General features: G+C 66.8%; 107 protein-coding genes and 2 pseudogenes (1 of these 109 only partly in view). 79 read left to right on the forward strand and 30 right to left on the reverse strand.

Going from position 1 to position 114336, the window contains the following annotated elements; all coding sequences use genetic code 11:
• The 3 genes from F3J15_RS06185 to F3J15_RS06195 all read right to left on the reverse strand — a co-directional run.
• Positions 1-508: dihydroxyacetone kinase subunit DhaK (locus F3J15_RS06185; protein ID WP_205190704.1), on the reverse strand; the 508-nt coding region annotated here is incomplete at its 3' end.
• A 245-nt stretch (positions 509-753) separates the two neighbouring features.
• On the reverse strand, positions 754-1854 hold the full coding sequence (locus F3J15_RS06190) for a sigma 54-interacting transcriptional regulator (protein ID WP_166888788.1): 1101 nt from the start codon (positions 1852-1854) through the stop codon (positions 754-756).
• The gene (locus F3J15_RS06195; protein WP_240158719.1) at positions 1851-3083 is read right to left on the reverse strand and encodes an acyl-CoA dehydrogenase family protein; all 1233 of its coding nucleotides are present in this window, start codon (positions 3081-3083) and stop codon (positions 1851-1853) included. Before F3J15_RS06195 ends, F3J15_RS06190 begins: the two co-directional genes overlap by 4 nt.
• Positions 3084-3101: 18 nt before the next feature.
• Between F3J15_RS06195 and F3J15_RS06200 the strand changes: the two genes are divergently transcribed.
• The 5 genes from F3J15_RS06200 (at position 3102) to F3J15_RS06220 (ending at position 8275) form a co-directional block, all read left to right on the forward strand.
• Positions 3102-3512: a hypothetical protein gene (locus tag F3J15_RS06200; RefSeq protein ID WP_166888772.1), complete on the forward strand. Its 411-nt coding sequence runs from the start codon at positions 3102-3104 to the stop codon at positions 3510-3512.
• Positions 3513-3698: 186 nt separating this feature from the next.
• The gene (msuE, locus tag F3J15_RS06205; protein ID WP_041492695.1) at positions 3699-4259 is read left to right on the forward strand and encodes an FMN reductase; all 561 of its coding nucleotides are present in this window, start codon (positions 3699-3701) and stop codon (positions 4257-4259) included.
• Between the two features lie 36 nt (positions 4260-4295).
• The gene (gene sfnG / locus F3J15_RS06210; RefSeq protein WP_166888791.1) at positions 4296-5399 is read left to right on the forward strand and encodes a dimethylsulfone monooxygenase SfnG; all 1104 of its coding nucleotides are present in this window, start codon (positions 4296-4298) and stop codon (positions 5397-5399) included.
• A gap of 174 nt (positions 5400-5573) precedes the next feature.
• Entirely contained in the window at positions 5574-6803 is a 1230-nt protein-coding gene (locus F3J15_RS06215; RefSeq protein WP_166888794.1) for an SfnB family sulfur acquisition oxidoreductase, read from the forward strand.
• A gap of 23 nt (positions 6804-6826) precedes the next feature.
• Complete coding sequence (locus tag F3J15_RS06220) at positions 6827-8275, forward strand: APC family permease (protein ID WP_166888796.1); 1449 nt, start codon at positions 6827-6829, stop codon at positions 8273-8275.
• Between the two features lie 74 nt (positions 8276-8349).
• On the opposite strand, the gene F3J15_RS06225 is transcribed toward F3J15_RS06220, so the two are convergent.
• On the reverse strand, positions 8350-9894 hold the full coding sequence (locus F3J15_RS06225; RefSeq protein WP_240158716.1) for a PLP-dependent aminotransferase family protein: 1545 nt from the start codon (positions 9892-9894) through the stop codon (positions 8350-8352).
• A gap of 88 nt (positions 9895-9982) precedes the next feature.
• Here F3J15_RS06225 and F3J15_RS06230 point away from each other — a divergent pair, with 88 nt between their 5' ends.
• Positions 9983-10765, forward strand: coding sequence for a sulfite exporter TauE/SafE family protein (locus tag F3J15_RS06230; RefSeq protein ID WP_089448987.1), 783 nt, complete (start codon positions 9983-9985; stop codon positions 10763-10765).
• A 97-nt stretch (positions 10766-10862) separates the two neighbouring features.
• A pseudogene (locus F3J15_RS06235) lies at positions 10863-11168 on the forward strand (epoxide hydrolase N-terminal domain-containing protein); the annotation flags it as partial.
• A 51-nt stretch (positions 11169-11219) separates the two neighbouring features.
• Here the strand turns inward: F3J15_RS06235 and F3J15_RS06240 are convergent.
• A complete protein-coding gene (locus F3J15_RS06240) occupies positions 11220-11867 on the reverse strand; it encodes a LysE family translocator (RefSeq protein ID WP_166888799.1) in 648 nt (215 codons plus the stop codon).
• A 110-nt stretch (positions 11868-11977) separates the two neighbouring features.
• Here F3J15_RS06240 and F3J15_RS06245 point away from each other — a divergent pair, with 110 nt between their 5' ends.
• Complete coding sequence (locus tag F3J15_RS06245; RefSeq protein ID WP_166888803.1) at positions 11978-12829, forward strand: LysR substrate-binding domain-containing protein; 852 nt, start codon at positions 11978-11980, stop codon at positions 12827-12829.
• A 22-nt stretch (positions 12830-12851) separates the two neighbouring features.
• On the opposite strand, the gene F3J15_RS06250 is transcribed toward F3J15_RS06245, so the two are convergent.
• Positions 12852-13748, reverse strand: a complete 897-nt coding sequence (locus tag F3J15_RS06250) for a LysR substrate-binding domain-containing protein (protein WP_166888805.1) — start codon at positions 13746-13748, stop codon at positions 12852-12854.
• Between the two features lie 152 nt (positions 13749-13900).
• On the opposite strand from F3J15_RS06250, the gene F3J15_RS06255 reads away from it, so the two are divergent.
• Positions 13901-16954 carry an FAD-binding and (Fe-S)-binding domain-containing protein gene (locus F3J15_RS06255; protein ID WP_166888808.1) on the forward strand — a complete coding sequence of 1018 codons (3054 nt, stop codon included), beginning with the start codon at positions 13901-13903 and terminating at the stop codon, positions 16952-16954.
• 93 nt (positions 16955-17047) lie between these two features.
• Here F3J15_RS06255 and F3J15_RS06260 read toward each other — a convergent pair whose 3' ends face one another.
• The 3 genes from F3J15_RS06260 to F3J15_RS06270 form a co-directional block, all read right to left on the reverse strand.
• Positions 17048-17350 carry an XRE family transcriptional regulator gene (locus tag F3J15_RS06260; RefSeq protein ID WP_166888811.1) on the reverse strand — a complete coding sequence of 101 codons (303 nt, stop codon included), beginning with the start codon at positions 17348-17350 and terminating at the stop codon, positions 17048-17050.
• A gap of 87 nt (positions 17351-17437) precedes the next feature.
• Entirely contained in the window at positions 17438-18592 is a 1155-nt protein-coding gene (locus F3J15_RS06265) for a branched-chain amino acid ABC transporter substrate-binding protein (RefSeq protein WP_069249890.1), read from the reverse strand.
• Positions 18593-19233: 641 nt separating this feature from the next.
• Positions 19234-20133, reverse strand: coding sequence for a DMT family transporter (locus tag F3J15_RS06270; protein ID WP_069249889.1), 900 nt, complete (start codon positions 20131-20133; stop codon positions 19234-19236).
• A gap of 57 nt (positions 20134-20190) precedes the next feature.
• Here F3J15_RS06270 and F3J15_RS06275 point away from each other — a divergent pair, with 57 nt between their 5' ends.
• From F3J15_RS06275 to F3J15_RS06290, 4 genes are all read left to right on the forward strand, one after another.
• Positions 20191-21177 (forward strand): LysR substrate-binding domain-containing protein, encoded by a 987-nt coding sequence (locus F3J15_RS06275; RefSeq protein ID WP_166888814.1) that lies wholly within the window; start codon positions 20191-20193, stop codon positions 21175-21177.
• Positions 21178-21364: 187 nt separating this feature from the next.
• The gene (locus F3J15_RS06280; RefSeq protein WP_089448982.1) at positions 21365-22033 is read left to right on the forward strand and encodes a nitroreductase; all 669 of its coding nucleotides are present in this window, start codon (positions 21365-21367) and stop codon (positions 22031-22033) included.
• Positions 22034-22144: 111 nt separating this feature from the next.
• Positions 22145-22600: a sodium:proline symporter gene (locus F3J15_RS06285; protein WP_166888817.1), complete on the forward strand. Its 456-nt coding sequence runs from the start codon at positions 22145-22147 to the stop codon at positions 22598-22600.
• A 213-nt stretch (positions 22601-22813) separates the two neighbouring features.
• Complete coding sequence (locus tag F3J15_RS06290; protein WP_166888820.1) at positions 22814-23326, forward strand: hypothetical protein; 513 nt, start codon at positions 22814-22816, stop codon at positions 23324-23326.
• A gap of 8 nt (positions 23327-23334) precedes the next feature.
• Here the strand turns inward: F3J15_RS06290 and F3J15_RS06295 are convergent, their stop codons facing one another.
• The 5 genes from F3J15_RS06295 to F3J15_RS06310 form a co-directional block, all read right to left on the reverse strand.
• A complete protein-coding gene (locus F3J15_RS06295; RefSeq protein ID WP_345891479.1) occupies positions 23335-24300 on the reverse strand; it encodes an acyltransferase family protein in 966 nt (321 codons plus the stop codon).
• A 30-nt stretch (positions 24301-24330) separates the two neighbouring features.
• Positions 24331-24486 carry a hypothetical protein gene (locus F3J15_RS37695; RefSeq protein WP_240158714.1) on the reverse strand — a complete coding sequence of 52 codons (156 nt, stop codon included), beginning with the start codon at positions 24484-24486 and terminating at the stop codon, positions 24331-24333.
• Between the two features lie 125 nt (positions 24487-24611).
• Positions 24612-25256, reverse strand: coding sequence for a glutathione S-transferase (locus tag F3J15_RS06300; RefSeq protein ID WP_166888823.1), 645 nt, complete (start codon positions 25254-25256; stop codon positions 24612-24614).
• A gap of 110 nt (positions 25257-25366) precedes the next feature.
• Positions 25367-26539, reverse strand: coding sequence for a porin (locus F3J15_RS06305; protein ID WP_039364476.1), 1173 nt, complete (start codon positions 26537-26539; stop codon positions 25367-25369).
• 152 nt (positions 26540-26691) lie between these two features.
• Positions 26692-27525 carry a helix-turn-helix transcriptional regulator gene (locus F3J15_RS06310; protein ID WP_166888827.1) on the reverse strand — a complete coding sequence of 278 codons (834 nt, stop codon included), beginning with the start codon at positions 27523-27525 and terminating at the stop codon, positions 26692-26694.
• A gap of 242 nt (positions 27526-27767) precedes the next feature.
• On the opposite strand from F3J15_RS06310, the gene F3J15_RS06315 reads away from it, so the two are divergent.
• The 11 genes and pseudogenes from F3J15_RS06315 to F3J15_RS06365 all read left to right on the forward strand — a co-directional run bounded on the left by F3J15_RS06315 (position 27768) and on the right by F3J15_RS06365 (position 40792).
• Positions 27768-28892, forward strand: coding sequence for a polyamine ABC transporter substrate-binding protein (locus tag F3J15_RS06315; protein ID WP_166888832.1), 1125 nt, complete (start codon positions 27768-27770; stop codon positions 28890-28892).
• Positions 28893-28942: 50 nt separating this feature from the next.
• Positions 28943-30022, forward strand: a pseudogene (potA, locus tag F3J15_RS06320) (polyamine ABC transporter ATP-binding protein); the annotation flags it as partial.
• 10 nt (positions 30023-30032) lie between these two features.
• Positions 30033-31016: an ABC transporter permease subunit gene (locus tag F3J15_RS06325; protein ID WP_166888838.1), complete on the forward strand. Its 984-nt coding sequence runs from the start codon at positions 30033-30035 to the stop codon at positions 31014-31016.
• Positions 31013-31954 (forward strand): ABC transporter permease subunit, encoded by a 942-nt coding sequence (locus F3J15_RS06330; RefSeq protein WP_166888841.1) that lies wholly within the window; start codon positions 31013-31015, stop codon positions 31952-31954. Before F3J15_RS06325 ends, F3J15_RS06330 begins: the two co-directional genes overlap by 4 nt.
• Before the next feature lie 31 nt (positions 31955-31985).
• Positions 31986-33566 (forward strand): DUF3138 family protein, encoded by a 1581-nt coding sequence (locus tag F3J15_RS06335; protein WP_166888844.1) that lies wholly within the window; start codon positions 31986-31988, stop codon positions 33564-33566.
• Positions 33567-33592: 26 nt separating this feature from the next.
• Positions 33593-34885, forward strand: a complete 1293-nt coding sequence (locus F3J15_RS06340) for an FAD-binding oxidoreductase (protein ID WP_166888847.1) — start codon at positions 33593-33595, stop codon at positions 34883-34885.
• Between the two features lie 70 nt (positions 34886-34955).
• The gene (locus F3J15_RS06345; RefSeq protein WP_166888850.1) at positions 34956-35336 is read left to right on the forward strand and encodes a cupin domain-containing protein; all 381 of its coding nucleotides are present in this window, start codon (positions 34956-34958) and stop codon (positions 35334-35336) included.
• 47 nt (positions 35337-35383) lie between these two features.
• Positions 35384-36799 carry an amidase family protein gene (locus F3J15_RS06350; protein WP_166888853.1) on the forward strand — a complete coding sequence of 472 codons (1416 nt, stop codon included), beginning with the start codon at positions 35384-35386 and terminating at the stop codon, positions 36797-36799.
• Between the two features lie 25 nt (positions 36800-36824).
• Positions 36825-38315, forward strand: a complete 1491-nt coding sequence (locus F3J15_RS06355) for an aldehyde dehydrogenase (RefSeq protein WP_166888856.1) — start codon at positions 36825-36827, stop codon at positions 38313-38315.
• 387 nt (positions 38316-38702) lie between these two features.
• Positions 38703-39656: a GlxA family transcriptional regulator gene (locus F3J15_RS06360; protein ID WP_166889096.1), complete on the forward strand. Its 954-nt coding sequence runs from the start codon at positions 38703-38705 to the stop codon at positions 39654-39656.
• Positions 39657-40156: 500 nt separating this feature from the next.
• The gene (locus F3J15_RS06365; RefSeq protein ID WP_166889099.1) at positions 40157-40792 is read left to right on the forward strand and encodes a response regulator; all 636 of its coding nucleotides are present in this window, start codon (positions 40157-40159) and stop codon (positions 40790-40792) included.
• Between the two features lie 23 nt (positions 40793-40815).
• On the opposite strand, the gene F3J15_RS06370 is transcribed toward F3J15_RS06365, so the two are convergent.
• The gene (locus tag F3J15_RS06370; protein ID WP_240158711.1) at positions 40816-42057 is read right to left on the reverse strand and encodes a sensor histidine kinase; all 1242 of its coding nucleotides are present in this window, start codon (positions 42055-42057) and stop codon (positions 40816-40818) included.
• A gap of 365 nt (positions 42058-42422) precedes the next feature.
• Here F3J15_RS06370 and F3J15_RS06375 point away from each other — a divergent pair, with 365 nt between their 5' ends.
• The 10 genes from F3J15_RS06375 (at position 42423) to F3J15_RS06420 (ending at position 51077) form a co-directional block, all read left to right on the forward strand.
• Positions 42423-42848 (forward strand): DUF3331 domain-containing protein, encoded by a 426-nt coding sequence (locus tag F3J15_RS06375; protein WP_166888859.1) that lies wholly within the window; start codon positions 42423-42425, stop codon positions 42846-42848.
• 180 nt (positions 42849-43028) lie between these two features.
• Positions 43029-43355 carry a response regulator gene (locus F3J15_RS06380; RefSeq protein WP_240158708.1) on the forward strand — a complete coding sequence of 109 codons (327 nt, stop codon included), beginning with the start codon at positions 43029-43031 and terminating at the stop codon, positions 43353-43355.
• 103 nt (positions 43356-43458) lie between these two features.
• The gene (locus F3J15_RS06385) at positions 43459-44313 is read left to right on the forward strand and encodes an alpha/beta hydrolase (protein WP_166888865.1); all 855 of its coding nucleotides are present in this window, start codon (positions 43459-43461) and stop codon (positions 44311-44313) included.
• Positions 44314-44367: 54 nt separating this feature from the next.
• Complete coding sequence (locus tag F3J15_RS06390; RefSeq protein WP_166888868.1) at positions 44368-45087, forward strand: hypothetical protein; 720 nt, start codon at positions 44368-44370, stop codon at positions 45085-45087.
• 10 nt (positions 45088-45097) lie between these two features.
• Positions 45098-46144, forward strand: coding sequence for an alcohol dehydrogenase (locus tag F3J15_RS06395; protein ID WP_166888870.1), 1047 nt, complete (start codon positions 45098-45100; stop codon positions 46142-46144).
• Entirely contained in the window at positions 46141-46860 is a 720-nt protein-coding gene (locus tag F3J15_RS06400) for a hypothetical protein (protein WP_166888873.1), read from the forward strand. The genes F3J15_RS06395 and F3J15_RS06400 overlap by 4 nt, the downstream gene beginning before the upstream one ends.
• Positions 46861-46905: 45 nt before the next feature.
• Positions 46906-47760, forward strand: coding sequence for an alpha/beta hydrolase (locus F3J15_RS06405; protein ID WP_166888876.1), 855 nt, complete (start codon positions 46906-46908; stop codon positions 47758-47760).
• 31 nt (positions 47761-47791) lie between these two features.
• Complete coding sequence (locus F3J15_RS06410; protein WP_166888879.1) at positions 47792-48799, forward strand: zinc-binding alcohol dehydrogenase family protein; 1008 nt, start codon at positions 47792-47794, stop codon at positions 48797-48799.
• A 32-nt stretch (positions 48800-48831) separates the two neighbouring features.
• Positions 48832-49653 carry an alpha/beta hydrolase gene (locus F3J15_RS06415; RefSeq protein ID WP_166888881.1) on the forward strand — a complete coding sequence of 274 codons (822 nt, stop codon included), beginning with the start codon at positions 48832-48834 and terminating at the stop codon, positions 49651-49653.
• Between the two features lie 59 nt (positions 49654-49712).
• Entirely contained in the window at positions 49713-51077 is a 1365-nt protein-coding gene (locus F3J15_RS06420) for an FAD-dependent oxidoreductase (protein WP_166888884.1), read from the forward strand.
• 89 nt (positions 51078-51166) lie between these two features.
• Here the strand turns inward: F3J15_RS06420 and F3J15_RS06425 are convergent, their stop codons facing one another.
• Together F3J15_RS06425 and F3J15_RS06430 are read right to left on the reverse strand one after the other, a co-directional pair.
• Complete coding sequence (locus F3J15_RS06425; protein WP_166888886.1) at positions 51167-53020, reverse strand: ABC transporter ATP-binding protein; 1854 nt, start codon at positions 53018-53020, stop codon at positions 51167-51169.
• A gap of 98 nt (positions 53021-53118) precedes the next feature.
• Complete coding sequence (locus F3J15_RS06430) at positions 53119-54138, reverse strand: alpha/beta hydrolase (RefSeq protein WP_166888891.1); 1020 nt, start codon at positions 54136-54138, stop codon at positions 53119-53121.
• A gap of 142 nt (positions 54139-54280) precedes the next feature.
• Here F3J15_RS06430 and F3J15_RS06435 point away from each other — a divergent pair, with 142 nt between their 5' ends.
• From F3J15_RS06435 to F3J15_RS06470, 8 genes are all read left to right on the forward strand, one after another.
• A complete protein-coding gene (locus F3J15_RS06435) occupies positions 54281-54877 on the forward strand; it encodes a TetR/AcrR family transcriptional regulator (RefSeq protein WP_166888895.1) in 597 nt (198 codons plus the stop codon).
• Positions 54878-55051: 174 nt separating this feature from the next.
• Positions 55052-55342, forward strand: coding sequence for a hypothetical protein (locus F3J15_RS06440; protein WP_166888898.1), 291 nt, complete (start codon positions 55052-55054; stop codon positions 55340-55342).
• Between the two features lie 362 nt (positions 55343-55704).
• A complete protein-coding gene (locus F3J15_RS06445) occupies positions 55705-56271 on the forward strand; it encodes a TetR/AcrR family transcriptional regulator (protein WP_046547195.1) in 567 nt (188 codons plus the stop codon).
• Positions 56272-56500: 229 nt separating this feature from the next.
• Positions 56501-56926: an organic hydroperoxide resistance protein gene (locus tag F3J15_RS06450; RefSeq protein WP_046547194.1), complete on the forward strand. Its 426-nt coding sequence runs from the start codon at positions 56501-56503 to the stop codon at positions 56924-56926.
• 57 nt (positions 56927-56983) lie between these two features.
• Positions 56984-58018: an alpha/beta hydrolase gene (locus F3J15_RS06455; RefSeq protein WP_166888901.1), complete on the forward strand. Its 1035-nt coding sequence runs from the start codon at positions 56984-56986 to the stop codon at positions 58016-58018.
• Positions 58019-58284: 266 nt separating this feature from the next.
• Positions 58285-58656 carry a CidA/LrgA family protein gene (locus F3J15_RS06460; protein ID WP_166888904.1) on the forward strand — a complete coding sequence of 124 codons (372 nt, stop codon included), beginning with the start codon at positions 58285-58287 and terminating at the stop codon, positions 58654-58656.
• On the forward strand, positions 58653-59387 hold the full coding sequence (locus F3J15_RS06465) for an LrgB family protein (protein WP_166888907.1): 735 nt from the start codon (positions 58653-58655) through the stop codon (positions 59385-59387). The genes F3J15_RS06460 and F3J15_RS06465 overlap by 4 nt, the downstream gene beginning before the upstream one ends.
• Before the next feature lie 234 nt (positions 59388-59621).
• Positions 59622-59927, forward strand: a complete 306-nt coding sequence (locus F3J15_RS06470) for a hypothetical protein (RefSeq protein WP_089448959.1) — start codon at positions 59622-59624, stop codon at positions 59925-59927.
• 91 nt (positions 59928-60018) lie between these two features.
• Here the strand turns inward: F3J15_RS06470 and wrbA are convergent, their stop codons facing one another.
• Positions 60019-60621, reverse strand: a complete 603-nt coding sequence (gene wrbA / locus F3J15_RS06475) for an NAD(P)H:quinone oxidoreductase (protein WP_089448958.1) — start codon at positions 60619-60621, stop codon at positions 60019-60021.
• A 61-nt stretch (positions 60622-60682) separates the two neighbouring features.
• Positions 60683-61408 (reverse strand): pirin family protein, encoded by a 726-nt coding sequence (locus F3J15_RS06480; RefSeq protein ID WP_069249852.1) that lies wholly within the window; start codon positions 61406-61408, stop codon positions 60683-60685.
• A gap of 128 nt (positions 61409-61536) precedes the next feature.
• Between F3J15_RS06480 and F3J15_RS06485 the strand changes: the two genes are divergently transcribed.
• The 7 genes from F3J15_RS06485 (at position 61537) to F3J15_RS06515 (ending at position 69545) form a co-directional block, all read left to right on the forward strand.
• The gene (locus tag F3J15_RS06485; RefSeq protein ID WP_089448957.1) at positions 61537-62454 is read left to right on the forward strand and encodes a LysR family transcriptional regulator; all 918 of its coding nucleotides are present in this window, start codon (positions 61537-61539) and stop codon (positions 62452-62454) included.
• 93 nt (positions 62455-62547) lie between these two features.
• Entirely contained in the window at positions 62548-63669 is a 1122-nt protein-coding gene (locus F3J15_RS06490; RefSeq protein ID WP_205190710.1) for a Fic family protein, read from the forward strand.
• Between the two features lie 259 nt (positions 63670-63928).
• Entirely contained in the window at positions 63929-64126 is a 198-nt protein-coding gene (locus F3J15_RS06495) for a DUF3311 domain-containing protein (RefSeq protein WP_085040323.1), read from the forward strand.
• Between the two features lie 84 nt (positions 64127-64210).
• Positions 64211-65605: a sodium:solute symporter family protein gene (locus tag F3J15_RS06500; protein ID WP_089459636.1), complete on the forward strand. Its 1395-nt coding sequence runs from the start codon at positions 64211-64213 to the stop codon at positions 65603-65605.
• Between the two features lie 36 nt (positions 65606-65641).
• Entirely contained in the window at positions 65642-67309 is a 1668-nt protein-coding gene (locus F3J15_RS06505) for an amidohydrolase (RefSeq protein ID WP_166888910.1), read from the forward strand.
• Positions 67306-68343: a GTP-binding protein gene (locus F3J15_RS06510; RefSeq protein WP_166888913.1), complete on the forward strand. Its 1038-nt coding sequence runs from the start codon at positions 67306-67308 to the stop codon at positions 68341-68343. The genes F3J15_RS06505 and F3J15_RS06510 overlap by 4 nt, the downstream gene beginning before the upstream one ends.
• Positions 68344-68474: 131 nt before the next feature.
• Positions 68475-69545 (forward strand): lysozyme inhibitor LprI family protein, encoded by a 1071-nt coding sequence (locus tag F3J15_RS06515; protein ID WP_240158706.1) that lies wholly within the window; start codon positions 68475-68477, stop codon positions 69543-69545.
• A 37-nt stretch (positions 69546-69582) separates the two neighbouring features.
• Here F3J15_RS06515 and F3J15_RS06520 read toward each other — a convergent pair whose 3' ends face one another.
• Entirely contained in the window at positions 69583-70668 is a 1086-nt protein-coding gene (locus F3J15_RS06520) for a LacI family DNA-binding transcriptional regulator (protein ID WP_166888916.1), read from the reverse strand.
• A gap of 241 nt (positions 70669-70909) precedes the next feature.
• Here F3J15_RS06520 and rbsK point away from each other — a divergent pair, with 241 nt between their 5' ends.
• From rbsK to F3J15_RS06535, 3 genes are read left to right on the forward strand one after another with little or no spacing between them, the layout of a single operon-like run.
• A complete protein-coding gene (gene rbsK, locus F3J15_RS06525; RefSeq protein WP_166888919.1) occupies positions 70910-71836 on the forward strand; it encodes a ribokinase in 927 nt (308 codons plus the stop codon).
• Positions 71837-71896: 60 nt separating this feature from the next.
• Positions 71897-73216, forward strand: a complete 1320-nt coding sequence (locus tag F3J15_RS06530; RefSeq protein WP_166888922.1) for an MFS transporter — start codon at positions 71897-71899, stop codon at positions 73214-73216.
• Positions 73217-73260: 44 nt separating this feature from the next.
• Positions 73261-74205: a dihydrodipicolinate synthase family protein gene (locus F3J15_RS06535; protein WP_166888925.1), complete on the forward strand. Its 945-nt coding sequence runs from the start codon at positions 73261-73263 to the stop codon at positions 74203-74205.
• A gap of 180 nt (positions 74206-74385) precedes the next feature.
• Here the strand turns inward: F3J15_RS06535 and fliD are convergent, their stop codons facing one another.
• Positions 74386-75888 (reverse strand): flagellar filament capping protein FliD, encoded by a 1503-nt coding sequence (gene fliD, locus F3J15_RS06540; RefSeq protein WP_166888928.1) that lies wholly within the window; start codon positions 75886-75888, stop codon positions 74386-74388.
• A gap of 272 nt (positions 75889-76160) precedes the next feature.
• The gene (locus F3J15_RS06545; protein WP_166888931.1) at positions 76161-76376 is read right to left on the reverse strand and encodes a hypothetical protein; all 216 of its coding nucleotides are present in this window, start codon (positions 76374-76376) and stop codon (positions 76161-76163) included.
• A 535-nt stretch (positions 76377-76911) separates the two neighbouring features.
• Between F3J15_RS06545 and F3J15_RS06550 the strand changes: the two genes are divergently transcribed.
• The 9 genes from F3J15_RS06550 to F3J15_RS06590 all read left to right on the forward strand — a co-directional run bounded on the left by F3J15_RS06550 (position 76912) and on the right by F3J15_RS06590 (position 85344).
• Positions 76912-77325: a DoxX family protein gene (locus F3J15_RS06550; RefSeq protein ID WP_166888933.1), complete on the forward strand. Its 414-nt coding sequence runs from the start codon at positions 76912-76914 to the stop codon at positions 77323-77325.
• Between the two features lie 338 nt (positions 77326-77663).
• Positions 77664-78629: an SDR family oxidoreductase gene (locus F3J15_RS06555; protein WP_166888936.1), complete on the forward strand. Its 966-nt coding sequence runs from the start codon at positions 77664-77666 to the stop codon at positions 78627-78629.
• A 275-nt stretch (positions 78630-78904) separates the two neighbouring features.
• Complete coding sequence (locus F3J15_RS06560) at positions 78905-79309, forward strand: extradiol dioxygenase (RefSeq protein WP_069249839.1); 405 nt, start codon at positions 78905-78907, stop codon at positions 79307-79309.
• Between the two features lie 189 nt (positions 79310-79498).
• Positions 79499-80209, forward strand: a complete 711-nt coding sequence (locus F3J15_RS06565; RefSeq protein ID WP_166888939.1) for an SDR family oxidoreductase — start codon at positions 79499-79501, stop codon at positions 80207-80209.
• A gap of 592 nt (positions 80210-80801) precedes the next feature.
• Positions 80802-81848 carry a polysaccharide deacetylase family protein gene (locus F3J15_RS06570; RefSeq protein ID WP_240158704.1) on the forward strand — a complete coding sequence of 349 codons (1047 nt, stop codon included), beginning with the start codon at positions 80802-80804 and terminating at the stop codon, positions 81846-81848.
• Between the two features lie 18 nt (positions 81849-81866).
• Entirely contained in the window at positions 81867-82337 is a 471-nt protein-coding gene (locus F3J15_RS06575; protein ID WP_166888942.1) for a LysR substrate-binding domain-containing protein, read from the forward strand.
• A 149-nt stretch (positions 82338-82486) separates the two neighbouring features.
• Complete coding sequence (locus tag F3J15_RS06580; RefSeq protein ID WP_166888944.1) at positions 82487-83668, forward strand: MFS transporter; 1182 nt, start codon at positions 82487-82489, stop codon at positions 83666-83668.
• Between the two features lie 72 nt (positions 83669-83740).
• Positions 83741-84298 (forward strand): ester cyclase, encoded by a 558-nt coding sequence (locus F3J15_RS06585; RefSeq protein ID WP_166888947.1) that lies wholly within the window; start codon positions 83741-83743, stop codon positions 84296-84298.
• Between the two features lie 122 nt (positions 84299-84420).
• The gene (locus F3J15_RS06590; protein ID WP_166888950.1) at positions 84421-85344 is read left to right on the forward strand and encodes a LysR family transcriptional regulator; all 924 of its coding nucleotides are present in this window, start codon (positions 84421-84423) and stop codon (positions 85342-85344) included.
• Positions 85345-85673: 329 nt separating this feature from the next.
• Here F3J15_RS06590 and F3J15_RS06595 read toward each other — a convergent pair whose 3' ends face one another.
• Entirely contained in the window at positions 85674-85946 is a 273-nt protein-coding gene (locus F3J15_RS06595) for a hypothetical protein (protein WP_166888954.1), read from the reverse strand.
• Positions 85947-86606: 660 nt separating this feature from the next.
• On the opposite strand from F3J15_RS06595, the gene F3J15_RS06600 reads away from it, so the two are divergent.
• The 5 genes from F3J15_RS06600 (at position 86607) to F3J15_RS06620 (ending at position 91597) form a co-directional block, all read left to right on the forward strand.
• Entirely contained in the window at positions 86607-87179 is a 573-nt protein-coding gene (locus F3J15_RS06600; RefSeq protein WP_166888957.1) for an Osa protein, read from the forward strand.
• A 265-nt stretch (positions 87180-87444) separates the two neighbouring features.
• Positions 87445-88794 (forward strand): reverse transcriptase family protein, encoded by a 1350-nt coding sequence (locus F3J15_RS06605; RefSeq protein ID WP_166889113.1) that lies wholly within the window; start codon positions 87445-87447, stop codon positions 88792-88794.
• 334 nt (positions 88795-89128) lie between these two features.
• Complete coding sequence (locus F3J15_RS06610) at positions 89129-89458, forward strand: H-NS histone family protein (protein WP_027792132.1); 330 nt, start codon at positions 89129-89131, stop codon at positions 89456-89458.
• A gap of 295 nt (positions 89459-89753) precedes the next feature.
• Positions 89754-91001 (forward strand): MFS transporter, encoded by a 1248-nt coding sequence (locus F3J15_RS06615; protein ID WP_166888959.1) that lies wholly within the window; start codon positions 89754-89756, stop codon positions 90999-91001.
• Between the two features lie 44 nt (positions 91002-91045).
• Positions 91046-91597, forward strand: coding sequence for a DNA-binding protein (locus F3J15_RS06620; RefSeq protein ID WP_166888962.1), 552 nt, complete (start codon positions 91046-91048; stop codon positions 91595-91597).
• Between the two features lie 148 nt (positions 91598-91745).
• On the opposite strand, the gene F3J15_RS06625 is transcribed toward F3J15_RS06620, so the two are convergent.
• The 4 genes from F3J15_RS06625 to F3J15_RS06640 form a co-directional block, all read right to left on the reverse strand.
• A complete protein-coding gene (locus F3J15_RS06625; RefSeq protein ID WP_166889116.1) occupies positions 91746-92855 on the reverse strand; it encodes a polyamine ABC transporter substrate-binding protein in 1110 nt (369 codons plus the stop codon).
• A gap of 242 nt (positions 92856-93097) precedes the next feature.
• The gene (locus tag F3J15_RS37700; protein WP_083265979.1) at positions 93098-93319 is read right to left on the reverse strand and encodes a hypothetical protein; all 222 of its coding nucleotides are present in this window, start codon (positions 93317-93319) and stop codon (positions 93098-93100) included.
• Between the two features lie 407 nt (positions 93320-93726).
• Positions 93727-96138 carry a hypothetical protein gene (locus F3J15_RS06635; RefSeq protein ID WP_166888965.1) on the reverse strand — a complete coding sequence of 804 codons (2412 nt, stop codon included), beginning with the start codon at positions 96136-96138 and terminating at the stop codon, positions 93727-93729.
• Between the two features lie 38 nt (positions 96139-96176).
• Positions 96177-97739 (reverse strand): SLC13 family permease, encoded by a 1563-nt coding sequence (locus tag F3J15_RS06640; RefSeq protein ID WP_345891477.1) that lies wholly within the window; start codon positions 97737-97739, stop codon positions 96177-96179.
• A gap of 157 nt (positions 97740-97896) precedes the next feature.
• Here F3J15_RS06640 and F3J15_RS06645 point away from each other — a divergent pair, with 157 nt between their 5' ends.
• From F3J15_RS06645 to F3J15_RS06695, 11 genes are all read left to right on the forward strand, one after another.
• The gene (locus F3J15_RS06645) at positions 97897-98637 is read left to right on the forward strand and encodes a GntR family transcriptional regulator (protein WP_166888968.1); all 741 of its coding nucleotides are present in this window, start codon (positions 97897-97899) and stop codon (positions 98635-98637) included.
• Positions 98638-98805: 168 nt separating this feature from the next.
• Positions 98806-99426: a hypothetical protein gene (locus F3J15_RS06650; protein WP_166888970.1), complete on the forward strand. Its 621-nt coding sequence runs from the start codon at positions 98806-98808 to the stop codon at positions 99424-99426.
• Positions 99427-99437: 11 nt separating this feature from the next.
• A complete protein-coding gene (locus F3J15_RS06655; protein ID WP_166888973.1) occupies positions 99438-100355 on the forward strand; it encodes an AEC family transporter in 918 nt (305 codons plus the stop codon).
• 277 nt (positions 100356-100632) lie between these two features.
• Entirely contained in the window at positions 100633-100800 is a 168-nt protein-coding gene (locus tag F3J15_RS37705; protein WP_235986557.1) for a hypothetical protein, read from the forward strand.
• 185 nt (positions 100801-100985) lie between these two features.
• Positions 100986-101789: a transporter substrate-binding domain-containing protein gene (locus F3J15_RS06665; protein WP_166888975.1), complete on the forward strand. Its 804-nt coding sequence runs from the start codon at positions 100986-100988 to the stop codon at positions 101787-101789.
• A 4-nt stretch (positions 101790-101793) separates the two neighbouring features.
• Positions 101794-102528 carry an ABC transporter permease subunit gene (locus F3J15_RS06670; RefSeq protein WP_166888978.1) on the forward strand — a complete coding sequence of 245 codons (735 nt, stop codon included), beginning with the start codon at positions 101794-101796 and terminating at the stop codon, positions 102526-102528.
• Positions 102525-103292 (forward strand): ABC transporter permease subunit, encoded by a 768-nt coding sequence (locus tag F3J15_RS06675; protein WP_166888980.1) that lies wholly within the window; start codon positions 102525-102527, stop codon positions 103290-103292. The genes F3J15_RS06670 and F3J15_RS06675 overlap by 4 nt, the downstream gene beginning before the upstream one ends.
• 26 nt (positions 103293-103318) lie before the next feature.
• A complete protein-coding gene (locus tag F3J15_RS06680) occupies positions 103319-104701 on the forward strand; it encodes an NtaA/DmoA family FMN-dependent monooxygenase (protein ID WP_166888983.1) in 1383 nt (460 codons plus the stop codon).
• Between the two features lie 101 nt (positions 104702-104802).
• Positions 104803-106368 (forward strand): sugar ABC transporter ATP-binding protein, encoded by a 1566-nt coding sequence (locus F3J15_RS06685; RefSeq protein WP_205190708.1) that lies wholly within the window; start codon positions 104803-104805, stop codon positions 106366-106368.
• Complete coding sequence (locus tag F3J15_RS06690) at positions 106365-107423, forward strand: ABC transporter permease (RefSeq protein WP_166888987.1); 1059 nt, start codon at positions 106365-106367, stop codon at positions 107421-107423. The genes F3J15_RS06685 and F3J15_RS06690 overlap by 4 nt, the downstream gene beginning before the upstream one ends.
• A gap of 167 nt (positions 107424-107590) precedes the next feature.
• A complete protein-coding gene (locus F3J15_RS06695; RefSeq protein WP_089448928.1) occupies positions 107591-108661 on the forward strand; it encodes a substrate-binding domain-containing protein in 1071 nt (356 codons plus the stop codon).
• Between the two features lie 528 nt (positions 108662-109189).
• On the opposite strand, the gene F3J15_RS06700 is transcribed toward F3J15_RS06695, so the two are convergent.
• Complete coding sequence (locus F3J15_RS06700; protein ID WP_166888990.1) at positions 109190-110170, reverse strand: helix-turn-helix domain-containing GNAT family N-acetyltransferase; 981 nt, start codon at positions 110168-110170, stop codon at positions 109190-109192.
• A 267-nt stretch (positions 110171-110437) separates the two neighbouring features.
• Here F3J15_RS06700 and F3J15_RS06705 point away from each other — a divergent pair, with 267 nt between their 5' ends.
• Positions 110438-110812 carry a sugar ABC transporter ATPase gene (locus F3J15_RS06705; RefSeq protein ID WP_166888991.1) on the forward strand — a complete coding sequence of 125 codons (375 nt, stop codon included), beginning with the start codon at positions 110438-110440 and terminating at the stop codon, positions 110810-110812.
• 40 nt (positions 110813-110852) lie between these two features.
• Here F3J15_RS06705 and F3J15_RS06710 read toward each other — a convergent pair whose 3' ends face one another.
• Entirely contained in the window at positions 110853-113288 is a 2436-nt protein-coding gene (locus F3J15_RS06710) for a PEP-utilizing enzyme (protein ID WP_166888992.1), read from the reverse strand.
• A gap of 295 nt (positions 113289-113583) precedes the next feature.
• Here F3J15_RS06710 and F3J15_RS06715 point away from each other — a divergent pair, with 295 nt between their 5' ends.
• Positions 113584-113976, forward strand: coding sequence for a surface-adhesin E family protein (locus F3J15_RS06715; RefSeq protein WP_166888993.1), 393 nt, complete (start codon positions 113584-113586; stop codon positions 113974-113976).
• 161 nt (positions 113977-114137) lie between these two features.
• Here F3J15_RS06715 and F3J15_RS06720 read toward each other — a convergent pair whose 3' ends face one another.
• A protein-coding gene (locus F3J15_RS06720; protein ID WP_166888994.1) for an ABC transporter ATP-binding protein crosses the window boundary here: on the reverse strand, positions 114138-114336 show its final stretch. Its footprint extends 977 nt past the window's final position; 199 of the gene's 1176 nt are visible here — the last part of the coding sequence; its start codon lies beyond the right edge, outside the window; it ends in the stop codon at positions 114138-114140.

Raw genomic sequence — 114336 nt, forward strand, 5'->3', positions numbered from 1 at the left:
GCCCGCGCGCGGCGGCCGCGCCGGCGAGCTTGTGGATCAGCACGGTGCCGGCGATCCCGCGCCGCTGGCCGCGCTCGACGCGGCCGCGCAGCGACACGTCGTCGGCGACGATGACCGTCTCGACCGGAATGCCTTCGGCGCGCGCGAGTTCGGCGGCGAGCCCGAAATTGAGCCGGTCGCCCGTGTAGTTCTTCACGATCAGCAACGCGCCGTTCGGGCCGGCGCTGGCGCGGATCGCGGCGAGTACGGCGTCGGTGGACGGCGACGTGAACACTTCGCCGCAGACGGCTGCGCTCAACATCCCTTCGCCGACATAGCCGCCGTGTGCGGGCTCGTGGCCGCTGCCACCGCCTGAGAGGACGGCGACGGGGCGCTGCGCGGGCTCGGGCAGCGGCTGGCGGACGAGCACGTGCTCGTCGCCGAGGATCGCGACATGCGGCGACTGCCGGGCGATGCCTTCGAGCATTTCTCGCACGACATCGGACGGGCGGTTGACAAGCTTTTTCATGGCGACGGGTTCCGGACAAGTGAGCGAGGCTCGGCCGGGCCTACACGGGCGCCGGACGGCCTTTCGTGTTGCGGAGGATCGTGCGGGCGCTGTCGCCGGGGGCGGGCGGTCATGTAATGGATGACCGTCCGCACGGGCGAAGCGAGGCGCACGCTTCGCGCCACGATACATCAGGTTTGAACATTGATGCGCGGATCACAGCGCGATCGCGCCGGAGCGGGGCAGCGGTGCGCCCCCATACGTGGCTACTTCATCGCCGCAATTTCCTTCGCGCGAATCAGCCGTGCGCGCAGCACGTTGCGGCTGATGCCGAGCAGCCGTGCGGCCTGGATCTGGTTGCGGTGGCTGAATTCGAACGCGACGCGCATCACGGTGTCCTCGATGCGTTCGAACAGGTTGCCGTGATCCTCGTCGAACAGGTCGCGCAGCGCGCGTTCGAGTGCGGCCTGCGCGCCGGCGGCCGGGTCGGGTTCCTGCGCTGGCGTGCGCACGGCGGCCGTCGGCACACCCGGCGGCGCGATATGCAGATCGGCCTCCTGCAGCGAATCGTGTCGGCTCACGAGCAGCGCGTGATGGATCACGTTCTCGAGTTCGCGGATGTTGCCCGGCCAGCCGTGTGCCTCGAGCCGGCGCTCGGCGCGCGGGTCGATGCTGCGCGGCCCGTAGCCGAGGCGGCTCCGGTAGTCGTCGAAGAAGTGGCGCGCGAGCGGCAGGATGTCGCCCGGGCGCTCGCGCAGCGTCGGCACCGCGAGCTGCACGACGTTGAGCCGGTAGAACAGGTCGCCGCGAAACTGCCCGTGCGCGACGGCCTGCTGCAGATCCACGTTGGTCGCGGCAACCACGCGCACGTCGATCGGCACGCCCGTGCGCGAACCGAGCCGCACGACCTCGCGCTCCTGCAGCACGCGCAGCAGCTTGACCTGCATCGACAGCGGCAGGTCGCCGATCTCGTCGAGAAACAGCGTGCCGCCGTTCGCGGCTTCGAACCAACCGGGCTTCGCGCTGAACGCGCCGGTAAACGCGCCTTTCTCGTGACCGAACAGTTCGCTCTCAACGAGTGTCTCGGAGAAGGCGCCGCAGTTCACCGCAATGAACGGCCCGTTGCTGCGGCGGCTGAGGCCATGCACGTGACGCGCGATCAGTTCCTTGCCGGTGCCGGTCTCGCCGACGATCAGCACGTTCGCGTCGCTCGGCGCGACCAGGCGAATCCGGTCGAGCAACGCGACCGAGCGCGGATCGACGAACACCTGCGCGCGGGCACGAATGGATGTCGCGAGCGCGGGCCGGTCGGGCAGCGTGAGAACGGGCGCGGCGTCGGGCCACGCATCGGAAGGAGTGTGGTTCACGAGTAGAAGCCCGGCGTCGGATAGGTTCGCTTGAGCGCCCATTCGCCGATCTCGCGAATCTTGTACGCGAGCGGGTCGTGGAGCGTGTGGGTGCGCAGGTTGCGCCAGTGCCGGTCGAGCCGCAGCGCGCCGTGCGTCGCGCGTGCGCCGGCGACGTCGAACATCCGCGTGCAGAGATCGAGCCCGGTGCGCGCGGCCGACACCTTCGCGGCGGCCGTGGCGAGCGCGACCTGGCCGCGCTCCGCATGGGTGAGCGCCGCGTCGCGCGACCATGCGTCGTCGAGCCGGTCCGCCGCGCGGTCGGCGAGCACGCGCGCGGCTTCGAGCCCGACCCAGAATTCGCCGTACTGGCCGAGGATGTACGGATCGTCGCCGGTGCTCGCGACCTGCGCGCCGGGCCACGGCCGTGCCTCGTGCAGCGTGTAGTGCCGCGCGTCGTTGAACGCGGCTTCGGCGATGCCGAGATACACGTTCGTCAGCACGAGCTGCGCGACGAGCGGGCGCAGGCACGCGAACGGCGTCGACAGCGGGCCGGGGTCCGTCAGCAGTTCGTGATCCTCGACGCGCACCTTCTCGAACGTGACCGTGCCGCTGTCGGTCTGGCGCTGGCCGATGTTGTTCCAGTCGTCGGCGATCGAGATGCCGCTGCGCTGTGTCGGCACGGCTGCGATCAGGAACGCGCGTGTGTCGGCATCGTGCGCGGACGCGATCAGCATCTGTGAATCGAGCGCCCCCGAGCAAAAGCTCTTCTGGCCGCTGAATTCATGCCACGCGCCGCGTGAGCGGCTGACCGTGCGCGCGTCGAGCGGATTCAGCGCATTGCCCCAGAACCACTGCTGGCGTGCAGTGCGCTCGAACCACGATTCCCACTGCGCGGGCGCGCCGAATAGCCGCACGGTCGCGAGCATCAAGTGGTGGAAACCGAACACGTGCGCGAGCGAACTGTCGGCGGCCGCGAGCACGCGGACGACGTCGAGCGTCGTGCGCCAGCTCGCGCCGAGGCCGCCGTAGGCGGACGGGATGCTCAGCGCGAGCAGGCCGCTGTCGCGCAGCTGGTCGCGCTCGGCCTTCGGCGTGCCGCCCTGCTGGTCGCGTTCGGCCGCGGTGCGTGCAAAGCCGGCCGCCAGACGCTCGGCGGTTTGCACGGCGTCAGGGGGCGCCGGTTCGTCGCGGGACGGCGCGACGACGCGCAGGCCTTCCGCGCGGGGCGATACGGAAATGGATGTCATGGCGATGAATGCGTCGGGTTGCTGCACGAAAACGGTCAGGCCGCGGCGGGCGTTGCTGGCCGGGTGCTGCGTGATCAGCAGAGTGTTCAACGTTTTGCGCAACGCGGGAAACATCGATTTCTGATAACCAATGCGGGATTGCTGCGCTGGACGCAGTCGCGCACGGCAAGGTCGCGCGGCGCGGCGATCGGCGGCACGCAAGGCGACGATGCAGCAGCCATTGCGGCGCTACTGCAAGGGAGAGACGCGTCGCGCCGGCGCGTGAACGCGAAAAGCGGGCGCCGATGCCGCCGATGGACGCCGCGCGCCTGCCGGAATCCGTGTCGAAGCGGAAAAACACGCCTGCCGCACACCGCGCTGCTGATCACGCAGCAGCGCATCAGCAGCGTTGTTTCCCCGAGTTCATCGCACTGGGGAATATGGTTGTGATGCGATGGCTGGCACGCTTATCGACGGGCGGCGAACAACGGGGATGCCGTGACGGGCCGTCGATCGTTATGAATTTCGTCATGCAGACGATCGTTTTCCCTCTCGATCATCGAAATGGCACGCTCCTTGCTGATCCATGACGTGACGGGTGCGTCGGCATCCGACTCGACAATGGGAATGCAACCGATGAGCAATGCAATCAACGTGGTCGCGATATCGGGCGGCCTGCAGCGGCCGTCGCGCACGCTGGCGCTGACCGACGCGATCGTCTCGGCACTGGGCGCCGCACTGCCGATCGAAACACGGCTGATCGAACTCGGCGAGATCGGCGGCCGGCTGGCCGGCGCGTTGACGCGCGCGCAGGTGCCGGCCGACCTCGATGCGCAGATCCGCGCGATCGAGACGGCCGATGCGCTCGTCGTCGCGAGCCCCGTGTATCGCGCGTCGTACACAGGCCTCTTCAAGCACCTGTTCGACCTCGTGCATCACGAAGCGCTGATCGACGTGCCCGTGCTGCTCGCGGCCACCGGTGGTAGCGAGCGTCATGCGCTCGTGATCGATCATCAGCTCCGTCCGCTGTTCAGCTTCTTCCAGGCCCGCACGCTGCCGATCGGCGTGTATGCGTCCGAAAGCGATTTCGACCAGTACCAGATCACGAACCCGGCGCTGCGCGCGCGTATCGCGCTCGCCGTCGATCGCGCGGTGCCGCAGCTGCGCCCGCATGCGCTTTCCGTCGCGGCCGCGTAGGCCGCCTGCGTTTTCTCTCCCGACCAGGACACACTCATGAGCCATCCCGACCCTTCCGCCGACGGCGTCAAGTTCGCCTACTGGGTGCCGAACGTCAGCGGCGGCCTCGTCGTCAGCACGATCGAGCAGCGCACCGACTGGAGCCTCGAATACAACCAGCAGCTTGCGCGCACGGCCGAGGCGGCCGGCTTCGACTACGCGCTGAGCCAGATCCGCTTCACGGCCGGCTACGGCGCCGAATACCAGCACGAGTCGGTGTCGTTCAGCCAGGCGCTGCTGCATGCGACGACGAAGCTCAAGGTGCTGGCCGCGATCCTGCCGGGGCCGTGGCATCCGGCCGTGGTCGCGAAGCAGCTCGCGACGATCGACCACATCTCGAACGGGCGCATCGCGATCAACGTCGTGAGCGGCTGGTTCAAGGGCGAATTCACCGCGATCGGCGAGCCGTGGCTCGAGCACGACGAACGCTATCGGCGCTCGAAGGAATTCATCCAGGCGCTGAAGGGCATCTGGACGCAGGACAACTTCACGTTCAAGGGCGACTTCTACCGCTTCAACGACTACACGCTGAGCCCGAAGCCGGTGCAGAAGCCGCATCCGGAGATCTTCCAGGGCGGCAGCTCGCGGGCGGCGCGCGACAACGCGGCGAGCGTGTCGGACTGGTACTTCACGAACGGCAATACGCCGGAGAACCTGAAGGCGCAGATCGACGACATCCGCGCGAAGGCGGCGGCGAACAATCATCGCGTGCGCATCGGCGTCAACGCGTTCGTGATTGCGCGCGATACCGAGGAAGAGGCGAAGGCCGTGCTCGACGACATCATCCGGCACGCGCACGTCGAGGCCGTGCATGCGTTCGGCGATGCGGTGAAGCAGGCCGGCAAGGCCTCGCCTGAAGGCGAGGGCAACTGGGCGAAGTCGACGTTCGAAGATCTCGTGCAGTACAACGACGGCTTTCGCACGAACCTGATCGGCACGCCGCGGCAGATCGCCGAACGCATCGTCGCGCTGAAGGCGATCGGTGTCGATCTCGTGCTCGCGGGGTTCCTGCATTTCATCGAGGAAGTCGAGTACTTCGGCCAGCGCGTGCTGCCGCTCGTGCGCGAACTCGAGGCGCAGCAGCAGGCGGTTGCCGCGTGATGCGGAGGCCGGTGTGCGGTGGGCAATCACGCATGCCGCGCGCGGGCCGACCGAACGGGTGACATCGGCCGCTCTTGCGGGTCATCCAGGTTCGACGTTTCGGATATCGAAACAGGAGGCTGGCGGAGGCTTCGCGGCGCCGCCAGCCGGTTCATGAGTTTTGCCGGAAATCACATGTCTACGGAATTCATCGAAGAAAACGTACAACCGCACGCGGGCGCCACACCCGTTCCCGTCATCGGCTCGGATGCCGAGGCACTCGACGTCGCGCACCAGGTCGCGGCACGACTGGCCGAGCAGGCCGCGTTGCGCGACCGCGAGCGGAAGCTGCCGTACGACGAGATCGAGCTGTTCTCGTCGAGCGGCCTGTGGGGCATCACCGTGCCGCGCGAATACGGTGGCGCGGAAGTATCGAACGTGACGCTCGCGGAAGTGATCGCGATCGTTTCGCAGGCGGACCCGTCGCTCGGCCAGATCCCGCAGAACCATTACTGCCTGATCGAGGACATCCGCCTCGAAGGCAGCGATGCGCAGAAGCGCTTCTTCTTCGATCTCGTGCTGAAGGGTACGCGCTATGGAAACGCGTTCTCCGAAGCGGGCGGCAAGAACGTGCTCGACATCCAGACGCGCGTGCGTCGCGACGGCGACGCGTTCGTGCTGAACGGCCGCAAGTTCTATTCGACCGGCACGCTGTTCGCGCACTGGATTCCGGTGCTCGCGCTCGACGAGTCGGACCAGGCCGTGCTCGCGTTCGTGCGGCAGGGCGCGCCGGGGCTGACCGTCGTGGACGACTGGAGCGGCTTCGGGCAGCGCACGACCGCGAGCGGCACGGTGATCGTCGAGAACGTGCGCGTGAGCCCGTTCGAAATCTTCCACACGCAGCGTTCGTACGACCGCCCGACCTTCGCGGGCCCGTTCGCACAGATCACGACCGCCGCGATCGACCTCGGCATTGCGCGCGCCGCGCTGCAGGACACGATCGCGTTCGTGCAGCAGCATGCGCGCCCGTGGATCGACAGCGGCGTCGAACGCGCGAGCGAAGACCCGCTGACGGTCGCGCAGATCGGCGACATCGCGTACCGCGTGCACGCGGCCGAAGCGCTGCTCGCGCGCTCGGGGCGCTTCGTCGACGCGGCGAAGCGTGCGCCGAGCGAGGAAACGGTCGCGCAGGCCGCGATCGCGGTCGGCGAGGCGAAGATCGCGACGACCGAGGTGTCGTTGCTCGCCGCGAGCAAGCTGTTCGAGCTCGGCGGCAGCAAGTCGACGCTCGCGAAATACAACTTCGACCGCCACTGGCGCAACGCGCGCGTGCATACGCTGCACGACCCGGTGCGCTGGAAGTATCACGCGATCGGCAACTACTACCTCAACGGCGTGAAGCCCGCGCGCCATTCCTGGAATTGACCGGCTCCTGACGAGACAAATCGATGAATCATCCAGCCAGCACCGCGCAGGTATTGCCTGCGCAACATGCCGTGCCGCAGGCAGGCGGCCTGCGGCGCAACTATCTGAGCCTGCCCGAGCTGATCGCGCAGTCGATCGGCCTCGTCGGCGTGTCGGGCGGGATCGGCGTACTGATCCCCGCCGTCTTCGCGACGGCCGGCAACGGCACCTGGCTTGCCTACCTGTTCGCGATCGTCGCGCTGCTGTTCGCGTCGTGGAGCATCTCGGTGTTCGCGCGCGACTCGGCGTCGCCAGGCGCGCTGTATGCGTACGTGTCGGCCGGCATCGGGCCGGTCTGGGGCGCGATCTGCGGCTGGTCGCTGCTGATCGCCTATGCGGTGGCCGCCGCAGGCATCCTGCAGGGGACGATCAACACGTTTCTGGTGCTGGGCCGCGAGACCGGGCTGCTCGGCAGCGCGACGCCGTTCGGCGCGGTGCTCGGGCTGACGGTCGTCACCGCGTTCGCCGCGTGGTACATCGCGTTTCGCGACATCCGGCTGTCCACGCGCTTCACGCTGTTCGTCGAACTCGCGACGCTGCTGCTGATCGCCGTCGTCGTGATCGGGACGATCGCGTTCGGCGGGCATCCGGTCGATCGCGCGCAACTGACGCTGGAAGGCGTGAAGCCGACGCAGCTGCAGCTCGGGATGGTGCTCGCGTTCTTCAGCTTCACGGGGTTCGAGAGTGCGACCGTGCTCGGCGCGGAAGCGCGTGACCCGTTCCGCGCGATTCCGCGCGCGGTGCTGATCAGCGTCGTCGGGCCGGCGATCCTGTTCGTGATCGGCGCGTACGGGATGGTGAGCGCGTTCCACGGGCAGACGCCGCCGCTCGATCAGGTCGACGGCCCGCTCGCGGTGCTCGCGCATCGGCTCGGGGCCGGCTGGGTCGGCGTGCTGATCGACGCGGGCGTGGCGTTGAGTTTCTTCGCGGCGTTCTTCTCGTCGATCAATGCGGCGGCGCGGATCGTCTATACGTTCGGGCGGCAGGGCGTGCTGCATGCGTCGACGGGCCAGGCGCACGAGCGGAATGCGACGCCGCACGTCGCGGTGGCGCTGATCACGGTGCTGGCGCTGGCCACTGCACTGGTGTTCACCGCGCGCGGCACCGCGCTGCTGGATTCGTATGGCTATCTCAGTTCGATCGCGACGTACGGCTGGCTGCTTGCGTACGTGCTGGTGGCGATCGGCGCGCCGCTTTACCTGCGCCGGCAGCGCAGGCTGCGTGCGCGGCATGTGGTGATCAGCGTCGTGGCGGTCGTGCTGCTCGCGATTCCGCTGGCCGGCAGCGTGTATCCGGTGCCGGCGGGCGTCTATGCGTGGCTGCCTTATGTGTTCGTCGCGCTGCTGGTGATCGGGCTCGGGTGGTTCGTGGTGCTGCGCGTCCGGTTTCCGGAACGGTTGCGCGAGCTGGAGGCCGAGCTGCTGACGAAGTGACGGCGGTGACGGCTTGATATTGATCCGGATACCGAATCAGGCGGGCGATGCGCACCGACGCATCCGCGCGCCGCTCACTCGGTCGCGTCGAAATCGTCCTCCCGGCCGTTCAGCATCGCGGTCAGCGTGCGCAGGCCGGCATCGAGCTGATCCATGCTCGGCGCGGCCAGTGCGAGCCGGACCGCGTTCGGCGCATGGCCGGACGACACGGCGAAGGTGGTCGACGGCGTCAGCCCGATGTCGCGCCGGGCCGCGGCTGCGACGAGGGCCTGCGAACGCCAGTGCGCCGGCAAAGTCAGCCATAGGTGATAGCACTTGCCATTGGTCCGGACATCGAAACCCGCCAGACGCTCGATCGCCAGCGCCTGACGCGCACATGCGTCGATGCGTTTCAATCTCGCGAGTTCGGCCACGGTGCCGTCACGCGTCAAGCGCTGAGCGGCTGCAAACGCGAACCCGGAAGCGGTCCATCCCCCCGAGCGTACCGACGCCATCACGCTTTCGCGCAGCCGCGGCGGCGGCACGATGAAGCCGAGGGTCAGGCCAGGCGTGACCCGCTTGGACAGGCTGTCGATCACGATGCAGGCGTCCGGGGCGAGTGCGGCCAGCGGCGGCTCGTCGCCGAGAAAGCCGTACACGTTGTCTTCGATGACCGGTATGTCGAGCTTGTCGACGACACGCAGCAGGTCGGCGCGGCGAGCGGCGCTCATCGTCGTGCCCAGCGGATTCTGGATGGCTGGCTGAACGTAGATCGCCGACAGCCTGGCCTCGCGGTGGGCCTTTTGCACGGCGTCGGGCCGAACGCCGTTTTCGTCCATCGCCAGCGGCACCAGCGAGATCCCCAGCTTGGCCGCGATGCCCTTGATGAACGGGTAGGTCAGTGCCTCAACGCCACAGCGCCCGCCGGTCGGCACGACCGCGGCAACGGCCGCGGCGATGCTTTGCCGCCCGTTGCCGGTAAACACCAACTGGTCGGGCGACGGGGCCCATTCATGCTGCGCCAGATACGCGGCGGCAACGCTTCGGATGGCCGGGGTTCCGGTACTCGTCGCTTCGCGTAACGCGGTGTCGAGCTCTGCAGGTCGGTGCAATCCGCGCAGGCTTCTGGTGATCAACGCGGTCTGGGCCGGGACGGTCGGGTAGTTGAACTCGAGATCGATCCGAACGCCGCGCGGCTCGCCCGGCGCAGCGGCCCCGCGTCGCGTCTCACCCGACACGAAAGTGCCTCGGCCGACTTCGCCGACCACCAGGCCGCGCCGTAACAGTTCCGCGTAAACCCGTCCCGCCGTCGATGCGGCGATCGCATGCTGGTCGGCGAAATGACGCTGCGGAGCCAGGCGGTCGCCCGGCCTGAGCGTCCCGTCGGCAATTTGGGCGGCGATCGCGTCGGCCAACTGCAGATATTCGGAATTCGACATGGATTGCACCGATAACAATGGATATTGCACCGAGGTCAATGTTTTAATTGCACTGAGATAGGCGGCGGTGCATTCTGCTTTCATCAAGTCGATTGTACCGGGGCTGAAATGCTTGTGCGGCCCATGCGGCCGGCGGTGCGTTGGCGTGCCGCATCGCCCCGGCACCTCATTGGAGAAACAGCATGCGTGCAACGCGTTCAACCCGAATCCATCGTGCGGCGATGCCGCCCATGCGACCTGCTCCGTGGCTGTCCGCCATGCCGCAATTCGAACCGGCACGGAGGTCGTGATGGCGACCCCTGCTGCGATGGGCGTGCACTTGACGCTGGCCACGATCCTGATCGCGTTTGCCGGCGTGTTCGTGATCGCGTTCATGCGCGGCGCGTTCGGTGGCGGATTCGCGATCATCGGCATTCCGCTGCTGTCACTCGTGATGGACCCGGTGACGGCCGGCGGCTTGCTCGCCCCGTTGTTCATCGCGATGGACCTGTTCGCGCTGCGGTACTGGAAGCCGTCGACATGGTCGAAGCCCGACCTCGTGCTGCTCCTGCCGGGGCTGGTGATCGGTATCGGGTTCGGCTACCTGGCTTTCCGCTTCCTCGACCATCGCGCCATCGAGCTTTTGATGGCGGTGGTCACGCTGGTCTTCGTCGGGCTGTGGGTGCGGGGCGGCGCGCAGCCGACGGTTCGTCCGCGTTCGTCGCCGAAGGCCGTCTCGGCCGGTCTAGCGTCGGGCGTCACGACGATGGTCGCGCACTCGGGCGGGCCGCCGCTCGCGATGTATCTGCTGCCGCTCGGCCTCAGCAAGGAGATGTACGCGGGAACGACGAGCCTGTTCTTCACCGTGGGCAATGCGATCAAGGCGGTGCCGTGGCTGCTGATCGTGCAGCCGACCGCGAACGTCTGGGCGTTGATGGCGGTGTGCCTGCTTGCCATTCCGGCCGGCGTGGTGTTCGGCTGGCGGCTTCACGGCAGGCTCGACCAGCGCCTGATCTACCGGAGTTGCTACGGATTGCTGGCGGTGACCGCATTGAAACTGCTCTGGGACGGCGTTTCCGGCTATCTCGCGTAAAACCGGTGCGCGGCTGGCCTGGTTCCGGTTCCCGGTTCTCATGGGTGGCCACAAATCAGTAGTACTGAGATGAAAACCCTCGAAAACGGGAGCATGCATGCCAATCGATATCATTCCGCCGGCACCGTCGCGGCGTCGATTCATGGGCGCCGCGACGGCCGCCATGGCGGGTTCGCTGAGTCGCCTTGCTTTTGCAGAAGCGGAAACGGCGCAGCCTGTCGCGGGCATTGCCCGATCGGCCGGCGGCGCCGGGGCCGCCGTGCGTCCGCTGCGGGTGCATGCGACGGACGCGCAGCTCGTCGATTTGCGGCGACGGATCGACGCGACGCGCTGGCCCGAACGGGAAACGGTCGCAGATGCATCGCAGGGCGTGCCGCAGGCGCTTTCGCAAGCGCTGCGCCGTGTTTCCGCGCGCTGCGTTGAACGGCATCCGCGCGATGGCGTGATTGGCGCACTATGCCATGCCCGCCATCCTTGAAGCATCGACCACCATCTGCACGCCGAGCCCGCCGAGAATGAGCCCCATCGCCCAGCGCTGTGCGAGCAGCAGCGTCGGGCGCCCGTGCAGGAACGTCGCGATGCTGCTCGAACAGATCGCCACCAGCCCGTTCGCGGACACGAACGCGACGATCAGCAGCGAACCGAGAAACAGCGATTGCCCGAGCACGCTGCCGTTCCGGTAGTCGATGAACTGCGGCAGCAACGAAATGAACAGCATCGCGAGCTTCGGGTTCAGCACGCTGGTCGTTGCGCCCATCGCGAGCAGCCGAAGCGGGCGCTCGCTCGGCAATGCCCGCACCTCGAACGGCGAGCGGCCGCCGGGCCTGACGGCCTGCCACGCGAGATACAACAGGTATGCGGCGCCGACCACGGCCAGCCCGCTGCCTGCATAGGGCACGCTCATGAACAGCGTCGTGATCCCGAACGCCGCACCGAACATGTAGAACAGGTAGCCGATCATCACGCCGCCGAGCGAGATGAGCCCCGCGGTGCGACCTTGCGCGATCGAGCGCGACATCACGTAGACCATGTTCGGCCCGGGCGTGACCGCGAGCATGCCGCCGATGACGAGAAATCCGTAGAGCGATCCGGACGTATGCATGTCTGAAGATTCCTGCAACGAGTGAGGGCTGACGGGATTCATTGTCCGACCGTGGAGGAGAACAGTAAAACGGGATAAACTGAATCGATTAATCAGTTTTTCTGAATACAATGAAAAAGCTCGACCTCGATGTGCTCGCGATGGTGGTGGCCGTGGCGGAATCCGGATCGTTCGCGCAGGGCGCGCAGGCCGTGCACCGGTCGCCGTCGGCGGTGAGCATGCAGATCAAGGCGCTGGAAGACGCGCTCGGCAAGCCGCTGTTCATCCGCGACACGCGCAACGTGACGCCGACCGACGACGGCATGATGCTTGCCGAGTACGGCCGCCGGATGCTGGCGATGCGCGACGAGGCATGGGCGTCGGTCGTGCGCCCGGAGGTCCGCGGCCGCGTGACGATCGGCGTGCCCGACGATTACATCTCGTCGCTGCTGCCGCAGGTGCTCGGCAAGTTCGCCGCGATGCATCCGCGCGTGGAAATACGCGTGATTGGCCAGCCGAGCAGCGCGCTCGTGCCGATGTTGAAGGACAACACGGTCGACCTCGCATGCCTCACACGGATCAAGGGGGTGACCGGCGAGCTGATCCGGCTCGAACCGCTCGTCTGGGTCGGGTCGCCGAAGCGCAATGTGTGGGAAGAGCGGCCGCTGCCGGTGGCCTTTTTCACGCACGGCGGCAGCATGGCGCGCGATCACGCGGTCAAGGCGCTGAACCGGCGGAAGATCCCGTACCGGATGTCGTACGAGAGCCCGAGCCACCTCGGCCTGCTCAGCATGGTGGAGGCCGGGCTCGCGGTCGCGCCGCTGGCGCGCTGCTGCATTCCCGATCATCTCGTGCAGCTGTCGGAGAGCCACGGGCTGCCGCCGCTCGGCGAAATGGAGGTCGTGCTCGCACGCAGCGCGCAGTCCGCGCGCCCGCCGTGCGACTACCTGGCCGAGCAGATTCTCGGTGAATGGCGCACCTGAGCGGCCCGCCACCGGCCGCGTTTCAGCAGGATTTCATCAGCCATACGCGGAACGCGACGAGCGACGGCAGCGTCTCGTTCCCCGGCGGATAGACGAGGTAGTAGCTGCGCTGGCTGGTGATCGCGTCGCCGATCGACACGAGCTCGTGGCGGCTCAGCTCGTCTTCCACCAGCACCTTCGGCACCAGCCCGATCCCCATCCCCGCCCGCACCGCCTGGATCAGGTGCGACGTGAGCTCGAAGCTCGGGCCGATGCGCATCTGCCGATGGTCGAGCCGATAGTGCGAAAACCATTCCGCCCACGCCTGCTGGTTGCTCGTCACGCCGAGCAGCGTCTGCTTCGCGGCCCACGCCGGCGTGCGTGCGTCGGCCTTGCGGCGGCTTCCGTTGCCCGTGTCCGGCGGCGCGATCGCGATCAGGAACTCGTTGTACAGCCGGTGCGCGTGCAGGCCCGGCCAGTCGCCCGCGCCGACGGTAATGGCCGCATCGAGGTCGTCGTTGAGGAAATCGATGGCGCCGATCCGCGAGTGAAGGTGCACCGTCACGCCCGGATGCGCGGCGTAGAAATCGTGCAGGTGCGGCAGCAGCCATTTCGAGCCGAACGTGGGCAGTGTCGCGAGCCGCAGCGTGCCGGCGCCCGCCTGGTGGGACATCGCCTGCAGCGTCGCGCCGCGGATACGCCCCAGTGCGCCGCTCAGCTCGGTGAAGTAGCGGCGCCCGACCTCGGTCAGCTTGACCGAGCGGCCTTCGCGCCGGAACAGCGGCACGCCGAGCTGATCCTCCAGCGTCTGCACCTGCCGGCTGATCGCGCTCTGGCTCAGCGACAGCTCCTCGGCCGCGCGCGTATAGCTTTCATGCCGCGCGGCGGCCTCGAACACCAGCAGCAGCGACATCGACGGGGTGAGGCGACGGTAATTCATGAGTTTTATGCAATATTCGCCGGAGCAGAATTCGTTTGTTTCTCGCGAAGTATCCAAAGATACTGTAATTCCCGGTCACGTGGAAACTTGCTAAAAAATCATGTTTTGGCCACGCGAGCCGGCCGATTCCACCCACACTGCCGCTTTTACCCATGTCGATCGCCTCGTTGCCCCGTCCCGTCAGCCCGCCCGCGCATGCGTACCGTGACTTTCTCGCCGCGCTGCAGGCCGCCGGATTCGCCGGGGAAATCCGCGACGACCATGCGAACCGGACGGTGCAGGCCACCGACAACTCGATCTACCAGCGTCTGCCGCAAGCGGTGATCTGCCCCGCGCATGTGGACGACGTCCGGCTGCTGGCACGGCTGCTCGCCGAGCCCGCGCATCGCGACGTCGCGGTGGCCGCGCGCGGCGGCGGCACGGGCACCAACGGGCAGTCGCTGACCGACGGCGTGGTGGTCGACCTGTCGCGCAACATGAACCGGATCCTCGAAATCGACGTCGAGCAGCGCTGGGTGCGCGTGCAGGCGGGCGTCGTCAAGGATCAGCTCAATGCGGCGCTGAAGCCGCATGGGCTGTTTTTCGCGCCGGAACTGTCGACGTCGAACCGTGCGACCGTCGGCGGGATGATCAATACCGACGCGAGCGGGCAGGGCAGCTGCACGTATGGCAAGACGCGTGACCACGTGCTCGAGCTCGACTTCGTGCTGATGGGCGGCGAGCAGCTGCACAGCGAAGCGCTCGCGGACGACGAGCTCGAGCGCCGCTGCGCGCGCGAGGACCGCATCGGCAAGGTCTACCGCACCGCGCGGCGCATCAGCGACGACAAGGCGGCGCTGATCGAAGCGAAGTTTCCGAAGCTCAATCGCTGCCTGACCGGCTACGACCTCGCGCACCTGCGCGAACCGGACGGCCGCTTCAACCTGAACAGCGTGCTGTGCGGCGCGGAAGGCTCGCTCGGCTTCGTCGTCGAGGCGAAGCTCAACGTGCTGCCGATCCCGAAGTATTCGGTGCTGGTCAACGTGCGCTACGCGGGCTTCATGGACGCGCTGCGCGATGCACGCGCGCTGCTCGCGCACCAGCCGCTGTCGATCGAGACGGTCGACTCGAAGGTGCTGATGCTGGCGATGAAGGACTTCGTGTGGAGCAGCGTGGCCGAGTATTTCCCGCAGGACGACGCTCGGCCGACGCTCGGCATCAACCTGATCGAATTCAGCGGCGACGATGCGGAGGACGTCGATGCGCGCGTGCGCGCGTTCGTCGATCATCTGCGTACCGATACGAGCGTGGAACGCCTGGGCCACACGCTTGCGGCCGGCGACGACGCGGTGAAGCGCGTGTATGCGATGCGCAAGCGCGCGGTCGGCCTGCTCGGCAACGTGCAGGGCGAGGCGCGCCCGCAGCCGTTCGTCGAGGACACGGCGGTGCCGCCCGAGAACCTTCCCGCGTACATTGCCGAATTCCGCGCGCTGCTCGACGGTCATGGGCTGCAATACGGGATGTTCGGCCACGTCGACGCGGGCGTGCTGCACGTGCGGCCGGCGCTCGACATGAAGGACCCGAAGCAGGCCGCGCTGGTGCGGCCCGTGTCGGATGCGGTGGCCGAGCTCACGCAGCGCCACGGCGGCCTGTTGTGGGGCGAGCACGGCAAGGGCGTGCGCTCCGAATATGCGCCGGCGTTCTTCGGCGAGCTGTATCCGTCGCTGCAGCAACTGAAGGCCGCGTTCGATCCGCACAACCAGTTCAACCCGGGCAAGATCGCGACGCCGCCGGACCACACGATGCGGCTGCTGAAGATCGACGAAGTGCCGACGCGCGGCGACCACGACCGGCAGATCGACGAGCGCGTGTGGCAGAGCTACGGCACCGCGATGCACTGCAACGGCAACGGCGCGTGCTACAACTTCGATCCGGACGATGCGATGTGCCCGTCGTGGAAGGCGACGCGCGAACGCGTGCAATCGCCGAAGGGGCGGGCGTCGCTGATGCGCGAATGGTTGCGCCTGCAAGGGCAGGCCGGCGTCGACGTCGTCGCGGCGGCGCGTGCGCGGCAGCCGTTCCTGAGCAGCCTTGCCACGCGCTGGCGCAACAGCCGCGCGGCGCGCAACGGCGAAGCCGATTTCTCGCACGAGGTGTACGACGCGATGGCCGGGTGCCTCGCGTGCAAGTCGTGCGCGGGGCAGTGCCCGGTGAAGGTGAACGTGCCGGAGTTTCGCTCGCGTTTTCTCGAGCTGTATCACCAGCGTTACCTGCGGCCGCTGCGCGACTACCTGATCGGCTCGCTCGAATTCACGATGCCGTGGATGGCGCGGGTGCCCGCGCTGTACAACGGGCTGATGCGGGCGGGATGGGTGCGCACGGTGCTGGAGCGGCACGTCGGCATGGTCGACAGCCCGCTGCTGAGCCGCTTCGATCTCGCGGCCGTGATCCGTCAATGGCGCGTGAAGCCGGCCGACCCGCAGGCGCTCGCCGCGCTGAGCGACGCGCAGCGTGCACGCAGCGTCGTCCTCGTGCAGGACACCTTCACGCGCTATTTCGATACCGAGCAACTGGCGACGCTGATCGAACTGGCAGCGCGCATGGGCTTTCAGGTGTGGCTCGCGCCGCTCGCGCCGAACGGCAAGGCGCTGCACGTGCAGGGCTTTCTTCACGCATTCGAAAAGGCCGCGATTCGCAACGCGACGCAACTGGCCGCGCTGGCGCGCTCGGGCGTCGCGCTGGTCGGCCTCGATCCGGCGATGACGCTCACGTATCGGCAGGAGTACCTGAAGGTGACGGGGCTCACCGATGTGCCGAAGGTCGCACTGCCGCAGGAGTGGCTGCTGCAGGCGCTGCCGGAAGCCGCTACCGGTGTCGGCGGCGTACCTGCGTCGTACCGGTTGCTGCCGCATTGCACCGAGAAGACCAATGCGCCCGACAGCGGCAAGCAGTGGGCCCAGGTGTTCGCGCGGCGCGGGCTGCGCTTGAAGGTCCAGGCGACCGGGTGCTGCGGGATGTCGGGTACCTACGGGCACGAGGCGCGCAATCTCGCGACGTCGAAGACGATCTACGCGCAGTCGTGGGCGGCGCACGTGGACGGGCCGGAGGACGAAGGCGAGGCGCTGGCGACCGGCTATTCGTGCCGCAGCCAGGTGAAGCGGATGTCGTCGAAGCAGGTGCGGCATCCGTTGCAGGCGCTGCTCGATCACGTGCGGGCGGTGGGGTGATGGTCGGGCGTCGCGTGTCGCGTTGCCCGTGAGATGACGTTCGATTCAGCGTCGAGCGGCAAGCCCCGTGCCGTTGTCGACGCATGCCTGTGCTCAGGCGTCGGTTTTAACCGCTTTTCTGGAACGCGGTTTTTCCACCGCAGGAAACGCACCGCCGCCGCGCGGCCGTTTCGGTTCGATCCGCATCTGCCGGATCACGCGCCGAAAATCGATCTCGTGCGCCGCCATCGTGCCGATCAGTTTCGCGATGACCGCGAGGTGGGACGGGACCGTGCCCTTGCTCGAATAGTTCGTGATCGAGCTTTCGTTCATCCGGATCAGGCGGGCGAACTCGCGCGCCGTCAGCTGTGCCTTCTTCAACTCCTGTTGAAATTCCGCATACGCCATTGCACACATGATGCTTCGTCTCCGTGAATCAGAAATCGGCCCGCGCGGCGCCGGCGTCGACGAGTGGCGTTCCCGTCGCACCGGCGCCGCGGCGGGTTACATCTTCACCTGGTCGAGGAAGGTCTTCTTGCCGCTCTTGTAGCCGTAGATCGAGATGATCCCGTGCGTCAGGTCGCCCTTCGAATCGAACGTCGTCGTGCCGATCACGCCTTCGTACTTCGTCGCCGGCATCGCCGCGAGGATCTTCGCCGGATCGGTCGAGTTCGCGCGCTTCATCGCGTCGACCGCGATGTAGACCGCGTCATACGCGAACGGCGCATCGAACTTGATGCCCTGGTTGAAGCGCTTTTGGTACTTCGCGAGGAAGTCCGTGCCGCCCGGCATCTTCTCGAGCGCCGCGCCGGCCTGCGAGCACAGCACGTTGTCGGCCGCCGGGCCTGCCAGTTGGGCCAGCGAGTCGGTGCACACGCCGTCGCCGGACAGGATCTTCGCGCGCAGGCCGAGCTGCTTCGCCTGCTTCGCGAGCGGGCCGCCGGTGGCGTCCATGCCGCCGTACATGATCGCGTCCGGGTTCTCGCCCTTGACCTTCGTCAGGATCGCGCGGAAGTCGACCGCCTTGTCGTTGGTCGCGTCGTGCGACAGCACCTTCAGGCCGAGCGCCTTCGCCTTCTTCTCGAACTCGTTCGCGAGGCCCTGGCCGTACGCGGTCGAATCGTCGATCACCGCCACGCTCTTCACGCCCTTCGCCTGCGCATAGCTCGCGAGCGCCGGGCCTTGCTGCGCGTCGGTCGCGACGACGCGGTAGGTCGTCTTGAAGCCTTGCTGCGTGTAGGTCGGGTTCGTGGCCGACGGCGAGATCTGCACGATGCCCGCGTCGCTGTAGATCTTCGACGCCGGGATCGACGTGCCCGAGTTCAGGTGGCCGATGACGGCGACGACCTTGTCGTCGACGAGCTTCTGCGCGACCTGGGTAGCCTGGCGCGGGTCGGCCGCGTCATCCTGTGCATCGAGTTGCAGCGTGATCTTCTTGCCGCCGATCGTGAGGCCCTTCGCATTGATTTCCTCGACCGCGAGGCGCGCACCGTTCTCGTTGTCCTTGCCGAGGTGCGAGATGCCGCCCGTCGTCGGTTCGACGCTGCCGATCTTCACGACCTGGTCGGCCATCGCGGTCGACGCGGCCGCGAACGCGGCGGCAGCCAGTGCGACGGTGATCAGGGGTTTGCAGCGCATGCCGACAGTGCTTCGTTCCATCTGCCATCTCCGATTTGAATGTCTTTCTATTGACGTCTCGACCGGCCGACGGCGAGGTCGGGGCGATCGGACGAGTCTCCATACCCATCATGGGCTTCACTGCATCGCATCCAGCCCCGCGACGTGCCGCCCGGGTGAGCGGGCGAATCGGGGCCTGAAACGGTGCAATTCGTATGAATATATATGAAGCCGATTTTGCGCGCTGCAGCGAATCGCGTAGCGGGGCGGGTGCATCACGGCCGGCGCCCGACATTCGAAGGCGCCGGATGCCGGAAATCGTGCGCCGCCGCAGGCCACAGGCTGCGATTCGCTGTCGACGGCCTTACGGCCGCATCCATTATTCGGCCGGCGGGCGGGACGAAGCCATGGACACTGGTGCACGGTCAATCCGGAACTGTTCGGTCGATTTGTCTGCACAGTTTGGACGATTTCGATTGCGCATCCGATTGCAGGGTCATGCGTCATCACGATCGAATACCCTCGTTTTAACGCAACTAACGGTCAAGTCCAGCAGCGTCGGCGAACTGGCGCGAGTCGACAGCCCGCGCGACGCATTCAGCATTGCAAACACCCGGGTTCGCCCCGACCGGTTCGCCTGCGGATCGTCGGGCCGATCGTGCCGGCCCGGTGCTGCGCCGATCCTATGACCGTCCGCGCAGCGCCACGAAGATCACGCCGGCAATCGCCAGCAGGCCGCCGCACACCGTCTCGATACCGGGTCGCTCGCCCGTCAGCGCCATCGACAGGACCGTCGCGACCGCCGGCGTCAGATAGAGGAAGTTGGCGGCGCGCGCCGCGCCGAAGTAGCCGAGTGCGAAGGTCCAGGTCGCGTAACCCAGCGCGGCGGGGAAGATGCCGAGCATCAGCACGGCCAGCGCCGTGTCGCGCGACCCGCTGCCGAGCGCCACGAGCGCGCCCGGCAGCCACGGTGTGAGCAGCAGCGCGCCGGCCAGCAGCGTGTACGCGGTGCAGGCCAGCGCGCCGTACACTGGAATGAGCCGCCGCTGCAGCACGAAATAGCTGGCCGAACACAAGGCCGCGCCGAGGATCAGCGTGCTGCCCGCACCGAGGACCAGGCCGCCCGGCTGCCCGCGCGCGATCACCGCGATGCCGGCGAGGCTGACCAGCGAGCCGAGCCAGCCCCAGCGATTGAAGCGCTCGCCGAGAAACACGGCGGCCAGCAGCGCCGTGAAGATCGGCAGCGTATTCACGATGAAGCTTGCGGCGCCGGCCGAGACGGTCTGCTCGCCGGTATTGAGCAACGCGTTGTAGAGCGCGATGCCGAGAAAGCCGCATAGCAGGAAGCGCAGCGCGTCGCCCCGGGTCGGCACGCGCGGTCGCCGCGCGATCAGCCACGCGATGATCAGCACGGCGGCAGTGGCGAAGCGCGCCGCCGCGAGCTGCAGCGGCGTCAGGCCATGCAGGCCGATCCGGATGAACGGGAAGGCGGACGCCCACGAAACGATCGTGAAGGCGACCGCGCCGGCCGCGATCAGCGGCTGCCGCGCAGGGCGCGACGACGGGGTGGAGAGCGTATTCATGCGCCAATGATGCTGCGTGGCAAGATGCTAAGCTAGCGCACAGATCAGCATGCAGATATGACCATGATTCACAGCTCGAGCCGGCGGCCGGCCGGCGCTTCAGCCCGCTCGAAGCGGGGCTCGGCGGCGTTGCCCGTCGCAGCGCCATCGCCGGGTTCGCGGCCGCCGCTCGCGAGTCTCGAGACGGTGTGCACGGTCGCGCGCGAGGGTTCGTTCCTCGCCGCGGCCGACGTATCCGGCGTGACGCACGGCGCGATCAGCCGGCGGGTGGCCGCTGTCGAAAACTGGCTCGGCCTGCGGTTGTTCGAACGTCATGCGCGCGGTGTGCGCCTGACGCCGGATGGCCAGCGCTTCGTCGGCCGGATCGAGCAGGCGTTCGCGATCATCGACAGCGCGGCCGATCAGTGGCGCTCGCCGCGTACGCCGCGGCTGGTCAGGGTGAGCGTGGTGCCGGCCTTCGCGCAGCTCTGGCTGTTCGAGCGCCAGCATGCGCTCGAGAGCGAGGCGCCCGCGTTGCGGATCGAACTCGGCATCGATCTGCGCAACGTGGATATCGCCGGCGGCGAAGCGGACCTGTCGATCCGGTACGGGCGCGGCAACTGGCGTCAGCTCGAAACCCGCGCGTTCATGCCGGAACGGCTCTATCCGGTCGCGCATCCGCGGCTCGCCGCGCAACTGGCGAAGGCGCGCCGCCGGCGCGGCGATGTCGCGTTGCTCGACATGCCGTTGCTGCACGATTCCGATGTGACTGGCTGGCGCACGTGGTTCGATGCATTGGGCCTACCGTTCAAGCCGCGCGCACAGGATCGCCGTTTCGAGGATTACAACCTCGTGCTGGCCGCCGCCGAGGCCGGGCTCGGCGTGGCGCTGGCGCGGGTACCGCTCGCCGACGCCTATCTGAAGCGCAGCGACCTCGTGCGCGTGAGCCGGCACGAGGTCGATTCGGTGCTCAGGTATTACTTCGTGCATGCGAAGGGGGAGAATCGGCCTGAGGTGCTGGCGTTGATGGAGCGGATGCGGGCGGCGGTGGGGGCTGGCGGCTAGCGCTGGCCGGTGTATCGTATCGGCCCGCCACGGTACGCTGGTGGGGGCGAAAAAAGCGTTGTGCGATACGTGGCACTAGGCTCGGGCCGCCGGATCGACGACAATGCGACCGCGAAAAACGATGAGGTGGAGAGATGAACGAGATTCGAAAAGGGATGCATCCGTGCGGATGCAAGCGAGGTCAACAATGAACAAGCCGGACAAGTCGTCGAAAGCGCGTGCCGCGCTCGACCAGCTGTTTTCGGGCATGGCGCCCACGGATGCGACGCGCGCGTCGCGTCCGGGCAATCCGTTCGAAGCGAACGCAGACGACGCATCCGCCGGCACGGGCGGGCGCGGCGGTATCGAAGTCACGCTGTCGACCCGGATCCAGTTGCGCGGCTATCCGAATGCGAACGCATTCATGAAGCGCATGGCCGAAGCGTGGGGGCTGGAGTGGGGGATGTACGACAGTGTCAAGGCCATCGCGACGCTGCCCGTCGGATGGCGAGCGCGCCGGCTGCCGGAAGTCACGCAGATCGTCGACGGACACGACGTGCTGCGCGCGGAGAGCAGCCTGCAGGGCGGCGAAATGTCGTATCTGAAAGTGCATCCGCGGTACTACATCGACGCACGCAAGGGATTGGGCTGGGGCAAGTCGTCGAAGGCGTCTGACGATCCGGATCTCGACGGCCCCGACTGGAACTGCTTCGTGATCGATCGCGAAAAATCCATCGAAGTGCACGAACTGACGACCTCGTCGCTGAAAGCCGACATGGACAACGCGCGGGCGACGCTGTTGAAGTGGCTGGACGAGAACTATCCGAAACATCGCGATCCTTTCGCGTACTGGTCGGATTGCGAAGGCGCCTCGTAATTTGGCGTGGCTGCCCGGTTCGGGTTCGCGGGCACGCGTTGCGCGACCGGGGCCGAAGCGGGTGGGTGCAAGTCGCTTCGATGCATCGGCCGGTTGCGATGGGAGCGTCAATTGAAACGAGCCAGTGTCGTCCCGGTTCTCTGGGCAGCGTTCGGTGCGGCGGCCGGTTCAACCGTCGTCGAGCTGCTGCTCTGGCCGATCGTCGGTGACGACGCGATCGGGAACCTGTTGCGCGACACACGCCTCACCGCGGCCATCGTGATGGGGCGCGGCGTGCTCGGCGCGTCCGCCGGCTTCGATCCACGGGTCATGGTCGTTGCGACCCTCGTGCATCTGGTGCTGTCACTGGCCTACGCGGCCGTGCTGGCGAAGGTGATTCGCAACCTGTCGCTCGCAGCCTCGCTCCTCGCAGGCGGCGGGTTCGGCCTCGTCCTGTACGGCGTCAACCTGTACGCGTTCACCGCGATCTTCCCGTGGTTCATCCCGGTTCGCGGCGCGGTCACGCTCGTGGCCCATCTGGTATTCGGGACCACGGCAGCGGCTGCCTACCGCGCTGCCAGGCGCTAGGCCGGGCGCCAATCGACGGTTCCCGCGCTGGTCATTCGCACCAGACCCCTGGAATAAGCCCGCGCGCTGCATCGTTTAGCCGTCAGGAGACCCTGTACGATGCGGCGCGCGTGAGCACTGCATGATGAATCGTGCGCGAGCAATCCGGTCCGCCGGGCGCCGTCAGCGGCGCCCGCGATCGAGTGGTCGGGGGTAATCAGGCAGGAGCCGATCATGTGCAACTGGTTTCGATCCGGGATAGGTATCGTCTGTCTCGGCTGTTCCGCGGCGGTCTTTGCGCAAACGTACGACGATCTGGCGGACAACACGACGAACTGCCGTGCAGTCGTCGCGCACGCGAACATCGACGGCACCGAGCAGCAAATCGTCGGGCGTGCGTGCCTGCAGGACGATGGCACATGGCAGTTCGTGCAGAGCGCCGACGGTAGTGTTTTATGGTATCCGGCGGCGGACTATCCGTATGCCGACCTGTGGTACTGGGGGCCGCCGCTTTTCATCGGCGCAGGCGTGGGCTTCGTGTTCGTCGATCGCTTCCACCACTTCCACCATTTTCACCACTTCGATCACGTCGGCCACTTCAACGGGGTGGACCATCATCGCATCGGCGCGCCGATCGGCGCCGGCTTTCACCATGGCGCGTTTCCTGCCGGCACCGTCGGCCACGGATTCGGCGGCATGCATCAGTTCGGCGGGGCGAGCGGATTCGGTGGAATGCGGCGACGTTGAGGCAGCAGTTACAGGATCGATGCGAGCCTGGGCACGCGAAGCAGCAGGCCTGCGATCAGGTAGCACGTGACGCACGCGATACCGCCGGTCACGGCGAACTTCAGGAACGGGGCTGCCGGCACGTTTTGCCACGCGAGGGCGACCCCGACCAGCACCGGCGGATGGATGATGTAGATCGAGTAAGCGCGTCGCGCCAGCGGTTGCCACACGCCCGTCAGTCGAGTGAAGCGCCGCTGAAAGTGGCTGGCGAGAAACAGTATCGTGCCCCATGCGACCAGCGGCTCCCAGAACGCGTACACCACGTCGACCGGTCGGCCGCGCAAAGCGGGAACGTGCTTCGCGAGAAGGTAGACGATCGGCAGGACGGGGAGTGTCAGCAGCGTGATGCGCCACCACGTGCCGACCTGCCGCAGCGGAAGATGCTCGAGCCAGCGTGCGTGCGCTGCCCGGCAACCCGCTGCGTACAACACGACGTAGCTGGCGAAATACCCGAGCTGAAGCCCCCATACGTTGACACCTATCGGCCATCGGGACCGCAACGCCAGCGCCGCGATCCCGGTCAGCAATGCCGCCGCGGCCAGGGTGCGATCGGAGGGGAACGGGTGCTGCGCGGGGCGGCTCGCGATGCGCGGAAACGCAATGCTCCAGAGTGCTGCAGCGGCACTGAAAATCAGCAACGTCTTGGCGAACCACATGGGACCGTTGTCGAACGTGCCGTGGCGCCACAGGCGGCCGAGCGTATCGTCGAACGGGTGGCCGGCAGCGGACTGTGCCAGCGCGATCGTCGCGGGGCCGATCAGAAGGCCATACACCAGCAACGGCAGGCCGAGCCTGAGCAACCGGTCGGCCAGGAAGCGGGCGGCACCCTTGCGATCGATGGAGGGTGGCGTGTGGTAGCCCGCCAGGAAAAAGAACAGGCCCATGAAGAATGCCTGGTTGATCGCGCAGAAGAGCGTCAACAGCGCGGATTGCACCGACGGCCCCGCGGCCACCTCGTGGTAGTATCACCCACCGAGCGCGCCGTACGTGATCGCGCAGTGGTGAAACACGACCAGCAACGTCAGGCAGGCGCGCAACGCGTCGAGGCCGACGTTGCGATGCGCGGCAACCGCCTGGTCCGTCCGGAACGCGACATCGACCGCAATGTCCTGAGCGCTCATTGCCTTGCCTGTGTGGTTGGCCAGTCACGACCCGCACCGTGCACATCGGGCGGGCGTACAGGTCGGCAACATACACCGTTGTTCTTACAACCTTCCTACAGGCCGATCCGCTGCCGGCCCGATGCCTAGTCGAGCCGCCCGCGCAGGTCGTCGAACGGAATCATCACGTGCGTGCGATATGCGGGCCGTGCTTTCAGCCGTTCGTACCACGCTTGCACGTGCGGGATGTCCGGCCGCGCGATGTCGAGTTCGAAGTAGCGATACAGGTGCGTGCCGGCCGCGATGTCGGCGAGCGTGAGCGCGTCGCCCGCGAGAAACGGCTGCCCGGCCAGCGCTGCATCGAGCGCCTGGAAGTGCTGCGCGCACTGCGCGATGCTTTGCTCGACGCGCACCGGGTCGCGCTGTTCGGGCGGCGTCCGGAAGTAACCCCGGAACACGCCGTTCAGGAACGTCGGCTGCAACGTGGTTTGCGACCAGTCCATCCAGCGGTCGGCGCGCGACTGTTCGGCGGGGTCGTCGTACCAGAAGCCGGGGCGCCCGTAACGCGCGGCGAGGTAGCGCAGGATGCTGTGCGATTCCCAGACGACCGTGCCGCCATCGTCGATCACCGGTATGCGCCCGTGCGGGTTCATCGCCAAAAAATCGGGCGTGTCGAGCACGCCGAACTGCCCGCCGGCCGGCACGTGCCGATGCGCAAGCGCGAGCTCGTCGACGAGCCACATCACCTTCTGGACGTTGAATGCATTGCGGCGTCCCCATACGGTCAGCATGCCGGCCCCCTGTGTCGTGCGGAACGGGATCGCGACAGTGTAAACGCCGCAGGCGCGCACCGCGGTGCGCGCCTGCCGGCTGTCGTCGTTGTCGCCGTGCGGCGACGCGATCAGAACTTGTGGCGAATCCCGACGATCGCGAGTTCCTGCGTATCGGTGCCGGAGTTCACGCCGTACGAGCCGACCGACGCGGCGGCCTTCACGACCGCGCCGTTCGCGTTGAGCGTGTTGCCGCTCGCCTTCTGGTAGCCGAACAGCGCATACAGGTCGGTGCGTTTCGACAGCGCGTAATCCGCGCCGAGGTTGACCTGGTTGTAGTGCGCGGAACTCGGCCCCGTCAGCGACGTGTAGTTGTAGCCGACGCCCGCGCGCAGTGCCGGCGAGAACTGCCAGTTGAAGAACGCCGAGCCGTTGTTGAACTTCGCGTTCTGGCTGAACGCCGACAGCGTGTCCGCGCCGTACTGCGTATTCGAATACGCGAGGCCGAAGGTGGCGGGCCCGGCCACGTACTGGCCGGCCACGCGCACGATCTGGATCGACTTCGCGCTCGAGAAGCCCTGGTTGATCACGGTGTTGAACAGCGTGTCCGAGCTGCTCGACCACGTGCGTACGCCGTTCGCGACGGTGGAGCCGCCGTTCGCGTAGAAGAAGCCGGCGCCGAGCGACAGCGGGCCGTTCGCGTAGCTTGCGCCGAAGCTGTACGTGCGGCCGCTGCCGGTGGCGCCCGCCACGCCGCCGAAGCCGTACAGGCCTTCGAACTGGAAGCCCGAGATCAGCGGGCTCGTGTATTTCACCGAGTTGCTGACGCGCAGGCTGTTGTCGTAGTTGTCGAGGTCGCCCGGCGTCGCGAACACGCCGCCGAAGTAGTTGTCCTGCGTGAGGCCCTGCACGAGATCGACGACCGGATCGTACTGGCGGCCGAGCGTGACGGTGCCGTACGTGCTGCTCGCGAGGCCGACGACGGCCTTGCGGCCGAATTCGCGCCCGCCCTGGCCGAGCGCGCCCGTGCCGATGTTGAAGCCGTTCTCGAGCTGGAACAGCGCCGCCAGGCCACCGCCGAGATCCTCGGTGCCGCGCAGCCCCCAGCGGCTGCCCGACAGGTTGCCGCTGCTGAACTTGACGAGGCTCGACGCGTTGCTGCCGTTCGCGTTCTGCGCATTGTGCACGTACGCGATGCCCGCATCGGCGATACCGTACAGCGTGACGCTGCTTTGCGCGTGAGCGCCGGCGGCATAGAGCGCGGCCGGCAGTGCGAGCAGTGCGAATGAACGGATCTGTTTCATTGTTGGATTCCCCCGTTGGTCGATTGGTCTGACGAGTCGGTGAACGATACGGATGACGCATCGTCGAGGGAACCAATAAATTGTCGGATCGTTATGAGGCGGCGCGGAGATGGGTGCGCGCGCAACCTGCCGGCGGCCGGCTCGCGGGGATGCTATGCGTCGTGCCGCCGCGACGCGTTTCTCAGCACGAGCGTCATCAGTTGCCGGCGCGAATCGACGCCGAGCTTCGCGAAGGCGCGCTTCGCGTAGGTATCGACGGTGGAGGTCTTGAGCCCCATCGATTGCGCGATGGCCGCCGACGTCATGCCCTGGATGAACGACGCGCACACGTGCATCTCGCGCGCGGTCAACCGTTCCTGCCATTCCGGCAGCCATTGCGCGACGAGGTCGAGATCGAGTTCGTCACGCGGTGCGTCGTCGGCGGAGATCGCGCCGAGCAGGCGCTTGTGCGCGGACGCCAGCGGCAGCACGACCTGCGAAAGCTGCTTCAGGAGGCTCAGCTCCTTCAGCGAAAACGGCGGCAGCCGCCGCGAGCGCGCGATCGAGATCGAGTAACGCGTGCCGCCCGTCACGCCCGCGATCACGCATTCGTCGTGAATGTCGCCGGCATCGAAGAACAGATGCCGCAGCTCGCTCGCCACGCGCTGCGCGGACACCTGCAGCAACTGCACGTCGTTTTCGGTTTCGATCGCCGCGTACGTTGCATCGTCGCTCGCGTAGCTGCGGTAGTAGTGGCGCATCACCTGCGCGACCAGCTCGGGCTCGCGGCCGAAGCTGCCGATCCAGCCGACGCTGCGCCGGCCGGAAGACGCGCTGCGCTCGTAGTCTAGATGCACGGCGTCGAAATCGACGTAGCGCACGAGCGTGTCGTAGACGGCGCGCATGAACTGCGGCGTTCCGACGGCTTGTGCGATGTCGCCCAGCGTTTCGGTCACGAACGTGACGTGGCTCAGCGGGAGATCGGGGGCGGGCAGCGCAGCGCTCATGACGTCGGGTGTCGAAGATTTTCAGGTGGCGCTACAGGTATCACGAATATTTTCGACTGCCTACGCGGGAATCTACCCAAACGGCGGGAATCGACGTCGCCGTTTGTCCCGGTTTTCGGGACTGACGCTGCCGGCCGCGATCTCTACATTGGCCCTTGTGCTGAATACCGCTCGACGGCGTTGACGCGAGTCCGGACCCGGACCGGGCGCAACGGCCGATCCCCATCACAAGGAGAATCCCCATGCGTATCCGTATCCGTCGTCAACCGGCGGCGTTGCGCGCCGCGCGCGTCACGTCGGCGGTGCTGGCCGTCGCGGCCAGCCTGTCCGCCCATGCCGGCGACACCAACCTGAACGTGTACAACTGGTCGGAGTACGTCGCGAAGGACACGGTCCCCGTCTTCGAGAAGCAGTCGGGCATCAAGGTGCGCTACGACAGCTACGACAGCGACGATACGCTGCAGACCAAGCTGCTTGCGGGCAGCTCGGGCTACGACATCGTCGTGCCGACGTCGAACTATCTCGCGCAGCAGATCCAGGCCGGCGTGTACCAGAAGCTCGACAAGTCGAAGCTGCCGAATCTCGCGAACCTCGACCCGTTGCTGATGAAGATGGTCGCGAAGGCCGACCCGGGCAACCAGTACGGCGTGCCGTGGGCATGGGGCACGACGGGGATCGGCTACAACGTCGAGGCGGTCAGGAAGCGGCTCGGCGACAACGCACCGACTGACAGCTGGGCGCTGCTGTTCGACCCGGCGAACGCGGCGAAGCTGAAGGGCTGCGGCATCTCGCTGCTCGACGCGCCGGACGCCGCGTTCGCGGCGGCGCTGCAGTACATGGGCAAGGACCCGGAGAGCAAGAACCCGGCCGACTACCAGGCGGCCTACGACGTGCTGAAGAAGATCCGCCCGTACGTCACGCAGTTCAGCTCGGCCGGCTATGCGGACGATCTGGCGAACAACGATGTGTGCGTCGTGCTCGGCTGGTCGGGCGACGTCGGTATCGCGCGGCGGCGCACGCTGGACGCAAAGCGCTCGTACGAGATCCGCTATGTGAATCCGAAGGAAGGCGGCCTGCTGTGGTTCGACGTGATGGCGATCCCGAAGGATGCGCCGCATCCGGAAGCCGCGCTGAAGTGGATCAACTACATCGAGGACCCGAAGACCAACGCGGCGATCACGAACGAGATCTTCTACCCGAGCGCCAACAAGGCCGCGCGCCCGTTCGTGACACCGGCAATCGTGCAGGACCCGGGCATTTACCTGTCCGACGCGACGATCGCGAAGGCGTCGCTCGCGATGCCGCGCAGCGCCGATATCGCGCGGATGCAGAACCGTCTGTGGCTGCAGCTGAAGTCGGGCGGTTGAGGGGGACGACGATGATCCATACGCTCCCTGCCGCATCGGTTGCGGCCGCCTTCGTCCGCATCGAAAACGTCGTGAAGAAGTTCGGCGACAGCACGGCTGTCGACAACGTGAACCTGACGATCGCGAAGAACGAGCTGTTCGCGCTGCTCGGCAGCTCGGGCTGCGGCAAGTCGACGCTGCTGCGCATGCTCGCCGGGCTCGAGACGGCCACCTCCGGCAAGATCTTCGTCGACGGCGAGGACCTCGCGTCGCTGCCGCCGTACCGTCGACCGGTGAACATGATGTTCCAGTCGTACGCGCTGTTCCCGCACATGACGGTCGAATCGAACGTCGCATTCGGCCTCAAGCAGGAAGGCACGCCGAAGAACGAGATCAAGGAACGCGTGGCCGATGCACTGGCGCTCGTGCAGATGAGCAAGTACGCGCAGCGCAAGCCGCACCAGCTCTCCGGCGGCCAGCAGCAGCGTGTTGCACTTGCCCGTTCGCTGGTGAAACGCCCGAAGCTGCTGCTGCTCGACGAGCCGATGTCCGCGCTCGACAAGAAGATCCGCCAGAAGACCCAGCTCGAACTCGTGAACATCATCGAGAAGGTCGACGTGACCTGCGTAATGGTCACGCACGACCAGGAGGAGGCGATGACGATGGCCAGCCGCCTCGCGGTGATGAGCGAAGGCAAGATCGTGCAGATCGGCGCGCCGGGTGAGGTGTACGAGTTTCCGAACAGCCGCTTCTCGGCCGAGTTCATCGGCTCGACCAACCTGTTCGAAGGCCGCGTGGTCGAGGACGAGCCCGATCACATCTTCGTCGAAAGTGACGACCTCGAGGCGCGCATGCATGTGAACCACGGCGTGACGGGCCCGCTCGGGATGCCGGTCGGCATCTCGGTGCGGCCGGAGCGTGTGCACGTGTCGCGCGAGAAACCCGGCTCGAAGCACAACTGGGCACGCGGCGTCGTGACCGACATCGCGTACATGGGCAGCTACTCGCTGTATCACGTGCGCTTGCCGAGCGGCAAGACGGTCGTGTCAAACCTGTCGAGCTCGCACCTGATGAACGACAACGCGCCGGCGTGGAACGACGACGTGTTCGTGTCGTGGTCGCCGGCCAGCGGCGTCGTGCTGACGCAGTGAGGACGCCACGATGAGAACCTCCGCTTCCAATCCGTCCGCGCCGGTGCCGACCGGCGCCGCGAGCGCCGGCACCGGCCACGCCCGCACGGGCCGCTTCGACTTCCTGGCGCGCTTCCTGCCATCGGGCCGCAGCGTCGCGATCGGCGTGCCGTTCGTGTGGCTTGCCGTGTTCTTCGCGCTGCCGTTCGTGCTGGTGCTGAAGATCAGCTTCGCCGACCAGATGCTCGGCATCCCGCCGTACACCGCACTTGCGCGGCTGGAGGCCGGCACTGTGCAGGTCGTGCTGTCGCTGAAGCATTACGCGCTGCTGCTGCAGGACGACCTGTACCTGAATACCTACGTCAGCTCGCTGAAGATGGCCGCGGCATCGACGCTGATGTGCCTGCTGGCCGGCTACCCGATCGCGTACTTCATTGCGCGCTCGGCGCCGGCCCGCCGCAACCTGCTGATGATGGGCGTGATGCTGCCGTTCTGGACGTCGTTCCTGATCCGCGTCTATGCGTGGGTCGGGATCATGAAGGACGACGGGCTGCTGAACCATGTATTGGCGGCACTCGGCGTGATCGCGACACCGCTGCGGCTGTATCACACCGACGCGGGCGTCTACATCGGGATGGTCTATTCGTACCTGCCGTTCATGGTGATGCCGCTATACGCGCACCTCGTGAAGATGGACCTCACGCTACTCGAAGCCGCGAACGATCTCGGCGCGACGCCGTGGTCCGCGTTCTGGCGCATCACGCTGCCGCTGTCGAGGAACGGCATCGTCGCGGGCAGCCTGCTCGTGTTCATCCCGGCGGTGGGCGAATACGTGATCCCCGAGCTGCTCGGCGGCGCGAACACGCTGATGCTCGGCCGCGTGATGTGGGATGAATTCTTCAACAACATGGACTGGCCGATGGCGTCCGCGGTGACGGTGACGATGGTGCTGCTGCTGCTCGTGCCGATGGCGCTGCTTCATTACAGCCAGACCGAAGCGGAGGCCAGGTCATGAACCGTGCGAATCGCATCCTGTCCGCGTGCGTGCTGGGCGCGGGCTTCCTGTTCCTGTACATCCCGATCGTCAGCCTGGTCGTCTACTCGTTCAACGCGTCGAAGCTGGTGACGGTGTGGTCGGGCTTCTCGCTGAAGTGGTACGGCGCGCTGCTGCGCGACGACGAACTGCTCGCAGCCGCTTGGCTGTCGCTGAAGATCGCGCTGCTGACGGCCACCGCGTCGGTCGCGATCGGCACCTGGGCCGGCTTCGTGCTCGCCCGCATGGGGCGCTTTCGCGGCTTCACGCTGTATGCCGCGATGATCAACGCACCGCTGGTGATTCCGGAAGTGATCCAGGGCATCTCGCTGCTGCTGCTGTTCGTCGCGATGCAGCAGGCCTTCGGCTGGCCGGCCGGGCGCGGCTGGCTGACGATCTGGATCGGCCACGTGATGCTGTGCCTGTCGTTCGTCGCGGTGATCGTGCAATCGCGCGTGAAGGAGCTCGATCGTTCGATCGAGGAAGCCGCGCTCGATCTCGGCGCGCGGCCATGGAAGGTGTTCTTCGTGATCACGCTGCCGCTGATCGCGCAGGCGCTGGTGTCCGGCTGGCTGCTTGCCTTCACGGTGTCGATCGACGACGTGATCCTGTCCGCGTTCCTGTCGGGCCCGGGGTCGACGACGCTGCCGCTCGTCGTGTTCTCGCGCGTGCGGATGGGGCTCAACCCGGAGATGAATGCGCTCGCCACGGTGTTCATCACGGTCGTGATGATCGGGGTCGTCGTCGTGAACCGCGCGATGCTGGCCCGCGAGCGGCGGCACGCGCGCGACACGCGGATGTGGCACGCGGCATCCGCGCCCGAGGTATCCGGCACCCCCGCGTCGCCGTCCGCCATGCCGTCCGCGCGCGCGCCTGTCGCGCCGCCGCTGCACGACCGCATTCCGCATCCCACGAAGTGACGAACAGTGACGAACGACCAGGAGACATTCCATGAAAAAGAAGATGCTCTGCGCGCTGATCGCCGGAGCGCTGCCGGGGCTGGCTGCGGCGAACTCGAGCGCCGACCAGATCCGGACGCTGCAGCAGCAGATCGCGGTGCTGCAACGGCAGATGAGCGCGCTGCAATCACAGCTCGGCGCGAAGCCGTCGGCCGCATCGGTGGCGGCGAACGTGGCGAACGCGTCAAACCCGGCGACCGGCGCGGCGGCTGATGCGTCCGCACCCGGCTACGGGCAGGCACCGGCCGTGCTGACCAACGACGACGTGTCGGAACTCCGGCAACAAGTTGCGAACCAGCAGCTGAAGGTCGATTCGCTGACCGATGCCGCGCGCACGGGCCCGATCGCCGGGCTGTCGGTGACGGGCTACCTCGACCCGACCTACGTATACAACCGGGGTGCCGGCACGTCGTCGTTCCAGTTCGCGAATCACGAGAACGCGTACACCTACTACAACAGCACGTTCGGCGATGTATTCCTCGACATCAAGAAGACGTTCGGTGTCGGTCCGACCGCGCCGTCCGCGGAAATCACGCTGATGCCGAACCGCGGCGCGGGCCTGTCGATGATGACGGGCAGCGGCTCGAGCGGCCTGAACATCATCAACACGGCCGTCCTGACCGTACCGCTGTCGGGCACGACGGCGCTCACCGGCGGGCTCGTGACGGGCTTCGGCGGCTACGAATACCAGCAGTCGAACATGATGCTGACGCTCACGCACAACCTGCTGTACGACTTCTCCGATCCGGGTTCGTCGATCGGCGCGGGCCTCAACTACCTGAGCGCGGACGGCCACTGGGCGTGGAAGTTCTTCGTCGGCAACGAGCAGTTCCGCAGCGCGGGCGCGGTCACGCAGACCGGCGTCAACGCGCTCGGCGACCCGATCACGACGAGCAACAAGGTGCCGACCTTCACCGCGCGCGTCGATTACCTGCGCGGCAGCGCGCTCGACGTCGGCGGCTCGATCAGCATCGGCCGCCAGACGCTGCCGAGCGCGGTCGACCCGGCGACCGGCAACGTGCGCTACGGCGTGGGCGGTAACGCACCGAGCGCGTACGGCGCGTTCTTCTTCGGCGAGGCTGACGCGACCTACACGCTCGCCGATGCGCAGTACAACGCCGAGTTCGACTACGGCCAGCAGCAGCACGGCGCGTTCAACGGCGGGCTCGCACAGTGGTTCGGGCTGTCGCTGCTCGCGCACCGCAAGTTCAACGCGCCGGTGGTCGGCCGCATGGGTGCGACGCTGCGCTACGACCTGCTCGTGAACCGGAAGAACGGCGGCGGCGGCTCGTCGATCGGCCTGAACGGCAACGGGATGGACCCGAACAACGGCTTCGGCGTCGATGCGGATTGCCTGGCGCTGTCGAAGGCGAACGGCGGCGTCGGCTTCGAGTGCAAGGGCGCGACGCGGCAGGCTGCCGCGTTCGACCTGCTGTTCTACCCGACCCAGCAAGTGACGGTGAAGGTCGAATACCGGCACGACTGGGCGAGCAACAAGGTTTTCCTGCGTCACGACGGGTCGTACGAGAAGTCGAACGACCTGCTCGCCACCCAACTCATCTACGCGTTCTGACGCGACGCCGTTCGCGAGTCTTGCACATGCTCAAGTTCGAAAACCAGCAACATGTTCAGTCCTACTATGCAGCGACGGCGAACAACCGTACGTGGCATTCGTCGCTCGACGGGGCCGTGACGGCCGACGTCTGCGTGATCGGCGGCGGGCTCACGGGCCTGTCCGCGGCGCTCGAGCTCGCCGAGCGCGGCCATTCGGTCGTGCTCGTCGAGGCGTCGAAGATCGGCTGGGGCGCGAGCGGGCGCAACGGTGGCCAGCTGATCGCCGGGTACGCGTGCGATATCGACACGTTCTCGGCCTACCTGCCGGAAGACGACGTGCGGCGCGTCTGGGCGATGGGGCTGGAGTCGGTCGAGATCGTCCGGCATCGGGTCGACCGGTACGGCATCGATTGCGACCTGACCTTCGGCTACCTGACCGCCGCGAACAAGCCGCGCCATCTCGATGCGCTGCGCGCGTGGCGCGATACCGCGGCGAGACGCTTCGGCTATCGCGGCTACGAAGTCGTCGAGCGCACCGACATGCATCGCTTCGTCGCATCGGACCGTTACGTCGGCGGCCTCCGCTACGAAGGCAGCGGCCACCTGCATCCGCTGAACTACACCCTCGGCCTTGCACGGGCGGCGCGCGAGGCCGGCGTGACGATCCACGAGGACACGCCCGCGATTGCGCTCGATCGTGCCGCGCCACATCACCGCGTCACGTGCGCGCGCGGACACGTGGATGCCCGCCATGTCGTGCTGGCCTGCAATGCGTACCTGGGGCGGCTGGCGCCGGCGCTCGCGCGCAAGATCATTCCGGTCGCGACCTACGTGATCGCAACGGAGCCGCTCGACGACGCGCGCGCGGCCGAGACGATGCCGGCCAATGCGGCGATCTGCGACACCAATGCGGCGCTCGACTATTTCCGGCTGACGCGCGACCGCCGGCTGCTGTGGGGCGGCAAGGCCAGCAGTTCGACGAGCACGCCGCGCGACCTCGCGGCCGCGATGCGGCGCGACATGCTGAAGACGTTCCCGCAGCTGGCCGATGTGCGGATCGACTACGCGTGGGGCGGGCTGATCGACGCGACGATGAATCGCGCACCGCATTTCGGCAGGCTCGAGCCGACCGTGTATTTCGCGCAGGGATTTTCCGGGCACGGCGTCAACGTGACGGGCCTCGCGGGGCGGCTGATCGCGGAAGCGATCGACGCGCAGGCCACGCGCTTCGACCTGTTCGGCCGGATTCGCCATCGCGACTTTCCGGGCGGGCGCGCGCTGCGCACGCCGATGCTGGCGCTCGCGATGACCTGGCACCGGATGATGGACCTGCTCTGACCCGCGCGGGCGGTTCACCAGGCCGCGCGGCACCGAAACGTTTCGAATCACTCACGCCCTGGAGGCACTCATGACTAATCTCACGAATCTCGTCGACCTGATGCGCGCACCGGCGAAGCTCACGCAGAGCCGCGTGCCGAGCGGGTTGCTGCTCGACGGCAATCCGCTGCAGACGCTGTCGCATCACTACATCAGCCCGTGCGGGCAGTTCAGCTGCGGGATCTGGGCATGCACGCCCGGCCGCTGGACGATCGAGTACGACGAGTCGGAGTATTGCGAGATGCTGAGCGGCGTCGCGATCGTGCGCGACGCGGACGGCCGCGAGCGCGTGTTGCGCGCGGGCGACCGCTTCGTGATTCCACCGGGTTTTCGCGGCACGTGGGAAGTCGTCGAAACGTGCCGCAAGATCTATGCATCGCACGCACCGCAAGCCGGACAGCCGGCCGCGTAACGCGCGGCCGGTTCAGGACAACCATCGAGATCAACGAGGAGCAACCCATGACCCAGGAATTGTGGCGCCTCAGCGCGGCCGAGATGGCCGAGCGCGTCGCGCGTCGCGACGTGTCTGCCACCGAACTCACGCGCAGCTGCCTGCAGCGGCTTGAAGCAGTGAACCCCGTCATCAACGCGATCGTCGACGTGATGACCGACAGCGCGTTGCAGGCGGCGTCCGATGCCGATGCCGCGATCGCGCGCGGCGCACCGGTCGGCCCGCTGCACGGCGTGCCGGTGACCGTGAAGATCAACGTCGACACGGCGGGATACGCGACGACCAACGGCGTGCGCGCGTTTTCGGACCTGATCGCGCACGAGGACAGCCCGGTGACAGCGAACCTGCGCAAGGCCGGCGCGATCGTGATCGGGCGCAGCAATGCGCCGGCGTTTTCGTACCGCTGGTTCACCGATAACGACCTGCATGGCCGCACGTCGAATCCGTGGGATGCGTCGCTGACGCCGGGCGGTTCCAGCGGTGGCGCAGCCGCGGCGGTGGCGGCCGGTATCGGCGCGATCGCGCACGGCAACGACCTGGGTGGCTCGATCCGCTACCCGGCCTACGCGTGCGGCGTCGCCGGGCTGCGGCCCAGCACCGGGCGCGTGCCGGCGTACAACCCGACGCAGTCGAAGGACCGCACGCTCGCGGTGCAGCTTGCGTCCGTGCAGGGGCCGCTCGCGCGCACGGTCGGCGACCTGCGGCTCGCGCTCGACGCGATGGCGGCAGGCGACGCGCGCGACGCATGGTGGATGCCGGTCGCGCCGAATGCACGTGAAGCCGCGTTCCCCGCGCGTGTGGCCGTTTGCGCGGCGCTGCCGGGCGTGCCGTCCGATCCGGTGGTGGTCGACGCGATCCGGCAGGCCGCGCGCTGGCTTGAAGAAGCCGGCTGCATCGTCGAGGAAGCGGAGCCGCCGCGGTTCGCCGAAGCGTGCGAACTGTGGCTGGACCTGGTGACCAACGAAGCGCGCAGCGGCCTCGGCGACGTGATCATGCAGCACGGCGACGCGGCGATCCGTACCGCGTTCGCGAGCCAGCGCCGTCTCGCGAAGCCGCTGGATCTCGAGGGCTACATGAATGGCCTCGCGCGGCGCACCGCGCTGCTGCGCGACTGGCAGCAGTTCTTCGCGCGCTATCCGCTGCTGCTGATGCCGGTGTCGTGCGCGCAGCCGTTCGCGATCGACGCCGATCAGCACGGCGACGACGCGATGCGCGCGATCGTCGAGCGGCAGGGGCCGCTGCTCGCGACCGCGCTGCTCGGGCTGCCGGGGCTGTCGGTGCCGACCGGCATCCGCGATGGCGTGCCGACCGGCGTGCAGCTCGTCGCCGGACGCTTCCAGGAAGCGCTGTGTCTCGCCGCGGGCGAAGCGATCGAGGCACGTGCGGGCATCTTTACGCCGATCGATCCGGTCACCGGATCGTGATCCGCGATCTTTCACGAGGAAACACATGAATCAATCGACATTCGAAGATTGGCAAGCCCGCGCGGCCGTGCTGCGGATCGAAGGGCGCGCGTTCATCGACGGCGAGGCGCGCCACGCGCAAACCGGCGCGACCTTCGCCTGCGTGAGCCCGATCGACGGTGGCGTGCTTGCGCACGTGGCCGATTGCAGCACCGACGACGTCGACCTCGCGGTGACGGCCGCACGCCGCGCGTTCGACGCGCGGAGCTGGGCCGGCATGAACCCGCGCGCCCGCAAGGCGGTGCTGCAGCGCTGGGCCGCGCTGATGCGCGAGCACCTCGACGAGCTCGCGCTGCTCGAGACGCTCGACACCGGCAAGCCGATCGCCGATACCACGGCGATCGACGTGCCGGCCGCCGCGCATTGCGTCGACTGGTATGCGGAAGCGATCGACAAAGTCGGCGGCGAAGTCGCGCCGGTGGACCATCATCTGGTCGGGCTCGTCACGCGCGAGCCGATCGGCGTCGTCGCGGCCGTCGTGCCGTGGAATTTCCCGCTGCTGATGGCCGCATGGAAATTCGCGCCGGCGCTCGCGGCCGGCAACAGCGTCGTGCTCAAGCCGTCCGAGAAATCGCCGCTCACCGCGATCCGTGTTGCGCAGCTCGCGTGCGAGGCCGGCATTCCGGCCGGCGTGTTCAGCGTCGTGCCGGGTGGCGCGGAGCCGGGCAGGGCGCTCGCGCTGCATCGCGACGTCGACTGCATCGCGTTCACAGGGTCGACGCGTACGGGGCAGCAGATCATGGCGTGCGCTGCGCAATCGAACCTGAAGCGCGTGTGGCTCGAACTCGGCGGCAAGTCGCCGAACATCGTGCTGCGCGATTGCCCCGATCTCGACCGCGCCGCGCAGGCGGCCGCCGACGCGATCTTCTTCAACATGGGCGAAGTGTGTACGGCCGGCTCGCGCCTGCTCGTGCATCGCGACATCAAGGACGCATTCGTCGCGAAGCTGGTCGACGCGTCGCGGCGCTTCGCGCCCGGGCACCCGCTCGATCCGTCGGTGACGATGGGGGCGATCGTCGACCGCACGCAGCTCGATCGCGTGATGGGGTATATCGGTGCCGGGCGCGACGAAGGCAAGCTCGTCACGGGCGGCATGCGCGTGCGCGAGGAGACGGGCGGGTTCTATGTCAAGCCGACGGTGTTCGAGGTGAAGCCCGATGCGAAGATCGCCCGCGAGGAAATCTTCGGGCCGGTGCTGTCGGTGATCGTGTTCGACGATGTCGACGAGGCCGTGCGGATCGCCAATGACACAGAGTATGGACTGGCCGCCGCTGTCTGGTCGGCCGACCTCTCGACCGCGCACGCGGTGGCACGACGTCTGCGCGCGGGCACCGTGTGGGTCAACTGCTACGGCGACGGCAGCGACGACATGAACTTCCCGTTCGGCGGTTACAAGCTGTCGGGCAACGGTCGTGACAAATCGCTGCATGCGCTCGACAAGTACACCGAGCTGAAGTCGACGATCGTGCGGCTCTAGCGTCCGGCTGTGCGGCACGCTGCAGGCCTGCCGCGCGATCCGCGCGCGCCGTCGGTGGAGATCGCCGCCCGATCCGAACAGGGCCGGCTGCACCGGGTTCAACGCGTCGTCCCCATACCGTCGGCATGCCGGGCTCCTTGTGTCGTGACGAACGTGACGGTGGACAGTGTAAGCGTCGCAGGCACGCGCCTGCTGTCAGTCGTCGTGCGACGGGCCGGCCCGAACGCTCGGCCATGGGCGCAGCATGGCCATTCTTTCCTGTCTCGAAATCTTGTAGCATCGCCGGAGTGCCGGTTGGCATGCCGCGATCACCGCCGCATGCCCGCTTTTCCGTTTGTTGTGACCCTGCCGACATGCGCCGGCGGGGTCGATTCGCGTGAGGTCAGTATGCGTCGCATTGGGCTTGTCCTCGTCCCTCAGTTTCAGGTGATGAGCCTGCTCGCGTTGTCCGTGTTCGACATCGCCAATCTCCGCGCGGGCCGCTCGCTCTATGAGGTGAGCGTGATCTCGGAGGATGGCGGCCCCGTGGAGGCGTCGTTCGGCATGTGCGCATCGACGCAACCGGCGCGGCTGTCGGAGTTGCACACGGTATTCGTCGGCGCTTCGCTGTCGACGCCGCCGCTCACGGACCGCATGCGCGAACTGCTGGTCGATCTGTCCGGCAAGGTCGAACGCATGGCGTCGATTTGCCTCGGTGCGTTTCTGCTGGCCGAGGCGGGCCTGCTGGACGGGCGCCGTGCAACGACGCATTGGGCGTTTCTCGACCGGTTCAGGGATCGCTATCCCGCAGTGTCGGTGGAGAAGGATTGCATCTTCGTGCGCGACGGCTCGCTGTGGAGTTCAGCCGGAATGAGCACGGCCATGGACATGGCGCTCGCGATGCTCGAAGAGGATCTCGGCCCGGACGCCGCCTTGCAGGTCGCGAAAGACCTGGTGCTCGAGCGCTGGAGACGCTCGGGGTCGCAGCCGCAATCGTCCGTGCTGATCGACCATCCGGCACGCAGCAATCGGATCCACGACGTCATCACGCACATCCGGGCGAATCTCGGCACCGATCTGAGCGTCGACAAGCTGGCCGACGTGGCGAGGATGAGCAAGCGGCAGTTTACGCGCCGCTTCAAGGATGAAACCGGCCTGACGCCCGCAAAGGCAGTCGAGCGCATCCGGCTCGAAACGGCCCGGGATTTCGTGACGAGTTCGTCATGGACCATCGACACGATCGCACGGGAAACCGGTTATGCGGATACCGAGCGGATGAGGCGGTCGTTCGTGCGCGCGTTCGGCCATCCGCCGCAGGCCTTGCGGCGCCAGCGCAAGCCGGAACACGCGGACACCGACTGAGCGCGGCTGGCCGATACCGGATTTCGCGCTGCAACATCATGGCACGAAAGGAGGGAACTACGTCCCTCCACGTGCGCCCATCCTCAATAGAATGTTCTTCGGGCGGTACCTGCTCGGGAGAGCCGAACCGACGACTCGTCAACAGCGGGCCGCACGCTCGTCCGCTCACGGTTTTGCGAACCGTTCCCGGCAGCCCGCGTCAAGTCGCCAGGCTGGGGCCGTCCGTGTGTGCCGCACGGACGCGACCGGTCGCCGATTGCGTTGCCGCACGTGCGAAGCGTGTCCGGCATCTGCAGGCACGCCGCGCCGCCGCGCCGCACGACGCGCATGACGCGCACGACGCGCATGACGCAACCGCCGAAGTGGCGCGGATCGGCGAAGCGCTGCGCGGGCCGCGGCCGCCCTTGCGGGTGGCCGGGACGGCGCTCGTCGTCGGCGCCGTGTCGGGCGACGCGCGGTTCGCGATGATGAAAACTGAACGGACGGTTGGGGCGCAGGATATGTCAGATGCAGCGATGAAAGACGATTCGACGGCTGTTGTATACGTCGTCGACGACGATCCGGCCATACGCGCATCGCTCGATACGTTGTTGCGATCGCTGGGCCTGCGCGTCGTGACCTTCGCGAGTACCGCGGAGCTGCGCGCGACGCACCGGGAGAATGTCACGAGCTGCCTGCTGCTCGATGTGCGGCTGCGCGGGGAGAGCGGGCTGGTGTTTCAGCAGGCGTCGGACCGGCCGTCGATCCCGATCGTCGTCATCACGGGGTTCGCGGACGTCGAAGTGTGTCGCAAGGCGCTGAAGGGCGGCGCGGTCGATTTTCTCGTGAAGCCGTTCACCGACCACGAGTTGATCGACGCCGTGAATCTCGCACTGTCGCTGGACGCGGCACGGCGAGTCCGCAACGACACGCATGACGAGTTGCGGCAGTCGTTCGAGCTGCTCACGCGCCGCGAGCGCGAAGTGCTTGCGTACGTCGTCAGCGGCGCCCTGAACAAGCAGATCGCGTCGCATCTCGGATTGAGCCTGATCACCATCAAGCAGCATCGCGCATCGGTGATGCGCAAGATGAATGCGTCGTCACTTGCGGATCTCGTGCGCAAGTCTGAGGCGATCGGCGTGCAACTGGCGACATGACGCCGCGCGCCACGCCGCGAGCGTCATGCGGCCGGGTCGGGCGTGCGCGGGTGGGCCGGCAGCGCGAACGAGAAGCAGCAGCCGGCGCCCGGTTCGCCGCGTGCCCAGATGCGCCCCTGGTGGGCGTCGACGATCGAGCGTGCGACCGTGAGGCCCATTCCCATGCCGTCGGATTTGCTCGTGAAAAACGGCTCGAAAAGCTGATCGATCGATTGCTGTTCGATGCCCGGCCCCGTGTCGCATACGTCGAACACGACTTCGGCGCCGCTCGGTTTGACCGAGACCGTCAGCGTGCGCGCGTGCGACGGGCCGCTTTCGATCGCCTGGATGCCGTTCATCATCAGGTTCGCGAGCACCTGCTGAACCTGCACGGGATCGGCGAACAGGCGTGCGTCGGCATCGATGTCGCTGTCGACACGAACGTTGCGTGCAGCGGCTTCCGGTGCGATCAGGAACAGCGCAGCGCGCACGGCATCGGCGGCCGCGAAGTCGACGCACTTCGCCGGCGCCTTGCCGATGAAGCCGCGAATCTTGCGGCAGATCTCCGTCGCATCGCTCGCCCACCGAGCGGCCTGCGTGATCGCGGCAGCGGCTTCGGCGACGTCGGGCTCGTCGCGCTCGAGCCAGCGCAACGCCGCTTCGGCCGATGAACCGACGGCCGACAGCGGCTGGCTGACCTCATGCAGGATCGAGGCCGACATCTCCGCAAACAGCGACACGCGGGCCGCGCGTGCGGCTTCCGCGCGCAATACCGCGAGCCGGTCGCTGTTCTCCTTCTGCTCGGTCACGTCGAACGCATAGAAATGCAGGCGCCGGTAGCCGTCCTCGTGCTTCGGCAGCGAGCAGCGCCATACGATCGGTACGCGGCGCCCCTTGAACGTCACCAGCGTGCGCTCGCCCTGGCAGGTCGTCCGGTTTTCGTAGATCGCGCGCAGCACCGCGCTGTTGCTCAGCCGGTCGGCCGGCAACAGGATCTCCGCGTGCTGCAGGAAATGCTCCTTCGATTCCGCGTCGAAGAGTTGCACCACCGCGTCGTTGGCCGCCACGAACGCATGCAGCGCGCGCAACCGGGCGACGGCCTGCGGATGCTCGTCGAAGTAGCGGTCGATATCGGTGACCCCGGCCATCTCCAGTTCCTTCACCGCGCGATAAACGCGCGACCAGTCTTCGACCAGGATCGGTATCGGCGCCGACAGGAACAGCTCGCTTTCCGCGGGATGAGAGTCGGCAGGCGGGGCGATCGTCGGGGCTGCGGACGTGGACATGGGGACGTGGTGCTTGCTGAGGCTCGCGCGCGGCGCGAAGCCGGATGACCGGAAGTGAAGGATCGGGACGACGAACGACGTGCGCGTCCGACTTCGATGTAGTTGCAACTATAAAGCAGATCGCCGCGTGTTGCTGGCCGTGACCGCGGGCGCATGCAGGCCGGCGCGACGGTCAGACTTTGGTATGGGAGGGCATCGACCACGGTCTGATGGATCGCAGAAAACCGTTCCTCTAGACTCGATTCCAACGTGAGTGAAGCGCGCGGCGCGGCCGGTGGCGAAGAGGCGATGTTCGCGATGCGTCGGTGCGACGGATCGATTGTGCAAGCCGCGCATGCGCGTTCAATGCGAGGGGAACGGTAGAGATGACGCAGCCAACGTGTGCATACGACGATGTATTCGAACGCGCGCTGATGGGCCTGCTGGATCCGTCGAGAACGGCGGGCGTGCCCGGCTCGCATCGGCGGCGCGTGCGCGGCAAGCGCAACGACGGCGCGCGCGAGGCCGCCGCGCCGATGGCCTCGCGGATCAGGATCGTCGAGATTCTGTCGGATACCGCTGTCAGCGTGCGCTGGAGCGACCCGAGGTACGGGCATTTCGGCGAACAGCTGTGGCATTGCGTGACCGCGAGAACGGCGTCGCGCTGCGTGCTGACCGGTGCGCCGATCAAGCCGGGCGATCGCGTGTATCGGCCGCGGGGGCGCAGCCGCACCGTTCCGTGCAACTGGGACAGGATGATCCATGCCGCGGCAGTCGCACCGGCGCCGTCCGCCAGCGCGGACGGCCGGTGACGCGCGAGCGGGTACGGTCGGTATCGGCCGCACCATACCTCGGCATGATTGCCGGTACAGGGGGCGGTCGGTACGCTGTCCGAAATCCGGTTGCGTTCCCGGCCCTGCCAGCGAGCGTGGCGTCACGCGAGACACTCTGTGCACGACAAGACGGTTTGCATCATCGACGATGAATTGGCGATGAGACAGTCGCTGGAATCGCTCGTGCGCTCGATGGGCGTGCGCGTGAGGCTGTACGCATCGGCCGAGGCGTTTCTCGAGCACGGCGCGAGCGGGACGTCGCACTGCATCGTGTGCGATATCCAGATGGCCGGGATGTCGGGCATCGAGTTGCTCGCCGTGCTGCGCGCAGGATGTTGCGACGTGCCGATCATCTTCGTGACCGCGCACCCGAGCGCGCGCCGGGTGCTCGAGGCGAGACGGCTCGGTGCATTGTGCGTGCTGGAGAAACCGCTCGATCCACGCGAACTCGTGCAGTGGGTGATGCGCGCGCTCGCAGGATGCTGAAGGGGCGGCAGGGCGGCATGCGGGCGCGGCAACGGTGCGTTCGGGCGTCATCGCGACCGGGCATGTCCATTACGCGGTTTTGTTTCGAACAACGGGAGAACTTATGGAAAACGATAGTCCGAGCCTCGGCGCCAGAACGCAGTTCGTCGACGTCGATGGTCGGCGCCTCGCGTATCGCATGTTCGGCCGCGGCACGCCGCTCGTGCTGTGCGTGCGCTTTCGCGGAACCATGGACACGTGGGATCCGCTGTTCCTCGACAGTCTCGTCGAGCAGGGCTTCCAGGTCACGATCTTCGACTACAGCGGCCTCGGGCAGTCGAGCGGCGAGCGAACCTATCATCCTGCGTCGCTCGCCAAGGACGCGATCGACCTGATCGTCGCGCTCAAGCTCGGCAAGGCCGTGATCGGCGGCTGGTCGGTCGGCGGGATGGCCGCGCAGATCGTGCTCGCAAAAGCGCCGCAACTCGTCACGCACGCGGTGCTGATCGCGACCACGCCGCCGGGCCCATTGGTCAAGGCCGGCGAACCGCTGTTCTACACGATGGCGAAGCGCGAAAACGACTTCGAGGATTTCGTCACGCTGTTCTTCGAGCCGGCCTCCGCCGCGAGCCGCGCGGCGGCCGAGCTTGCGGCCGCGCGCGTCGCTCAGCGCAAGGTCGACCTGAGCCCGGCGGTACCGGTCGCGTGGGCCGGCGAGCAGGTCGGCGACGGCCCGCGGAACCCGGCCTTTCCGGTCGATGCCGTGCTCGATGCGCTGCGCTCGACGTCGATTCCGGTTCTTCATGTCGGCGGCGATCACGACATCGTGTTCCCAGTGGAGAACTGGTATGCGCTCAACGGCCAGCTACCGACGCTGCATCTCGTGACGCTGCCGCGCACCGGGCACGGGCCGCAACTCGAGTATCCGGTGGCTTGCGCCAGACACATCGCGGCGTTCGTCGGCGTGCACGCTGGCTGATCGCGCGCGCAGCGGACGAATGAGGAAAACGTTTCTTATTGTTTAGGATGACAAATGGAAGATCTGGTTGATTTGGCGATTCGCGCGGCAGGGGGAATGGAGCGCTTCAGGCGCTTTCGCAGCGTATCGGCGCAGTTGCATCACACGGGCGCGATCTGGGCGCTGAAGCAGCGCGACGGCGTGCTCACCGATTCGCGCGTGACGGTGCAGTTGCACGAGCAGCATGTATCGCATGCCCCGTTCGCTCCGACGACGGACCACTCCGTCTACACGCCCTCGCGCGTCGAGATCCGGCGTGACGACGGTACCGTGGTCGATACGCTCGACGCACCTCGCGCATCGTTCGACGGCTATGAAATGGAGACGCCGTGGTCCGACGCGCAGCTGGCGTACTTCGCCGGCTACACGATGTGGACGTATCTGACGTCGCCGTTCCTGCTGCGTCACAGCGGCGTTCGCAGCCGCGAAATCGAGCCGTGGATCGTCGACGGGCTGCCGTGGCGGCGGCTGCATGTCGAGTTCGCGCCGGAGATCGCCACGCATAGCGCCGTGCAGACGTTCTACTTCGACGCGGACGGGCTGCTGCGCCGGCACGACTACGAGGTCGACATCCAGGGGCGCAACGCGGCTGCGCGGTACATCAGCGACTACGTCGACGTGCAAGGCATCCGGATGCCGACACGCTTCCGGATTTATCCGCGTACCGACGCGAACGTGGCGCTGCCCGCTCCGTTGATCGTCGGTGTCGATCTGTCGAACTTCCGTTTCGAGTAACGAGGCAATCATGACGAATCAAGCGACTTACCGCGCGGCGGTAGTCAAGGCGCCCGGACGGCTGGAACTGGTCGAGCGGCCGATTCCCGCGCCGGCGCAGGGGCAGGTGCGCATTCGCGTCGAAGCCTGCGGCGTATGCCATTCCGACAGCGCAACCGTGGAGCGCGAAGCGCCTGACGGCGCGCCGCCGCGCGTACCGGGGCATGAAGTCGTCGGCCGAATCGACGCGCTGGGCGAAGGGGTGTCCGGCTGGCGGCTCGGCGAACGTGTCGGTGTGGGATTTCTCGCCGGCGAGGATCGCACGTGCCCGTCGTGCCGGCACGGCGACGTCGTGAACTGCGAGAACCCGGTCATCACCGGGATGACGACGGACGGCGGCTACGCGGAAATCATGCTGGCCGAAGCCCGCGGGCTCGTGCGCGTGCCGGACGATCTCGATGCGGCCGAGGCCGCGCCGCTGTTGTGCGCGGGGCTCACGACGTTCAACGCGCTGCGCAATGCCGGCGCGCGGGCCGGCGACGTGGTTGCCATCCATGGCCTCGGCGGGCTCGGCCATCTTGCCGTGCAGTTCGCGAACAAGATGGGGTTTCACACCGTCGCGATCGCCCGCGGAGCCGACAAGGCCGCGCTTGCCGCGCAGCTCGGCGCGCATCGCTACATCGATGCGCGGACCGAGGACGTCGCCGCCGCGCTGCGCGCGCTCGGCGGGGCGAAGGTCGTGCTCGGCACGGCGCCGACCGGCTCGGGCATGGCCGACACCGTCGCGGGGCTGTCCGCGCGCGGCAAGCTGATCGTCGTTGCCGTGCCGGGCGAGCCGATCGCCGTGAATGCGGTCGACCTCGTGTTCGGGGGCCGCTCCGTCGTCGGCGCATTGACGGGAACGGTGGCGGATAACGAAGAGACGCTCGCGTTCGCACGGCTGCAGAACGTGCGGCCGATGATCGAAACGTTTCCGCTCGAGCAGGCGCAGGCGGCATACGACCGCATGATGCGCGCGGACGTCCGGTTCCGCGCGGTACTGACCATGAATTCCGCACTCAACGGAGCTTCCGCATGAACGCAATCGCCCAATCCATCATCGACGCCCACGGCGGGCTCGCGCAGTGGCGCAAGTTTCGGCAGGTGCGCGCGCGCCTCGTACAAGGCGGTGCGCTGTGGGGTCTCAAAGGTCACGCCGGCGTACTTGACGACACCACGGTCACCGTCGCGACCGATCGCCAATGGGCGTCGCATGCGCCGTTCGGTGCGCTGGCCGCGCGCAGCGAATTCACCGGCGATCGCATTGCGCTGCTCGATTCGGCCGGGCGTGTGCTCGCGGCGCGCGAAGCGCCGCGCGGGTCGTTCGACGGGCATACGCTCGAAACGCCGTGGGACGAACTTCAACTGGCGTTTTTCGCCGGATGCGCGATGTGGACGTACCTGAACGCGCCGTTCGTGCTTGCATGGGACGGTGTGCACTGCGAAGAAGACGGCATCTGGAACGAACATGGCGAAGCATGGCGCCGGATTCGCGTTCACTACCCGGACACGCTCGAAGTGTTCAGCAAAGCGCAGACGATCTACGTGGGGCCGGACGGCCTCGTGCGCCGCCTCGACTACGACGTCGAAATCGCGGGCAACACGCCGGGCGCGCATTACGTCAGCGACTATGTGACCGTGTCGGGGATCCGCTTCCCGACGAAGCGACGCATCTACCCGCGTGCAGGCGACGGGCAGGCCGTGCCGGAACCGCTCGTCGTATCGATCGACCTGCATGACATCGCGCTGAGCTGAGCGCGAACCACGGCGCGCGTCGCGCGCCCATCGAGGGAACCCATCATGACGCAATTTGCATCATCCGCCGCTCCGACCCGCTACGTCGATGCAGCCGGCGTGCGCTACGCGTATCGCCGCTTCGGCAACGAAACGGGCGGGCGGCCGCTGCTGTGCCTTCAGCACTTCACCGGCACGCTGGACAACTGGGATCCGGCGATCGTCGACGTGCTGGCCCGCGATCGCGAAATCATCCTGTTCGACAACGCCGGCGTCGGTCGCTCCGGCGGACAGGTTCCGACGTCGATCGCGCACATGGCGCAGCACGTGCTGCACTTCGTCGACGCACTGTCGATCGACAGGTTGCATATCCTCGGGTTTTCGCTCGGCGGCTTTCTCGCGCAGGACATCGCGATTGCGCGACCGGAGCTGGTCGAGCGGATGATCCTGTCCGGCACCGCGCCCGAAGGCGGCGAAGGCGCGGGGATGGACCGGCCGGAACTGCTCGCGATCTACACGGACGGCGAGATGCCGATGAGCGAAAAGCTCAAGCGGCTGTTTTTCCCGGCAACGCCGGCCGGCCAGGCGGCCGCCGCCGCATTCGTCGACCGCCTTGCCGCGCGCACTGCCGAACCCGATTTTCCGGCCGGCCCCGAAGTCGCGTCCGCTCAGCTGCAGGCGATGATCGCGTGGGCGAACTGGAGCGGTGACGTGGCAGGCAAGCTGGGCCGGATCAAGCAGCCGGCCCTCGTCACCAACGGCAACGATGACCGCATGATCCCCACCGCGAACAGCTTCGTGCTCGCGCAGGGGCTGCCGGACGCGACGTTGATCGTCTATCCGAATTCAGGCCACGGCGCGCTGTTCCAGCATGCGAGCGCGTATGTCGCGCACGTCGCGGAATTCCTGCGCGGCGCGTGAACGCGTCGCTTACCCCTTCAAGGAGCAGATGATGAAAGCTATCGTTTATGCAAAGGCCGGCGTCCCGATCGACGATCCGACGTCGTTGTACGACACGGAGCTGCCCGTGCCGGCACCGGGCCCGCGCGATCTGCTCGTGCGGATCGACGCGATCGCCGTCAACCCGGTCGATTCGAAGCTGCGGCTCGGCGTGCAGCCGAGCGGCCCGCGCGTTCTCGGCTGGGACGCGGCGGGAACGGTCGAGGCGGTCGGCAGCGACGTCGAGCTGTTCGCGCCGGGCGACAAGGTCTGGTATGCGGGCGACATCACGCGGCCCGGCAGCTACGCCGAATATGGTCTCGTCGACGAGCGGATTGCGAGCCGTCGCCCGACGACACTGGGCGTTGCCGACGCTGCGGCCCTGCCGTTGACTGCGATCACCGCGTGGGAACTGCTGTTCGACCGGCTGAAGATCGCCGAGCGCGGCGGCGCCGGGCAGAGCGTGCTGGTGATCGGCGCGGGCGGCGGCGTCGGGTCCATTCTCGTGCAACTCGCGCGCCAGTTGACCGCGCTGACGGTGATCGGCACGGCGTCGCGGCCGGCCACGCACGCGTGGGTCGTGGAGCTCGGCGCACACCACGTGATCGATCACGGCCAGCCGTTGCAACCGCAACTGAAGTCGCTCGGCATCGACCACGTGGACCACGTAATCAGCCTCACGCATACCGACGCGTACTACGCGCAGATCGTCGACGTACTGAAGCCGCAGGGCCAGCTCGCGCTGATCGACGATCCGGACACGCTCGATGCGATGCCGCTCAAGCGCAAGGCCATCTCGCTGCATTGGGAATTCATGTTCACGCGCTCGATGTTCCGCACGCCCGACATGGACCGTCAGCACGCGCTGCTCGCCCGCGTGGCGACGCTGATCGACGACGGCGTGCTCAAGAGCACCGTCGGCGAACACCTCGGCAAGATCGACGCGGCGAACCTGCGGCGCGCGCACGCGCTGCTGGAGGGCGGGCGCGCGAAGGGCAAGATCGTGCTCGAAGGCTTCTGAGCGTACATCGCTACCATTCCAACGGAATCACCATGACCACCATCACCACGAAAGACGGCACCCGCATTTTCTACAAGGACTGGGGCGTCGGTCGCCCGGTCGTGTTCTCGCACGGCTGGCCGCTGAACGCCGACGCATGGGACGCACAGATGCTGTTCCTCGTGCAGCACGGCTACCGCGTGATCGCGCACGACAGGCGCGGTCACGGTCGTTCGGGGCAACCGTTCGCCGGCAACGACATGGACACGTATGCCGACGATCTCGCGGCACTCCTCGACGCGCTCGACGTGCGCGATGCCACGCTGGTCGGCCATTCGACGGGCGGCGGCGAGGTCGCGCGTTACATCGGCCGGCATGGGACGAAGCGGGTCGCGAAGGCCGTGCTGATCGGCGCCGTGCCGCCGCTCATGCTGAAGACCGACGCGTATCCGGGCGGGTTGCCGCTGGACGTGTTCGACGGCATTCGACGCGGCGTGGCCGCCAACCGGTCGCAGTTCTATCGCGATCTCGCGGTGCCGTTCTTCGGCTTCAACCGGGCGGGCGCGACCGTGTCGGCGGGCACCGTCGACGCATTCTGGGCGCAGGGGATGACGGGCGGCATCCACGGCCAGTACCTGTGCATCCGCGAATTCTCCGAAGTCGACTACACGGAGGACCTGAGGAAGATCGACGTGCCGACGCTGATCCTGCACGGCGACGACGACCAGATCGTGCCGATCGACAATGCAGGCCGGTTGTCCGCGCAGATCGTGAAGCATGCGACGCTGAAGGTGTATGCAGGCGCATCGCATGGCATGTGCGTCGTCGATGCCGATCGCGTCAATGCGGATCTGCTCGCCTTTTTGCAGTCGTGACGCGGCAACGCGTGCGACTCACACACTTCGAGCGGGACGAACGGAACCTGGAGAGCAGCATGGCAGAGGTCAAGCGGGTCGAATACCTGTTTTTGGGCGGCGGCAAGGGCGGAAAATCGCTTGCGATGGAGATGGCCCGGCAAGGCAAGCGCGTCGCGGTAATCGAGCGCGGGATGATCGGCGGCTCGTGCATCAACGTCGCGTGCATCCCGAGCAAGGCACTGATACACCGTGCACGCGCGATGCATGCGTGGCAGGATGCGGCGCAACGGGAAGACGTGACGGCCGACATGGCGGGCGTTTCCGCGTATGTCGCGTCGGTCGTGAACGGGATGGTCGACGTCAATCGCCGCGCATTCGAGCAGTCGGGTCTCGAACTCGTGATCGGGACGGGGCGGTTCGTCGCGCCGCGAACCATCGCGGTGCGCGGCGCCGACGGGGCCGAAGCGATCTACGAGGGCGAGAACGTCTACATCAACACGGGGACGGTCGCGTCGATCCCGGACGTGCCGGGGCTGCGCGATGCGCAGCCGCTCACGCACGTGGAGGCATTGCGACTGACGACGCTTCCCGGGCATCTGGTCGTCATCGGCGGCGGTTACATCGGGCTCGAGATGGCGCAAGCGTTTCGGCGGCTCGGCAGCGCGGTCACGCTCGTCAGCGATACGCCGCGCGTCGCGATGCGCGAAGACGAGGACGTCAGCACGGTCATCCAGCAGGCGCTGACCGACGACGGCATTCGCGTCGAACTCGCCGCGCGGCTCGTCGGCGTCGAAGGCAAAAGCGGCGAGCATGTCACGGTGCGGCTGGCCGACGGCCGTGCCATCGAAGGCTCGCACGTGCTCGTGGCAACCGGGCGCACGCCGCAGACCGCCGGCATCGGGCTGGAGCTCGCCGGCGTCGAGACGAACGAGCGCGGGTTCATCAAGGTCGACCACCGGCTCGCGACGACGGCGGAGCGCACGTGGGCGATCGGCGAAGTCGCGGGCACGCCGATGTTCACGCATGCGTCGTTCGATGACTACCGCGTGCTGAAAGCCGGTATCGAAGGCCGTCCGGCGAGCACCGCGGAGCGCCTCATCCCTTATGCATTGTTCATCGACCCGGAACTCGGCCGAATCGGCTTGAACGAAACGGACGCGAATGCCCGAAAGATCGACGTCCGGGTCGCGAAGCTGCCGATGGCTGCCGTGCCGCGGGCGCGCACCGACGGCAACACGCGCGGGTTCATGAAGGCACTCGTGCATCCGGGCACCGGCGCGATTCTCGGGTTCACGATGGTCGGCACGGGTGCCGGCGATGTGACGACCGCGGTCCAGATGGCGATGCTCGGCGGCCTGCCGTACACGGCGGTGCGCGATGCGATCATCGGTCATCCGATTATCTCGGAAGGACTGAACCTGCTGTTCGCGACGTTGCATTGACCGGGCGGCGAGGGGGGGCGCATTGTGCCCCCGGGGTTCGTCCGACGAGCGATGCTCGAAGTGCCGCCATGTTGCCATGGCGGCCCCGCTCACTGCGCGACGCTTTCCGTTTCCGCCGTCTCCCCGAGGAACCCGCCGCTCTGGTGAGCCCACAGCGCCGCGTAAATTCCACCCGCCTGCAGCAGCTGCTGGTGCGTCCCTTCCTCGACGATGCGCCCTTCGTCGAGCACGATCAGCCGGTCCATCGCCGCGATCGTCGACAGCCGGTGCGCGATCGCGATCACCGTCTTGCCGCTCATCAGGTCGTCGAGGCTGCGCTGGATCGCGACTTCGACCTCGGAATCGAGCGCGCTGGTTGCTTCGTCGAGCACGAGGATCGGCGCATCCTTGAGCATCACGCGCGCGATCGCGACGCGCTGCCGCTGGCCGCCCGACAGCTTCACGCCGCGCTCGCCGACCTCGACGTCGTAGCCGCTGCGGCCATGGCGGTCGCGCAGCCGGTCGATGAACTCGGACGCTTCCGCGCGCACGGCTGCGTCGTGCATCTCGCGCTCGGTCGCGTCGGGGCGACCGTACAGCAGGTTCTCGCGCATCGTCCGGTGCAGCAGCGACGTATCCTGCGTGACCATCCCGATCGCGCCGCGCAGGCTGTCCTGCGTCACGTGCGCGATGTCCTGCCCGTCGATCCGGATCGTGCCGCCGCCCACGTCGTAGAAGCGCAGCAGCAGGTTCACGAGCGTTGACTTGCCGGCACCCGAGCGGCCGATCAGGCCGATCCGCTCGCCGGGCCGGATCGTCAGGTTCAGCCCGTCGAATACCGCGCGATCGTTGTCCTCGTGCGCGAACTGCACGTTCTCGAACACGATCTCGCCGCGCTGCACCGTGAGCGGCTTCGCGTCGGGCACGTCGACCACGCTGTGCACCTTCGTCAGCGTGTTGATGCCGTCCTGGATCGTGCCGACGTTCTCGAACAGCTCGGTCATTTCCCACATGATCCAGTGCGAATAGCTCGACAGGCGCAGCGCCATCGCGATCACCGCCGCGACCACGCCCGCGCTCGCCTCGCCGTGCATCCACAGAACCAGCGCGAGGCCGGTCGAGCCGACCAGCAGCAGCGTCGACAGCAGGTGGTTGACGACCTCGAACGCGCTGACGAGCCGCATCTGCGCGTCGCCGGTCGCCTTGAACGCTTCCATCGCGCGGCGCGCGTGGTCGGCTTCGCGCCGCGTGTGCGAGAACAGCTTCACGGTCGTGATGTTCGAATACGCGTCGGTGATGCGGCCCGTCATCAGCGCGCGCGCATCGGCCTGGCGGCTGCCGACGGCACCGAGGCGCGGCACGAAATACGCACACGCCAGGCCGTAGCCGAGCGCCCACAGCGCGAGCGGGATCATCAGCCGCCAGTCGAAGCTGGCCGCGAGCGCAAGGATGCCGATCAGGTAGGCGGCGACGCCGATCACGACGTCGACCGACATGAACAGCGCATCGCGCACCGCGAGCGCGGTCTGCATGATCTTGGTCGTCACGCGGCCCGCGAACTCGTTCGCGTAGAACGACAGGCTCTGGTCGAGCATCAGCCGGTGAAACAGCCAGCGCAGCCGCATCGGGAAGTTGATCGCGAGCACCTGGTGCTTGACCATCGTATGCAGCGCGATCAGCAGCGCACTGCCGGCGAGGATCGCCGCGAACCCGGTGAGCGTGCCGAAATGCCGGCCGCCGAAGTCGGCCGGCGTCGCGGACGCGAGCCAGTCGACCACGCGGCCCATCATCGCGAACAGCGCGGCTTCGTACGCGGCCAGCGCGGCCGACGTCAGCGCGATCAGCAGGATCCAGCTGCGCGCGCCTTTCGTGCACGCCCAGACGAACGAGAAGAATCCCCGCGGCGGCGTGACGGGATCTTCGAGCGGGAAAGTCGGCAGGCGCCGTTCAAACCACGAAAACATTGAAACCTCTCCTTGATGCGGCCACGCCGGCCGGCGCGGCCCCTATTGCCCGTTTCATGCGCGACGCCTTCGAAGGCGTCGCCGTGTTGCACACGTGTTCACTGCGCCCGAATCCACGCTTCGATCGGCCCGAGCGTGCCCGGTGCATAGGCATCGCGCCCGAGCACCGTGTACAGCCACTGCTTCCACGTCGGCCAGTCGGACTCGAGCTGGTAGTCGAACCAGCCGGCGCGCAGCAGCGCATGCGTCGCACCGGGCACGACCACCACGCGCCGGTCGGGCCGGTTCGCGAACGCATGCGTGTAAGTGTTCGCCTCGTCGACCGGATCGACATTGCGATCCTGCGCGCCCCACACGGCCAGCACCGGCCCCTGCATCGTCGCGAGCGCCTGTGACGCGTCTTCCAGGTAGTTGCGCGCGATGAAGCCGAAGCGGCGCGGCTCGATGTCCGGGCGGCGGCGCGGATCGGCCGGCACGTCCGCCTGGCCGAAGATCGCGTCGTTGGCGCGTCGCTCGGCGGCCAGTGTCGCATCGATTCGATCCGGCTGCAGGCCGGTTGCCTGGAGCTGCTGTCGCGTCAGATAGGTGCCTTGCCGGCGCCAGCTGACGGCGCCGCCGACGATTACCGAGAACGCGGGCCGCACCGCATTCGCGACGCGCGGAATCACCCAGCCGCCTTGCGAGAAGCCAAGCAGGCCGATCTTGTGCGCGGGACCGACGGCGGCGCGCACGCGCGCCATCGCGGCGATCGTTTCGTTCGCACGGTCCTGCATCGATTGCGCGAGCCAGTCGCCGCCGCTGCGGCCGGTGCCCTGCTTGTCCCACGCGAACACGCCGATCCCGGCGTCGAGCAGGCTGTTGACGAGCGGCAGCATCGCGTCGTCGGAGAAGCGCGTACGCGGCCCGTCGCCGTGGACGAGCAGCACGATCGGCGCATCGGACGCGTGGGCCGGCAGCGCGAGCGTGCCGACGAGGTCGGCGTCGCCGGCGTGGAAGGCGAGCGTCGACACCTCCGCGCCCTTCAGCTCGAAATCGGACAGGCCGCGCAACGCGATTGCCCCCACCGCGGCCAGCAGGAGCAGGACGAGCGCGATGCCGGCAATGGCGATTCGTTTCAAGATGCCCTCGGAGCGGTGCTGTGAGCGGAGGTCGCAGGCGGCATGGGCACGATGCCTTGACGCCTGCAGGACGTCGCCACGATAATAGATCGACTAATCAGTCTAATAAAGATTCGAGTCATCGTCTAGCACGGAGTGCCTGTTGAGAAAGATCGACCCTGAAAGAGCGGAAGCGAAGCGGCGCCAGATCCTGGACGCCGCGATCGACTGTTTTGCACGCGACGGCTTCCATGCGACGTCCACGGCCGCGATCTGCAAGGCGGCCGGCATGAGCCCCGGCAACCTGTTCCACTATTTCCCGACGAAGGCGGCGATCATCGAGGCGGTCGCGCAGGAGGACCAGCGCGAGATGGCCGAACTGTTCGCACGGCATGCGGACGCCGACGATGCGCTGACCGCGATCGAGGAGATCGCACTGGCATTGATGGAGTTGTCGAGCGAGCCCGTCTATGCGCGCATCAGCGTGGAGACCGCGGCGGAGGCGACGCGCAATCCGGACGTCGCCGCGCTGTTCGCGGCGAACGAGGCGCAGGTGAAAGGGCGGATGGTCGCGCTGATCAAGCGTGGCGTCGCGCAAGGGAAGATCGACGGCAGCCTGAAGCCCGATCTCGTCGCGACCTGGCTGCTCGCGCTCGCGGAAGGCGCGGTCGGGCGCGTCGTGTTCGAGCCGGGGTTCAAGCCGCGCGCGCACCGGGCGATGCTGCGGACGATCATTCAACGGATGTTGAAGCCGCAGTAGGTATGTCGGTGCCGTCACGAAGTTCATGTCGGTTGAGTCCGCGCCTCACCTTAATAGGTGGGGCGCCTTATCAATTAAGGTTGGATGATGGAAAAAAATAGAGCGTCGACGCAACAGGATTTGCAGAGAGAGACATGTTCCACATACGGTCTCGCTGAAGTCGAGCCTGAGGAAATGGTAGCAATCGCATTTGAAACCCTTGGCAAGTATCCGCTTCACGGTGAGCGGGTTGTGTTGGGCAAAGGGGAGAAGATCAGCTGGTATTTTTATTGTGGTGGCTCTGCTGAGCAGTCTCGCCAGTTCAAACCCGTCCATGTCGCGCATTTGGCTGATGTTCTGCCGGAAGTCGTCAGATTTCTCAGAATGCCGCCCGGGTCAGGGTTCATGATCGATTCAGCGGGGCACGAGGAGATTTGGGTGGAGCGAGATGGCGGGATTGAGGTCATGAAAATCGAAAGGGAGTGATCTTCATGATCAATCTGTATGAAGGACACGATCGTTTGTAGCGCACCCACTATCCGGCGGAGGTCAAACCTAGTTTGGTCGATTCGGCTGGAGCGCGCGCGGTGTCCGAGACGATCAAGGAAGTCATCACGAGGTACGTAACTGGCCCGTCGCGAAGGAAAGCATCAAAGCCCGCGGGCCTCGAGCGACCGCGGAAGAAACGAGAGCCATCACTGCGACAGGCAAGGAAAACGGATGCCGAACCTGGCGCGCCCACTGGGTGGCCATTGTGCCGGCGCGCTGGCGGGTCGCCGGGCGGGCCCCGCATCGCGCCCTTAAAAAAATCCTTGACTCTCTATCTACGAGTAGATAAAGTTCGATCCATGGAAACGAAACCGACCGTCCGCGAACAGATTCTCGATCACGCGATCACGCTGATGATGCAGCGCGGTTACAACGGCTTCAGCTATCGAGACCTGTCCGACCTGGTAGGCGTGAAGACGTCGAGCATCCACTACTACTTCCCGTCGAAGGACGATCTGGTGCTGGAAGCGGTGGCGGCCTACAGCGACGAAGTCCTCACGGCCGTGCGGGCGATCGATCCGGCGCTGCCGGCCGACGTGAAGCTGAGCCTGTACACGAAGATGTTCGGCCGCACGCTGGGCGACGGCAACCTGATCTGCCTGTGCGGGATGCTCGCGTCCGACATCGAAACGTTGCCGGAGAACGTGCGGCAGGCGGTTCAGGCGTTCTTCACGGCCAACGAGCGCTGGCTCGCGGAATTGCTGGCGCAAGGCGCGAAGGAAGGCACGCTGCAGTTCAGCGGCGAGCCGGACACGGCCGCGCGCACGCTGTACGCGGCGTTCCAGGGCAGCGTGCTGGCCAGTCGGTTGTTTCATACGCGGGCGCGTCTCGAGGATGTCGAGGCCGTCTGGAAAGCGCGGTCCTGACGGGCGGCGCGCGAGCGATGGGGCGGTCCGCCGCCTTTTTATTGAATCTTGTTATCTATCATGTAGTAGATAGATGGCTGGCGCAGGGGAATCGATCCTCTGCATTTTTTTGGGGATGTTTGTCTATCTATGAGTAGATAAATAAGTGCGAAGCCGGCGAAGAAACCGCCGGCACGCGGTCCCCCGGTTCGAAGGCTGTTTCATTCATTTGCTGAAAAAGGAGTCTGTCATGTCGATCGAAAAAGTGCTGTACCGCGCCCATGCAAAAGCCACCGGCGGCCGTGACGGCCGTGCGACGGTGCCCGAAAGCGGCCTCGACCTGAAGCTGACCACGCCGCGCGAGCTCGGCGGCGCCGGCGGTGCGGGCGCGAACCCCGAGCAACTGTTCGCCGCCGGCTACAGCGCGTGCTTCATCGGCGCGATGAAGTTCGTCGCGGCGCGCGACAAGATCGCGATTCCCGCGGACGCCGCGATCGAAGGCAGCGTCGGCATCGGCGCGATCCCGAACGGCTTCGGCATCGAAGTCGAACTGAAGATCTCGCTGCCGGGCCTCGATCGCGATGTCGCGCAAACGCTGATCGACCGCGCGCACGTCGTCTGCCCGTACTCGAACGCGACGCGCGGCAACATCGACGTCACGCTCACGCTCGTCTGATCAATCGCACTGCCAACTATCCATCGCCATTCAAAGATTCGACCAAGGAGTTGCACCATGAAGATCGTCAAGCCGCTGCTGATCGCCGCCGCCATGGCAGCCGCACTGTCCACCGCACCTGCCGCGTTCGCCGCGGGCGCCGACGCCGTCGGTCCCGATGCGAAGACGAGCGCGTTCCTCGCCGCGCTGAACGGCCAGAAGGGCCCGGGCCTCGAAACGCTGAGCCCCGCGAAGGCGCGCCAGGTGCTGGTCGACGCGCAGAACAGCGTGAAGGTCGACCTGTCCGGCATCGACGTGTCCAATCGTACGATCGAGCAGGACGGCCTGTCGGTGCCGGTCACGATCGTGCGTCCGCAAGGCGTGACGGGCACACCGCCGGTATTCGTGTTCATCCATGGCGGCGGCTGGGTGCTCGGCGATTTCCCGACGCACGAGCGCCTCGTGCGCGATCTCGTCGTGCAATCGGGCGCCGTCGCGGTGTTCGTGAACTACACGCCGTCGCCGGAAGCGCGTTACCCGGTCGCGATCAATCAGGCGTATGCGGCGACGAAATGGGTGGCCGCGCACGGCGCGGAGATCGGCGTCGACGGCAGCCGCCTCGCGGTGGTCGGCAACAGCGTCGGCGGGAACATGTCGGCTGTCGTCGCGCTGATGGCGAAGGACAAGGGCGGCCCCGCGATCCGCTTCCAGGGGCTGATGTGGCCGGTCACCGACCACAACTTCAACACGGGTTCGTACAACGCGTACCAGCAGGGCCACTTCCTGACGCGGCCGATGATGAAGTGGTTCTGGGACGCCTATACGAAGAACGAAGCGCAACGCAACGAAATCTACGCGTCGCCGCTGCGTGCGAGCGTCGCGCAGTTGAAGGGGCTGCCGCCCGCGCTGATCCAGGTCGCGCAGTTCGACGTGCTGCGTGACGAAGGCGAGGCGTACGGCCGCAAGCTCGACGCGGCCGGCGTGGACGCGACGACCACGCGCTACGACGGCACGATCCATGACTTCGGCCTGCTGAACGCGCTGGCCGACGATGCGCCGACGAAGGCCGCGACGAAGGCGATGGCCAATGAAATCGCGACGCGGTTGAAGTAACGCGATCGACGGTCGTTCGAATCGGAACGACAGGACGGCGGGCACGTTGCCCGCCGTTTTTGCGTATGGGCGTTTCGTGCATGCCCGGCAGTGGGTCGGGAGAAACGGTTGCATGGCGATCACACAATCGCGCCAGCGCACGATCGCACCCGTGCCGCCGGCATTGTTGGTACGATCGCGCGTATCGTTCACGCCGGCGCCGCAACCCGCCGGCCATCGGTCGCGCGGCCGCCCGGCAGCGCGGCCCCGTTCGGGAGAAGCGGTTCATGCTGCAGGCGTTCGCGGTCTTGCTGACCTTCCAGTGTCTCGGGGAAGGCGTGTCCTACCTGTTCGGCCTGCCGGTGCCGGGCCCGGTGATCGGCATGCTGCTGCTGTTCGGCTTCGTGATGCTGCGCCCGCAGGTGGCCGACGCGATCGAGCCCACCGCGCTCGAGCTGCTGCGCCATCTGTCGCTGCTGTTCGTGCCGGCCGGCGTCGGCATCATGGTGTCGGCCGATCGCGTGCGCGGCGATGCGGTCGCGGTCGTCGTCGCGCTGGCGGTGAGCACCACGCTCGCGATCGCGGTCACGGCGCTCGTCACGCGCGCGCTGCTGCGGCGCCAGCGGCGCGCGGGCGGCGCGGCGGAGGGCATGCAATGACGGCCTTCCCGAAACTCGGCGCGATCTGGGTCTATCTCGCCGCGACCCCGCTGCTGGGCCTGACCATCACGCTGATCGCCTATTTGCTCGCGCAGGCCATCTATGCGCGGGCGCGCTTCAACCCACTCGCGAACCCGGTGCTGATCGCGGTCGCGCTGATCGTCGTGCTGCTGACGATCACCCGCACGCCGTATCCGACGTATTTCGAAGGCGCGCAGTTCGTCCACTTCCTGCTCGGCCCCGCGACCGTCGCGCTCGCGCTGCCGCTGTACCGCCAGTGGTCGAAGCTGCGTCGCGCCGCGGTGCCGCTGCTGGTCGGCCTGCTCGCGGGTTCGCTGACCGCGATCGTGTCGGCGGTCGGCATCGCGGCGCTGTTCGGAGCGTCGCACCAGACGATCGCGTCGCTTGCGCCGAAATCGGCGACGACGCCGATCGCGATGGCCGTCGCGGCCGAAATCGGCGGGATTCCGTCGCTCACCGCCGTGCTCGTGATCTCGACCGGGATTTTCGGGGCGGTGTGCGCACGCGGGATCCTCAATGCGCTGCGAGTCGACGAACCGGCCGTGCGCGGCTTCGCGCTCGGCGTTGCGTCGCACGGAATCGGCACCGCGCGCGCGTTCCAGGTCAGCGAGGAAGCCGGCGCGTTCGCCGGGCTCGGGATGGGGCTGAACGGCGTGTTGACGGCGTTCGTCGTGCCGATCCTGCTGCCGGTGCTGTCGCGCTGGATCTGAGCGCCGGCCGGGCGGGCGAGGCCGGGCTATCGGTTTCCCTGATGGCGCCGGCGCGGCGCCGACACGACGGTGCATGCCGTGCGCATGTATCGTGGCCGTTATCAGGAGAATTCAGGAACGCACAGGGACAATCGAATACTGATCGGCTAACGTTGCAACGGCGCCGATGTCGCAAGCGGTCGTGTGCGCGCCGGTGTTCGACCCATTATCAACAATCGACAAGGAGATCCGGCCATGAAGCAGTCTCGCGTGGTATCGGTGGCAGTAGCAGTAACGGCGTCGTTCGGTCTGCTGTTGGCCGCCGCGCCGGCGGCATACGCGCAGGATCCGGCGTCCGCGCCGACGCAGAAGCAGCTCGACAAGGCGCAGAAGAAGGCGGCCCGCAAGGCCGCGCGGGCGCGGCATGCGTCGGACCTGAAGGCGATCGGCACGGGCAGCGGCTACCGGTTGACCAACGACCAGAGCAACTATCCGCAGAACGCCGCGCAGAAGGCGCCCGCGACGAAGGCGGCGCCGGCCGCGCCGGCATCGGGCCAGTAACGGCCGGAACCCGGGCACAGCGCGAACGGCGCCGGATCGACCGGCGCCGTTCGCGCATGTGCGGGGCTGCCCGAACGGCCGGGCCGCCGCGTTACGACGCGAGCTTGCTCGCGATTTCCGCGACGTGCTTGCCCTGGTAGCGCGCGATGTCGAGTTCGTTCGCGCTCGGCTGGCGGCTGCCGTCCGCGCCCGCGAGCGTGGTCGCGCCGTACGGCGTGCCGCCGGTGATTTCGTTCATGTTGACGAGGCCGCTGCACGCATACGGCACGCCCACGATCACCATCCCTTGATGCAGCAGCGTCGTGTGGAACGACGTGATCGTCGTTTCCTGGCCGCCGTGCTGCGTGCCGGTCGACGCGAACACGCTGCCGATCTTGCCGACGAGCGCGCCCTTCATCCACAGGCCGCCGGTCTGGTCGAGGAACGTGCGCATCTGGCCGGCCATGTTGCCGAAGCGGGTCGGCGTGCCGAAGATGATCGCATCGTAGTCGGCGAGTTCGTCCACCGTCGCGACCGGCGCGGCCTGGTCGACCTTCACGCCGATCGCGCGGGCCTGGTCGACGGGAATCGTTTCCGGCACGCGCTTGAGCGTGACCTCGACGCCGGGCACCGATTTCGCACCCTCCGCGACGTGCTGCGCCATCGTTTCGACGTGCCCGTAGGACGAGTAGTAAAGAACGAGAACCTTGGCCATGTTGCGAATCTCCGATTAAAAGGGCCCCGCGTTCAGCGGGGCCCGGTTTCCCGAACGGGCGTCATGCCCACTCGGCCGTTACTTCGACCGGACGCAGGTCGAACACCAGCACTTCGGCATCCTTCCCGTCGGCGAACGTCAGCGCCTGTTCGTCGCGGATGCGCACGCCGTCGCCTTCGCCGAGCGCCACGCCGTTGACCGTCACGCTGCCGCGTGCCACGTGCACGTAAGCAAAGCGGTTCGGCGCCAGTTCCAGCGTCGCGCGTTCATCGCCGTCGAACAGGCCCGCGTAGATCCGCGTGTCCTGCCGGATCTTCAGCGAACCGGCGTCGCCGTTCGGCGAGACGACGAGGGCGAGCTTGCCGCGCTTGTCGTCGGCCGTGACGTTCGTCTGCTGATAACGCGGCTCGGCACCCTTTTCGGCCGGCCCGACCCAGATCTGCAGGAAGTGGACCGGCAGTTCCGGCGAGTGGTTGAACTCGCTGTGGCGCACGCCGGTGCCGGCGCTCATCAGCTGCACGTCGCCCGGCACGATCACCGAACCGGTGCCCATCGAGTCCTTGTGTTCCAGCGCGCCGTCGAGCACGTACGACAGGATTTCCATGTCGCGGTGCGGGTGCGTGCCGAAGCCGCGGCCCGGAGCGACGCGGTCGTCGTTGATCACCAGCAGGTCGGAAAAGCCGACTTGCTTCGGATCGTAGTAATTCGCGAACGAAAACGTATGACGGGAGCTGAGCCAGCCATGCTCCGCACGGCCACGTTGGTTTGCTGCACGGGTTTCGATCATGATTTTTGTTCCTCAAGACGCCGGACCTCGGAAGTGAGCCCGGCCGTTCGTTGAGATGAATCTTAGGTCAATCGATTTGACAAATAAATGGTTGTAGAGATAATGACTGTCGCTATGGAGTGGACAATATGGAACTCAACGATCTCAGGATCTTCGTCGCGACGGTCGATGCGGGCAGCTTCACGGCGGCGGCCGACCAGCTGATGCTGTCCAAGCAGTTCGTCAGCCGGCGCACGATGGCGCTGGAGGCGTCGCTCGGCGTGCGGCTGCTGCACCGGAACACACGCAATCTCGCGGTGACCGAATCGGGGCAGGAGTTCTATGCGCGCGCGCAGCGGATCCTCGCGGAGATCGCCGATGCCGAGCAGGCGATGTCAGTGCGCAGCACCGAGCTGCACGGGTCGCTGAAAATCAGCGCGCCGCTGTCGTTCGGGATCACGCACGTGTCGCCGCTGATCGCCGAATTCCTGTCCGCGCACCCGGCCGTGCGGCTGAACCTCGACCTGACCGACCGGCGCGTCGACCTGATCGGCGAGGGCTTCGATCTCGTGCTGCGGATCGGCTCGCTCGAGGATTCGACGCTGATCGCGCGCCCGCTCGGCGCATGGCGGATGATTGCGTGCGCGAGCCCCGCCTACCTGAAGCGGCAGGGCACGCCGCAGACGCCGGCCGATCTCGCCGGCCATACGTGCGTGCTGTACGGGCGCGAGCGGCGCATCGGCTGGGAATTCCGCGTCGACGGCGCGGCGCGCACGTTCGACGTGCAGGGGCCGCTGGTCGCGAACAACGGCGAGGTGGTGCGCGACGCGGCGATCGCGGGGCTCGGCATCGCGCTGCTGCCGGATTTCATCGTCGGCGGCGCGCTCGACAGTGGCGCGCTTGTGCCGGTGCTCGACGCGTATGCGCCGTCGCCGATCACGCTCAATGCGGTGTTTCCGCAGCATCGGGAAGGGTTCGTCACGCTGCGCACGTTCATCGGGTTTCTCGCGGAACGGCTCGGCGAGGCTGCGCCGGCGGGGAAGGGCGGAGCCGGGCGGGCGCGGTAACGGGCAGGGTTGCGGGGAATGAAGGGCTATTCTCCGCAGAATATGCGGAGAATATTGAGTCATGCGGTGAATCGGTGCGATAATCTCCGCATCATGAGCGGAGATTACACCTACATCTGGGAGTCGGCCGACTGGCCCGCGTGGCGCTTCGACCTCCCTGCACTGGCGACGCCACTCGCCGACGTCAGCCGTGCGCAAGGCATGCTGGCCGGGCGGCTGGCGGATGTCGGCCTGGCATTGCGCGACGAGGCCAGCCTGGCCGCGCTGACGGAAGACGTCGTCAAGACCAGCGCCATCGAGGGCGAAAGCCTGAACGTGGCGTCGGTGCGCTCGTCGATCGCGCGCCGGCTCGGCGTCGATATCGGCGCGCTGGCGCCGGTCGATCGTCACGTCGAGGGCGTGGTCGACATGGTGCTGGACGCGACGACCCATGCGGCGGCGCCGGTCACGGACGCCCGTCTGTTCGGGTGGCATGCGGCGCTGTTCCCGACCGGCTACTCGGGGATGTCGCGGATCACGGTCGGCGGCTGGCGCACCGACGCCACCGGGCCGATGCAGGTCGTGTCCGGTCCGATCGGCCGGCAGCGCGTGCATTTCGAGGCGCCGCCCGCCGCGCGCCTCGCCGGCGAGACCGCGCGCTTTCTCGCGTGGCTCAATGCCGCACCGGTCGAGCCCTTGCTGATCCGGGCCGGCCTCGCCCATCTGTGGTTCGTCACGCTCCATCCGTTCGACGATGGCAACGGCCGGATTGCACGCGCGCTCGGGGATCTGGTCCTCGCGCGCGCCGACCGCAGTCCGCAGCGCTTCTACAGCCTGTCGGCGCAAATCCAGCGCGAGCGCAACGCGTATTACGACGTGCTGGAGCGGACGCAGCGCGGCTCGCTCGACGTCACCGAATGGCTTGCGTGGTTCCTGACCGCGCTCGGCAGGGCCATCGATCACGCGCACACGACGCTCGACGCGGTGCTGGTGAAAGCACGCTTCTGGCAACGCTGTGCCGGTTTCGCGATGAACGCACGCCAGGTCAAGGTCATGAATCGCCTGCTCGACGGCTTCGAGGGGAAGCTGACTTCCACCAAGTGGGCGGCGCTCGCGAAGTGCTCGCAAGACACCGCGCTGCGGGACATCACCGAACTCGTCGAGCACGGCGTGCTGCGCCGCTCGTCGTCCGGCGGCCGGAGCACGAGTTACGAGCTGGCGCCGGTCGACGGCTGACGCCGGCCCGGGGCGTGCCGGCAAGCGTCGTCCGAGGCGGAGCGACGTCGCGTTGCCGCTCCGATCGCTTCCGCATTGACCGGGCAGCGGCGGCCCGCACCGGTTCGCAGGCCACTGGCCCAAGCGATTGCCCGCGTCTGGCACTATCCCGCGCCTTTTTGTCTTCGAATACTGGATTCGACGGTGGATGTCGACCACGCGACATCGGCCGCCCCCGCGTACGACCCTTCCGTACGAACCCGCTTTCGAGGAGACACGCATGCTCAGGTACCTGATCGGCATCGGTATTCCGTATCTCGGCGTGATCGGCGTGCTGCCCTGGGCGGCCGCGCAGGATCGCTACGTGCTGGGCGTGCCGTTCATCTTCATGTGGATCTTCGCGTGGTTCGTGCTGACGTCCGGCTGCCTGTTCGCGTGCTGGATGCTGTTCGACCGCCGCGCGAGCGGCGCCGCCTAGCGCACGCATCCGCTTCCCGCGGACCGCCGGCCGCCCGCGCTTTCCGGCGAACCCTACGCATTCCTTTCCTTCGCAGAGGTGCGCATGTCCACGGTCGTCTTCGCCGCGCTGATCGCGCTGTCGCTCTATCTCGCCATTCGATCCGGCCGTGGCCGCGGCAAGCAGAGCGTGCATGACTTCTTCGTCGCGTCGCGCCAGTTCGGCACGGCGCTCGTGTTCTTCCTGACCGCTGGCGAGATCTACAGCATCGGCACGATGGTCGGCTTCCCCGGCGGCATCTACGCGAAAGGGCCGACCTACGGCGTGTGGTTCCTCGGCTACATCCTGCTCGCCTACCCGATCGGCTATTTCGTCGGCCCGAAGATCTGGGAGGCCGGCAAGCGCCACAACGCGATCACGCTGCCCGACCTGTTCAAGGGCCATTACCGCAGCCGCGGGCTCGAGCTGGTCGTTGCGTGCGCATCGATCCTGTTCCTGATCCCGTGGGGGCAGCTGCAGTTCACCGGGCTCGTCGCGGCGCTCAAGGGGCTCGGCTGGCACGTCGAGCCGCTGTACCTGATCCTCGTGTGCGCGGCGCTCGCGTTCACCTATATCGCGATCTCCGGCGTGCGCGCGTCGGCGTACATCGCGATCCTGAAGGACATCCTGATGCTGCTCGCGATCGTCGTGACGGGCGTGGCCGTCGCGTGGCAGGTGGGCGGCGTGCATCCGGTGTTCGACGCCGCGAGCCGGCAGGTCAGCAACACGATGAGCGGATCGCAGCTGCGCTTCTCGATGAGCACGATGCTGTTCCAGTCGCTCGGCTTCTACCTGATGCCGTTCGCCGCGCAGAATTTCTTCACCGCACGCGGGCCGGACGCGATCCGGCGCACGCAGGTCGTGATGCCGCTGTACATGCTGATGTATCCGTTCCTCGTGATCGCGTCGTACTACGCGATCACCGCGAACCTGACGCTCGCGTCGCCGAACGACGCGTTCTTCGCCGCCGTCACGCACCTGCTGCCCGGCTGGCTGATCGGCCTCGTCGCGGCCGGCGCCGCGTTGTCGGGGCTGCTCGTGCTGGCCGGCATCTGCCTCGCGATCGGGCCGATCGTCACGCGCAACCTGATGCCGAACCTGCCCGAATCGCGCCAGAAGCGCGCGGCGAAATACGTGATCGTCGGCTACCTGCTGCTGTCGATCGCGACCACGATGCTCACGCCGAACCTGATGCTCACGCTGATCAACACCACGTACTACGGCGTCACGCAGTTCCTGCCGGGCGTGCTGATCCTGCTCGCGGGGCGCCGGGTGCGGCCCGTCGCCGTCGGGGCCGGGATGATCTGCGGCCAGGTGCTCGCGATGATCTTCTACGTGCTCCATGTCGACTTCGGCGGCATCAACCTCGGCCTCGTGTGCCTCGTCGTCAACGTGCTCGTCGTCGCGGCCGTGCATGCGATGCTGCACGGCCGTCCCGTGAAGCAATACGCCGTATCCTGACGCATCGGCGTTCCGCCGCAAGGAGAACCGCATCCCATGCCAGCATCCGCAACCCCGGCCGCGCCCGTGACGGTGTTCACGGCGCGCCGCATCCTGACGATGAACCCGGCGCAGCCGTCGGCCACGCACGTCGCCGTGCGCGACGGCCGCATCCTCGCGGTCGGCGACGCGGCCGACGCCGCCACGTGGCACGCGCGGTTCGGCGCGTGCACGACCGACGACACGCTGCGCGACAAGGTGCTGATGCCGGGGCTCGTCGAAGGGCATTGCCACCTGATGGAAGGCGCGATGTGGGACGCCGTGTACGTCGGCTACTACGACCGGCGCGGCCCCGACGGCACGCTGTGGCCGGGGCTCCGCTCGCTCGGCGCGGTGCTCGAACGGCTCGCGGAAGCCGAGCGCGCGATGACCGACGACGGGCCGCTGCTCGCGTGGGGCTTCGATCCGATCTTCTTCGGCACCGCGCGGCTGACCGCGCACGAACTCGACCGCGTGTCGGCGCAGCGGCCGATCGCGATCCTGCATGCGAGCGTGCACCTGATGAACGTGAACGGCGCGATGCTCGCGCGCGCCGGCATCGACGAGGACACCGACATCGACGGCGTGACGCGCGATGCCGACGGCCGCCCGACCGGCGAGCTGCAGGAGTTCGCGGCGATGCTGCCGGTGTATCAGACGATCGGCGGCAAGCTCGCGATTTCCGCGAGCGAGAAACCGCATGCCGTCTGGAATTTCGGGCGCGTCGCGCAGCTCGCGGGCGTGACGACGGCCACCGATCTCGTCAACGACCTGTCGGCCGACGGCAACCGCACGCTGCGCGAGGTCACCGCCGATCCCGATTACCCGGTGCGGATCGTGCCGGCGTTCGCGCCGCAGCGCAATCCGGCGCGCTCGGCCGACAGCGTGCTGGCGGAGATCGAGCGCAATACCGACAAGCTGCATTTCGGGCCGGTGAAGTTCATCGTCGACGGCTCGATCCAGGGCTTCACCGCACGTGTGCGCTGGCCCGGTTACGCGGGCGGGCAGCCGAACGGGCTGTGGCTGATTCCGCCCGCCCAGCTTGTCGACGTGTTCGAGCCGTTTCATCGCGCGGGGCTGCAACTGCACGTGCATACCAACGGCGACGAAGCGACCGACGTCGTGCTCGACGCGATGGCGACGCTGCTCGCGCGTCATCCGCGCCCCGATCATCGCCATACGCTGCAGCATTGCCAGATGGCGGACGTCGCGCAGTTGAAGCGCGTTCGCGCGCTCGGGATGTGCGTGAACTTCTTCGCGAATCATCTGTACTACTGGGGTGACGCGCATTACAGCCAGACCATCGGCCCCGATCGTGCGAACCGGATGGATGCGGCTGGCTCGGCACAGCGGCTCGGCATTCCGTTCGCCTTGCATTCGGATGCGCCGATCACGCCGCTGAATCCGCTGTTCACCGCATGGTGCGCGGTGCAGCGCGAGACGGCGTCCGGGCGCGTGCTCGGCGAAGGCGAGCGGCTGACGGTCGACGATGCACTGCATGCGATCACGCTCGGCGCGGCCTATACGTTGCGGATGGATCATCTCGTCGGCAGCATCGAGATCGGCAAGTTCGCGGATTTCGCGGTGCTCGACGATGATCCGTCGGTCTGCGCACCCGCACGATTGAAGGAACTCGCCGTGTGGGGCACCGTGCTCGGCGGGCGCGTGTTCCGGTCGCCGCGATGAGCGCGCAGGCCGGCGCCGTCCTGCCCACTGCGGCCGCGCCTGCACCGATCGACCTCGCGGTGATCGGCGGCTATCTCGGCGCGGGCAAGACGACGGTCGTCAACGCGATCCTGCAGGCGCCGCATGGCCGGCGCATCGCGGTGCTCGTCAACGATTTCGGCGCGGTGAACATCGATGCGCGGCTCGTGCGAGCGCGCGGCGACGACGTGATCGAACTCGACAACGGCTGCATCTGCTGCACGATCGGCGGCGCGCTCGTCGATGCACTGACACGCGTCGCGACGCGCGACGTGCGGCCCGAACTGCTGCTCGTCGAAGCGAGCGGCGTGGCCGATCCCGCGAAGATCGCGCAGATCGGACTGCTGAACGGTGCATTTCGGCTGACGTCGGTGCTCGTCGTCGCCGACGCGCTCGCGTGGCGCGATACGCTCGCCGATCCGCTCGTCGGCGCGATGGCGCAGCGCCAGCTCGACGGCGCGGGCGCGATCGTCGTGACCAAGCTCGATTGCGTTGGGCCGGAACGGCGCGACGCGGTGCTCGACGACGTGCGCGCGTGTGCGCCGACCGACATCGTCGTCGCCGCGCGCCATGGCGAGATTCCGCTCGCGCTGCTGTTCGATGCGGCGGTGCCCGATCGTGGCGCGACGCCGGCGGGTTTGGCGCGTTCGCGCCGGCCGATCGGACATGACGCGATGCCGGCATTCGCAAGCGTCACCGTCGCCGCGCCGGACCTGCTCGACAAGGCGCGGCTGCGTGCGTGGCTGAAGGCGTTGCCGCGCACGATCCTGCGCGCGAAGGGCATCGTGCGCGTGGCCGATGTGCAGGGCACGGTCGCCACGCGCGTGTGCCAGGTCGCCGCGCGGCGTATCCGGTTCTCGTCGATGGAAGACGAAGGGTTGGCCCCGCACGAAGGAGACGGCGTGATGGTGTTCATCGGCATCATCGATGCTGCGGTGGAAGCCGCATTGCGCGACGGCATCGTGCAATGCAGCGTGGGTACGGGAACGGTTGCGCTGACATCGACCATCGATTGATCGGCGCCGCGCATTCGGGTTAGGCTTCGGCGAGCAACGGCATGCGCCGCATGCCGGGCCGGGCGTTTTTACCTCGAATGCCGCGTGCAGGTAGCTTCTACAGGCGCGCGATCCAGCGACGAGTCAAGCCGATGACCATCCAGAACCAAAAGAATGCGCGCGGGCAAACCGCAATTTCCGCCAGTGCTGTGCGACACACGCACCTGCGATCCATCGCAGCCGCCGCGTTGCTGACACTGCTGCCGCTCGCCGCGCATGCCGCGGGCTTCGACTGCGCGAAAGCCGCTTCGCCAACCGAGAAGGCAATCTGCGCGGACGCCGCGCTGTCGAAGCTCGACGGCGACCTGGCGGTGGCGTGGAAGCAGGCACTCGGAAAAGGCGGCGATACGGCCGCGCTGAAAGCCGCGCAGCTGAAGTGGCTCAAACAGCGCGACCGGTGCGGCGGCGACGGGCAGTGCCTCGGCGATCGCTACCGCGAACGGCTCGCGAGCCTGAACGGCAAGCCGCTGGCTGCCGACCGCTGGCAGCAGACGTGGTACATGACGAGCGACAATCCGTCGTTTGGCGGCGTGCTGACGTTCACCGGCACGGCGCCGCGCCTGCATTTCGAGCTGGGCGGCAACAACGGCGCGAATACGGGCGGGCTCGATGGCGACATCGTGCTGCACGGCGACAGCGGCACCTATCGCAAGGACAAGTGCCGGCTCGATTTCGAACGGAAGGGCGGGCGCATCGGCGTCACGCAGCACGGCGCGGATGTCGATTGCGGTGCGGGCTCGGGTGTTTTCTACGGCGGCCAGTATGTGACCGCGTCGCAGTTCCAGGCCAAACCGGCGGCCGACCTGCTGAGCCTCAAGGTCGTCGACGACGCGACGCAGAACGCGACCGCGCACAAGCTGCTCGGCGCCGATTACCAGACGCTCGTCGACAACGTCAATTACAGCGCCGACGAAAAGGATCTCGACGGGCTGAACGCGCATGTGGCGTCGTACTGGGTGCGCGGCATCGCGACGACGAATGCCGCGATCGTGATGCGCCGCGGTAACGATCTGTGGATCGGGCTGCTCGTGTTCGACGCGAAGAACGATGTCAGGATGCGCTATTACACGAACGTGCCGGCGTGGAAGAAGCGCGTGCCGAAGACCATCCTGGCGTGGCACGACAATCTCGACAAGACGCTGCCGGTCGACGTGATGCAGTGACGATCAAGCCGGGCAGCCGAAGCCGCCCGGCGCGTCGTTATTTTTTACGTCCTGGCCGAACCTGCGCCGGCGCCGCAGCCGATTCACGCATGCGCAACTCCGGCAGCACCGCATGACCCGGCCCCGTTGCACCGTTCTCGAGCGCGTCGAGCAAGGCCCGCGCGGCCTGGCGCCCGATCGCGTTGGTGTCGACCCACATCGTCGTCAGCGGCGGCTGGATCTCGCGCGCAAGCGCGATGTCGTCGAACCCGGTAATCGACAATTGCGCGGGCACGTCGATGCCGAGCGCCTGCGCCTCGAGCAACGCGCCCAGTGCGAGCGCGTCGTTGCCGCAGATCACGGCCGTAGGCCGCGTGGCCGCGTCGCTGTCGGCGATCGCGCGCAGGCTCGCCCGCCCGAACGCGATCGTGGCCGCACCTTCGTGCTGATGGACGGGCCGCACCGCGAGCCCGCGCGCGGCCAGCGTGTCGTGAATGCCGCGCAGGCGGGCCTGCACGCGGTCGTTGTCGGCGGACGGCTGCATGATGATCGCGAAATCGCGATGGCCGAGATCGAGCAGATGGGTGGTGAGCCGCGCGAACGCCGCGCGGTTGTCGAAGCCGATGCAGCAGTGCGGGCTGTCGTCGCGATACGCATAAGTGACGACGTACGGCACGCGGTGCATCGCAAGCAGTTCGAACAGTTCCGGCGGATACGCTTCGCCGACGAGCGACACGGCTTCCACGCCGCGCGACAGCATCGCGCGCACCTGGTCCAGCGCCTGCGCGGGATCGTAGTTCGAGCAGCCGAGGAACAGCGTGATGCCGTGCTCGGCCATGACCGTCTGCATGCCCGCGACTTGCGATGCGAACACCTGGTCGTCGAGCGTCGGAATGATCGCGCCCGTGATGTGGGTGCGCGTGGACGCGAGTGCACGACCCGCTGCATTCGGAATCCAGTTCAGCGTGCGCGCCGCGTCGCGCACGCGTTGCTGCACGTCGGCGGACACCTTGCCGGGATCGTTGTACACGCGCGAAACGGTCGCGGTCGATACGCCGGCCAGCTTCGCGACATCGCCGAGCACTGAGCGGCCGCTGCCGCGGCGTGCGCGGGGCGCGCCGCTGCGGGACGGTGGCGTGCTCATTGGCCGGCTCCCGGCGTGGCGGCGGTGCCGGCGCGGTGCGTTGTCAAATGCGTCATTGTTTACCCTCGATTCGTGGTGGCGCCGCTTGCATTCTCGCTCGACCCTGTGAGAATGTAAGCGCTATCTTGACGCGCTTCCGTATGATGTCAGACCCATATTCTATCCATATCGTGAAATTTTCATCGACGACGGCCATTCCGGCCATTTTGTCCGCTGTAAATGTAAGCGGTTACATCTGGAAATGAGCTACGCCTATCCCCCGCGCATCGCCGTCGTCGGCAGCGTGAACATCGACCTCGTCACACGTGCGCCGCGCCTGCCGGTGCCGGGCGAGACGCTGCTCGGCACCGATTTCCAGACCGTCCATGGCGGCAAGGGGGCGAACCAGGCGGTCGCGGCTGCGCGCCTGGGCGCGTCGGTCGCGATGATCGGCTGCGTCGGCGACGACGCGTTCGGTGCGCGCCTGCACGACGCGCTGTCGGCAGAGGGCATCGACGTGACGCACCTGGACCGGATCGGCGGCACCGCGACCGGGGTGGCCACGATCACGGTCGACGAGGGCGGCGCGAACAGCATCGTCGTCGTGCCCGGCGCGAATGCGCGTCTCGATGCCGACCGGATCGACGCGGCGCGCGAAGCGATCGCCGGGGCGGCGATGCTCGTGAGCCAGCTTGAAGTGCCGGTCGCCACCGTCGCGCGTGCCATCGCCTGTGCCTCCGCACACCACACGCCGGTGCTGCTCAACCCCGCGCCCGCGCAGCCGCTGTTCGATGCGCTGCTCGCACGGGTCGACTACCTCGTCGTCAACGAAACCGAAGCCGAGTCGCTGACCGGCATCGCCGTCGGCGACGATGCGTCCGCCGTGCGCGCCGCCGATGCGCTGTGCGCGAAGGGCGTGGGCAACGTGCTGGTCACGCTCGGCGCGCGCGGCGTGTGCTGGCGCGGCGGTGCGGGCAACGGGCGCCTGCGGGCGATGTCGGTGGTCGCCGTCGATACGACCGCGGCCGGCGACACGTTCGTCGGCGGGTTCGCGGCCGCCCGCGCGGGCGGTGCGTCGATGGACGACGCGATCGGCTTCGGCCAGCGCGCGGCCGCGATCAGCGTGACGCGCTACGGCGCGCAGACCTCGATTCCGACGCACGACGAAGTGGCGCGCCTGGAATGCTGAATTCCGCATCAGACGGACAGGCCGGAACCGGCCCATATCACTGACATGGAGACAACCGCAATGAACGAAACCCCGACCGTTCCGCCCGCACCGCCGCGTATCCGGCGCGGGCAACGCATCGCGCTCGCGCTGTTGATGGTGAGCGGCATCGTCAACTACCTCGATCGCGGCACGCTGGCCGTCGCGAGTTCGGCGATCCGCGCCGATCTCGGCCTGTCGCTCGCGCAGATGGGGCTGCTGCTGTCGGCCTTCTCGTGGAGCTATGCGCTGTGCCAGTTCCCGGTCGGCGGGCTGGTCGACCGCATCGGGCCGCGCCGGCTGCTCGGGATCGGCCTGATCGTGTGGTCGATCGCGCAAGCGGCGGGCGGCATCGTATCGACCTTCGGTTGGTTCATCGTCGCGCGCATCGTGCTCGGCATCGGCGAGGCGCCGCAGTTCCCGTCGGCCGCGCGGGTGGTGAGCAACTGGTTTCCGCTGCGCGCGCGTGGCACGCCGACCGGCATCTTCAACGCCGCGTCGCCGCTCGGCACCGCGCTCGCGCCGTTGCTGCTGTCGATCCTCGTCGCATCGCTCGACTGGCGCTGGGCGTTCATCGCGACGGGCGCAGCCGGTCTCGTCGTCGCCGTCGTCTGGTTCGCGCTGTATCGCGATCCGGTGCGCGCGCAACTGACTGCCACCGAGCGCAATTACCTCGACGCCGACGCGCAAAGCGCGGTCGCGGCGCCGAAACTGACGTTCGCCGAATGGCGCGGCCTGTTCTCGCACGGCACGACCTGGGGGATGCTGATCGGCTTTTTCGGCTCCGTGTACCTGAACTGGGTGTACCTCACCTGGCTGCCGGGCTACCTGACGATGGAGCGGCACATGAGCCTGATCCGCACCGGTTTTGCCGCGTCGGTGCCATTCCTGTGCGGATTCGTCGGCTCGCTGCTGGCCGGCTGGCTGTCGGACCTCGTCACGCGCCGCAGCCGTTCGCCGGTCGTGAGCCGGCGCAATGCGGTGGTGGTCGCGATGCTCGGGATGGTCGCGTTCACGGTTCCTGCCGCGCTCGTACAGAGCAACACGGTGGCGCTTGCGTGCATTTCGGTCGTGATCTTTCTCGCCAACGCGGCGTCGGCCTGCTCGTGGGCGCTCGCGACGGCAGCCGCGCCGCCGAGCCGCATTGCGTCGCTCGGCGCGATCCAGAATTTCGGCGGTTTCATCGGCGGCGCGCTCGCGCCGATCCTGACGGGCATCATTGCGCAGAAGTGGTCGTTCGTGCCGGCGCTGCTGGCGGCCGCGGCGATCGCGTTCGCCGGTGCAATGGCCTACCTGCTGCTGGTGCGCAAGCCGATTCCCGAGCAGGCCGCGAACGCCGCGCCCGGGCCGTTGCCGGCCTGAGCACGCGGTATGCGCCACGCATTCACTGAAGCAAGGAGAAACAGATGCAACACCCGCAGCAATCGAACGTGACCATCGAGGGCATCGTCCCGGTGATGCTGACGCCGTTCGACGACACCGGCGCGATCGACTACGCCGGGCTCGAGCGGCTCATCGAATGGTATCTGGCGCACGGCGCCGATGCGTTGTTCGCGGTCGCGCAGTCGAGCGAGATGCAGTTCCTGAGCCTGGCCGAACGCGCGGAACTCGCGCGCTTCGTGGTCGAGCGGGTGGCCGGGCGCGTGCCCGTCGTCGCGTCCGGGCACATCAGCGACGATCTCGACGCGCAGGCCGAGGAGCTGTGCGCGGCGGCCGAATCGGGCGCGCAGGGCGTCGTGCTCGTGACCAATCGGCTCGATCCGCAGCGCAAGGGCAGTGCCGCGCTGCTCGACCATCTGCACCGGCTGCTCGCGCGTTTGCCGTCGGACCTGCCGCTCGGGCTGTACGAGTGTCCGGCGCCTTACCGGCGGTTGCTGTCGGATGATGAACTGCGTGCGTGCATCGATACGGGCCGCTTCGTCATGCTGAAGGACGTGAGCTGCGACCTGGAGACGGTGAAGCGGAGGGTCGCACTCGCCGAGGGCTCGCCGCTGAAGATCCTCAACGCGAACGCCGCGATTGCGTGGGACGCGATGAAGGCGGGTTCCGCCGGCTTCAACGGCGTGTTCACGAACTTCCATCCGGACCTGTACCGGTGGTTGCGCACGCAAGGGGCGTCGAATCCGGCGCTGGCCGACGAGCTGTCGACGTTCCTCGTCGTCTCGGCGGTGTCGGAGGCGCTGGGGTACCCGGCGCTCGCGAAGCTCTATCACCAGCGAATCGGCACCTTCGCGTCGATCCGTTGCCGCGTGATCGACTACGACGTGCGTGAGCGATTCTGGGCGCTCGATGCGGTGCTCGACAAGATCGTGGCTGGCACCGAGCATTTCCGGAGGCGGATCGCTGCGTAATCGTGCGTGCGCTGCCGTCCGAGGTTGACGGTGCGAGACGGGCAACCGAACCCGGCGCAGGCTCGCGCACTGCCGGGCGTGAGTGAGGTTTCCGGGCGGGACACCGTGCGCGGCGGCGCGAGCCGGTCGGCCCATTGGCCGGCCGCCGCCACCACGAGCGTCGGTCGGCCCGGACGCTCGTCACTTTCTCGCCAGCGTGCCGCTGCTGTTGGCACCGCCGAACAGCCGCGTCAGGTACTGCTGGTTCGAGTTCATCTTGGCCATCAGCGCGTTGAGTGCCGTGAACTGCGCCTGGTACTGCTTGGTCAGTTGCGCGGCGTAGTCGGCCAGATTCGTCTGTTGCTGCGTGATGCGCTTCAGGTCGGCGCCCAGCGCGTTCGTGCGCAGGTCGATCATCCCGCCCCGCTTCGTGAAGGTCGCGATCCGGTCGGTCAGTTGCTTGCCTATCCCGTTCGTCGAGTTGAACAGGTGCGCGACCCCCGACGGGTTGTTGGTCAGCGCACTGTCGAGCTTCGCGCTGTCGGCCCTCAGCGTGCCGTCCTTCTCGAGTGAGACGCCGATCGCCGTCAGGTTCGTGTGCCCGTCGCCGTTCTTGTTGGGAACGCCGCGCGCGATGATCGACGCGAGCGAGTTGCGGATCGTGAGCAGCGTCGAATCGCCGATCAGCGGGCCCTGCGCGCTCGCCCCTGGCGTATAGCTCGACAGCGCGCCCGTCGTCTTGACGACGGCGTTGTACAGGTTCACGAAATTCGTGATCGTGGCCGCCTGCGACTTCGTGTCGGGGCTGACCGTCAGCGTCTGCGTATCGGTTGCGCTGACCGCAGCCGCCGACAAGTTCAGCGTGACGCCGTTCAGCACGCCCGACACCGTGTTGCTCGCGCTGGTCGACGCGATGCCGCTGACCGTGAACTTCGCGTCCTGCGCGACGGCGCTTTGCCGCCACGCGGCCGCGCTGTTCGCCGAGTCGATCTTCGACGGGCCGCCCGTCGTGTCGGCCGTCGACGTGACGCCGAGGTTCGACAGCCCGTTGTCGTTGGCCACGTTGCCGACCGCGACGCTGATCGTGCTCGCCGAGCCCGTCTTCGACGACGCGAGCACGAGGTGCGCGCCGTCGGTGCCGTTGATGACCGTCGCGCTGATCCCCGGGTTGTTCGCTGCGGAGTTGATCGCGGCCGCGATGCCTGTCAGCGTGTTGTTCGTGCCGTTGACGTCGACTTTGAACGACTGGCTGCCGAGCGATAGCGTCAGTGTGCCGGTGCCGAGCGCCTTCTTCCCGTCGAAGCCCGACGAAACCAGCGCCTGCGCGGTCGCGATCTGCGTGACGCCGACCGTGTAGGTGCCGGCAACCGCGCCTGCACTCGGCGTCGCGGTCAGGCCCTTGCCGCTCGCGACCGCGGTGAACGTCGACTGCAGCCCGCCATTCGCCAGCGTGGCGAGGCCCGCCTCGAGCGCGCCCAGCGCGGACGACAGCGCGCCGAATGCGGAAATCTGCGTGGTGCCGGTCTGCTGCGACGCGGCGAGCGCTGCGGCCCGGCCGGCCGTCTTCGCGTTCACCAGCGTCGTGACGAGCGAGCCGACATCCATCGACGGATTGCCGGTCGAGCCGTTGATGATCGATTGCGCCGCCTGTTGCAGCAGGCTGTTCGTGTTCGCGCTGCCGTTCACAGGCATGTTCGTTGCCATGGGGGGCTCCGGTTGAAAAGCGATCCCGTGACGAGCGGCTGTCGACGGCCTGCAGCGATGCGCCTGCGGGCCGTGTCCGGAGCGACGCGTTCCGGAAGTTACGGGGGTGTCGGGAAAACGTAAGGTCGTGCGCTATCGTATATTTAAATCCGTATTAATTAGTCATTTTTTGTAATGATTGTTGGGAAAAGTGTAGATGGAAATGCGGCGGTGGAGTGGGGGTTAAATGTTTTGGATTTTTTGCCGTAAACGCATCATTTTGATTGTATTTATTAATGGCTTTTTTGCTGGAATTGAATGCTTGTAGAGGGCGTTAATGTTTGATCAGTTTTTTCGCTTGCTCGGCTAAACACCGGATCGATCGACAGTGCGCGGAAGGTGTTCTTCCCGGCGGCTATCGGGCTGAAATCCTTTCCCACGCGACGGAATCCACCGCGGACGACATCAACCCGCTTGCCCGTGAAACGTTTTCGTTTGCCAATACGCATTGCCAGTCCAGACGTCTTTTTCCGGAACAGGGGGCTTCGTCGATTGGAAAGAGAGTCGAGTTTAAAAATTAATTCACAGATGGCAGATTTTTACACATAACGTATCGTCGAATAGCGATTGCGATACTTCGATGTGGCCGGTGAGCACTGGTTGGCGCTTCAATATCGACTGGATACTGAAGCCGGATATGAATGGGCGGTTTTCATGTCCTTGAAACATAAGGGCAGATTCATTTGATCGGATTCATGGCTGCTGCGTCGCGGCCTTGTTTCGCTTGATTGTCCACTAAAACGAGACAGCGAATCTTGTTTTGACGGATTGATGATTCGCGGGGAGACAGTAGACTGCACCCGTGCTTCGCCAGAACCGATCCGGAGCGCGCCGGGAGCGGCGCCACCAGGCGGATTCTTCGGCGGCTGGCCAGCCGGCTTGCTGTCCGAGTGTGCGAGGAGTGGTTCGTTGCCGACCTGGCGCGCCGATTCGGCGCGTATTCGGCACCGGACGCATCAAACCGTCAATTCAAGGGTGATTGCCATGCGTTACGTTTCACTGGACTCGAAGAAGGACGAGCTGCTGCTGGCGGCTCGCGTGCTGTTGATGATCCTGTTCGTGCTGTTCGGCTGGCAGAAGCTGAACGGCTTCTCGGGCACGGTCGCGTACATGGCGTCGACGGGGAACCCGGCGCCCGAGCTGGCAGCCGCGATCGCGGTGGCGGTCGAGCTGGCCGGTGGCCTGCTGATCGCGATCGGCTTCTATACGCGTCCGCTTGCACTCGTGTTCGCGGCCTATACGCTCGCGACCGCGCTGATCGGCCATCGCTACTGGGCATTGCAGGGGATGGAGCAATACATGGCGATGATCAACTTCTACAAGAACGTGAGCATCATCGGCGGGCTGCTGTTGCTCGCACTGACCGGGCCGGGGCGGTATTCGCTCGACCGGAAGTAAGGCGCGGCGCGGTTTTCCGCAGAGGTGACGGCCCGGTGCGTGCAAGCGCACCGGGCTTTGCTGTTGGGCGATGTTCGTGAGGTGGCGGCGCCGCGGATTGCCCGCGCGCAGGGGCGGCCGCGTGGCGTGTCGACGTCGCCGGCAGAGCGGGCGTCATCCCGGTGGACGGGTGCGCCGTGCCGGGCGCCGGCCGCGGCGCACATGACGCACGTCCGTCGCGGGGTTGCCGATCTGCCATCACGGTGTACCGGCTGTCATACTCGGCTATGCTCCCCGCGACCCGCGCCCGAGCGTCGAACGCGACCTCGTGCACTTCCAAGTCACCCGAATGACCGCCCATGCCAAACCCGACCTCGTCGACTGACCTCCCGACCGTCCTCCTCATCGGCGCCGCCGGCCTCCTCGGCCGCGCGGTTGCCGCATCCCTGGCCCGCGAATCGTCGCTGAACCTCGTCGCAACGATCCGGAACCCGCAAGGCGCAGGCGCAAAACGCCTGGCGCTGCCTCCGGAAAACCTCGCCGAACTCGACGTCCTCGACGAGCCGGCCCTCGAACACCTCTTCGCCAGCTGCCGACCGGCCGCCGTGATCATCTGCGCGGCCGAGCGTCGCCCGGACGTCTGCGAACGCGACCCCGCCGGCGCGCGGGCGATCAACGTCACCGCCCCGGCCCGCATCGGCGCGCTCGCCGCGCGCCATGGTGCATGGACACTCGGCATCTCCACCGACTACGTCTTCGACGGCAAGGCAGCCCCGTACCGCGAGGACGCGGCACCGAACCCGCTGAACATCTACGGCCGCACGAAGCTGGAAGGCGAGGCGGCGCTGCTCGCCGCGTCGCCGCTGTCGTGCGTGTTGCGCCTGCCGCTGCTGTTCGGCCCGATCGTCGACTGGAGCGAATCGGCCGTCACGAGCCTCGTGCCGGCGATCGTCGCGTCTGCGCAGCCAGGCGCCGAAGCCGTCGGCATGGACGCATGGGCGATCCGATACCCGACGTATACGCCGGATGTCGCGGACGTCATCCGCGACCTGACGCTGCGCCATCTCGCGGGTGCGTCGATCACGGGCCTCCGTCACTGGTCGGGCGAGGAACCGATGACGAAGTACGACATCGCGCAGCGGATCGCGGCCGCGCTCGGCATCGAAGCCGCGCTCAAGCGGATCGACCAGCCGACCGACGCGACACCGCGCCCCTATGACTGCCATCTGGACGCATCGCGCGTGCGCGCCGCCGGCATCGATCACGCGACGCCGTTCGATACCGCGCTGCGCGCCGTGCTGCGCGATGCGCCGCAGGCGCTGTAGGATCGGGCGCCGCTCGCGGCCCGCGCACATGCGTCCATTGCGGGGGCCGCGCCACGAATGCCGTTCGAGACATTGCCGAAGTCGTGCACGCATGACGTCGCGGTGACGTCGTGTCTCGTGAATCCGCTTGCGTGCGACGAAACCGGGGCACCGAGCATCCCGCGGCCCCCCATCTTCCTGTCGCCATTGAAGATCATTCAATGGCGAAGCCAATTATCAAGACCGACCGACGTGCGACAGAATGTGTACCAGGCTTTACAGCATGGACACGACGCATGCATTTCGACCACGCCACCATCGTTACCGACGACATTGACGGTACACGCCGCTTTTTCGATGAGGTCGTCGGTCTCGATACCGGGCCCCGACCGCCGTTCAGGGTGGATGGCTATTGGTTGTACCTCGATAGCCGCCCGATGATTCATGTCACGCGCGCAACGCTTCCCGCGCACGAAGGCCGTAGCACGCCGCGCATCGATCACATCGCGCTTCGCGTCGACACGCACCGCGAATGGGCGACGTTGATCGATCGACTGTCCAGCAGTCGGATCGACTACTCGCTCAGCGAAGTACCGTTGTCCAACGAGCTGCAGTTGTTCGTGTCCATTGCGCCGGGGGTTTCCGTCGAATTCGTGACGACGCTCGGCGCCGACAAGCTGCACGGGATTCCGAACGGATGACCGGATCTGCCGAATCGTCTTGCGAAACGCATGGCGCTTGCCGACTTCGCCGGCGACAGGCGGCGACAGCGGCGATTCGGCGTGGGCGGCCGACAACCCTTGGCCGCAAGCGGTATTCAGAACATTTGACGCGTGCGACGGGCACGGCTTCACGCTCGGGAACACGCTTTTGATCGGAGGAAGTGAACGATGAAATTCGATGGACAAAACGTGCTGGTGGTCGGCGGAAGCTCCGGGATCGGCGAAGCGGCCGCGCGGGCCTTTGCGGCGGGCGGGGCGAGCGTGACGATCGCGTCGCGCGACGCGGCCAGGCTGGCGGCGAGCGCAGCGAGGATTGGTCACGGCGTGCGAACCGGTGTGATGGATACGACCGACGACACCAGCGTACGTGCATTTTTCGATTCGGCGGGCGAATTCGACCACGTTGTCGTGTCAGCCGCGCAGACACCCACGGGTCCGATGCGTGGTCTCGCGCTCGCCGATGCGTACGCGGCGATGGACAGCAAGTTCTGGGGAGCCTATCGCGTCGCGCGGGCCGTACGCATTCGGCAGGGCGGGTCGCTGACGTTCGTGTCGGGCTTCCTGAGCGTGCGGCCGAGCAAGACCTCGGTCCTGCAAGGCGCGATCAACGCGGCGCTTGAATCGCTGGCGCGCGGGCTTGCGCTCGAGCTTTCGCCCGTGCGGGTGAATACGGTATCCCCGGGCCTGATCGCGACGCCGCTCTGGTCGAAGCTCGATGCGCAGGCGCGGGACAGGATGTACGAAGGCGCTGCGGCGCGCTTGCCGGCCGGCCGTGTCGGTCAACCCGAGGACGTTGCGAACGCAGTGCTCTACCTCGCGTCGACTCCGTACGCGACCGGCTCGACGGTGCTGGTCGACGGTGGCGGTGCGATCGCGTAGCGGCCCGATCGGTTGAAGTTCGAATCGCGATGCGTCGGCGGTTGTCCGTACGCGCGTGCCCGGATTCCGCGCGCCGTGTGCGTCGCCGGATGATCGAGGGCGCGCTGGCGAGCATGAGCGTCTGCGCCGCTTCCGTTTGACGGCGCGGCCGCGGCGGCGGGGATCGCGACGATCAATTGTTTCGGAAACCTTACAGATTTTGCAGGGCCGATCGTGTTCGGATGGTTGAAGGATCGCCATCACGATGCGACGGCGCCGACCTTGCTGCTGGCGCTGAGCGCTTCGGCAGCGATGGCGCTCACCGTCATTTATCGAAGGGTATCGAGGCATTGAAGCGCGGTAGACCGAGCGGGTTTGCCGAATCCGGACGGAACACCGATTTTTTTGGTCTGGATTGAAAGTCTATTCATTTCAAGGCCCATTTTCGAAACGAGATTGTTTTCCGAAAATTGGTTGTACGCGCACGAATCTGCGTGACATTCAATACCCGTTCATTCGTCATCATGCATCGCATCGCATCGCATCGCATCGCATCGCATCGCATCGCGTTGCGGTGCGAGAGACGCGCTTGCGCGTCATGAGGAGATTGTCCATGGCAATTCAAATCGATCATGTGGATCGTGATCCGGCCGAGCAGGCGCCCGATCAACCGGCGCGCCGTTCCTTCCTGACCAAGGCCGGAATCGGCGCAGGCGCGTTCGCCGTCGGTGCGATGCTTCAATCCACCCAGGCCGGTGCGCAAACGGGCAGCCCTCGATCGAACCCGGTAGCCGCGCCCGTGCAGGGTGAATTCTGGCCGAACGGTGCACGGCTGGTCATTTCGATCTCGATGCAGTTCGAGGCGGGTGGACAGCCGCCGAAGGGCGCCGACAATCCGTTTCCGAAAGTCGATTTCCCGGCGAGCGTTCCCGCCGATCTTGCCGCGCAAGCGTGGTTTGCGTACGGGTATCGCGAGGGCATTCCCCGAATGCTGGATCTGTGGGATCGTCATGACGTGAAGGTGACGGCGCACATGATCGGCGAGGCGGCGAAGCGGCATCCGCAGGTGGCGCGCGAAATCGTGGCGCGCGGCCACGAAGCGTCGGGCCATGGGCCGACGTGGAACTCGCAGTATGCGATGTCGCGACCGCAGGAGCGCGAATTCCTGATCCAGGCGCGATCGATGGTCGAGGCGGTGACGGGCCAACGTCCGATCGGCTACAACGCGAACTGGCTGCGACGCGGGCCGAACACGCTGTCGCTGCTGCAGGAGCTGGGCTACGTCTATCACATCGATGATACGAGCCGCGACGAGCCGTTCATCGAGCAGGTCAACGGCAAGGATTTCGTCGTGATTCCGTATACGCTGCGCAATAACGACATCCTGCTGGTGGAGGGCCGGAATTACTCGCCGGACAAGTTCCTCGAACAGATCAAGTTCGATTTTGATCAGTTGTACGAGGAAGCGGGTACGCGTCGGCGCATGATGTCGATCAGTGCGCATGACCGTATCAGCGGCACGCCGCAGATGACGCGCGCATGGGATGCGTTCCTGCGTTATGCGAAGAGCCATCCGGGCGTTGCGTTCATGCGCAAGGACGACATTGCGCGGTTTGTACTGCAAAGCGCGATTACGGTACGCGAAAGCGAGACGATCTAGCGGGCTGCCCGAGCGCCTTTGCACCGGCGCGATCGTGCGAAGGCGCTCGACGACGCTTCGCTTGTCGCCCGTCGCATCGGCGAAGAGGCGCTGATCCTGTGCGCGCATCCGGATTACCTGGCGGCCAATCCGACGATTCGTGCGGTTGACCATTTGCGGAACCATCGCCTCATTGCGTTTCGGATGCCGACCACGGGCCGCGATCGGCCACTCGAGTTCGTCGAACACGGGCGAACGGTCGCGCTGACCATCGAGGCCCGCTTCCACATCAACCACGGTGAAGCGCTCGCCGAAGCTGCCGCGCTTGGTGCGGGCCTTGCACAGTTCCCCGAGTTTCTCGCCAAAGCCCGCCTGCGCCGCGGCACGCTCGTGGAAGTGTTGCCGACCTGTCGCCCCGAGCCGCTACCCGTCAATCTCGTGATGCCGGGCTCGCGCACGAGGCTCGAGCGCATACGTGCGCTGATCGACGCATTGACCAGCGAAGAATGATTGGGGCGATCAGGCACGTGCCGCTCTTCTTCTGATTTTCTTGCCTGGATTGAAAATCATTCAAGACGGAGGCCAATTATCAATCGGCACGGTGGCAAGCAGAATGGCTGCACATCCACTGCGGCTTCGCCGCCTTCCCGGAGATAGCCATGCCACTTCCCATTCTCGCGCTGGCCCTGAGCGCTTTTGCGATCGGTACCACGGAATTCGTCATCATGGGCATCCTGCCCGATGTCGCGCAGTCGCTGTCCGTTTCCATCCCGTCGGCGGGGCTGCTCGTGAGCGGCTATGCGCTAGGCGTCGCCGTGGGTGCGCCGCTGCTCGCCGTTCTCACGAGCCGTATGCCGCGCAAGTGGGCGCTTTTGCTGCTGATGGGGATCTTCATCGTCGGCAATATTCTGTGCGCGGTCGCGCCGGGTTACACGAGCCTCATGATCGCCCGCGTCGTCACGTCGTTCGCGCATGGTTCGTTCTTCGGCATCGGGTCGGTCGTCGCTGCATCGCTCGTGCCGCAGGACAAGCGTGCGAGTGCCGTCGCGTTGATGTTTACCGGTCTCGCGCTCGCCAACGTGCTCGGCGTGCCGCTCGGCACCTTCATCGGCCAGATGCTCGGCTGGCGTGCTGCATTCTGGTCCGTCGCCGGCGCGGGCGTGCTTGCTGCGCTGGCCCTCGTGGCGCTCGTGCCGAACACGCACGAAGCGCAATCCGCGAGCCTTGCGCACGAAGTCGGCGTGCTCAAGCACCCGCAGGTGTGGCTCGCGCTGCTGATGACTGTGCTCGGCTTCGGCGGCATGTTCGTGGTGTTCACCTATATCACCCCGGTGCTCGAGCAGGCGAGCGGATTCGCGCCGAGCGGCGTGACGAAGATTCTCGTGCTGTTCGGCATCGGTCTGGCCATCGGCAACGCGCTCGGCGGCAAGCTTGCGGATCGCGGTGTGATGCGGACGCTGACGGGCGTGTTCGTCGTGCTCGTCGCGATCATGGTGATGTTCAGTCGCACCATGCATCACCCCGTGGCATCGGTCCTGACGATCTTCGTCTGGGGCGTCGCGGCATTTGCGACGGTTCCGGGCCTGCAGATGCGCGTGCTGAGCAAGGCCGCGAGCGCACCGAACCTCGCATCGACGCTCAACATCGGCGCGTTCAACGTGGGTAATGCGATGGGTGCGTGGCTCGGCGGCATGGCGCTTTCGCACGGGCACGCACTCGACACGCTGCCGCTCGTGGCCGCCGCCGTGACGTTGCTGGCCATCGCGGTGACCGCTTTCGCGTCCCGGCTTGATCGACGCGAGACCGCACAAGCGAATCACCCCGCCCGTTTCCCAGCCTGAATCACCCAAGTCGCACCTCTGCCGGATTCAATCCGTTCATCGAGCATCGAGCACACACTCAAGGAGCCTGCCATGAAAACCCGCACCGTCCTTTCCGCCGTTTCCCGCATCGCGCTGGCCGCCGCCACCGCCGCTGCCGCGTTGCCTGCCGCCGCCGCGACCGGCGACGATCTCGTACAGCCGAAAACGCTGATCGTCGACAAGAGCCTCTCGAAGCAGCAGGCCGAGCAACAGATCCGCGCGGCACGCCTTTACGATACCTTCTGGAGCACGGGCGACGAGGCCCAGGCCCGCGAGGCGCTGGCGGCCGATTTCACGGACCGCACGTTGCCCGCCGGCCGGCTGCAGGGCATCGCCGGGCCGCTGGCTGCATCGAAGGGCTTCCATCGTGCCGTGCCGGACGTCCACGCCGAAGTCGAACAGATGATCGTCGCCGGCGACCGCGTCGTCACCCATCTGCATTTCACCGGTCATTTCACCGGCACCTTCAACGGCGTGCAGGGGAAGGGGCAGGTGGTCGACTTCATCGCCACGGACATTTATCGCATTCATGACGGCAAGATCACCGACAACTGGCATCTCGAAGACAACCTGACGTTCCTGCAACAGCTCGGCGTGGTCGCCAAGTAAGCGGGCCGGGGCCGATCCTGCCGGTCGGCCTTTCCTTCGTCCGTCCGCATCGCGTTACCATGCCCGGGTCCCCACGGGGCATCATGCGGCACAACCCAACATTCCTTTCGCGTGACGCGACCATGGACAATCTCGGTGACATTCGCCTTTTCGTCGAAGCAGCTGGCCAAGGCAGTCTTTCGGCGGCCGGCAGAAAGCTCGGACTGTCCCCCGCAGCGGCGAGCGCCCGGCTCGTCAAGCTCGAGGGAGAACTCCACACGCAGCTGTTCGAGCGTTCGACCCGCAAGCTGCGCCTCACGGATGAAGGCCGTATGTATCTCGTCCACTGCCAGCATGCGCTGCAAACGCTGGAAGATGCGCGCGCGGCGTTGCAGGCCGGACGTGCATCGGTGAGCGGGGCGTTGCGCGTATCGGCCACCTCCGATTTCGGGCGCACCGTGCTGCGTCGATGGCTCGACGAATTCAACGAACGCCATCCGAACGTCACGCTGACGCTCGTGCTCTCGGATTCGCTGTCGCACTTGCTGCAGGACGATATCGATCTCGCAATCCGGTTCGGCCTGCCGGCGGACAGCTCGATGGTCGCCAAGCGCATGGCCGACAATCGCCGCGCGCTATGCGCGTCGCCCGACTACATCGCCGAGCACGGCATGCCGAGCCATCCCGACGATTTGCGTGAGCACCGATGCATCGTCCTTTCCTCGGCGGCCGGCGCGGCGAACAACTGGCGTTTCGCGCGCGACGGGGAGACCGCGTTGTTCACCGCGCCGCTCGACAGTTCACGTCAGACCAATGATGGTTCGCTTGCCCGCGAATGGGCGATCGAGGGGCGCGGGGTGGCGATGAAGTCGATCTGGGACATCGGCGCCGATCTTCAGGCCGGGCGGCTCAAGCTGCTCCTGCAGGAGTGGCGCTGCCCGGACGTGCCGGTGAACGCGCTTTTTCAACGAACGCTTTATATGGCGCCACGCGTGCGCACCTTGCTCGACTTCCTCGAGCAGCGGTTCTCCGAAGCTTCCGACGCACTGGCGCCGTTTCTGCGGTAGTTTCCGTGATCGCAGGCTTTCTGCGTTCGTCGGGACGGCGCGTGAAGACATTCGATTCGGCGCTGTCGCTTCTCGATTCCGCTCACGTTCGCGACATCGCGTTCTTGATTGCGGATGTCCGCATGCCGGTGATGTCCGGCATCGAGTTGCATGGCGAACTACTGGCTGGCGGTGCTCCGCCAGTCATCTTTCACGGCCGACGCGGCCCGCGGGCATGCCGGTGTCATGACGCGCAGCGCCGACACCACAGCCCGCGGTGGCGCTGGATTCGGAACGTCAACCCAGCGCCGGGCTCCACGCATTGATAATCGTCGAGCGTTTAAGGTCGATTAACGAATGGCAAAGCGGGTTGCCGGCGAGCCATTCGAACAATTGTTTCCATAGATAAACAGATTCCTGTTCTCTGAATAGGCCTGGTAAATAATCGAATAAACTTCCTTGGCACTGAACGAGTAGACGCCGTCGTTAATGGTTACCAGCAGGTTGCCGGTGGTGTCGGTTTCGATCTTGTCGATCTTGCCGGCTTTGCAAAGCGCCTGTGCGGACGCGCACGTGGAGGCGAGCATCAGTGCTGAAAACAGCACGGTTGCAATCTTCTTCATGACTTTCCTTTGGTATCGAATGAATTAATGCGATCTGACGACGTCGGTCACGCCCGGGAAGACGTGACTGTCTTTCCGGATTGCTGATTCACAAGTGTCTGGAAATCAACGGTGGCCTGATAAGGGGAAACTCTGCGACCAAGCATGAATGAAGTGATTCATGCTGCGCCTCCGTATCTCGTTGATCTTTGAATCACGGTGTTGCGGCGCACAACACAGACTATTTATTTGATTTTGAGGGCGCCAATCGTATTAATTTATCGTTAATCGCATTCGATAATTTTTGTTTGAATTTGATTTTCTTGAATTCTGCTGGCTGTTGTTTTTGTTTTTTGATTATTTCGATATTTAAATGATCGGCGATGAATATTGATTCGATGGTTGATGGTGTGGCGGGCGAAGCGCATGGGCGTTCATGAGGGTTCGAGTGTTCGGGCGCGTGGTTCGTCCAGTGCGCGAACTGCGCAGCGCACGTCCGTCGATGCTGCAGTCGGCGCCGGTCGGGTTGATTCGTGCCGACCCGGAAAGACGCTACACTGCGCCAGTTCCCGAACAGACCGGGAGCGTCAGGACACCGGGCCCACGGATTGCAAACACGTGAGGATGTAATCGCCCACCCTCTGACGCATTCGAACAAATTACGAGAGAAAGAGAGGGCCCATGCTGACACGTCTTCGTATCGGACTCGATCGCGCACGCGACCTGCGCGAAGCGGGACGTCCGTCTCCCATCCAGCCGCGGCCGCTGCCGAGCGAACTGGTCGACCTGAGCGCCCAGCGCGCGATGTGGCGCGTTGCCGTTCCGGGCCAGGCCGACTGCTACATGGCGGCAACGCCCGCCGAGACGGAGCGCTTCGTCGTGCATCTCGACGCTCAGAAGTTCTACGGCCTGTGGCTCGGCACGAGCCCGGCGTTTCCGCAACTGAATTCGCAGGACTGCGTGCCGCGCCGCGTCATGCCGCTCGACAGCAAATACGCGTCGGCCGCCGCCGCGTTCCGGGCCGGCCGCCTCGCACCGGTGGAACTGCCGCCGGTCGGCTACTGGCTCGAGGGAAGCGGGTACGAAGTCGCGATGAGCAACGGCATGACGCGCACTTTCTGGCTGCTCGCCAACCGTGTGCGATCGTTTCCGGTCAGCGTCGACAACGCGACCTGGGCCACGATGCTGAACAACATGGCCGGCGTCGGCGTCGCGCCGATCGCTTACCGCGAGCTGTTTTCCCGGCACGCGTAGGTTGCGCGTCGCGATCCGGCGCGCCGCGGCGGCGCCGGATCGCCACCCGGTTTGACACGCCGCGTTCGCGGCCATTAAAGTCGCATCGCGGGCCGGTGGGTCAAGCACATGCCCGGAACAGGCAGCCGATGTTCCAGGACTACGGGGCTACCCCGTGGATGAAATTGACACCCCGATGCGTCGCAAGGGGCCGGGTTGCGCGTTGCGTAACGCCTCCCCTCGCAGCACCAGTCACGTTGGCTCATCGTCCCGCCTATCTTTCTCCATGCATTCATCCCTGCGCGATACCACCCGCACGATTGCCGAGGCGATGCTCGCCGGGTCGCCCGAGCGCGGCGGCGTCATCGCGCGTATGGCTGCCGTGCTCGGCGATGCGCAGCCGTGGGCGCACGAATGTGCGGACGCCGCGCTCGCCCGCTTCGGCGCGAACTGGGACGACGTCGACATCGACGTGCTGGCGGCGGTTCTGGCCGATGCGGCCGCGTTCGTGCGCGCCTGGTATCGCGATGATCGGCCGACCGTGATCCGCGTCGTGCGGCGGCCCCCGGTCCAGCGGCCGTTGCCGGAGCCGCTCGCCGGCTGCGACGTGCCGCAATGGGCGACACCCGGCGATCTTGCCGACTGGCTCGACGTGAGCCCGCCGGCGCTCGACTGGCTGTCCGACCACTGGCGCGTCGACGCGCGCGGCAGCGCCACGCCGCTGCATCACTACACGTACGTGGCGCACGACAAGCGCAGCGGCGGCAGCCGCCTCGTCGAAATCCCGAAAGGCCGGCTGCGCGAAGCGCAGCGCCGCATCCTGCACGGGCTGCTCGATCGCATCGCGCCGCACGGTGCGGTACACGGTTTTCGCAAGGGGCACGGAATCGTGTCGTTCGCGGCACCCCATGCGGATCGCGATGTCGTCGTCCGTTTCGATCTGGCGGATTTCTTCGTATCGATACGCGCTGCACGCGTGCACGCGCTGTTCGTCACGCTCGGGTATCCGGCCGAAGTCGCGCGTACGCTCACCGGGCTGTGCACCAACCGCGTGCCGTCCGCACGGCTGCTCGCGCCGGACCTGCGCGACCGGTTCGACTGGATCGGCCGCCAGCGTTATCGCGAACGGCATCTGCCGCAGGGCGCCCCGACGTCGCCGGCGCTGGCGAACCTGAGCGCGTTCCGGTTCGACATGCGGCTCGCCGCGCTCGCGCGTTCGCTCGGTGCAACCTACACGCGCTATGCCGACGATCTCGCCTTTTCCGGCGGCGGCACGCTGGCGCGCGACGTCGAACGGCTGCAGGTCCGGGTCGCCGCGATCGCGCTCGAGGAAGGCTTTGCGCTGCAACTGCGCAAGACGCGCGTGATGCGGCGCGGCACGCGGCAGCAACTGGCCGGCGTGGTCGTCAATCGTCATCCGAACCTGGCGCGCGATGCGTTCGATCGCCTGAAGGCCATCCTGACCAACTGCATCCGGAGCGGCCCGGCGTCGCAGAATCGCGATGCGCATCCGGATTTCCGCGCGCATCTCGCCGGGCGCGTCGCGCATGCGGCCGCGCTGAACGCGGCGCGCGGCGCGAAGCTGCGCGCGCTGTTCGACCGGATCGCGTGGGACACCTGCGACGTCGGCCAGTAATCGGGCGTATCCGCATCGACGCCGGCCGGCGCCTTCTGCGCCTTCTGCAAAAACGGCGCACAGCACTGCTATCATTCGCGCCATGCCGCGCCCGCCAGGTGCGGCGCTTACTTGCCGCAGCCGTTCGCCGTGCCTTCGTCCATGGCGGGCTGCGCGTTGCCGGCCCGGTCCTGGCTGTCATTGATTGACGCGCGACGTCGTTTAGTGCGTATCGCGCAAGCCACGCCGGCTCAGGCAACCGATTCACCCATTTGACAGCCCCCATCGGCGGAACTTCGTGGTAGGTTCCGCCATCGGAGCTTTTTGCGAAAACATGCCCAAAGAGGATGAATACATGACCCAGGCCCTGCAGGAACTCGAAGCACAACTTCGGGACCTGAATATCAAGCTGTCGGATGCGAAGCAGAAGGAGAAGCAGGCCGCGCTCGCGGCATTCAAGGAACAGGTCGAGCTTTTGGGAATTTCGCAGCAGGAAGTGCTGAGCGCGCTTGGCTACATCGTCCAGCGAAAACGCAAGGCGCCTGCCAAGTACTACGATCCGACGACCGGCCGCTCATGGTCGGGCCGCGGCCCGCGCCCGAAATGGCTCGAAGGCAAGGATCTCGATACGCTCGCCGTCGACCGCGAGGCCAAGACCTGGTGGCCCGGAGACGATCAAGGCTGAAGCCGGCCGGGCCGCCAGGCCACCCGGCGCCGTCCGGTTCGCGCGAGCGGGCCGGACGGCAACACTCCGCCAGCATGCTGCTTTTCATTCGGTGTCCGGCCTGACCGCGGCATCGCCGGCCTCGCCGCCGACACCGGATCGCCGTTTTTCCCCCTTTCATTGCCCGCAGATTCCCGCTCGCCATCCCGCAGCGGGTGTCGACGCGCACGCGGACCCTCGTCGCCGGCGGGTCTGCCGGCCCGTCGGGCACCGGCACAGGCCTTAAAATGTCGCCGGACAATCGTGGCAGGACACCATGGCAGCAAACATCAAATCTTCGGCGCTCGAGGGCCCGTCGGCCCCGCGCGTGGAGCTGGTCGGCGCGTACGCGTGGAAAGCGCTGGCCGGATCGGCGATCGGCTATGCGATGGACGGCTTCGACCTGCTGATCCTCGGCTTCATGCTGCCGGCGATCACGGCGGCGCTGCATCTGACGCCCGGTCAGGGCGGCGCGCTGGTCACGTGGACGCTGATCGGCGCCGTCGCGGGCGGCATCCTGTTCGGTGCATTGAGCGACCGGTACGGGCGGGTGCGCGTGCTGACCTGGACGATCCTGCTGTTCGCGGTCTTCACCGGGCTGTGCGCGTTCGCACAGGGCTTCGAGGATCTGCTCGTGTACCGCACCATCGCGGGCATCGGGCTGGGTGGCGAGTTCGGGATCGGCATGGCGCTCGCGGCGGAAGCGTGGCCGGCCAGCAAACGCGCACGCGTGTCGTGCTACGTCGCGCTCGGCTGGCAGGCCGGTGTACTGCTGGCCGCCTTGCTGACGCCGTTCCTGCTGATGCACATCGGCTGGCGCGGGATGTTCGTGGTCGGCGTGCTGCCCGCGCTGCTCGCGTGGGTGATGCGCAACAAGCTGCACGAGCCTGAAGCGTTCGTGCAGCGCGCAGCGCAGCCGAAGGCAAACGCGTTCCGCCTGCTCGTCGCGGACGGCCGCACCGCGCGCACGAGCGTCGGCATCGTGATCCTGTGTTCGGTCCAGAACTTCGGCTACTACGGGATCATGATCTGGCTGCCGACTTTCCTGTCGAAACAGATGGGCTTCTCGCTGACGAAGTCGGGGCTGTGGACGGCGGCGACGGTCGTCGGGATGATGATCGGCGTCTGGGTGTTCGGGCAGCTGGCCGACCGCATCGGGCGCAAGCCGACGTTCCTGCTGTACCAGATCGGCGCGGTCGTGACGGTCATCGCGTATGCGCGGCTGTCGGACCCGACCGCGATGCTGTGGGCCGGTGCGCTGATGGGCATGTTCGTCAACGGGATGGTCGGCGGCTACGGGACGCTGATGTCGGAAGGCTATCCGACGGCCGCACGCGCCACCGCGCAGAACGTGCTATGGAATATCGGCCGCGCGGTCGGCGGTTTCGGCCCGGTCGCGGTCGGCGCGCTGGCCGCGCACTACTCGTTCCAGACGGCCATCGCGCTGCTCGCCGGCCTCTACGTGCTCGACATGGTCGCGACGCTGTTCCTGATTCCCGAGCTCAAGGGCGTCGAGCTCGAATGAGCGCGCCGATCGCGCGCCACCCAACGACCTCACTCATAACCACGATGCAACAGAAGAACAAGACGATCGGCGTGATGGGCTCCGGCAAGGAGCCGTGGCTCGCGTTTTCGGAGCCGCTCGGCACCTGGCTCGCGCAGGCCGGTTTCAACCTGCTGACGGGCGGCGGGCAGGGCGTGATGCTGGCGGTCGCGCGCGCGTTCGCCGGCGTGCCGGGGCGGGCCGGCCGGTCGATCGGCATCCTGCCGACGCAGGCCGATCCGCTCGCGGGCTTCGTGCCGCTCGACGGCTATCCGCATCCGTTCGTCGACATCCCGATCCTCACGCCGCTGCCGCGCCGGGAGCCGGACGCCGCTCCGGATACGATCAACCGCAATTACGTGAACGTGCTGAGCAGCGACCTGATCGTTGCGCTGCCGGGCGGCCACGGCACGGCCGAGGAGATCGCGCTCGCGCGGCGCTGGCGCAAGCCGCTCATCTGCTTCGGGCCGGACGGTGCGTTTCGCGAGCTTGCGGCGGGGGCGATGTGCACGTCGTCGCTCGGTGATGTGATCCGCTTCGTGGACGACGCATTCTCTGCGGAGCAGGCGCTGCGATAATTCGCGCGGCCGGTTCGACTACGGTCGTTGCGATGCTCGCGTGGCAGGGTCGGCGCCTCGGCAAGCGATGTGACCGGTTTCGATGCGACGACGTGCCGCCCGCGCGAGCAAGCCGCCGGCGGCACGATTCGTGACTGCATCGCGCGGTTCAGCGGCCCGTCTTCAACTGCGCCCACAGCCGGTTCTGCAGCCGGCGAATCTCCGGCGGCATCGGCTTGAGCAGCGTCATTTTGCTCAGTACCTCGTCAGGCGGGTACACCGACGTATCGCGCGCGATCGCGGGCTTCACGTACTGGCGCGCGGCCTTGTTCGCGGTCGGATAGAACACTGCGTTGGTGATGCCGGCGTTGACCTTCGGATCCTGCACGTAGTTGATCCACTTCAGCGCGGCGTCGCGATTCGGCGCGTCCTTCGGGATCACCATCATGTCGAACCACAGCAGGCCGCCTTCCTTCGGGTTCGCGAAGCCGATCTCGTACGGGCGCTTCGCTTCGGCGGCACGGCGGTGCGCGATGCCGACGTCGCCCGAATAGCCGAACGCCACGCACAGGTCGTTGTTCGCGAGATCATTGATGTAGCCCGACGAGTTGAACTGCGTGATGTACGGACGCACCTTCTTCAGCACCTCGTACGCGGCGCGGTAGTCGGCCGGGTTCGTGCTGTTCGGATCCTTGCCCATGTACTGCAGCGTGGCCGCGAACACGTCGACGGCCTGGTCGAGGAACGACACGCCGCAACTCTTCAGCTTCGCCATGTTGGCCGGGTCGAACACCAGCGCCCAGCTGTCGACCGGTGCCTTGTCGCCGAGCGCCTTCTTCACGGCCTGCACGTTGTACCCGATGCCGTCGGTGCCATACGCCCACGGCACGCCGTACCGGTTGCCCGGATCGGCATCGGCGACCATCTTCATCAGCAGCGGATCGAGGTTCGCGAGATTCGGCAGCTTCGACTTGTCGAGCGGCTGGTAGACGCTCGCCTGGATTTGCTTGGCCATGTAGTTCGACGTCGGCACGACGATGTCGTAGCCGGAATTCCCCGACATCAGTTTTGCCTGCAGCGTGTCGTCGCTGTCGTAGTTGTCGTAGCGGACGTGGAGGCCCGTCTGCTTCTGGAAGGTCGGGATCGTGTCCGGCGCGATGTAGTCGGACCAGTTGTAGATGTTCAGTTCGCCGGCCGCGTGGGCGGTCGTGCCGGCGGCCGCTGCGGCCGACAGGAGGGCAGCGGTTGCAAGGGCGCGGCGAAGCGTGCGGATTCGCATGATGGAGTCTTCCATTTCGGTGCGCGTGTCGATCCGCTGGGTGCGGGTCGTTGCGCGATGGTTCATCGGATGAAGCGTGCGTGCGCAGCCAACGCTCGCAGTGAGCGAACGCGGTGCACAACGATCAGGAGTCCATTTGACGGCGAGCCGGCTCGCGCGGAACACGAAGCGCGAGCCGATCCCTTCACCGGTCGGGCGACACGGCGATTGGGTCGAACGGAGTCAGGGAAAGAGGCGGGGCGCTAAGGCAGCAGCGATGCCACGTCGTCGGTGTGGATCGCGACGTACGCACGCGCGGCGACGGCGTTGTGGCGGCGAACGGAGCGGCGGGACAGGATGGTGTAGATCGACAGAGGCAGGCGAGGGCTTTGCCCGCCGCCACTGTCGTCGGAGGACGCGATCGCGGCGCGCAGGTTTCGCGCATCGCCTCGTCTCCACCGCACCAGCGGGCCACGGAATCTCACGATTACTCTCGACCGGGTTGTTGAAAGTATTGAACACCTGACGATTCGCCAGCAGCTGCCGTTTCAGGTTTCGGTCAGCGCATTTGCCGCGCGGCGGCTTCGTCTGCATGCCACGGATTGAAAGCTTGGCGGACGTCGGAATCGTTGAAACATGACGCTTCCATGAATCATCAGGTAAATCGCTGTAAGGATGTCTCAGGATTTTCCCTAGGGATTGGAGGGCCCATGAGCGCGTTCGGCGCGGTGGTGATGGCGGGGAACCCGCGCAGGCAACGCTGCTTTGGGTGATCAGGAAGCGCTCGAAGTGATGAGAATATTCGACGGCTTGCTGCCGCGATCGTCACCGGGCGATCGTCGGAAAGGCCGTCGAAAGATCCCGGTGACAAGGTGGGGCAAGTCGGACGCGCTCAATCTTCGAACGTAATGAACTGCGCCGAAGACCAGACCTTCGCATCATCGCGTTGCCGCCCGAAGAAATACACGGGGCGGTGGCCGAACGAGGCGTTGGCCGGGTCGATCTCGATGCTTCCCGAGAGGTCCGTCGGCAAGGTCTGCTCAGTCAGCCGTTCGATTGCGAGAAACAGCTCGGTGCCACCGAGCTGGTGCGTCGCGGCGCCTGCTGCCAGCAGATCCGCACCACGAATCTCATGACGGAACGTCGGCGCATGCGCAAACGGATTGCCGGCCAGCGGATCGCCGACCTTGACGAAACCGTCAATGGTGCCTTCGACGACGATCGTGGCATGGGCCAGGCCGCCCACTTCGATCTCGACGCTGTCGGCATCGCCGTACGTATCGCTTGCGAAGCCAATGTCGGTCGTCCCGGAACGCCAGGCCGCCTCCTCGAGGTGTTCGAAACCGGTTGATCTGAAATTGTGGATCGTGCCGTTCAGAACTCGGATCGTGCCGCGCCAGGAGGCCCATCGATAGCGATCGCGAATGCGTGCACCTCCCCAGCGAATCCGGATGTGCCGCTGCGCGTATCCCAGCTCCGCGTGAAGATCGCGTTCCCAGATCACGCCGGTATGGTCGTATGCCGCCACGTATTCCCAGCCTGCATTGCCGAGCAGGCGGTAATCGAGCGTGGCTGGCCCGCGATGCCGGAACGCATCGCCTTGCCGGTATTCGCCGCATTGAACGAGCAGTGCAGTGTGCTCTCCCGTCGTCGCCCAGGTATGACGGGCGCGAAGCGCCTCGCCGATGCTGCGGCGGTCGAGGGATTCGGCCAGCACGCCGGTCAGGCCGCCACGCACGCCGAACACCTGTACGCCGGGCGCGCCACCGCCGGGCCGGCCGCGATGCTCGTCGCCGCTGGCCGCCACGCCGAGCCGATAGCCGCGCGCGATCACGTCCTGGTAAAGCCAGCCGAAGTGTCCCCACGACGACGCGATCTCGACGAGCCGTTCGAGCTCGGGATGGTGCCAGTCGGGGATATAGCGGCGGCCACCCACGTGCGGCATCACCAGATGGTGCGCGGGATTGTCCGCATACGCGTCCCACAGTTCCTCGACGGGCCAGCGGCCGAGCTCGACCGCATTGCCCTTCATGTCCTCGTTCCAGACCAGCGTGCGGTTGTGCTCGCCGCGCGCGTTGTACGGGAAATCCGGCCGCGCGTCGCCGAGAAAGACGACATTGTGGTCGCCGCCCGCGGTCGAACTGCCGCACCATTCCTGCACCGGATAGACGACGAAGCGGCCCGGATCGTTGAACTGCTCGACCGCCTCCACCCCGAGTTGCCAGTTCTCGTCGGTGATCTGGAAATCGTTCGCCGTATAGCCGAGCACGTCGATGCCGCCGATGTCGCGTGCGTAGCGCGCGTTGTACGCCGGGCTGTTGGTGCCGACCGTATCGTGGGCGTGGACGTGCAGGTCGGCGTACAACGCACGGGGCGCAGGCAGCGACGCGTCGCTCGTGAGCCACGCTTCGGCCGCGCGCACGTCCGGGCGGGCGGGGATGTCGGCCACGATGCGCAGCGTGCCGGCATCGACCGGCAGGTCGTCGACCGCGCAGGTCGCGAGCCCGGCATCGGGCAGCGCGTGCTCGCGTCGGTAGACGGCTTCGCCGCGTACGTCGTATGCGACGACGCGTGCGGTGCTGCCTGCGTCTCGGCACGCATTGCCCCAGCGGTCCTGCAGCGATAGCCGGAATGGCGCGCGCGTGCCGGGCCGCACGAAGCGCGGGCCATTCAGGAGTACGTCGGAAGGTGCGCCGGCACGGATGTCAATCGAGATGTCTCCGGGCACAGCGACGAAGCGCGACGTACCGAGCGGATCGACGTAGAGCCGGAACCGGAAGTTGTCCTCGGCGAAGGTCTGCACACGCGTGCCGGGGCCGCGACGACGATCGCCGAGCCGGATCACGATCCGGTCGCCGGCATTCACGTAACCGTCGACGATGTCGACGATCACGGCCTTCTGGAACGGCCGCTCGTGTCCCTTCTGGTCGAAGCGCACGTTCAGCGCCTGCACGGTGGCCGGGCTCTGGCCCGGCACGGGCGGTGCAGCATGGTATTCGGCACTGATGTAGTTCGCGGCGCTCGGATCGCTGGTCTGGAACAGCGCCCAATCCGAATAGAACTTGAAGGTGGCCTTCAGCCAGCCGCCGTCGGCGATGCCCGACGAGCCGACTTCGTAATCGAGCACGATCTCGCTCCATGCGCCGGCTTCGAGCCGTGCAACGTTGCAGCGCACGCGTCCGGCGAACGGCAGGCGTTTGTGGCGCTCATACAGGCCTTCGGGTGCGACGTGCGGGCCCAGGCGGTCGCGCAGCGCGGCGGCGCGGGCGTCGACGGTATCGAGGGCGTCGTTGGATTCGTTCATGGTCAATCCAGAAGAAATGGCGAGGGAAATCGAGCGCTTCAATGCGCGAACGGCCAGGGCGCGCCCGGGTCCCAGACGGGGAGGCCCATGTACGCGTACCACGGTGCAATCACGCAGAGGCCGTAGACGATCGCGATCAGCACGGACACCGCGCCGACCTTCGCGTAGTCGGCCGTCGAGAACGCGCCGCTGCTGTACGCGATGACGCCCGCGGTGATCTGCGTGGGCAGCAGATAGGCGAAACTGTCGGTATCGCTGACGAGCATCGTGAAGGCGACTGGATGCAGCCCGAGACGCGGCGCGAGTGCGAGCGCGATCGGCGCGATCATCGTGACGGCCGCGACGTTGGACAGCATGCCGATGCGGATCACGTGCGTACCGAGCATCACGATCGCGATCGCCAACCACCAGCCGTGACCGCGCGCGGCGACATAGATGTGATCGGCGGCCCAGCTCGCGAGCCCCGACGCGCTGATCGCCGACGACAGCGACAGCGCGCCGGCCAGCAGGAACAGCGTGCCCCAGATCGTGCGCTGTTCGACTTCCGCCCAGCCGAAGCGCAGCACGCCCGGCGCGAACAGCAGCGCCAGCGCGATCAGCGCGACGATTTCCGACGGCAGGTGATGCAGCGGCTCGGTCGCCCACAATACGGCGACGGCGGCCAACAGCATGAGCACGGCCCAGTCGTTGCGCGTCGCGCTCGGCTGAGCACCGCGCATTGCCGCGATTGCGCCTGGGCCACCCGGAATCGCGACGGCGCGCGAGCGGAAATGGAATTGCACCCAGGCTTGCGTGATCGCGAACATCCCGAGGTACGGCCACTGGAGCTTGAGCCAGGTCAGATACGAGATCCGGATGCCGAGCTGTTTCTCGAGCAGCCCGGACACGACCATGTTCGGCAGGTGGGCCGTCAGGATGCACATGCCACTGATCATCGCGCCGTAGACGAGCGTCTGGATCACGATTGCCTTGCGTGCGGCACGCTCGCGCGGCGACTCGCCGAACAGCCGGACGATCCCGTTCGTGACGGGCAGCAGCGTCGCGGCCCGTGCATTCGCGGCCGGCACGACGAGCGCCATCACGCAATTCACCGCGAACATGGCCCAGATCACGCCGTTGGCGGTTCGCACCTTCAGGCGGTCGAGGAGCAACAGGGCGATGCGGCGGTCGAGTCCACACGCCTGCATGATCGCGGAGAACAGGAACGCGGCGAGGCACAGGAACACGACGGGCGCGGCGAAGCCGCCGGCCGCCTTCGGAAACGACGGGCTCGCGTGCGACAGCACGAGCAGCATCGGCAGCAGGATGCCGCTCACGCCAACCGGAACCGCGTCGGTGATCCACACGATCGCGACCCACGAAACCACCGCGAGTGTCGCCTTGCCTTCCGCGGACAGATGCGCGGGGGCAGGCAGCCACCATGCGATCGCGAAGAACGCGAGCCACGCTGCAGCGAAGCCGATCGCGGCACGCCAGTGCGCGCGACGCGATCGGCCTGTCGCGTGCGGATCGGCGTGTCGTGTCGCCGGCGATCCGGCCGGTGGCGGCCGGCTGGCGTGCGTGCTGTCGAGCGGCGGCGCGCCGATTGCGTTTTCGGTCACTGGTATGCTCCCCGTGCGTCGGGCCCTGAGACAGCAGGCCCGATCGTCTATCGAGATGTCATAATACGTATTAATACAAGTTGGGCGATCCAATTGCTTTTCATATCGAAATCAGGATTCGCGCATAGCGCGAGCCGAGCACGGAGAGGAAGATTCGATGACGCTGCTGCGTGATGACGCGACGTCGCTTTACGAGCAGATCGCGACGACGCTGCGCGACGAGATCGAGCAAGGCGCGTACGAGCCGACCGGCAAGCTGCCCTCGGAGGCACAATTGAGCGAGCGTTTTCAGGTGAGTCGCGTGACCGTCCGGCTCGCGCTCGACCGGCTGACCGACGCGCGAATCGTCGAGCGCAAGCAGGGCAAGGGCACGTTCGCCGCAAAGCAGCGGCTGCGGCATCGACTGGACGTGCTGCGTGGACTGCACGATTCGATCGCGGGACAGGGTGCACAGGCACGGATGGAACTGCTGCGCATGGAGGAGTGCGACGTGCCGCCCGGCCTGCGACACGCGTTCGCCGCCGACATCACGCGCTGCGTTTATCTCGAACGCCTGCACTGGGTCGACGACGAGCCCATCGCGCTCGCGCAGACCTGCCTGCTGCCCGAAGCGAGCGACGTCGCTTATGCGCGGGCCGACAGCCTGCCGACTTACGAGCTGCTGGAGCAAGTACTCGGTTGGCGCATTGCCGACGCCGACATGTCGGTGACGGCCGTGGCCGCGCCCGACGATATCGCCGTCAGGCTCAAGACCGCAAAGCAGGCGCCGCTGCTCGTGTTGCGGCGCACGTCGCGTCTGGCCGACGGTCGCACGTGTGAATCCACCGTGTTTCATATTCGTCCGGAGCGCTTCGACCTGGTGGTGCGAAGCGGTGTCGAAGCGCGATTTGTCGGTTAAACGTGCGTTTGGCCATGGGACGTGGCAATGGCCATGCGCAGTCAGTCGGTCGGACAAGATGCGCGTTTTCTAAATCACTTTTGGATCTAGATTTCGAATTTTTAATTCTTTCTGAGAATTTCACGGCTCTGTCATATTTCTGTGCACCGAATTCATCGGATCAGAAAAATGTCAAAGACCACCATCATTGCGACGATCGGGCCGGCGTCGAATACCGCTGAAACGCTGCTCGCGCGGCGACGTGCGGTGCCGGCCGCCGAACGGGTCACGATGGTGATCTGCGCGATCGCGGTGCTGGTATCGCTTGCGATGCTGGTGCGCTTGAACCTGAAGGCGCGCGCCGACCTGCTGATCGGCGTTGCAATGCTGAGCGCCGCCGCGATGCGCTATTCATCGCGTCTGCAGACCGGGCTGCGCAAATTCGTTCACGCGCGCAGCCGGCTGTATGTCGGGGCGATGGGCGTCGTGCACGGCCTCACCAACATGGGCGGTGCGTTGCTCGCCGTCTATGCGGCCAGCCGGTACGACGACAAGCACGCAGTGCGCGCGGCGATCTCGCGCTATTACCTGCTGTTCGGTGCGATCCAGCTCGGGACGCTGGCGCTGCTGCGACCGGCGGCGCTCAGTGTCCAGGGCGTCGCGATGGCACCCGTGGCCGTCGCGATCTATTTCGCGGTCGGCAACGTGCTGTTCGCGCGCGCAGGCGCACCCCTGTACGAGCGCGCGATGACGGCATTCATCGGCGTCTACGGCGCGGTCGTGCTCGCGAAGACGCTGGTCTTCGCGTGACGGAGCGGCCCATGCAGAATGTCCTGGCCGCACTCATTCCGATCTTCGTGCTGATCCTGGCGGGATTCGTGCTGCGGCAGCGCCGCCTGCTGCCGGACGAATTCTGGCTGCCGTGCGAAACGCTGAACTACTACTACATGTTTCCCGCGCTGATGTTCAGTCAGGTCGCGAAAGCCAATCTGACGCAGTTTCCGGTGCGGCCGATCGCGGTCGCCATCCTCGGCGCGGTGGTCGCGAGCGCGGCGCTGCTCTATGCATGGCGAGCGTGGAGCCGGCAGTCGGGGGCTGTGTTTTCGTCGGTGATCCAGGGGGCGCTGCGACCCAATACGTATGTGGGTGTTGCCGCCGCCGCCGCGTTGTACGGAAGCGTGGGTCTCACGCTCACGTCGATCAGCATCGCAGTCGCGATCCCGTTGCTGAACGTCGCGTCGATCATCATCCTGATGCGTCACGGCAGCGGCGGTGCGCCGTCGGCGCGGCAGATCGGCGGCGCATTGCTGAGAAACCCGGTGATCATGTCGGTCGTGTTCGGCGCCGCGTTCAATCTCGGCGGCCTGCCCTTGCCGGGCGTACTGTCGAGCGTGCTGTCGATTCTCGGCGCCGCATCGCTCCCGCTCGGGCTGCTCGCCGTGGGAGCAGGTCTCGACGTGAAGGCCGCGAAGGCAGCGCGCGGCCCCGTGTTCCAGTCGTCGGTGATCAAATTGCTGCTCGTGCCCCTGCTGACCTTCTGGATCGGCTTCAGCCTCGGCATCCGGGGCCCGGCACTCACGACGATCGTGTTGTTCAATTCGCTGCCGTGCACACCGTCCGCGTACATCATGGCGAAGCTGCTCGGCGGCGATCATCGCTTGTCCGCCGGGATCATCACCGTGCAGACCGCGCTTGCGGCCGTCACGATGCCGTTGGTGCTGCTCGTGTTCCACGGTTGAATCGGTTCGCGCCCGCGCCCGCGTCGGCGCGGCGCAATGAGAAAGGCAAAGGCCGGTCGGGTCGCCCTGACTGGCCTTTCTCGTCAGTGACCCGCGTTTCGGACGGGATGCCGAGGGTTGCGCGACGCACACGGGATTCGTTATCTGCGCGCGATAGCGGCTGACGCTGCGCGAGCTGATCATCCGTGCGCAGGAGACTGGCCACTGGTCCGTCGCCGGCACGCCGGAAGAGCTCGCCGACGCGATCGAAACGCGCTATCGCGCGGGGCTTGTCGACGTGCTGTCGTTGCACGGGCTCGGCCAGCCGGACCAGGAAGACCTGCTGCTCAACGGGTTGCTGCCCGAGCTGCGCCGTCGCGATCTGCTCGATACCGACTACGTGGGCGGCGATTTCCGCGCGAATCTGGAGCTGCCGGCGGTGCAGCGCGAAACAGCGCAGGCGTGAGCGGCCGGACAGTGGAACGATGCACCGTGGGGCGCGTTCGACGGTGCGCCATTCCGCCATATCGCGCGATCAGATATCCATCGAAAAAATAACCATTTGGTACACGCTTCGGCAGGCACTAAAGTCACGCATCCCGATGCCGGTGCGACACCGGCGATGTCGACGTTATCCGAGAAGTCTGCCAAATGAATCGCTTGATGCCCTCAACGGTCCGCCGCGCCGCGGCCGCGCTGTTCGTAATCGGCCTTTTGCCAGCCGCCCACGCGGCGCAACCGACGCTGCGCGTCGGCATCGACGCCGAGTCGTACCCGCCGTTCTTCTCGAAGGATGCATCCGGCAAGTGGAAGGGCTGGGAGGTCGACCTGCTCGACGCGGCATGCAGCAAGCTCAATGTACGCTGCGAACTCACCGACATCGCATGGGACGGGCTGATCCCCGCGCTGCAGAACCGCAAGATCGACGTGATCTGGTCGTCGATGACGGTCACCGGCGAACGGCAGAAGGCGATCGACTTCAGTCGTGCCTACTATGAGTCGCCGACGGTTTTCGTCGGCGCGAAAAGCGATCGGCGCCGCGTCGATTGCGCAGCGCCGGCAACCTTCAAGGATCGCGTGATCGGCGTGGAGGCGGGCACGAACTTCTCGGCGTTCCTCGATGCACGTTTCAAGCGCGACGCCCAGATCAAGGCGTTCGACAAATTCGACAACGCGCTCGCGGACCTGGTCTCGGGCCGTGTCGATTACGTGCAGGAAGCGAAGGGCTTGTTTACGGCCTTCCTGTCGTCGCGTGACGGGAAGGATTTCGAGGTCAAGGCCACCTGTGCGGACAACCCCGTGCTGGGTCTCGGCATCGGCGCGGGCGTGCGTCAAGGCGATGCATTGCGCGGTCGGTTGTCGACCGTGATCGCGCAACTGCAGCAGGACGGCACGTGGGATGCGATCACCGCACGCTATCCGAACCTGAAGGGTACGATCGAGAAGGGGCGTTGAGTCGATGGCCGCGGACGATTCGCTGCTGGCATTGCTTGCGTTCGGCGACGGCGGTTACGGGCGAATCTTCGCCGGCGCGTTCGCACTGACGCTCGGCGTCGCGTCAGCGTCGTTCTGCGCCGGGACGCTGCTCGGCATCGCGGGCGCGCTCGGCAAGCTGTCGCGGCACGCCCCGCTCGCGTGGCTGGCACGGCTTTACACGACACTCGTGCGCGCCCTGCCCGAACTGTTGTGCCTGCTGCTCGCGTTCTATGCAGTCGCACCTGCGCTCGAGTCCGCCTTGCACAGCAGCGGTCTGGTGCCCGACGGCTTCGCATTCGATCCGTTCATCGTGGCCGCGTTGTCGCTCGGCTTCATCCAGGGCGCCTATCTGACCGATATCTTCCGCGCGGCGCTCGTCAACGTACCGGTCGGGCATATCGAGGCCGCGCACGCGTACGGAATGAGCCCGTGGCAAACCTTGACCCGCGTCCGGCTTCCGGTTGCGGCGCGGCTCGCGCTGCCTGGCGTCGGCAACGTGTGGCTGAACGCGACCAAGGATGCGTCGTTCATCAGCGTGCTCGGGTCTTTCACGGATCTGCTGAAGGCGAGCCAGCTCGCCGCCGGCGCGACGCGGCATTACGTTTTCTTTTACCTGGTCACGGCCGCGCTGTTCCTGTTGTTGAGCGTCGCGTCAACGGGCCTTTTCGCGATGCTCGAACGTTACGTGAATCGTGGTACGAGGCGCGCCTGCGCATGAATTTTTCGCTGACGTTCCTGCTCGACACGGTGATGCCGAAGCTGCTCGCCGCGGTGCCGACGACCCTGGCGTTGCTGCTGTTGTCGGGTATTGCCAGCGTGGTGATCGGCATTCCGCTCGCGCTTGCGGCGAGTTCGCGTCACGCACCCTACCGCTGGTCCGCGCGCGGCTGGATCATGCTGGTTCGCGGTACACCGCTGCTGGTGCAGCTTTATCTGCTGTATTACGGCTTCGGCCAGATCGTCCCGCGCGAATGGATGCGCGACAGCTGGGCGTCGCCGCTGTTGCGGGACGCGTTCTGGTACGCCGTCGTCGCGTTGAGCGTGAACGAGGGCGCGTATGTCGCGACGATCCTGCGCGGCGCGATTGCCGGGGTGCCGGCCGGCGAAATCGAGGCCGGCTATGCATACGGAATGACGCGGGCGGGTGTACTGCGCCGTATCGTCGGTCCGCGTGCGTGGCGACTCGCGCTGCCGGCGCTCACCGGCGAAGCGATCCTGCTGCTGAAATCGACCGTCCTCGCTTCGACCGTCACGGTGTTCGACGTGATGGGGACGGCCAATACGCTTCGTTTCGAAACTTTGCGAGCGTATGAGCCGCTGGCCGGCGCGGCGATCGTCTATGTCGTGCTGGTCGCGCTGCTGACGATTCCCGCCGCCCGTCTCGAGAAACACCTCAACCGCTACCTGACGCGCGAGCCCGACGATCGCATGCCCGCACGGCGCCGCGGCGCATCGTCCGGCGCATGGGCGGCACCCAACTGATTCCTGCTTTTGCACTGAACACGACGATGTCCGATCCTCGCCCCTTGCTGTTTTCCCTTTATGAACAGGCCAGCGTCGGCTGCGGCGGCGCGCCGAGCCTGTGGACCCATCCCGCCGACGAACGGCTCGGTGCGAATACGCTCGCGTTCTGGTCGAACCTCGCCCGCACGGCCGAGCAGGCCGATCTCGACATGCTGTTCTTCGCGGACGTGCTCGGTCTGTATGACGTCTATGGCGGGTCGGCCGATGCGGCGATCCAGTGGGCGGTGGAGTCGCCCGCGAACGATCCGATGATGCTGATCCCGGCGCTCGTCGCGCAGACCGAGAGGCTCGCATTCGGCGTGACCGCGAGCACGACGTATGAACATCCATTCGCGCTCGCGCGGCGCTTCAGCACGCTCGACCACCTGAGCAACGGCCGGATCGGCTGGAACATCGTGACTTCCTACCTGACGAGCGCGGCGCGCAACTTCGGGCTCGACCGGATGATCGGCCACGACGAACGCTACGCCCGTGCGGAGGAGTTTCTCGACGTCGTGTACAAGCTGTGGGAAGGGAGCTGGGCGGACGACGCGGTCGTCGCCGACAAGCGCGAGCCGCGCTACGCGCGCGGCGACCGTGTGCGGTCGATCGCGCACGTGGGCCCGCATTATCGCGTGCATGGCCCGCACGTCTGCGCGCCGTCGCCGCAGCGCTCGCCGGTGCTGATCCAGGCCGGCTGGTCGGGGCGTGGGCGCGAATTCGCGGCAAAGCACGCGGAAGTGGTGTTCGTCGCGAAGTCGAATCCGCACGAGATACGCGCCGGCCTCGATGAAATCCGGCGGCTGGCGGTCGAAAACGGCCGGGCAGCGGAGGATGTGAAGGCGCTCACGGTGCTGCGGATCGTGACGGCGCGTTCGTCGGCCGACGCGAAGGAGAAGTACCACGCGCTGCAGCAGCACTATCACCTGCAGGCTCAACTCGTCAGCTATGCGGGCGATACCGGAATCGACATCGATCGCTATGCAGACGACGAGCCGTTGACGACGCAAACGGAAGGGCTCACGTCCTACGTGGTGCGGCCGGACGGCAGCGGCAAGCCGCTCACCGCCGGCGACGTGCGGCGCAAGTTCGCGAATGTCACGCGCGGCACCGACCTGATTCTCGTCGGCTCGCCTGACGAAGTCGCCGACCAGCTCGCGGAGCATGCGCGGCAATCGACGACGAGCGGCTACATGCTCAATCCGCTCATCAGCCCGGGTACGCTGGACGATTTCGCCGAACTGATCGTGCCGGAACTGAAAAAGCGTGGCCTGTACCGGATGACGTCCCCGGTCGGTACCTTCCGCTCGCGACTCGGCGGCGGCGATCGCCTGCCGGATAGCGCCTATGGCGCATCGTTCCGGTTTCCCGTGCCGGAAGCGGGCTGACGCGCCGATCAATACCGGACGACCCTCAGCGGAGTGGCGTGACATGACCCACGACGACCTGTTTCTCCTGCAACCGCATCGCGCCGACCGGAATCTTCGGTATGAATAGCGCTACGAACGAGACGATGGACGTGACGCGCGACGATCGGCCCCATCGATCGGCGCTACCGCCTGTCCTGAGCGCCAGCGGCATCGCGAAGCGTTTCGATGCGACCGTCGCGCTGTCGGCGCTCGACCTGTCGATCGGCGCCGGCGAAGTCGTCGCGTTGATGGGCGCAAACGGCGCGGGCAAGTCGACCTTCGTCAAGATCCTGAGCGGTGCGCTGCAAGCGGACAGCGGCGCGCTGACGCTACGCGGCGAACCCTATCGACCGGCGTCGCCGCACGCGGCCAAGCGGCTCGGCGTCGCGACCGTGCACCAGTCCGTGGCCGACGCCGTCGTGCCGACGCTGTCGATCGCCGACAACCTGCTGCTGGACCGGCTGTGCGATCCGGCCTCACCGTGGCGCGTGCCGCCGGCCGCGCGGCGCGCCGCGGCGCGATCGCTCGCCGCACGGGTCGGGCTCGACGTCGACCTGACGGCGCCGCTCGCATCGCTGTCGCTGGCCGACCAGCAGCGCGTGACCCTGGCGCGTGCGCTGGCCGGGCAGCCATCGTTGCTGATTCTCGACGAGCCGACCGCCAGCCTGTCGGTGGCGGAGGCCGAGCGGCTGTTCGTGCTGGTGGACGTGTTGCGCCGCGACGGCGTCGCCATCCTGCTGGTGTCGCATCGGCTCGGCGATTTGCGCCGCATCGCCGACCGCGCGGCGATCGTCCGCGACGGGCGGATCGTCGCCGATCTGGCCGCGCCGATCGATTTCGACGCGGCTGTGGAAACGATGATCGGCCGGCCGTTGCCGCGTACGCGTGCACCGGCGCCCGAGCGTGCCGGGTTGGCCGGAGCGGGGGCCGGGCACGGCTCCGGCTTTAGCGTGCGGCAGATCCGGCTGACGCCAACCAGTACGCCGTTCGACCTCGATGTGCGGCGCGGCGAGATCGTCGCGATCGCAGGCCCGGTCGGCGGCGGCAAGTCGCGCTTCGCGCGGACGATCTTCGGCGCGGTGCGTGCGGTGGCCGGCGAGATGATGCTCGACGGCCGGCCGTGGCGGCCACGAACGCCCGCCGACGCGATTCGTGCCGGCGTATTCCTGGCCGGCGAGGACCGCTGGCGCACATCGTTGTTTCCCGACAGCGTGCCGTTCGCCTCGATCGCTGGCACGATCGGCTTTCCGTTCCTGTCGCGCTGGTTCGCGAGCGGCGCGGTGCGCCGAACGCGCGAACGCACGGCGGCCGCGGCGGCGATCGCGCGGTTCGGCATTCGCTGCGACGGGCCCGACGATCGCGTCGTCCACCTTTCCGGCGGCAACCAGCAGAAGGTCGTGCTCGCGCGCTGGCACGCCGAGCCGGCGCGGCTGTTGCTGCTCGACGAGCCGTTCCAGGGCATCGATGCGGGTGCGCGCGCCGATATCGTCGATACGCTGCGGCGTCATGCGCATGAGCGCACGACGATCGTGTTCGTCAGCGATCTAGAGGAAGCGGCCGAGATCGCCGATCGTATCGTGCGATTCGATCGCGCGACGCTCGATTGCCTGCCTCCCACTTCTTCCATCGTGCGTGCCTGCTCATGAAACCCGTGACTTCTTCCGCTGTACGCCATGCCGCAACCGTCGAACGGTCGTCGCGCGGCGGGCCGGCGCGCATTCGCGATGTGCTCGAACGAATCGGTATCCTGCTCGTGCTGGGCGTCCTCGTGGTCGTGTTCGCGCTCAGGGAGCCCGCGTTCCTGAACGTCGACAATCTGTTCAGCATCCTGCAGGCAGTGTCGATCGTCGCGTTGCTCGGCATCGGCGTGACGGTCACGCTCGCGGCCGGCGGCTTCGACCTGTCGGTCGGCAGCGTGGCCGCGACCGCGCAGATGGCCGCGAGCTACGTGCTGGTCGTCTGGCACGGCAGCGCGTGGGCGGCCGTGCTCGCCTGCGTCGCGCTTGGCGTGGCGTCCGGGTTGTTCAACGGTTTGCTGATTACGCGGCTGCGCGTGCCCGACCAGCTCGCGACGCTCGGCACGCTGTTCCTGCTGGCCGGCCTGCAGTTGATTCCGACCGGCGGCCGTTCGCTCGCGACCGGCTCCGTGCTGCCCGACGGCACGGACGCGACGGGCGTATTCCCCGACGCCTTTCTCGCGCTCGGCCGGTTGCGCGTGTTCGACGTCGTGCCGCTGCCGGTGCTGCTTCTCGCGGCCGTGACGGTGCTGGCCTGCATCACGATGGAGGCGACGCGCTGGGGCCGCGTGATTTACGCGATCGGCGGCAATGAAACGGCCGCGCGGCTGGCCGGCGCGCCGGCCGCGCGCTACCGCGTCGCCGCGTATGTCGTGTCGGGCGCGATCGCGTCGCTGGGCGGCGTGCTGATCGCCGCGCGGGTCGGCCGCGGCGATGTGAGCGCGGGCCACTCGCTGCTGCTCGATGCGGTGGCTGCCGCGTTGATCGGTTACGCGGTGTGGGGCGCGAAGCGGCCCAACGTATTCGGTACGGTCGTCGGGGCGGTGTTCGTCGGCGTGCTGCTCAACGGGCTCACGATGCTGAACGCACCCTACTACATGCAGGATTTCATCAAGGGCGTACTACTCGTGCTGGCCCTTGCATTTACGTTCGGCATCGGTCGCCGTACGGATGCCCGGGCGTGATGCGTGAGGCCCCCGAGACTCGGCTCGGGCATCCACGGTTCGAATGATCTTCAGGCAGGACCGTTTGTTATCCAAAGTAATATCCATTGCCGAATCGGTCGGTTTGAATTCGCTTGGCGCGCTGATAGATTGAGCCGAAATCGTCCTTGTATGGAGACAGACACGCCATGCGCTCGTTGCTTCGCCGAAAGTCGCGCTTTGAACTGAAACTCGGTGCACTCGTGCTGGGCACCGCGCTCGTGCTCGGTGTGCCCACGGCCCACGCCGGTCCGCTCAAGGGGGCGCCCGCGCCGTTCGACAAGGGCGGCGTGAAGATCGCGCTCGTCAACTACTTGTCGACCGGCGATTTCTTCCAGGCCTACGAAGCCGGCGCGCAGAAGCAGGCGCGTGCGCTCGGCGTCGATCTGCGCATCTACGAAGGGCGGCAGGACGCTGCCGAGCAGCGCGAGCAGTTGCAGCAAGCGATCAGCAGCGGCGTGTCAGCGATCATCGTCAATCACGGCTTGCCGGAATCGCTGAAGGACGTCGTTCAGCGCGCGCTCGACAAAGGCATCAAGGTCGTCGCGTTCGACGTCGATCTCGCCAATCCGAAGGTGCCGCAGATCGAGCAGAACGATCGCGACCTGGCGAACCTGCTGCTGAATCAGGCGTTGAAGGACAACGGCGACGCGTTCGCGGCAGGGTACGTGTACGTGGCCGGATTCGCGCCGCTCGACCGGCGCGATGCCGCGTGGCGCGATTTCAAGCGTGCGCACCCGAAGGTGCGGGAAAAGGCGCGCTGGGGCACCGTCGACAATCCGATCGCGCAATCGGTCGCGAACCAGGCGGCGGCCGTGTATCGCGCGAATCCCGACATTCGGGTCGTGTTCGCGCCGTACGACGAGTTCGCGCGCGGCGCAAAGCTCGCGGCGGACGAGGCCCGGCTCTCGTCGAAAATCCGCATCTACAGCGCGGACGTGTCGACGGCCGACATCGAGGCCATCCGCGCGCCGAACAGCGCGTGGGTCGCGACGGCCGCGACCAATCCGGCGGTCGTCGGCGCGGTGTCGGTGCGGGCCGCGGCGCTGCTGGTCGCAGGGCAGGACCCGGGCGCGCGCATCGCAGTGAAGCCGACGCTGATCACGCGTGACGATCTCGTGAAGAACGACATCCATACCGTGGCCGAACTCGGCGCGAAGTTTCCGGCGTTCCGCGCGAGCGACGCGGCGACTGCCGCATGGATTCCGGCAGTCGACTGAGCGCTTCGGCACGCAGCGCACGACGATCACATTCTCAAGACGCGGACGCTGAAGGTGGCCGCGCACGCGCTCGGTCGCAGCGGCGTGCGCGAGATCCGGATACGAGTGCGGTATTCGCCGTGGTTACCGCGATACTCGTCTGGGGCATCGTGCGCGTGCAGCGCATCAAGTGATGCGCCGGCCACGCGTCGCATGGACGCTCGAGTGCAGTTATCCTGTGCGTTCGTCTTGTACATCAAGAATGAGGCGTTCGTCCTGTTGCGACGACGTGGTCTGCCGCAAATCCCGATGAAATCCTGGAAGGTCGACCTGATTGCGGCCGATCTGCTCGTACGATTTTAATGAGTACATTTTCATTTTTTAGCGTATGCGTCGCCATTGCCTTTGCCGTCGCGTGGTCGATCGTTTTTCTGACAAGAATGCTCAGAAAGAAAGAAGCCGCCTGGGGTGACGTCAAGACGTGGATCAAGAACGTCTTCGATTCGCTCTTCGGGATGGGGTAGCGCGACGGAGCCGTCCCGTCACCCCTCAACCGCCCGACGGCCCCGGCCGGCTGAAGCGCTGCTCGACCACCTCGGTTCCCCAATGCGTGCCCGCGGATTCGCTGGTCAACGCAAAACCGAACGACTCGTACAGATGGCGCGCCGAGTCCAGCCCCTTGAACGTCCACAGATAGGTTTCGCGAAACCGCTGCGCGTCGACGAAGCGCATGGCTTCCGTCATGAGCCGGCGCCCGATGCCCGACCCGCGCAGCGCATCGTTCACGATGAACCAGCGCAGGTGCGCGACGCCCGTTGCCGGGTCGCCGTCGATCGCGAGCGACGCGAGTGTCCGTCCGTCTTCCTGGCATAGCCAAAGCGCCTTGCCGTCGGCCGGCAGCGCACCGGCGAACTCGGCCAGCTCGGTCGCCACCCGCTTTTCGAAAAAGGCGCCGAAGCCCCAGTGTTCCGAATAAAAACGCGCGTGAAGGCTCGCGATATCGCCGATGCAGCCCGGTTGGTAACCTTCGCGGATCGCTGGCGCGTCGAGTGCCGCGACGGGCGCCTTCGCGGCGTTGTCCTGCGCGAGCGCATCGGCATACAGCGCGAGCGAGCGCAGCAGCGCCTGCTGGTCGGCGGGCACCATGCGGCGCAGCGCATTCGATACCTGGTCCGTCGCGAACGTGTCGATTCTCTTCTGGAGCTTTCTTCCGTCGGCGGTCAGGTACAGCTCGATCGCGCGCGCATCGTCGCTCGACACGCGTCGCTCGACGATACCGGCCGCCTCGAGCCGCGCGAGTTGCCGGCTCGTGTTCGATTTGTCCAGCCGCAGGATGTTGCCCAGGTCGCGGGCGTTGATGCCGGGCGCCATCCCGATCTCGAGGATCGCGTGGACGGCTGAAGGCGCCCAGTCGCTGTCGGCCAGCGTCGCGCGCATGAAGCCGAGCTCGCGAACCAGTTTGCGGGAGAAGTCGCGCAGCTCGAGGATCGTGGCTTCGCGAGGCTTGGCGGGAGCGTCGATGAGGTCCATGGTGGGCCCGAAAAGGTTGCGGATCGCAATCAATAATAGTTGCGGGTCGCAACTTGATCAAGATGGATTTTCGTGGGGACGGGTTGTGCCGAGGGAGGTGTTTCCGGAGGCCGGTGTCGGCGTGAACCAGGGCGACGATGAGTGGTACTGGCGCGGATGGCGGAGTGCCGCGAACCGGACGCATACTGGGTGCATCCGGCCTGCCTGCGATGCGAGCACGGGCGTCGGCCGGTCATCGATCCGCGGCGGCGGACAACGGAGCGCACCATGAACCATCTGAAGCCGATGACGATTGCATTGCTTGCCGGATGCGGCATCAGCGCTGGCGCGGCCCACGCTGCCGGCAGCATGGATGCGCCGCCTTGCAGCGCGGCGCATGCGGCGGACCAGGGCGGGATCGCCGCGATGCCGGGCACGTCGGTCCGCAGCTTTTCGACCGCCGGTTGTTCGGGTGCGGTGTTGCAGGGCGAACGAGCCACCGCGACGGTCAATGGCGACCGGGTCGAGCTGCGGGACGGCACCGTCTATGTGAACGGCCGGTCGTACGGCGCCGTCACGCCCGCGCAGTCGGTCGAATACGAAGCCGCGCACGACCGGCGCACGTTGAAGGTCGACGGGGTAGTCCGCACGCCGGTACGCTGACCGGCAGTTCAGGCTCAGGCGTACGGCAACAGCTTCGCGTTCATTCGACCAGCGTCAGCTGGCCATCGCTGAGCCGCACCTCGCGCCCGACCCACGCCGCATCGACGCGCGGCAGCACGGCCGACGGTTTGCGCAGCTCGCGCAGCAGCGTCGCGCCGTGCGACAGCCGGCCGCCCATGCGCGCGATCACGGCGCGCGCAGCCTGGTACTGCGCGTGCCGGCCCGGATCGAGCGTGTCTTCCAGCAGGATGTCGTGGCCGAGCACCCCTTGCGTGAGGCCCGGATAGATCATGAAGCCGGCCGCCTCGTCGGTGCCTTCGCTGCCGTCTTGCCAGAAGCTGCCGTTGCGTTCGCGGCGATCGGGATGGGGTGCGAACCACGCGTCGCGATCGGCGGCCGGCATCGCATGATGCAGGCGGAAGAACACGCGCATCAGGTTGTCGCGGTACCACTCGCGCACCTGCAGATACCAGCCGCGCATGCCGGGCGCGCCGAGCGCGTGGAGCACGCGGACCGGCAGCGGCCAATCGGGAAACGCCTGCAGCGGCAGGCAGGTGGGCGCGGGCCGAGCGGTGCCCGGATCGGTTTCCCACGGCAGGCGATGCGGGCTGTCGTCGAGCTGGCCGTATGCGGTCGGCGGACGGCCCCACAGTGCGCCGCCGCTGCTGGCCAGCGATGACGCGATGCACAGGTTGCCCTGCACGACGAACACGTAGAAGCGCGTGAACCAGTCGGCCAGTTGCTGGCCGTCGGCGTGTTGCTCGACGAGCGTCGCGAGTTCCTGGTCGAAGCGCTGCAAGCCGCGCTCGAGTGTCGGCAGGTGTCCGCGCGCGACGCGCAGCATGCGCCAGAATACCGGCAGCGAACGCAGCAGCCGCAGCGGGCGCCAGCGCAGCGGCGGCGTCGCGCCGCCGATCTCGCCGCTGTAGTTGCCGGCCGACACGCCCCAGTCGGCGAGGCGGGCGAGGAACAGGTCGTTGTTGATGTACGACGCACCGCCATAGAGCGCGGTGAATGGTTCGTTGTCCTGCAGTACGCGAGCATCCCAGCGCGCCATGATCGCCGGGATGCTGCCGGCCGCGCGTCGTTGCGCGTACTCGACCAGCCGGCTCGGCTGGGGCGGCAGGATCTCGGCGATGTTCGCGGCGGTCAGGTGTCGATGCCAGCCGTAGCTGCTGATCGGACGGTACTGCAGCAGCCACAGCTGCCGGCCGTCCCACGCCCATTCGACGTCGCCCGGCACGTAATGGAACGCGCGCAGCACGTGCTGCAAGAAGGCCCACAGCTGCGTCGCGCTCAAGTTTTGCGCGGTCGGGAACGTACCGCGCTGCCAGGGCTCGCCGAGCCGCGACAGGATCGCGCGCTGCGGGCTGGCCTGACCGTCGGCGAGTGTTTCGAGGTGGCCTTCCACCCACTCGACTTCAACCGCGAGATGACGCACGAACGCGATGCCGGACAGCACGGGCGTGATGAAGCGCTGCACGACCGCTTCCTCGAGGCCGCCGTCGAGCAGCTCGGCCACGCGCGCGGCCGCCTGCGCTGCCGGTACGCGCAGGAACGTCGTATGCAGGCCGGCGTTGGCCGCATCGGCCTGGTCTTCACCGTGGCTCGACGAGCGGATCGCCCACTCGGCGTCGGGCTGGCTCGCGAGAAAGCCGGGCAGGCGCGGATCGTCGGCGCGAGTCAGCGACAGCGCGGGCGGCACGGGCAGGCCGGCCATCGTCGCCAGCGCCAGGCGCCCGCCCTTGGTATGCGCGACGAAGCCGGTATCGCCCGCTTCGAGCCAGTGCACGAATGCCGCCGGCGCGTCGATCCATGGATAGTGTCCCCAGCCGGCCTGCAGCGTGACGGTGAGGTCGGCGCGCGCGAGGATGGCCGACCACGCGGCGGCCTGGCGCACCCCGAGCACGTTGTCCTGGTCGCCCCACACGAGTTCGATGCGATCGGTGACCCACTCGAGCAGCGGCAGCGCGGTATCGGCGCGCACGAGATCCCAGTGCGGCAGGAACGCCCGGCAGCGCGCATAGCCGGCGCCCATGCGGCGGTACTGTGCGCGCGTCCAGGTCAGGTTCGAGAACTTGCGGGCGAACAGCGTCGGGTAATGCGCGAGCAGCCAGTGGATGGTCTTGCGCAGCGGCTTCGGCGCCATCAGTTTCGGCAGGCGCCGTTCCCACAGAAATGCACCGACGGGCGCGAGCAGCACGCTGCGACCGAAGTGGCCGGGGCGTCGCTGCAATGCGTGCAGCACCAGCAGCGCATTCACGCCGACCGCCATGATCGCGTGGCCCGGTTCCGTCATGTCCAGCAGCGCTTGCGCATACGCGGCGAGATCTTCGCAGGGCGGCGCGGGGTTGTCGCCGAAGCCCGGCAGTTCCAGCGGCACGGGACGGTAGTGCCGGAAGTGGGGCAGTGCATCGTCCCACCAGTCGGCCGCGCTGCCGTTGCCGGCGAGGAGGTACAGGATCGGTTTGCTCATGGAGGCTTCGTCGGCGGGCGATCGTCGCGATGGCGCGTGCCGGGTCGGGGCGGCGCCGTTTGCGGATGCCACGGGTCGTGTCCGTGTTGTCTTGTTCGCGTTGCGCCGGTGCGAGTGGAATGGAAGGGCGGCCCGCTCGGCTTGATGCTTGATTGTTGTCGGCATTTTACGCGAGTCGATTTCATTCAATTCGCGATTCATTTGGGGCGCTGATTTTTTATACGCGCACGTCACGCAACCGGAGAAAGTAGAATCAGGCCGCCGGAATTCACCGGGCCGGATTCGAGGAATGAAAATGAAAAGACGCTGGATTGCGGGGGCATGGCTTGCGCTTGTCGCAAGTGGTGCGTGGGCCGAGAACTGGATCACGCTGGGCCCCGGTCCGGCTATCGCGCTCTATGTGGATCCCGCTTCCGTCGAGCGACATCCGCTCAATTCGTGGGTGACGGTCAAGATCGTTTACGCCGAGCCGCGCCGTTACTCGGCGTCGTTTCCGGTGAAGAGTCTCGTTTCCGATTGGTCGTTCGACTGCGAGAACAAGACCTGGGCGATGGGCAAGACGAGCATGGTCGGAGCGCAGCCGGGCCAGGTCTACGTATCTCGCGAAGATTCGGATGATTACCGCTACGTCGAACGTGACTCCATTCAGACGTTGGTCATGGATTATGTATGCGGGAAACACGGATGACGGCAATGGCGTCCGCTCGCCGGTTCCGGTTTGACGAGGTTCGGATGAAGGCGGGTCAACCGATGTTTTATCGCCGGACGTAGCCGCACGTTTTCGCCACCGCGCACGTCATCGAATCGCTTCCCCGGGCCGGTGCGATGGCGCGCCGGCCCGGAGAAAAGTCAGTGCGTGGCGGTTGCCGTGACCGCATCGGCCGGGCTGCCCGGCGGCTGGCCCGTCTGCCGGCGTGAGCGGCCTGAGCTGAGGTACGCGGCGATCGAGTCCTGCGTGATCTCGCCGAGCCAGGCGCCGTCGGGGTCGAGCACCGGCATCCACGACGCGCTGTACTGGTACATCTTCGACAGCACGATGCGCAGGTTG

The organism is Burkholderia sp. Ap-955, assembly GCF_011753045.1.
Classification (GTDB): Bacteria; Pseudomonadota; Gammaproteobacteria; order Burkholderiales; family Burkholderiaceae; genus Burkholderia; species Burkholderia lata_D.

Excerpts from the sequence above, each read along its gene's own strand:
- F3J15_RS06195 (WP_240158719.1), bottom strand. The coding sequence starts at position 3,083 with ATGACATCCATTTCCGTATCGCCCCGCGCGGAAGGCCTGCGCGTCGTC.
- msuE (WP_041492695.1), top strand. The coding sequence starts at position 3,699 with ATGAGCAATGCAATCAACGTGGTCGCGATATCGGGCGGCCTGCAGCGG.
- sfnG (WP_166888791.1), top strand. The coding sequence starts at position 4,296 with ATGAGCCATCCCGACCCTTCCGCCGACGGCGTCAAGTTCGCCTACTGG.
- F3J15_RS06215 (WP_166888794.1), top strand. The coding sequence starts at position 5,574 with ATGTCTACGGAATTCATCGAAGAAAACGTACAACCGCACGCGGGCGCC.
- F3J15_RS06220 (WP_166888796.1), top strand. The coding sequence starts at position 6,827 with ATGAATCATCCAGCCAGCACCGCGCAGGTATTGCCTGCGCAACATGCC.
- F3J15_RS06230 (WP_089448987.1), top strand. The coding sequence starts at position 9,983 with ATGGCGACCCCTGCTGCGATGGGCGTGCACTTGACGCTGGCCACGATC.
- F3J15_RS06240 (WP_166888799.1), bottom strand. The coding sequence starts at position 11,867 with ATGCATACGTCCGGATCGCTCTACGGATTTCTCGTCATCGGCGGCATG.
- F3J15_RS06245 (WP_166888803.1), top strand. The coding sequence starts at position 11,978 with ATGAAAAAGCTCGACCTCGATGTGCTCGCGATGGTGGTGGCCGTGGCG.
- F3J15_RS06250 (WP_166888805.1), bottom strand. The coding sequence starts at position 13,748 with ATGAATTACCGTCGCCTCACCCCGTCGATGTCGCTGCTGCTGGTGTTC.
- F3J15_RS06255 (WP_166888808.1), top strand. The coding sequence starts at position 13,901 with ATGTCGATCGCCTCGTTGCCCCGTCCCGTCAGCCCGCCCGCGCATGCG.
- F3J15_RS06260 (WP_166888811.1), bottom strand. The coding sequence starts at position 17,350 with ATGTGTGCAATGGCGTATGCGGAATTTCAACAGGAGTTGAAGAAGGCA.
- F3J15_RS06265 (WP_069249890.1), bottom strand. The coding sequence starts at position 18,592 with ATGGAACGAAGCACTGTCGGCATGCGCTGCAAACCCCTGATCACCGTC.
- F3J15_RS06270 (WP_069249889.1), bottom strand. The coding sequence starts at position 20,133 with ATGAATACGCTCTCCACCCCGTCGTCGCGCCCTGCGCGGCAGCCGCTG.
- F3J15_RS06275 (WP_166888814.1), top strand. The coding sequence starts at position 20,191 with ATGACCATGATTCACAGCTCGAGCCGGCGGCCGGCCGGCGCTTCAGCC.
- F3J15_RS06280 (WP_089448982.1), top strand. The coding sequence starts at position 21,365 with ATGAACAAGCCGGACAAGTCGTCGAAAGCGCGTGCCGCGCTCGACCAG.
- F3J15_RS06290 (WP_166888820.1), top strand. The coding sequence starts at position 22,814 with ATGTGCAACTGGTTTCGATCCGGGATAGGTATCGTCTGTCTCGGCTGT.
- F3J15_RS37695 (WP_240158714.1), bottom strand. The coding sequence starts at position 24,486 with ATGAGCGCTCAGGACATTGCGGTCGATGTCGCGTTCCGGACGGACCAG.
- F3J15_RS06300 (WP_166888823.1), bottom strand. The coding sequence starts at position 25,256 with ATGCTGACCGTATGGGGACGCCGCAATGCATTCAACGTCCAGAAGGTG.
- F3J15_RS06305 (WP_039364476.1), bottom strand. The coding sequence starts at position 26,539 with ATGAAACAGATCCGTTCATTCGCACTGCTCGCACTGCCGGCCGCGCTC.
- F3J15_RS06310 (WP_166888827.1), bottom strand. The coding sequence starts at position 27,525 with ATGAGCGCTGCGCTGCCCGCCCCCGATCTCCCGCTGAGCCACGTCACG.
- F3J15_RS06315 (WP_166888832.1), top strand. The coding sequence starts at position 27,768 with ATGCGTATCCGTATCCGTCGTCAACCGGCGGCGTTGCGCGCCGCGCGC.
- F3J15_RS06325 (WP_166888838.1), top strand. The coding sequence starts at position 30,033 with ATGAGAACCTCCGCTTCCAATCCGTCCGCGCCGGTGCCGACCGGCGCC.
- F3J15_RS06330 (WP_166888841.1), top strand. The coding sequence starts at position 31,013 with ATGAACCGTGCGAATCGCATCCTGTCCGCGTGCGTGCTGGGCGCGGGC.
- F3J15_RS06335 (WP_166888844.1), top strand. The coding sequence starts at position 31,986 with ATGAAAAAGAAGATGCTCTGCGCGCTGATCGCCGGAGCGCTGCCGGGG.
- F3J15_RS06340 (WP_166888847.1), top strand. The coding sequence starts at position 33,593 with ATGCTCAAGTTCGAAAACCAGCAACATGTTCAGTCCTACTATGCAGCG.
- F3J15_RS06345 (WP_166888850.1), top strand. The coding sequence starts at position 34,956 with ATGACTAATCTCACGAATCTCGTCGACCTGATGCGCGCACCGGCGAAG.
- F3J15_RS06350 (WP_166888853.1), top strand. The coding sequence starts at position 35,384 with ATGACCCAGGAATTGTGGCGCCTCAGCGCGGCCGAGATGGCCGAGCGC.
- F3J15_RS06355 (WP_166888856.1), top strand. The coding sequence starts at position 36,825 with ATGAATCAATCGACATTCGAAGATTGGCAAGCCCGCGCGGCCGTGCTG.
- F3J15_RS06360 (WP_166889096.1), top strand. The coding sequence starts at position 38,703 with ATGCGTCGCATTGGGCTTGTCCTCGTCCCTCAGTTTCAGGTGATGAGC.
- F3J15_RS06365 (WP_166889099.1), top strand. The coding sequence starts at position 40,157 with ATGTCAGATGCAGCGATGAAAGACGATTCGACGGCTGTTGTATACGTC.
- F3J15_RS06370 (WP_240158711.1), bottom strand. The coding sequence starts at position 42,057 with ATGTCCACGTCCGCAGCCCCGACGATCGCCCCGCCTGCCGACTCTCAT.
- F3J15_RS06375 (WP_166888859.1), top strand. The coding sequence starts at position 42,423 with ATGACGCAGCCAACGTGTGCATACGACGATGTATTCGAACGCGCGCTG.
- F3J15_RS06380 (WP_240158708.1), top strand. The coding sequence starts at position 43,029 with ATGAGACAGTCGCTGGAATCGCTCGTGCGCTCGATGGGCGTGCGCGTG.
- F3J15_RS06385 (WP_166888865.1), top strand. The coding sequence starts at position 43,459 with ATGGAAAACGATAGTCCGAGCCTCGGCGCCAGAACGCAGTTCGTCGAC.
- F3J15_RS06390 (WP_166888868.1), top strand. The coding sequence starts at position 44,368 with ATGGAAGATCTGGTTGATTTGGCGATTCGCGCGGCAGGGGGAATGGAG.
- F3J15_RS06395 (WP_166888870.1), top strand. The coding sequence starts at position 45,098 with ATGACGAATCAAGCGACTTACCGCGCGGCGGTAGTCAAGGCGCCCGGA.
- F3J15_RS06400 (WP_166888873.1), top strand. The coding sequence starts at position 46,141 with ATGAACGCAATCGCCCAATCCATCATCGACGCCCACGGCGGGCTCGCG.
- F3J15_RS06405 (WP_166888876.1), top strand. The coding sequence starts at position 46,906 with ATGACGCAATTTGCATCATCCGCCGCTCCGACCCGCTACGTCGATGCA.
- F3J15_RS06410 (WP_166888879.1), top strand. The coding sequence starts at position 47,792 with ATGAAAGCTATCGTTTATGCAAAGGCCGGCGTCCCGATCGACGATCCG.
- F3J15_RS06415 (WP_166888881.1), top strand. The coding sequence starts at position 48,832 with ATGACCACCATCACCACGAAAGACGGCACCCGCATTTTCTACAAGGAC.
- F3J15_RS06420 (WP_166888884.1), top strand. The coding sequence starts at position 49,713 with ATGGCAGAGGTCAAGCGGGTCGAATACCTGTTTTTGGGCGGCGGCAAG.
- F3J15_RS06425 (WP_166888886.1), bottom strand. The coding sequence starts at position 53,020 with ATGTTTTCGTGGTTTGAACGGCGCCTGCCGACTTTCCCGCTCGAAGAT.
- F3J15_RS06440 (WP_166888898.1), top strand. The coding sequence starts at position 55,052 with ATGGTAGCAATCGCATTTGAAACCCTTGGCAAGTATCCGCTTCACGGT.
- F3J15_RS06445 (WP_046547195.1), top strand. The coding sequence starts at position 55,705 with ATGGAAACGAAACCGACCGTCCGCGAACAGATTCTCGATCACGCGATC.
- F3J15_RS06450 (WP_046547194.1), top strand. The coding sequence starts at position 56,501 with ATGTCGATCGAAAAAGTGCTGTACCGCGCCCATGCAAAAGCCACCGGC.
- F3J15_RS06455 (WP_166888901.1), top strand. The coding sequence starts at position 56,984 with ATGAAGATCGTCAAGCCGCTGCTGATCGCCGCCGCCATGGCAGCCGCA.
- F3J15_RS06460 (WP_166888904.1), top strand. The coding sequence starts at position 58,285 with ATGCTGCAGGCGTTCGCGGTCTTGCTGACCTTCCAGTGTCTCGGGGAA.
- F3J15_RS06465 (WP_166888907.1), top strand. The coding sequence starts at position 58,653 with ATGACGGCCTTCCCGAAACTCGGCGCGATCTGGGTCTATCTCGCCGCG.
- F3J15_RS06470 (WP_089448959.1), top strand. The coding sequence starts at position 59,622 with ATGAAGCAGTCTCGCGTGGTATCGGTGGCAGTAGCAGTAACGGCGTCG.
- wrbA (WP_089448958.1), bottom strand. The coding sequence starts at position 60,621 with ATGGCCAAGGTTCTCGTTCTTTACTACTCGTCCTACGGGCACGTCGAA.
- F3J15_RS06480 (WP_069249852.1), bottom strand. The coding sequence starts at position 61,408 with ATGATCGAAACCCGTGCAGCAAACCAACGTGGCCGTGCGGAGCATGGC.
- F3J15_RS06485 (WP_089448957.1), top strand. The coding sequence starts at position 61,537 with ATGGAACTCAACGATCTCAGGATCTTCGTCGCGACGGTCGATGCGGGC.
- F3J15_RS06490 (WP_205190710.1), top strand. The coding sequence starts at position 62,548 with ATGAGCGGAGATTACACCTACATCTGGGAGTCGGCCGACTGGCCCGCG.
- F3J15_RS06495 (WP_085040323.1), top strand. The coding sequence starts at position 63,929 with ATGCTCAGGTACCTGATCGGCATCGGTATTCCGTATCTCGGCGTGATC.
- F3J15_RS06500 (WP_089459636.1), top strand. The coding sequence starts at position 64,211 with ATGTCCACGGTCGTCTTCGCCGCGCTGATCGCGCTGTCGCTCTATCTC.
- F3J15_RS06505 (WP_166888910.1), top strand. The coding sequence starts at position 65,642 with ATGCCAGCATCCGCAACCCCGGCCGCGCCCGTGACGGTGTTCACGGCG.
- F3J15_RS06510 (WP_166888913.1), top strand. The coding sequence starts at position 67,306 with ATGAGCGCGCAGGCCGGCGCCGTCCTGCCCACTGCGGCCGCGCCTGCA.
- F3J15_RS06515 (WP_240158706.1), top strand. The coding sequence starts at position 68,475 with ATGACCATCCAGAACCAAAAGAATGCGCGCGGGCAAACCGCAATTTCC.
- F3J15_RS06520 (WP_166888916.1), bottom strand. The coding sequence starts at position 70,668 with ATGAGCACGCCACCGTCCCGCAGCGGCGCGCCCCGCGCACGCCGCGGC.
- rbsK (WP_166888919.1), top strand. The coding sequence starts at position 70,910 with ATGAGCTACGCCTATCCCCCGCGCATCGCCGTCGTCGGCAGCGTGAAC.
- F3J15_RS06530 (WP_166888922.1), top strand. The coding sequence starts at position 71,897 with ATGAACGAAACCCCGACCGTTCCGCCCGCACCGCCGCGTATCCGGCGC.
- F3J15_RS06535 (WP_166888925.1), top strand. The coding sequence starts at position 73,261 with ATGCAACACCCGCAGCAATCGAACGTGACCATCGAGGGCATCGTCCCG.
- fliD (WP_166888928.1), bottom strand. The coding sequence starts at position 75,888 with ATGGCAACGAACATGCCTGTGAACGGCAGCGCGAACACGAACAGCCTG.
- F3J15_RS06545 (WP_166888931.1), bottom strand. The coding sequence starts at position 76,376 with ATGCGTATTGGCAAACGAAAACGTTTCACGGGCAAGCGGGTTGATGTC.
- F3J15_RS06550 (WP_166888933.1), top strand. The coding sequence starts at position 76,912 with ATGCGTTACGTTTCACTGGACTCGAAGAAGGACGAGCTGCTGCTGGCG.
- F3J15_RS06555 (WP_166888936.1), top strand. The coding sequence starts at position 77,664 with ATGCCAAACCCGACCTCGTCGACTGACCTCCCGACCGTCCTCCTCATC.
- F3J15_RS06560 (WP_069249839.1), top strand. The coding sequence starts at position 78,905 with ATGCATTTCGACCACGCCACCATCGTTACCGACGACATTGACGGTACA.
- F3J15_RS06565 (WP_166888939.1), top strand. The coding sequence starts at position 79,499 with ATGAAATTCGATGGACAAAACGTGCTGGTGGTCGGCGGAAGCTCCGGG.
- F3J15_RS06570 (WP_240158704.1), top strand. The coding sequence starts at position 80,802 with ATGGCAATTCAAATCGATCATGTGGATCGTGATCCGGCCGAGCAGGCG.
- F3J15_RS06580 (WP_166888944.1), top strand. The coding sequence starts at position 82,487 with ATGCCACTTCCCATTCTCGCGCTGGCCCTGAGCGCTTTTGCGATCGGT.
- F3J15_RS06585 (WP_166888947.1), top strand. The coding sequence starts at position 83,741 with ATGAAAACCCGCACCGTCCTTTCCGCCGTTTCCCGCATCGCGCTGGCC.
- F3J15_RS06590 (WP_166888950.1), top strand. The coding sequence starts at position 84,421 with ATGGACAATCTCGGTGACATTCGCCTTTTCGTCGAAGCAGCTGGCCAA.
- F3J15_RS06595 (WP_166888954.1), bottom strand. The coding sequence starts at position 85,946 with ATGAAGAAGATTGCAACCGTGCTGTTTTCAGCACTGATGCTCGCCTCC.
- F3J15_RS06600 (WP_166888957.1), top strand. The coding sequence starts at position 86,607 with ATGCTGACACGTCTTCGTATCGGACTCGATCGCGCACGCGACCTGCGC.
- F3J15_RS06605 (WP_166889113.1), top strand. The coding sequence starts at position 87,445 with ATGCATTCATCCCTGCGCGATACCACCCGCACGATTGCCGAGGCGATG.
- F3J15_RS06610 (WP_027792132.1), top strand. The coding sequence starts at position 89,129 with ATGACCCAGGCCCTGCAGGAACTCGAAGCACAACTTCGGGACCTGAAT.
- F3J15_RS06615 (WP_166888959.1), top strand. The coding sequence starts at position 89,754 with ATGGCAGCAAACATCAAATCTTCGGCGCTCGAGGGCCCGTCGGCCCCG.
- F3J15_RS06620 (WP_166888962.1), top strand. The coding sequence starts at position 91,046 with ATGCAACAGAAGAACAAGACGATCGGCGTGATGGGCTCCGGCAAGGAG.
- F3J15_RS06625 (WP_166889116.1), bottom strand. The coding sequence starts at position 92,855 with ATGCGAATCCGCACGCTTCGCCGCGCCCTTGCAACCGCTGCCCTCCTG.
- F3J15_RS06635 (WP_166888965.1), bottom strand. The coding sequence starts at position 96,138 with ATGAACGAATCCAACGACGCCCTCGATACCGTCGACGCCCGCGCCGCC.
- F3J15_RS06645 (WP_166888968.1), top strand. The coding sequence starts at position 97,897 with ATGACGCTGCTGCGTGATGACGCGACGTCGCTTTACGAGCAGATCGCG.
- F3J15_RS06650 (WP_166888970.1), top strand. The coding sequence starts at position 98,806 with ATGTCAAAGACCACCATCATTGCGACGATCGGGCCGGCGTCGAATACC.
- F3J15_RS06655 (WP_166888973.1), top strand. The coding sequence starts at position 99,438 with ATGCAGAATGTCCTGGCCGCACTCATTCCGATCTTCGTGCTGATCCTG.
- F3J15_RS06665 (WP_166888975.1), top strand. The coding sequence starts at position 100,986 with ATGAATCGCTTGATGCCCTCAACGGTCCGCCGCGCCGCGGCCGCGCTG.
- F3J15_RS06670 (WP_166888978.1), top strand. The coding sequence starts at position 101,794 with ATGGCCGCGGACGATTCGCTGCTGGCATTGCTTGCGTTCGGCGACGGC.
- F3J15_RS06675 (WP_166888980.1), top strand. The coding sequence starts at position 102,525 with ATGAATTTTTCGCTGACGTTCCTGCTCGACACGGTGATGCCGAAGCTG.
- F3J15_RS06680 (WP_166888983.1), top strand. The coding sequence starts at position 103,319 with ATGTCCGATCCTCGCCCCTTGCTGTTTTCCCTTTATGAACAGGCCAGC.
- F3J15_RS06685 (WP_205190708.1), top strand. The coding sequence starts at position 104,803 with ATGAATAGCGCTACGAACGAGACGATGGACGTGACGCGCGACGATCGG.
- F3J15_RS06690 (WP_166888987.1), top strand. The coding sequence starts at position 106,365 with ATGAAACCCGTGACTTCTTCCGCTGTACGCCATGCCGCAACCGTCGAA.
- F3J15_RS06695 (WP_089448928.1), top strand. The coding sequence starts at position 107,591 with ATGCGCTCGTTGCTTCGCCGAAAGTCGCGCTTTGAACTGAAACTCGGT.
- F3J15_RS06700 (WP_166888990.1), bottom strand. The coding sequence starts at position 110,170 with ATGGACCTCATCGACGCTCCCGCCAAGCCTCGCGAAGCCACGATCCTC.
- F3J15_RS06705 (WP_166888991.1), top strand. The coding sequence starts at position 110,438 with ATGAACCATCTGAAGCCGATGACGATTGCATTGCTTGCCGGATGCGGC.
- F3J15_RS06710 (WP_166888992.1), bottom strand. The coding sequence starts at position 113,288 with ATGAGCAAACCGATCCTGTACCTCCTCGCCGGCAACGGCAGCGCGGCC.
- F3J15_RS06715 (WP_166888993.1), top strand. The coding sequence starts at position 113,584 with ATGAAAAGACGCTGGATTGCGGGGGCATGGCTTGCGCTTGTCGCAAGT.